The organism is Micromonospora sp. WMMD1155 (assembly GCF_029581275.1).
GTDB lineage: Bacteria > Actinomycetota > Actinomycetes > Mycobacteriales > Micromonosporaceae > Micromonospora.
Genome location: NZ_CP120742.1, coordinates 2791142 through 2903534, shown reverse-complemented (window position 1 = coordinate 2903534; position 112393 = coordinate 2791142). Strand labels below are relative to the sequence as shown.

Here is a 112393-nt window from a genome sequence, read left to right as displayed (position 1 = left end):
CCTCCCTGCAACGCCGCCATGACCAGCCGTCGCGTGTCATCGACCGCGGATCCGGCCGCAGTGACATGACCGTCGACGGCGGTCAGCGCGGCTACGACCGGAGTGAGCGCGGCGATCGTCTCCTGCGGTGACGACTGCTGCGGCACGGCGCTCAGCGACCGCGACGCCTCACCCAGGACCCCACCGGCCTGCGCCAGCCGAGACCGGGCCTGTCCGAGTACTTCTCGCGCGCGAGCCAACCCAAGAGCGATGCCGGTGAAGCCGGAGGCTACCGCCCGAGCGGTGATCTGCTCGATCGCATGGTCGACAGCGCCGGCCTCCTGCTGCGTCCGGTCCACGCCTGCCGCCATCGCCTGTACGTCGGCACCAATGCTGTCGGTCAGCGACATCGCGTCCACCCTCCAGCTCCGAGTCCATAAGAACCGTGGCAGCGTAAGGACGGTTGCTGGCCGGGCACAACCGTTGCGCACAACGCTTCCAGTGCCACGCCGGGGCGCACCTACCCGCTCGACCTTACGAACGACCAACCCGCTGGCGGGGGCGTCGGCCAGGTTCGGCAGGCATGACAACGTTGCCCACGAGCCGGCGGAACCAGCGGCCCCAGAGGCCAGCGACTCTTAGGCCGCGGGATGGCGATCACCAGGCGCGGCCGACGCAGGCCCAATGGTCGTCGAGAGTATGGCCGGCCACCACGTCGCATGCTCCGCCTATCAGCCATGAACGAGGGCGGTGCGCTGGTAGCCGGCGGCAGAGACCCTCGCGAGCGGCGGTGACAGGGAACGCGTTCTCTCCAGCCCGCAGCGGCGCGGACGAGCCAGCTAGGGGCGCACGCCGGTAGCTATAAGGGTGACGGCTCCCACGGGCTGGTGGGCGAGCTGTGCGACGACTTGTCGAACGGGTGTAGGAGAGGATCAAATATGGCGGGCGCGTCATCCGGCGCGGCGGCCGTGACTTAGGTGCGGTCGGGACCAGAATTGGCCCTGCGGTAACATCGCGCGTACGCGGCGTGACGGGGCGGGTTGAAGGGGGCTGCGTGGTCACGCAACTGGCACTGCCATTGCCTGGACTCGAAGCCGATGTGGCGTCGTGCGCTGAAGTCGACTTCCTGTCCGTGCAGCAGCCGCGCGTGCTGGACCTCTTCGCTGGGGCTGGCGGCCTGTCCCAAGGGTTCCAGCAGGCCGGCTTTGAAATCGTAGGTGCCAGCGACATCGACCCGGACGCGTGCGCCACGTTCGCCCTCAACTTCCCGAACGCCCGAGCCATTTGTGGCGATATTCGGCTACCTGAGGTGCATGACCGCATCATCGAGGTGGGGCGGGGCGTCGACGTGGTTGTGGGTGGGCCGCCGTGCCAAGCCTTCTCGCAGGTTCGCAACCATTCAAGGATTATCGACGACCCGCGTAATTCGCTGTACCGGGAATTCGTGAAGACAGTCGGACAGATTCGGCCGCTCGCGTTTGTCATGGAGAACGTACCAGGTATGGCCCAGATGGGCGTCCTGGAGCAAGTGAAAGAAGACCTCGAGCTTGACGGCGCCTATAATGTGCAGCCGAATCTTCTCGACGCTGCCGACTTCGGCGTTCCGCAGACCCGCAAGCGTCTGGTATTCGTAGGCCTACGAAGCGACCTTGGTAAGACGCCGCCGGTGTTCGAGGGTACTCATGCGACTCTCCATCTCGCCCTCGTTCGCCACGGGAAGGGCAAGTACGCTCTCGAGACGCGTCGAGACGAAACGCGGGCAGCCGCCCTGTTAAAGGCTCTGGAGGACCCGGACAATCTCGCCGTCGTCTCGACTGACCAGGCGATCTCCGACCTGCGGAACCTCAAGGCGGGGCGACGCGAGGAGGCGATGCCCATTGGCGAAATGAAGGAAGCTGAATCGGCATACCAGCGCCTGATGCGGAAGCATCTGGAGGGCAAGATATGGAACGTCAGCGTTCCTAGAATTAATTCAGACACCGTCACGCGGCTAAAGGGAATCCCAGCCGGCGGCAATCATCGCGATCTTACTGAGGCCCTGACTGCTCGCTACATCAGTGGCGAGAAATGGGGACCTAGTACTGACAGCGGCAAGCTCGGGCGTGCCCACTTCTATGCATATCGGCGCCTGCACCCCGCAGTCTGGGCCTGGACGCTGAACACGAAGGCCGACTCGGCTTACCACTACCGGATGCCACGCGCCCTCAGCGTCAGGGAGTTCGCGCGGCTACAGTCTTTCCCTGACCACTTCGTCTTCAGCACCGACCCGCGACGTGGTGCCCTGCCTGGGCGCATCGACGGAGGGCAGGCACATTCTCGCTACCGGCAGGTGGGTAACGCCGTGCCACCGCTGCTGGCAGAAGCCATCGCACAACGGGTGAGAACCCTTATCAGCGCTCGGCGTGAGCAGGGCGGGCAGGCGCAGCAGTCGCCGCCCATCGAGACGTTGGTCGGTCTTGCTGAGACCAGCGGCTAGCCATCGTCGCGCACGTCAGGCCGACCCAGCGCCCTAAGTGCATCGGTCACCGTCCGGGTAACGCCACCAAGGTCTTCCTTGACATGCGTGTCCCACACCCTCAAGACCGTCCAGCCGATGGCCGCCAGCGCGGCGTCGCTTCTCATGTCTCTTTCCTGGTTCCTCGCAATCTTTTCTCTCCAGTACGGACTGGCCCGCTGCGGCTTGAAATGGTCCGGGTGCCCGTGCCAGAAGACACCGTCCACAAATATGGCCAGGCGCCAGCGAGTAAAGGCGATGTCCGGCTTCCCGGGAAGAGACGCGAGGTGAATGCGGTAGCCTGTCGCGCCCGAGTTTCTCAATGCCTGCCGGAGCATGAGCTCGGGCTTGGTGTTCTTGGAACGGATGGCGGCCATCACACGTGAGCGTCCAGCTTCCGACAAGTGGTCTGGCATAACTCCATAAATCCTGTCCGGGTCTCCTGAATCCAACCCGATCGCAACGGGCGACGAGACGCCGGTCCCGGATTGGCTGCTGAGCAACTATTGCACAACGTGCGCCAACTGCCACGGCGTGCGCATGGACGGCTCGGCCCGCGGTGCGGGACACCGAAGGATGGACATGCCTAGTACTCTCGGCGAGTGGTTGGAGATCAGGTGGCCATACCGGGACTGGGTAGTGCCCCCGGGGGCTCGACGAGCGAAGCTAGTGCCCGCGCCTTCGGTGAGGAGAACCGCGCCCGGCTCCTGGAGCGGTACTTCTCGAACGCCGAGGCGGTGAACCCGGAAAACGCCTGGCGACACGTCTACCGCCTTCTGCTCTGGATCGACCGTACCACCGGCCTAGCCCACTGCTATGAGAGCGACAAGTGCCAGCCCGGCCGCCCCTGGTACGCGCGCAGCCTTGCTTTCCATGTCTGGTCGGCGGAGGCCCTGAGGGTCGCGCCAGGCGAGCTGGACAAGCACATCGACTACCTCTTTCGGCACGCCACCGCTGATCTGGCGCATGTCGCCGCCCGGAATCGCGCGCGTTTGCTGGATACCGTCTCTGGCCAGCGCCGGCCGTACGAGGGGATGGGGCTGCCCGAACCGGGTGAGGACCCCGAGCTGGAGTCGATCATCGCCGAGGTGCTTGACCCGTTCCTCGCGCAGCGGCCGTCATCTGCCGCCCTCAGGGAACTGGCGGAGAGGATCTACGCCCACGTCGGCCTGGAGAACAAGCGGAAGAACCTGGTCGGCGAAGGTTTCGAGGACACGGTGAGTGCCCTCCTGAGCCGCATCCCGGCCATCGCCCGCACCCACACCATTCATGTCCGCCCCCTGTTGCACCAGGTGCCAGGGTTCCGCAGGCCGAGGGCCAACAGCAAGCCGCGGCAGGTGGATCTCGCGCTAGTTCAGGGGGCCACCGGGAGGCGGACGCTCGTCTCCTGCAAGTGGAGTGTAAGGAGCGACCGGGAAGAGCAGTTCGTCAGCGACTTCCGGGACTATGCCGAGCTTGAGGAGGCTGGTGAGGACTTCGACTATGTACTCATCACCAACGAGTTCGACCCTGCCAGGCTTGCTGCGGCTTGCGAAGTTCGCCGCCAGAACAGCCCGTTGTTCTCCGCCGTCGTGCACGTCAACCCGGCTGGACCGCACGCCGCCTACCGAGCACCCGTTCCTCCCCGCGGTAAGGGCATCGGTCGGGCGCTGGGACACATCGAGTCTGGACGTCTGGTCGGCCTAGACGGCTGGCTGAGGGACGTAGCCGGTCGATAGCCTCGTCAGGTCTGACGCGCAGGGAAGATCAGGGAAGGGGCACGGCTGAGCCGCATGACGCCGCAGCATCACTTCCTGCGTGTAGGCCAGGTGGTGCCCACTGACCAAGAGGTTGCCACCGTTGAGGCCACTACTCTGGTCTCAGAGGCGCTCGCAATGATGGCGCGGTGCGGATTCGACCAGATGCCGGTGACATCTAGCGATGTGGTGGTGGGTGTGTTCAGCTACCGGTCGCTCGCGCTGAATCTTGGGATCGTGCGCCGCCAGGACAGCCCCCTGTCGTATCCGGTCGGCGATTTCCTTGAGGACCTGACGTTCGTCAGGTCCGGCTCCGAGGTCGAGGACGCGTTGGAGGCGATCCACCACAAGGGGGCGGTGTTGGTGGGTGATGAGGAGCGGCTACTCGCCGTTGTCACTACCGCTGACATCAGCAGCTACCTGTGGACCGCGACAAGGCAGTTCATGATCGTTCGTGACGTCGAGCTGGCGACGCGCTACCTGGCCCGACGAGCATGCGCCACCGAGGACGAGCTCATTGCGCTCGTCGCTGCGGCCCGACCGGCAGGCGTGGAGGGCACCCCGGCCGAACGGCTAGAGGACCTGACCTTCGGTGAATTGATTTCGGTAATCAATGGCCCGGAGCGTTTCGGCAGGGTCTTTAGCCGAACATTCGGTAGCAGCCGCGAGCTGGTCTTTTCCATGCTTGAACCCGTGCGCGACGTCCGCAACAAGGTCTTCCATTTCCGCGATGCAGTGACACCCGACGAGGTTGACCTGGTCATGAATGCCCGCGTGTGGCTGCAGCGCAGGGTCAGGATGTTGCAATGACTGCTCGCGCTTCTGCCCAAGCCCTACTTGCGGAGCGGTTGGACCGTGCCCGCAATGCGCGACACATCGTGCTGCGTGCCCCTGTCGGCTCCGGCATCACGAAGACAGTGGCGGAATTCGCCGCGCGCAGCGCAGCGTCCGGTTTCGTCGTGGTCGTGTCGTCGCGTCGGGCGCTGCTCGAGCAGTGGGCCTTCGTTCTCGAGAGTCGCAATGCCGCGCCGGTACGCCTCCTGAAGCCTGATCTCGCCCTGGAACTCGCTAACCGACTGCCGGCAGAGCCTCATCGGGGCATCTTCCTCACCACCGTGCTAGACATCCGCCGCGGTCCCGTGCGGATCGCGTTGAAATCGCTACCCCTGGCCCTGGCTGTTCTCGACGCTGGGCCTCGACCGGACAGTTCAACTACGCCCGCCGTTCTCGACATCGTCGAGCAGGCTCGCCAGACCATCCTGGTGGACCAGGAACCGGGCCAGGGTCTGCCCACATGGCTCCACCACCCCACGCTAGTTGAGCTCACCTTGGACGAGGCCATCACCATGAGCGGTGGCCGGCACGCCGATCCCGAGACGTACCCGGTATCGCTCAGTCCCGCTGAGCGCTCGCTCCTCGAACAGGCAGCGAGGCTGCTGGACAAGCGCAACAGCACCCGCAGTCGCCCCGCTGCGCACTCAGCACTAATGCGACTCATCAGTACAAGCCATGGAACGAGCCACGGCGACATGAACGACATCGATATCGCGTGGAACCTCGTAGACTCCCTCGAAGCCCTCGGCCCAGACCCCCGACTGGAGGCAATGACAGAAACGGTCCTGCAAAGGCACCGGTCCGGCCCGGTCATAGTGGTAACCGGACCCTTACGCGCCGAGGTCGAGTACGTGCGGGACCACCTCGCCGCCCACGGCGTCCGCACCGAGCAGTTGACGTTGCACGAGCCATGGAGCGGCAAGGCGGTCCGAGGTGGCGACCGGCCACCTCCTGTCATCGTCGCCACCCGCAACGGCCTAGACGCCGATGAGTCGCTACTGCAGGACGCCACACTGGTGTACTTCACTAGGCCCCAGAGCAACTCGGATCGGGTATGGCTCTTGAGTGCGTTACACACCGGCGCGGCTCGCGCCGCGATCATCCCTATTGACGGTCCGCTGGCCGCAGCCGGCGACTGACCTGGAGAAGCCGCGCAGCTGAGTGCGCCGACGGGCGAGTGGTTAGTGGTCCGTACCTGACATCCCGAGTTCCGCTCCCCGCGCTGGTTGCGCCCCGAAAATCTGAACAGGACGTAGTCGTGGGGCACGCGCAACACCGCCGTTCTCGCAAGTAATCAGCTGCCGGCTACGGCTGCCACGAGCGCCCCGGTGACCAGGTATGGGCCGAAGGCGAGGTTGGGCGCGCGGTGCAGCGCCAGGCGCGCCAGCGCTTCGGGAACGGCGAGCACGAAGGGCAGCAGGCCGCCGAGCAACACCGTGGGCCAGCCGGTGGCGCCCAGCGCCGCGCCGAGCAGCGCGGCCAGCCGTACGTCACCCATCCCCATTCCGCTTCCCGCGACGAGGACCAAGGCCAGGTATAGGCCGCCGAGCGCCGCCGCGGCGAGCGCGGCGGCGGTCAGCGTTCGGGCCTGGCCCGTGGCCGCCGCCTGGCCGGCCAGCACGGCGCCGACGGCCAGGGCAGCGGCACCGATCGCGGCCGTTCGCTGGCCGGGCTTGCGGGGCGCCCCAGCCCGGGGCGCCGGGCCGTGCGCGGGCGGCAGCGTGCTCACACCCGCCGCGGCGACGTACGGCGTCGGACCCGGAAATCCGGATCGAGCGCGAGTGCCAGGTGGAGCTGAGGTTCGGGTGGCGGTGTCGGCGAGTATCCCGACAGGCGGTGACCTGCCATGGAGGTCTCGCCGCGCTGCCCGGGTTAGGGGTGTGCGTCGCAGGCCGGCGGGGCTCATGGGTGCGGCTGGTAGAGCTCGCCGTCTGCTGCCAGGGCCGGCGCGGTGCGGTTGGGAAGGGGTGGGAGCCGGTCGGGCCGCCGCCGATCCCCAGGGAAGAGGGGGATGGGTGGCGGTGCCCGACCGGTTCCGGATCCGGTGGTGCTTTACAGGGCGACGGCGAGCAGCCGCTGGTCGGTCTCGACGCTGTCGAGGTACCGCATCGCCTGCTCGAGGTAGGTCACCCGGTGGGTGAGGGCGTCGCTCGCGGGTGCGAGCTTGTGCCCGTCCGGGGTGAGCAGGGCGTCGCCGCACACGGCGGTGGTGGCGCTGTAGTGCTGGTAGGCCATCGGACCTGCCTGGAACATCTCCAACTCCCCCACGGCGAGGTGGGCGGCGCCGTAGCTGGCCGCGTTGTGCATCCGCATCGCGTTGACGCGGGCCTGGTTGTGGAAGTCCGCCTCGGCCCGCTCGCGCGGGTAGCGGACGGGGTCCGCCAGGTGGCGGGCCAGCAGGGTCGGCCACGGGGTGGCCGGCCGGGTGCCGTGCACGACCTGCTGCCACAGTTGGTGGCGGATGCCGGCGCCGACGCCGGCGGCGTGGCGCATGGCGGCGAGGTCGAGCAGCTTGACCGGTCCGCCGGCGCAGTACACCGGACGTCCCTTGCGCGGTGCGACCAGGTCGCGCCGCTGCCACAGCCACATGTCCGGGATGGCCCAGAAACGGGGCTGCAGGGTGCCGGACACGCCGAAGTGCCGGTCGAGCTGGGTGGCGGTCAGGGCCTGCGACGGCAGTCCGTCGGGCAGGCAGACGATCATGGTGTTGATCGTCGCGGTCGGCGTGACCACCGGGCTGGTGGGCGCCGTGGTGCTGGCGGTGGTGGCCGCGGGGGCGGCCTTGCGGCCCGGGCGGGGCGTCACCGTCGGCACGCGGGTGCCGTAGCGGCTCAGCGGGGTCGCGGCACCGTTGGTTGCGGTCATCTGGGGTTCCTCCTTCGGTAGGGCGCGTTGTTGGGCGCGCGGAAGCGGCCGGCCCACCGGGTACATGGGTCGACACACGGGACGAACAGCGGATGGGTGCAGCAGAGTGGCTGCTGGTGGAGCGGGCTGGTGCGGTGGTGCGGTGCGACCTGGGGATCGCCGCGCGGCGCGGGCGCCGACCGGCCGAGAAGGCGGGTGGGCAGAGCGCACCGTGAGGTGCGGCGGTGGTTCCCGAGGTGGGACCGGACCGGGTGGAGCGATATATGGGTGAAGGTGGTGCCGATGAAGGTAGCGGCCGGATCTGTCAGCGCCGGCCGCCGTCATGATCGTCAGTAGTGCCGTTGACCTGCACTGTCAGACGACCGCTCGATTCCGCGGGCGAGGGACGGCGGGACTGTGAGATCCGGTCGGTCTCACAGCCGCCCACCACGGTGGACGGCCCCCCTCCGCGTGCGGTGGAGGTGAATGTCAGGGCTCCGGGTCGGCGGGGCCGCTGAGGTCGGTGTCGGGGAAGCGGTGCGGGTTGGTGGCCGGGTTGTCCGGGCCGTGGTCGGAGGGCAGTTCGTGCAGCCAGCGTCGCCGCCCGGGGTCGGTGGTCAGCGTCCAGGCAGGCCCGGCGGGGTGCTCGCCGTGGAGGCCGGTGGCGACGGGCATGGCGGTGGGCACTCCGGCGAGGGCGTCGAGGAGGTGCTGTTCGCGGCGGCGGCCGGGGACGCGCAGCAGCACCGGGTAGCGGGGCCCATGGCGGGCGAGCTGCTCGTACGCGCGCAGCTTCCGCAGCACGGTACCGAGAGGTTCGGTGCCATTGTCGTGTTCGAGGAAGAACCCGACGGTGCGCCCTCCGGCGTGCCAGATGCCGTGCCCGTCGGGCTGGACACCAGTGCCGCTGCCGGCGGCGTAGGAGGCGGCGGCGAAGGCGGCGGTGGTGTGCTGCTCGGACCACCACCGGCGCAGCCGGGCGTTCCCGTCGGTGCGGGCGTAGCTGATGAGGTCGACGAACAGCTGGTTGGTGCCGAGCAGGTGGGGCAGGCGGCGGCTGCCGATGATGCGTTCGGTGCGGTCGATGCTGGTGCGTGGGGCGCGGGCGTCGGCGTGGTTCGGGTCGTTGAACTGGGTGGGGTGGACCACGGCGCCGAGCGGTCCGAGGGTGTAGAGGTACTGGCCGCTGCCGGTGGTGACGTCCACGAAGCGGCTGACCGCCTCCATGTGGTGCAGCTGGGCGAGGCGGAGGCGGGCGGAGCGGCGCGACGGGAACAGCGCGGTGGTGATCTGGTCGGTGGACAGCACGTAGTGCTCGGCGAGCCACCGCAACAGCTGATGATCACGGGCGGTAAGACGACGAAGCCGGTCAAGACGAGCGAGACGAGAGGACGAACGGGAACCCGACGAAGAGGCGGAGGAAGAGGAAGAGGCCGAGCGGGAGACGGAGTTGTTGGTGGACACGGTGGATGCTCCAAGCGGAAGAGGAGTTCCCTCCGAGGGAGGGTGTCTGAGTTCGGTGAGGTGGTCGCAGGAGGCTAGACACGGCCGGTGAGCGGCACTGACAGACCCGGACGGTCGGATCTGTCAGTGCGGTGTGGTGATCGGCGGTGAAGGGCTGGTGAAGCCCTCACGGAAGGGGCGACCGGGACGCGGTCGACCCCGGTCGACCGATCTGTCGATCTCGCTTCAACCGCCCTGCGGCGTTCAGGCGTTCGCCTTCGGACCGCTCTTGCCCCGGGACCGGCGGTTGTCGTCAGGTCGGGCCGAAAACCGGTCGACGAGGTCGTCGATCGCGCTGGTGTCCTGCGCCGGCACCGCCTGTGCCGCGGCCTGCCGGATCGCCGTCGCCTCGCCCACGACCGGCTTCGGTGGCCGGGTCCTGAGGGTGAACGCCGGCGTCTGCCGCCCACCCACGACGAGCCGCCCGACAGCGGTGTAGGCGTCCAGGTGCGTCAGGTCGTGCTCATCGAGCTCGGGCAGGGTATGCCGGGCCAGCACGCGGGCGTCCTCCGGGGCGACAGAAAAGTACAGCTTGTTACGGGCGTTCGCCGACGCCGCTGCCAGGAGGTCCTTCGGGAACTGGGCCAGGTCCTGGTGCGCGAGGACCATTGACAGCCGGTACTTCCGCGCCTCCGCCAACATCGAATCGAGGGAGTTGGCGAGGGTAAGGAAGTTCTGACACTCGTCGATGATCAACGTGGCGTCGCGGCGTTTGTCCGCCGGAACGGCGGCGCGGGCGGTCGCGGCCTGCCAGACCTGCGCCAACACGAGGGAGCCGAGCAGCTTGCTGGTGTCCTCGCCCAACTGCCCCTTTGGGATGCGCACCAGCAGCGCCCCACCGTCGAGGACTTTGCCCATGTCGAAGCTGGACTGGGGGTAGCGCATGGTGCGCTTGACGAAGTCGCGCAGGAGGAACGCCCGCAGGCGGGCCAGGACGGGGCCGATGACCTGGGAGCGCAGGGCGGGGTTGAGGTCGTCGTACCACTGCCAGAACCCGGACAGGCCGGCCGGGTCGTCCAGGCCGACGGTCATCGCCGACCGGAACTGCGCCGAGTTGAGCAGGGGTGGGATGTGCTGGAGGGTGACGTTGGCGTGCCGCAGCAGGGTCAGGCAGGCCACCCGCATGACGTCGTCCATCCGCGGCCCCCACGCCTTCGCGAAGATGTTCCCGAAGATGCTGACGAGGTTGTCGACGACCAGGTCTGGGTCGGTGCCGGACAGCGGGTTGAGGGTGGGCGGGTTGGGCTGGTCGGGGTCGAACAGCACCACTCGGCCGGCGGCGCTGGCGGGGAGCCGGTCGAGGATGTCGAGGACCATGTCGCCGTGTGGGTCGATGACCACGGTGCCCCGGCCGGCTTTGATGTCCTCGACGGCCATGTTGACCAGGAGGGTGGTCTTCCCGGAGCCCGTCGATCCGACCACATGCAGGTGATACCTCGCATCGGCGACGGACAGGGCCACCGCGTGGCCACCAACTTCGGCGTCACCGAGGACCTTCATCCCGCGGCCGCCGGTCGGCACCGCCACCGGGGCGGGCATGGACTTCGCTCGCGCCCGATCCAACCCCGGCACGGCCAGATCCCGCGGCAGCGCCGCGAGGACGGCCAGCTCGGGGGTGGAGGCCAGGAACCCGGATCCGAGCCGCCGTGTGGCCAGCACGGCCACCGGTTGCGCCATCCGCGCCCGGTGGGCGAGCCGGTTGCGGCCCGCGTAGACGGCGAACGACGAGGCGACCGCGTCCGCGACACCGCGCAGCCTGGCCTCCGGCCGGGACCCGCCGCGGTGGTTGTTCTTCGCGATGGCGTAGCGGATGCCGATCGTCCACAGCGGGTGGGCGGTCTTGTCGAGGATCGCCCGCACGTCGCGCTCCACGCCGGGGTCTCGGCGGCTGGCCGGCTGGCTACCGCTCCGGGAGGTGGCGGTGCGGCCGGGAAGGAACGCCTCGATGAGCCACAGGAGCGGCGCGGCGGGGTTGATTGCCGGTACGGCCGTCTTGCCGTCGCGGAGCCGGCCGGCGGCGCGGCGGGCTCGTGCGGCGCGGCGGGGGGTGGCGGGGCGGGCGAGGACCTGCACGCAGGCGTACTCGTCCGGTTTGAGCTGCGACCCGGCCGACATGAGTGCTCGGAGCGGGTCGTTGTCGTGGTCGGTTTCGAAAGGCAGCCACTCGGCCGCGGTCGGCAGCAGGTGCCCGCCGACGGCGGCCGGCACGTGGAGCGGGATCGGCGGTGATGCCTGGTCGTCGGTGGTGCAGGCGGCGCCGGGCCAGGCGGCCCGGACGGCGGCCTCCACCGCCCCCTGCGGGACGCTGCCGGGCACCCAGATCGAGATGAGCAGTTGCCGGCCGGTCCAGGTGTACTGCCACACCACGTGCGGGCTGCCGTACAGCAGCCGGCGCCGGCGTGAGGGGGTGAGGGTGCCGTGCAGGTTCGCCCACAGCGCGGCGGCGCTGTGCGGGTCGACCTCCGGCGGTGGTGCGATCGTGACGAGGCGGGCGCCGTCGGCGTGGCGGCGGTGCCGCCACCCGTCGACCAGGTTGCGCCCGGCGACATAGGCGATGAGCAGGGCGGCGGCGACGCCGAGCAGCCACGGCCGGTCCACCGCCCACTCCGCGGCGTGCAGAACCCACCGAGTGGGCGCGCTCGGCGGGGCAATGACCCCGGCGCCCGGCCCGGAAGGACTGGGCGCCGGCGTCGGCGACAGGGCATGCAGTGGTGTCACAGGTCCTCCTCCCCATCGTCGGGGTCGAGGTCGGCGAGGTCGGACGGCTTCGTGGTCGCGAGAAGGTGTTCGGCCTGCGAGGAGATCGACTCGAACGCGGTCCGGTTCGTGCCGGAGATCAGCAGGCCGTGCCCGACTCGGGCGGACAGCAGCATCCGCTGTTCCCCGGCGGTCAGCCCGAATGCGTCGGCGACCTGGTCGATGGCCTGCGGAGCCTGCTTCAGCAGCACCTGCGTGGCCGCGTTGGACACGACGGCCTGGCCGAGGTCGGTGCCGAGCACGTCGGCGACGTCCTGGGTGACGACCGACAGGCCCGCGTTGCGTTTCCGGCCGGCCTTGGACATCTTGAACAGGAACCGGGCGCCTTCACCGTCGCGCATCAGCAGCCACGCCTCATCCACCACCACCAGTCGCCGCGCCTGCGGCGAGGAGGTGGAGCGGTACTGCCGCGGGAGGTCGACCTGCCGCCAGATTTCATCCAGGGCGAGGAGCGTGCCGACGGTGCGCAGTTCGTCCGGCAGGTGCCGCAGGCTCCAGACGACCAGATGCCCGTCCGGGCGGGTCGTGGTCGGTGAGTCGAACAGGTCCGAGAACGAGCCGGCCACCCACGGTGCCAGCCGGGCGGCCAACTCGTGGGCGGCGGCGTTGTCGTCGGCCCGCAGTGTCGCGGCCAGATCCTTCAGCAGCGGCGCGGGCCGGTGGTGGGTGGCCGGGTCGGCGGTGATGCCCGCCTGCCGATAGACGGCGAGGATCGCCCGGTCCAGGGCGGCGCGCTCTGCGGGCGGCGGCACATGCCCCAGCAGCACCGCGATAAGGGTGTGCAGGAACAGCCCGCGGCGGGTGAGCACGTCCGGGCGGGTGTCCCCGATCGGCAGATCCAGGGGGTTGATCTTCACGCCGGGTGCGCCGAGCCGCACGATGGTGCCGCCGACCGCGTCGGCAAGGCGCAGGTATTCGTCCTCGGGATCGACGACGGCGACCTGGACTCCCTGGTACAGGTTGCGGAGCACGTCGAGTTTGACGAAGTAGGACTTGCCGGCGCCGGAGCGGGCGAGGATCACGCTGTTGTGGTTCTCCTGCGCCCACCGGTCCCACCAGACGATGCCCTGGGAGTCCGGGTTGACCCCGTACAGCACCCCACCGGTGGTGGCCGGGTCACCGGGCAACGGCGCGGGCAGATCGGCGCTGGCGAGGGGGAACGCGGCGGCCAGGGCCTGGGTGTCCATGGTGCGGCGCATCTGCAGGCTGTCGGTGGCAAGCGGCAGGGTGGTGGTCCAGCCGGGCAGGTGCCGCCACGTCGCGGGCTGCACCTCGATCAGGGTGGACGCGGCGGCGGCCTTCACCTGCGCGCACGCGTCGAGGAGTTCGGCTTCGGTGCGGGCGTGCACGGTGAGGTACAGGCCGACGCGGAACAGTTTCGCCGCCCCGCGGGCGAGGCGTTCGGCGAGGTCGGCGGCGTCGTCGGCGGCGGCCTCCACGTACGGGTCGGTCAGCTTTCCCTTCTGCTCGTCCGCCCGCCGGGACGACTCGAAACGGGCCCGCTGGTTGCGCAGCCGCGACGCCGCCACCGGCGCGGGGATCGGGTCGATGTGCAACGCGAGGTCCAGCCGGCCGGGCCAGGACAGCAGTGGCTCCAGCCACGCCGGCCCGACCTCGGCCGGATACCCGGTCACCACCAGGGTGGCCGCGTAGCCGTCTCCGACTCGCAGGAACCGTGGCGTCACCTCCACCGAGGCCGGAGCTACCGTCGCCGCGAGTCCCGCGGACGGCGGGCTGGCGCTGTCGTCGTTCCGGGCGCGTCGGCGCTTGACGGCGATCATGATGTCCTCCTGGTGCGTGGCCTCTTCGCCGGAGGCGCGGTGATGGTGGTGTCGGGTGCGGCGAGGCCGCCGGGGCGGGGCGGCCGGTAGGGGTCGGCCGCGGCGGCCAGGGCGGCGGTGGTGGCGTGGCCGTCGAGGGCGCGGGTGGTGACGCCCAGCCCGGACAGGGACCGGACCGTCTGGTCGGCGCGGCGCCGGGCGGCGTGCTCGCTCCGTTCACCGCTGGTGGTGCGGGTGACGATGAGGACCTGCCGGCGCAGCGGATCCCGCCGCTCGGCGAGGTCGTCGAGGAAACGGGCGTGGTCGGCCGCCGCGTCCGCAAGAGCCGGGTGCGGCATCCCGTCCGCCGCCCGGGCGAGGGTGCGGGCGGCGGAGTGCAGGTCGACCGGCTGCGCCGACACCACGATCTGCGTCGGCGTGGACAGGCTGTTGAGCCACCGGCCGAAGGTGTCGACCAGGGCGGCCTGCTCGTCGGCGGTGCGCAAAGCGAGGTTGACGCTGGTCGCCGCGACCATCGCCGCCTTCACACCGCCGAGGCTGATCTCCCCGTGGTCGTCGATGGCGTCGGCGGGCAGTTTCAGCGGCGCCGGCAGCATCACCTTCGACGCCGGGGCCTGCACCCAGTCGGGTGTCTTCGCGGTGGTGTCGGTGGTGGACAACGCGCGTGGTGCCCGGGAGTGGCGGACTGCGAAGGCCAGCCACACGTCCATGGGCAGTCCGTCGCGGCGGCCGACAGCGAGGCCGAACACCAGGCCGCCGAGGACGACCGCGGCGCCGAGTAGCACCGGTGCGGGCACGATCGCGTGGAGGGCGCGCCAAGCGCCGTAGAAGATGACGGCGGCGACGGCGAGGATCGCGAGTTGCCGGAACGTCAGCCCGTAGAGCACCTTGTCCGGCGCGTCCACGTCGGCGGGCATGCGGGCGGTGACGGCCTGTTCGTCACGCCGGTCGCGGCTCATCGTCGCACCGCCCCAAGGCCGGGGATGCGCAGCCCGCGGGTGAGCTGCTGCACCACGACGACCCGCACGACGGCGCCGAGCACGTTGCCGCCACGCCCGCCTCCGCCGCTGGTGGCGTAGCGGCGCATCAGCCCCGGCACCTTGAGCGTGGTCCACAGCAGGACCATCACGACGAACAGGTTGAGCACGCCACCCGGTTCGACCGGCAGGCCGAGCAGCGGCAGCATGGTGCTGGTGTCCAGCAGCATCCACTGTCCGGCGAATAGTACGAATGCCTGCACCACCGGGGTCGCCAGCATGGCGACGTACGACCGCCACCACATGCGGGCCACGCCGTCGGTTTGCGGCAGGGCGTGGCACGCAAGGGCGATCGGCGCGACCGCGGTGAGCACCAGCGCGACCGCGAAGCGGACGATCACACTGCAGGCGGTGGCGGCGAGCAGGAACACGATGATCGCCAGGCAGACGACGAACAGCAGACCGGCGGTCTGGTCACGCGCGGCCATCAGGTGGGTCCTGACGGCGTTCAACGCCCCGTCGCCGTTGAAGTCCTGCGCGGTCAGTGCGGCGGTGAACGCGTTGGCGTACTCGATGAGCGTGCCGGCGATCAGTTGGGAGAAGTGGGCGGTGACGAACCCGACGACGCACCGCGGCAGGAGATCCTTGGCGGTGTAGCGGGCGCGTTCGTCGCCGCCGGCGACCATGGTCAGGACACCGGCGGCGACGAACACCAGGACGAATACTGCGTCGACGACCCAGATCGACCGCCCGGTCAGCGCCTGCACCTGCGGCAGGCTGGTCACGTCCGGGGTGATCAGCAGCGCGTGGGTGATCGCGGTGATGAGCCCGTTCAGACAGTCCAGCAGCAGGCCGGCGAACCAGTCGAGGATCTGGTTGAGCGCCCAGGCCATCGTCAGCCTCCGACGATTCCCTGGACGACCTCCAGCAGGATGGGCGCGAGTACGGCCAGGCCGTAGCCGATCAGGGCGTTCTTCAGTGCGCCCTTGGCCTTGTCGACCTGGGCCGGATCGCCGCCGGCGGTGGCCCAGTACACCCCGGCCAGGACCAGGAACAGGGTGGCGACGGCGGCCAGGATGCCCATCACCCAGGTCTGCAGGTTGGCGATGACGGTGGGCAGGTCGTTGGCGGCCAGGACGACCGGGCCGCCCGGGTCGGCGTAAGCGACGGCCGGCACGGCCAGCGTCACCATAGCCGCCGCCGCGGCGGGCGCGGCGACCCGGGCGACGAGGCGAAGCGCGCGGGTCGTCATCAGTGCGTGGGAGAGGGCGATGGTCAGGGCATGTGAACGTGCCAACAGCGGGCGGAACATGATGGCTGCACCTCCCGCCCCGGCTCGCAGCCGGGGCGATTCGTCGAAACGGTGGGCGGAGAGCCGCCGCCGGGCTCGGGAAGACACGTCGGCCGGGAACCGTGGTGAGCCTCGGGAGGAGCTCGTCCTCCCGTTCGGGTTGGCGATGATCGATGTGGTGTCAGCGCATCAACGTGGCGCGGCACCCGAGGTCGCCCGGTCCCGTGCCGACCCGGCCTTCCGGCCCGGCGGCGGGCGGAATCAACCCCTTGCGTGACGCCGTGGTGGCGTCGGAGGAGTTCCGCACCCTCAAACCGGCGTTTGTGAGCTGTGGCGAACACCTGCCGATCCCACAGCGCTCCGACACGACCTCGCAGACCTCTGACAGCCCTGGTCAGCGGCCTGTCCGACGATCGTGCCGCTGGTGGCGGACCTCGCCGTCGGCGTCGGCGCCGGGGTCTCACAGCTGCCGAATCAACACCCCGTCGGCGCCGCTGTCAGATTCGTGGGAGATCCGTTAGGCCCGCTTGGCAGCGGCCACAGCGGATCTCCCCGTACCGGGGTAGGGGGCGGTCGCAGCGGTGAGAAGTGGTGGTTCGCCGTACGCGCTGGCGGGCCCGACCAGATGGTCGGGCCCGCGTCCAGAGAGCCTGCGGGATGGTCGGCGGTCAGGCGGCTGCCAGCGTCACCTGCGCCACAGGATGCCGTGCGCTGCCGCCGCGGGCGGCCCGGATGTGCTGCCGTCGCTCGGCCGCCACGGCGAGGTCTTCCCGCGCCCGGGGTGAGGTCGCCTCGGTGAGCATCCCGGCGGCCAGCGCGTCGGCGATACGGACGTCGATGCGCTCGACGCGCCGCCGCAGCGTGTCGACCTCTAGGCCGAGGCGGGCGGCGATCGGTTCGATGGCCCGGTGGCCCAGCCGCACATCAATGTAGGGCTGCTCGTCGCACTCGTCGACGATGCCCAACTCGACGGCCCGGCGTACCAGGAGGTCCGGATGCCCGTAGGGCCGCTTCGGGGTGCGCGAGCCGGTGACGTGTTCGAGGTTGTCCACCGGCACGGCCTCGGCGCCGTCACGCTGCCGCAGTTCGTGGCCGGCCCGCCACGCCGCCATGCACAGCGCCGCGTACGGCGCCGGCTTGGCCAGGTCGACCCGGTCACGTAGGGCGCCCAGGAAGCCGGTGAGGATCTCGGCGTCCAGGTCGTGAGCGTCAATGGCCCAGCCGGTGTGCAGCCGGCCGGCGTAGCGGCGCAGCGCCGGCATCGCCAGGGCGACCGCGGCGATGACCCAGGCGGGCCCGTCGAGACGGGCGCGGCGGACCAGCTCCCGCCACACGACGTCACGGGCCGTGTAGGCGCGGGGGTGCTCCAGCAGCCACTGCCGCAACGCCGGCAGAGCGATGACACCGCCGGGCAGACCACTGTCATCGCCGAGCTGATCGGCCAGCGGGTCGAGGTCCAGTGACAACGGGTCGGGGTCGCAGGTCAGGTCGGCGAACGCGGTGTCCACGGCGTCCAGCGGCGAGTCGGGCCAGTCCTTGGCGGACGCGGTCATGTCACGAACTCCCATGTCAGAGACGAATGTCGATGACGGCCGGAGGTGTACGGCCGGCGCGCCTGACCGCCATTGCGCCACCTCGGTCTCACCGGCCCCTGACAACGCAGGCCAGCAGGCATGAATCCTCGGCTCGACAGCACCAGCCGCCACCGGCCACCCGCTGACTGACGACCGACGCTGACGCGCGTCACCGTTCTGACAAAGCAGCGTTGACCTGCGCGTTGACACGACAGGAGACGAAGGGCACGGGACAAGGCCGCGAGGGACACGACACCGGCCGAGGGGTCTGACAACGGGGACCCAGCCGGTCTCACAGCGTCTAACAGCGCCCCGCGGGCGGCACGGTGTCAGATCGCGACAGGCTGACACTGCAGCCCAATGTCATCCCCAACCCTGCGCGCCACGGTGGCGCGCCGTCTGACGGCGCTCGCCCGGCGTGGGGACGGTCTGACACGACCGCCGCCTCCGATGACAAACCAGCACCGGTGTCCTCCGTGACGCCGCCGCCGTCCGGGACACCGGACGGCGATCTGACAAGACCGGCCAGCGCCCCTGTGTCATCGATGCAAGTCGCTGTCATGGTCGAGGTGGTCGTGACCGTGCGTGTCTGACAGCCGGGGGCGGCCGATCGCTCTGACGATCTCACGACGCCGACCCCGGCCCGGTCGAGCCGGCGACCGCCGGATCATCCCGCGTTCCCGAGGCCAGCTGAGCGGACAGGAACCGGTTGTCAGACATTCGTGAGATCCCCGTGAGATCGGCAGGTGTTCGCCACAGCTCACAAACACCGGTTTGAGGGTGTCAGCGCACCACGGCGCGGCGCGGAGCCGACACCACATGAGCGAGCACACGCCGCAGCACCACAACCCGCAGCACGATCCCACCGTCGATACCGGCCTCCTGGCCGGGGTCGACCCGACCCCGACCGACCTGGTCGCCGGCGACCCGCCGGTACCGCTCACCGTCTGGCGCACCGCCCGCACCCCGGGCGACGCCGGACGCAGCATCGGCACCCGGCTGGCCGACCGCCTCATCGCCGCCTACAGCCGCCCCGGTGAGGCGGTCGTCGACCTCACCACCGACCACGCCCTCACCTCCGCCTGTGCGGCCGGGGCCCGCCGGCACCACCCGGCGTGGTTCACCGACGCGTCCAGCCTGATCATCGGCCCGGCCACTCCCGTCCCGCTCGCCAGCGGGATCACCGGCGACGCGGACGACGAGGAGGAGGACCTGCCGGAGATGGGCGCCTGGTTCGGGGACGACCTCACCGACCCGGACCTGCACCCACCGGCCGACACGGTCGCCGGCCTGCCGTCCGGCGGCTCCCTGCAGCAGGCGACCAGTCTCGTGGTCGCCTGCTGGCCCCTCGACCCCAACGCCGCTACCAACCGGGTCCGGTTAGCCTGGCTGCTGGCCGCCTGCGCCCAGCTGCTGCAGCCGGGCGGCTGCCTGATCCTCGTCGTCACCGTCCCGGCCGGCGCCACCGCCGGCCCGGAGGACTTCTCCGGCGTGGTCCAAGCCGCCGCTGGCGTCGGACTGGGCTACCTGCAGCACCTTGTCGCGGTCACCGCCGACACCGACGGGGACGCGTTCGTCTACCACGTCACCGACGAGGAACTGCTCACCCTCACCACCGCCGTGAGCGACCGGTGGCGGGTGGCGCACCTGCGGGTCCACGCGGACCTGATGGTGTTCAGCCAGGCCCAGCGCCCGGCCCCGCGCCGTAACGGACGCGAGGGCGGTGGTCGCCGTGGCTAGGCACCGCGCACACACCCCCGAACCGTCCCACGAGCAGACCACGACCACTGCCGCCACGAGCCCCGACCCGATCGGACGCCACCGGGCTACTCCCGGCCCGGAGGGCCTGTCGGTGTGGGCGACCGCCCAGTCCACCGGCCCCGTCCAGCGCCGCGGCCGCTACGTCCGTGAGTCGGTGCAGCACCCCGCGCGGATGCTCCCCGCGATCGCCGCGCACGCCGTCACCGCCTACACCAAGCCCGGGGACCTGGTGCTGGACCCCATGTGTGGGATCGGCACCACCCTGGTCGAGGCGATCCACGCCGGCCGGGACGCGATCGGGATCGAGTACGAGTCACGCTGGTCCGACATCGCCGACGCCAACATCAAGCACGCCCACACCCAGGGCGCGACCGGCCGGGCCGGTGTCATCCGCGGCGACGCCACCAGCATCCTGTCGCTCGTGCCCGGGGCCCTGGCCGGCCAGGTCGCCCTCGTCGTGACGTCGCCGCCGTACGGGCCGACCGTGCACGGCCTCGTCCGGCCCGGCGCCGACGGGGTGGCCAAGTTCGACAACGCCTACAACGACGGCACCGACCGCGGGAACCTCGCCTACCGGGACCTCACCGGCCTCGCCGACGGGTTCGCCCAGATCCTCGCCGGCTGCCACACCCTCCTGCGCCCCGGTGGGGTCGTCGTCGTGACCGCCCGACCGTGGCGCAAGCACGGGGAACTGGTCGACCTTCCGTCGGCTGTCATCGGCGCCGGCGTCCGCGCCGGCCTCACCCCTGTGGATCGGTGCGTGGCGCTGCTCGCCGCCGTCCGCGACGGCGGTCTCGTGGCCCGGCCGTCGTTCTTCCAACTCCAAGCCGTCCGTAAGGCGCGGGCCGCTGGCACCCCGATGCACCTGATCGCACACGAGGACGTCCTCGTGTTTGTCAAGAGCCAGGAGCTGGAAGCCGGGGTGGTGGCGTGACCGCACCTACCCACCGCTACCTGTCGCTGGGTGCCGGTGTGCAGAGCTCCACGCTCCTGCTGTTGGCTGCCCAGGGCAGGATCCCACCGTTCGACGCTGCCGTCTTCGCCGACACGTCGTGGGAGCCGGCCGCTGTCTATCAGCACCTGGACCGGCTGTCCGGGATCGCGGAGCGGGCCGGGATCGAGGTCGTGCGCGTCAGCGTCGGGGACATCCTCGCTGACGCGCTCGACCCGGCCCACCGCTTCGCCAGCATGCCCCTGTTCACCCTCGGGCCGGCCGGCGAACGGGGCATGGCCCGCCGGCAGTGCACCGCCGAATACAAGATCAAACCGATCAAGGCGGAGGTACGGCGCCGGCTCGGCTACCCGCACCCCAGGCGGGTGCCGGCCGGTGTCGCCGCGGAGATGGCGATCGGGATCAGCCTGGACGAGATCGGCCGGGCACGCAGCGCCGACGTCGCCTACATGCGGAACGTCTTCCCACTGCTGGACCTGGGGTGGCGGCGCGACGACTGCCTGCGGTACCTGCGCCGGCACGGTCTCGGGGACACCCCGAAGTCGTCGTGCGTGGGGTGCCCGTTCCACGACGACGGCTTCTGGGCCGCCCTGCGGGAGGACAGCCCGGCCGAGTGGGCGGACGCGGTCGCCTTCGACCGGGCGATCCGCCACGGTTCCGCCCGCGCGAACGCCGCCGGGCAGCCGCTACGCGGCCAGTTCTTCCTGCACCGACAGCGGGTGCCACTCGACGAGGTGGCACTGCGTCCACGCCCGCGGAAGGCGGACTCGCCGAGCTGCGGGCCGTGGACCTGCCCCCACGACACTCCCGTGCCCGGCGGCGCTGACCGTGGGGAGGTGGCGTGACCATTGCCCACCCAACCTCCCCACGGATCGGATCGCTCTGCACCGGCTACGGCGGCCTCGACATGGCCGTCGAGCTGGTGCTCGGCGGTCACCTCGCCTGGTACGCCGAAACCGACCGGCACGCCACCACCGTCCTGGCCCACCACTGGCCCCACGTGCCCAACCTCGGCGACATCCGCACCCTCGACTGGAGCAGCGTCGAACCCGTCGACATCCTCACCGCCGGATTCCCCTGCCAGGACATCAGCAACGCCGGTAAACGCGCCGGCATCACCGGAGAGCACTCCAGCGTCTGGAACCACGTCGCCACGGCCGTTCGCATACTTCGACCCCGGTTGCTCTTCGTGGAGAACGTCGCCGCGCTCCTGCGACGCGGGTTCGACGTCGTCCACGCCGACCTGGCCCAGATCGGGTACGACACGAGCTGGACATGCCTACGCGCATCCGACATCGGCGCAGCCCACCGCCGGGACAGGCTATTCCTGCTGGCCACACCCACCGTTCGGCTGGGAGGGGGTGCGGACGCTGCCGACACCGTGCGCCCGTGATGGGAAAGGGCCCGGTCACCAGTACGGGCTGCCTGACCTGATCGAGGCGTCCGGCTCCACCCGTGGCCTGCTGCCCACCCCGAGGGCCAGCGACACTGGTACTCCAGGACGGCGAGCGGGGGCCGGGTTCCGGCCCCCGCTGTCGCAGGTCCTGCTGCCCACCCCACGGGCCACCGATGGAACGAAGGGCTGCCCCGCGCAGCGCGGCTCACACGGCGACCTGACACTGCCTTCGGCGGCCGTGCGGGTACCGGCCCGGACCCTGCCCACCCCGCGCGCGTCCGACGCGCGCGGGCCTGGCCAGCACGGCGACGGCGGTGCGGATCTACGCACCACCGTCGCCGGGCTCGGCCAGCCCGACGCAGGCCGGTGGGGCGTCTACGCCGCCGCTGTGGCCCGCTGGGAGCTGCTGCTCGGCCGGCCCGCGCCGGAACCCACCCAGCCGGGCCAGCACGGCAAGCCCGTCCTGGCGCCGCGGTTCGTGGAATGGCTCATGGGCCTCGACGAGCACTGGGTCACCGACCCCACTCTCGGGCTGCCGCGCACGGCCGCGCTACGGGTCCTCGGTAACGGTGTCGTCCCCCACCAGGCTGCCACCGCGTTGCGGCTCCTGCTGTGCCCCCTGCGGTGAGACGTGCCCGCGTGACCAGCGGTCGCCGTAGGTGGAACACCCTACGAAGAGTTCTCCGCTTGACCTACCTGCTCGGTGCTGTTCTCAGGTGGTGCGCCCAGCCAGGTGCGGACCGTCGCGATCTCCTCGTCGGAGAACGTAATCTCGGCAGCGTCGGCGCGGTTGAGAACGTTGCCGACGAACGCCGCTGCGATCTCGTCGGCTGTCGGTGGGGGTTGGCGGTGCAGAGGGCAACCGCCGAACGATGTGCCCCGCACGACAAACCCGACGGCGTTGCGGCTGATAGGCAGACCCTGTTCGCGAAGCTGGTCACGGGCCCAGCTGGTGCATTGCGTCCAGTTGAACCGCTGGGATCTGGCGTATTCGGCGAGTGTCCGGTAGATCGCCGGCCACCAGGGTTGCGGCATTCGCGGCAGATCGAGCTGGTGGCCCAGGCGCTCGACGGGATCCGGCAGGGCGACGCGTTGCGGCGTCGCGGTGGCGGTCGTCGGAGCCCGGTGGCGGCGGGTGTCCCAGAGCAGATGCTGCGACATCCGCAGGTTCGGCAACGTCAGGCTCGCCACGGCCCGGGCGAAGCTGCCGAAGCCGAACCAGTTGCTGTCGCTCACCGAAGGACCGAGCTGCGTCCGCAGCCGGGAAGCGAGCGAAGCCATGTTCATCGGCTCGGTCGCTGCGGTGTACTCGTAGGTCACGATCGACCGGAAGGCCTCGTACGCCTCGCTCTGACCAGCGTCAGGGGTGTCACCGTCGGCGGGGTTCACATGCTCGTCGAACCCCTCCTCCACCTCGCTGTCGGCCTCGTCGTCGAGGTCGACCGACTCGCCCTGCACCAGTGCCAGCAGGTGCTGGCTGTCGAGAACCTGGTCGGCGATCGCGGTGAAGGCCTCGGCCGCGTCGGCCGGTGACACGATCATGGTTCGCCGGTCGGAGCGGCGTAGGCGTTGCAGCAACGGGGTCATGTCGGAGTCGCCGGAAGCGATGACGAACTCCTCATAGCGGGTGTCGGCGGACAGCGCGTCAACGGCGTCGACAACGATCCTGATGTCGGCCGCGTTCTTCGTGCTGCTGTAGCGAGGGCAGTCGATCACATCGAAGCCGGCGCGGACGAACGACGGCCGGAACTTCGAGAAGTACAACCGCGTTTGCTCCCCATCCGGGTCTGCGCGGTACACCCAGCCCGCGGGGTTGAGGTAGCAGCGCAGGACCAACCAGCGCCGTACGCCGTCCGTCGTGGCCGTTGTCGCTAGCCGGCGCAGCCATCCCCCCGGATCTTCGGCGAAGTGAACCGCCACGTCCGGGTCCAACTTGTAGAGGCCGCTGAACACGTTGTCGAAGTCGAGGTAGAGCGCCGCCCGAACGTGATCCACGAGCGCAACCTACCAACGCTGAGCAACGACGCCATCACCCCGCCTTCACGGCAGTACATGTGATGGCGGGGTGATGGCTTGCTGCGAGCGAAGTCCGCGCCTGCCCGACCAGACCTCACTCTCCTTTCCCCTTCGAGACTCGGGAGTTATCGCCGTGACCACGCACGACATCGATCCCACAGAAACGTCCAGCACCCCCGCCAGCGGTGGCGGGGTGTGGACCGAGGAGCGCATCCGCGCGCTCGGCGCGATCACCGACCTGCCCACCGCCGGACGTGTCTTCGGCCTGGGACGCGCCCTGTCCTACGACCTCGCCCGCACCGGCGACTTCCCGGTGCCGGTCCTGCGGGTCGGCGCCCGATACAAGGTGCCCGTCGCCGGGATCCTCACCGCCCTGGGTCTGTCGCCGACGTCCGGCGACTTGACCCTGGGCGGGATGCGAAGCGTCGATCACCAGGACGAAATCAGCAGCATCGACCCGCCGCACACCGGCGGCGACAGGAAGAAGGAACCGTGACCCGCACCCGCAGCCCCGGAGGGGCCCTCACCAAACGCTGCACCTGCACCGACCCCGACACCGGCAAGAGGCTGGGGAGCCGGTGCCCGAGACTGCGCCGGCCGGGCGGCGGCTGGCACCCCACCCACGGGGTGTGGGGCTACCAACTCGAACTGCCCGCCCGACCCGCGCGGCCCCGCCGGCAGCTACGCCGGTCCGGCTTCGACAGCCGCGACACCGCCGCCGCCGAGTTGCGGCACGCCCGCGCGCTGCTCGATGTCGCCGACGGCGACACCCACGTCGCGGCGCAGATCGGAGACCTGCTGCACTCCTGCCAGCCCGGCACCCCGCTGCCCGACCGCGACGCGGTTGCCGCCCGTGTCCGCGCCGGCGTGCCCGCCTCCGTGCCGACCACCACCGGCGAGTACCTGAATGCGTGGCTGGACGGACGGCGGGGACTGGCGGAGAAGACGGTGCGCGGCTACTCCGACCACATCCGCCTCTACCTGATCCCCCACCTCGGTGCCATCCCGATCCAGAGCCTACGGACGGCCCACATCGAGGGCATGTTCACCGCCATCGCGGTCAAGCAGGACGAGATCCGCGCCGCCCGCGCGAGCAGCGACCCCGAGATCCGGGCGAACGTGAAGGGCGTCCGGCCGATGGGCGCATCGAGCACACACCGGCTGTACGCCACGGTGCGCAAGGCACTCAACGACGCCGTCGTCCGCGCAAAGCTGATACCCACCAACCCCGCCCTCGGCGTCGAGTTGCCCACCGCGAAACGACCCAAGGCGCGGGTCTGGACCGCCAAGGCGGTCGAGCACTGGCAGTCCACCGGCAGGCGTCCCAGCCCGGTCATGGTGTGGATGCCGCAACAGGCCGGACAGTTCCTCGACCACGCGCAACGCCACGACATCGTCCTCTACGCGATGTTCCTGCTCATCCTGCACCGCGGCCTACGCCGCGGCGAGGCCTGCGGTCTCCGCGACCACGACGTCGACCTCGACGCCGGCTACCTCACCGTCGTAGAACAGATCACCACCGTCGGCTACACCCCCATCGTCCGGCCGGTGAAAAGCGACGCCGGCGACCGGGTCATCCCCCTCGGCCCGAAAACGATCACCGCCCTGCGCTCCTACCTCGACATGCGCCGCCGCTGGCAACAGGTCAACGACACCGGATGGCCCGACAGCGGCCGATTCTTCGTCCGCCCCGACGGCAAAGCCTGGCACCCCCAGACAATCAGCGACCGCTTCGACCACCTCGTCGCCACCGCAGGCCTGCCACCCGTACGGCTGCACGACCTGCGGCACTGCGCCGCCACCTACCTGCGCCACGGCGGCGCCGACATGAAGGAGGTCCAGGAGACCCTCGGTCACTCCACCATCGGCCTGACCTCCGACACTTACACCACCGTCATCCTCGAACTCGAACGGGGCAGCGCCGACGCCGTCGCCGACCTCATCCCGCGCAGCAGCACGGCCGCATAGCGTGAGAGACACACGTTCAGTACACCGACGCCCTACGAACTCGCCCGGTTGAGGGGCCTATGCAGCTTCCTTGCCCGCCACCCCCCGGCCTGACAGCATCTGCGCATGGGCATCTTCGACTCCGTCGCACGCGGCATGGGTAGCCTCCGCCCGCTGACCGACGAGGAACTCGAAGACGAGCACGAAGCGCTACGACAGCGCTACGTGTCCAGCAACAATGTCGGCGAGGCGTCGAACCTCTACAACGAGCTGCACCGCTACGACGAAGAGATGACGCGCCGCGCCAACGAGGCCTACGAGCGCGACAACCCGGACGCAACCACCAGGCACCGCGAACACGGCTGGCACCTGCCCAATGGCGACTAGCGATCGCCCTGCCGGGCCTCGGCTCCGTCGACCTCGGCCACTGGGGCTGTCTCGCTAACGGAGACCTCTCTGCTGCCAACGCCCTGACACAGAATGGTGCCGTCAGATCCACAATTCCCCGACCGCCCACCTGTCAGGTTCAGCGGGGCTTGCGGCCGGTAGTGGAGGCGAACTGGTAGCCACGCACCAGCACCGCCGGGTCGGCCATCAGCTCGGCGAACCGGTCCAGCTCGTCGTGGGACAGGTCCTCGGCGAGGAGCCGGTCGCGCAGCTGGGTGGCGTTGTCGGCGTACAGGCGGCAGCCGGCACTGCCCCCGGCCCAGGTCTCGGCGACCCAGCGGGTGTGGACCTGCTCGAATCCGTTGGCGAGCAGGAAGGAGGGAACCTTGTCGCCCCAGTGCAGGTCGACCCCCCGGCCGGCGAGGACGTCGAGGATGGTGTGCACGACGCGGGTGACGAGGTCGTTGTCGCTGTCGGCGGGGGCGTGCGCGGACACGGGCGCGTAGACGATCTCTCCGAGGACGAGGTGCCCGCCGGGGCGCAGCGCGTTGATCATCTGGTGGAGCAGCGGGTGCCGGTTCGGTAGGTGTTCCAGGACGCAGCGGGCGGTGGCGACGTCGATGGTGCCGGGTTCGACCGGCAGCGGCTGGGTGCGCAGGTCGCGTTGGTAGACGTCGAGCACGCCGGTGGGGTTGAGCATGCTGGTGTCGATGTCGACGGCGATGACCTTTCCGGTGCGGCCGACGAGTTCGCACAGGTGCCGGGCGATGGAGCCGGCGCCGGCGCCAACGTCGAGGGCGGTGTGCCCGGGGTTGACTCCCAGGCGGGTCAGGTCGTCGAGAGTGACCGGGTCGAGCATCTCCTGCAGGGGGTGGAGCTGGTGAGGGCTGTTGCGGAACTGGTAGCGCTGCGTGGGTGCGGTGGCCGTCATGGAGTGACTCCTTGGGTCGTCGTGGTGAGGCAGGGCAGGGGCGTTGTCAGCAGCCAGTGCTGTTGCAGCCGCGGGTACAGCGGTAAGGACGGCGTGGCTGGCCGGGGACGGGCGGCGGGTTCCCACCAGCGGCGGGTGGCGTGGCTGTGGGCGAGGTAGACGAGGTAGGTCTGCGCTCGCCAGCCGAAGGGACCCAGGTGGGCGGATTCGTAGGCGAGGACTTCCCCGGTGTCTGGGTGCAGGACGAGCAGGGCGCGTCGGTCGCCGCTGGTGGCGGCGACCGCGATGCCTGGGCGGCCGGAACGGTCGACCACGCGCGGGTAGTAGGTGAGCGGGCTCAGGCCGGCCAGCAGATCGAGGGTGGCGGCGCGGCCGTCCCGGCGAGGGCTGTACCAGGTCGACAGGTACGCCAGGTTCGTCAGCACCTCGGTGGGGTCGGCTGGTGAGGGCTCATCGATACGCAGGTCTTCCCGCAGCACGTCGGTGCGGGTGAAGGGGTCGATCAGCCCGACGCTGTAGAGGTCGCCTGGTTGCCACCAGTCGTGGGTGACCGGAACGACGCCGGTGGGGTGCTGGGTGGCGAGTTGGCCGCCCGAGCGGTCATCGCCGCGCCAGCGGACCACCTCCCGCACCGCCGCCCCGGAGCGGGCGGGGTTGTTCCACTGCCGGTAATGCACGAGGTCATACCGGCCCGCAGCGGTGTCGCACGCGCTGGCCCGCAGTCGTGCCGCCAGCGCCAGCAACGGAGCACGCGCCGGCTGCGGGTACGCCACCTGAGTTCCCTGGTGACCGGTGCTTCGATGCGCCGCTGCAAGCATGGGCTGCGGCGCCGCTGAGGTGGGACAGTGCACGGAACTGGGCTGGGCGGGGATCGGTGCTGGCGTCGTCACGGCGGGTATGGCGTTGGCGGCGAGCACTACCAGGGCCGCCATGGTCGCGGTGGGGGTCACCGGTGTGCCTGCCCACGGTTGGGCAGAGCGGGTGAGACCAGGGCGAGGTGGTCGCGCAGCGCCTGCTCGGCCTGTCCGTCGCTGGTGGCGATGGGTCCGGTGAGGCGTCCGTCGGCGAGGACGTGGACGGTGTCACTGAGGGTGGCGGCGGCGCGGGCGTGCGGCACGGCGGCGAGGATGGTGACGCCGTGGCGGGGCAGGTCCCTTAGCGCGTGGGTGACGTGTGCGGCCACGGTGGGGGCGAGTCCTTCGGTGGGTTCGTCGCACAGCAGCAGGCGGGGCGCGGTGCGTAGGGCGCGGGCGATGGTGAGCATCTGCTGCTCCCCGCCGGAGAGCTGGTGGCCGCGGTGGCGCAGCCGGGCCGCGAGGGCCGGGAACATCTCCAGCAGTTCGTCCACCGCCCAGGTCCGGCTGTCCGGGCGGCGAGCGGTCGGGCGGGCGACGGTGAGGTGCTCGGCGACGGTCAGCGACGGCCACAGCCGTCGTCCCTGCGGGGCGAGGGCGACCCCGGCGCGGGCGGCGCGGACGGGCGTCCAGCCGGTCACGTCGCGGCCGTCGAGCAGGATCCACCCGGTGGTGGGTCGCAGGTGCCCGGCGAGGGTGTGCAGCAGGGTGGTCTTCCCGGCGCCGTTGGGCCCGGCCACGGTGTGCACGGCGACGGCCGCCAGATCGACGGTGATGTGTTGCAGGACGGGGGTGTCGGGGCGGTAGCCGGCGGCGAGGTCACCGATGCGCAGCATCGTCACCCCCGGTGCCGAGGTAGAGGGCGGTGACGGCAGGGTCGGCGCGCACGGTGTCGGTGGGGCCGTCGGTGTGGCGGCGGCCGTGGTGCAGGACGGTGGTCCAGTCGGCGAGGGCGGCGACGACGTCCATGTGGTGCTCGACGAGCACGACCGCCATCCAGCCGGGTAGACGCCCGAGGATGTCGAGCAGGCGGGTGGTGTCGGTGTCGGTGAGGCCGGCGGCAGGCTCGTCGAGTAGCAGCACGCGGGGTTGCCCGGCCAGGGCGACGGCGAGGTCGAGCATGCGGCGGTGCCCGTGCGACAGCGCGGCGGCCGGGTAGTCGGCGTACCCGAGCAGGCCGACGAGGTCGAGGGCTTCCAGAGGTGTGCGTTCGGGTTGGTGGCGGTGGTGCCAGCCGCCCATGCGCACGCAGTCCAGCAGGGTCAGGTTCGGGTAGACGCGGGGGTGTTGGAAGGTGCGGCCGATGCCGGCGCGGCCTCGCCAGGCCGGGCCGCGGCGGGTGACGACTTGGCCGTTGTAGGTGATGGTGCCGGCCTGAGTGCGGGTGGTGCCGGCCAGGATGTTCAGCAGGGTGGACTTGCCGGCGCCGTTGGGGCCGATGACGGCGTGGCGGTCGCCGGGGGCGACGGTGAACGTGTCCAGGTCGAGGACGGTCAGCTGTCCGTAGGCGTGGCGCAGGCCGGTCGCGACGAGGCCGTTGCCGTGGGCGCGGTCGGTGTCACCCGGTTCGCGCTGCGACGGCACGCCGTCGGGGTCGATGCGGTGGACGGTCCTCACGGGGTGCTCCTGGTGACGGGCTGGGCCGGGCCGTCGGGCATGTGAAGAGCGGGACGGCGCCGACCGTGACGAGGAAGGGGCAGGCTGGCCAGTCGCGCGGGAAGAGCGGTCAGGCCGCCGGGCAGCAGGTACACCGCGGTGACGAACAGGGCGCCGAGGAGCAGGGGCGCGTGACCGGGCAGCCAGGCACCCACGACGTCGCGCACGGCGAGGACCGCGATTGTGGCGGCGGCGGCGCCGGGCAGCGACGTGGCGCCGCCGATGACCACGGCGAGCAGCGCGAGGGCGGCGGTGGTGAAGCCGACATCGGCCGGAGTGATCCACCGGTGGGTGTGGATGAGCAGGGCCCCGCCGATCCCGGCGAGCGCGCCCGCGCCGGTGTGCGCCGTCCACAGGTAGGCGGTGACGTGGTGGCCGCTGGCGCTCGCGCGGGCCTCGTTGCCGCGCACGGCCGCCAGCAGCGTCCGCTGGCTGCCGCCGAGCAGTGCCATGGCGGCGGCGGTCGCGGCGATCGCCACGAGCGTGGCGTAGAGCAGCACCGTGCGGTCGGTAGTCAGCGGCGGCAGGCCGGGCAGCAGACGAGGGGCGGGGATCCCAGCGAGCCCGTCGGTGCCGCCGCTGACCGTGCGCCACTGGGCGGCGGTGATCGCGGTCAGTTCCGCGACGGCGAGGCTGAGCATGAGGAACACCGTGGCGCGGTAGCGGACGAGCACCGCGCCGAGTACGCCGGCGGTCAGGGCTCCCGCCCCGGCCGCCGCCAGCAGGTGCAGCGGGGCGAGGTCGGTGCCGGCGAGGGCGAGCCGGGCGGTGGTGTAGGCGCCGGCCGCGTACGGGGCGACCTGGCCGAGCGTGGGCAGTCCCGCGTGGCCGGTGACCACCGCGACGCTGACCGCCACCACCGCCAGCGGCAGCATCCGCGCGGCGGTGGCGTGCAGGTACGGATCCGGTGACACCGCCACCGCGCCCACCACCGCCGCTGCCAGGCCGAGCGCCGACCACGGGTGCGCGCGTCGTGCCAGCGCGCGCACGACCGTCGCCGCCATGTCGTGTCGTGGACCGCTCACGCCGACGCCCCGGTGGGGAGGCTGGTCCGGCGGGCCAGCAGCACCACGGCCATGGCGCCGATCAGCAGATACGGGGCGACCGCCGGGAACGACGTCACGCCGACGGTCTGCACGACGCCCGCGGCGAGGGCGGCGGCGAGCGCACCGGGCACGGAGCCGAGGCCACCGCAGACCACGATGATCAGCGACAGCAGCAGCGCGGTGTCGGCGGTGTGCGGGCCGACGCCGAGGATCGGAGTGGTCAACGCCCCGGCCAGGCCGGCGAGAGCCCCGGCGGCGACCAGGACTGCCGCGTCCACCAGGCGGGGGTTCACCCCGATGCCGGCAACCATCGCCCGGTCGTCGACCGTGGCGCGGATCAGCCGTCCGGCGCGGGTGCGGTGCAGCACCACGTAGCCTCCCGCGACGACAGCGACAGCGACGCCCAGCACGGCGAGCCGGTCGACCGGATACCGGTGCCCGGCAACCCAGACGGTCGCCTCCAACACCTCAGGCAGGCGAGGTCGCAGCGTGTCGGGGCCGTAGGCGGTGGTGAGCAGGTCGGCGCCGATGAGCGCGACACCGAAGGTGAGCAGCGCCTGGTCGAGGTGCCCCCGACCCCGCAGTGCGGCGGTCGCGGCGGCCAGCACCCCGCCGCCGGCGGCTCCCACACCGGCCGCCAATGCGACCGCCGCGGCAAGGCTTGGCCAGGTCCCCGAACTGGTGGCAGCAGCGACGTAGCCGCCGGCCGCGATCAGGGTGCCGTGCGCGAGGTTGAGCACACCCCCGGCGCCGAACGCGACGGTCAACCCCGCGGCGGCGATGGCCAGGAGCAGCCCGTAGGCGACGCCGTCGACGGCGGGTATCAGGTAGGCGTCCACGCGCACCGCACCCCCTTCTCGTGTGCTTGGTCTGGTCAGCTGGCGGGCAGGGTGGTGAGGTCCTGCACCAGGACGTTGGACAGCACTGGGCCGTCGTTACGGACCTCGCGCAGGTACCAGCGCTGCACCGGGCGGTGCTCGGTGGGGTGGAACTGCCAGTCCCCGCGAGGGGAGACGACCCGCCCGACCTGCCCGATCGCGGCGTTGAGCTTCTCCCCGGTCACCTCGCCGTTCACGGCGGTCAGCGCCCGGTCGAGGACGGCGGCGGCGTCGTAGGAGGCCATCGCGAAGGTCGTCGGCTGGCCCGGATGGCCGGCGGCGGACCAGGCGGCGACGAAGTCCTGGTTGGCCTGGTTGGCGAGGGTGGGGCTGTAGTTGAGGACGTTGCGGATGCCGGTGGCCGCCGGTCCCTGCGCGGTGAGCACGGACCCTTCGGTCAGGAAGCCGGCGGCGTAGAGCGGGACGTCGGCAAGGTCGGACTGGGCGTACTGCTTGACGAACGCCACCGCCGCGGCCCCGGCGTAGAAGGTATAGACGGCCTTCGGTTTGGTCTCGGCGGCCTTGTTCAGGTACGGCAGGAAGTTCTCCGTCGCCGGGAACGGCGTGAACAGGGTCTTCCCGTCGGGGTTGGCGAGTTTCCCGCCGAGGCGGGTGAAGGTGTCGGTGAAGCCCCGCAGTTCGTCGTAGCCGCCCTGGTAGTCCGGGCCGATCGCGTACACCTGACCGTCGCCGACCTGCGCCTTGACGTACTCGGCGATGGCGATGCCCGGCTCGTCTGAGTTGTAGGAGGTGTGCCAGGTGTAGGCCAGGTCGCGGGGCTTGCCGCCGACGGGTGCGAACGCTGGCCGGGCGTTCGCGCCGAGCAGGGGTATCTTCCGCTGCGTGGTGAGGGTCTGCACCTTGTCGACCGTCGCGCCGCCGACCAGGCCGGTCAGGGCGACCACCTGGTCGCGTTCGAGGAGCTTCTGCGCGGCGGGGACGGCCGTGGCGGGGCCGTCGCCCTCGTCGGCCACGACCAGGTCGATCTTCCGGCCGCCGAGTTTGCCGTCGTGGGTGTCGAGGTAGAGGCGGAAACCGCGCTGCATGTCCTCGCCGACGGCGGCGTAGGTGCCCGACAGGGAGACCAGCAGCCCCACACGGACCGTGCCGGAGTCGGTGGCGGTGCTGCTGCACGCGGCGCCGGTCAGCAGGAGACCCACAGCGGTCAGGGTGGCGAGCCCACGTCGCAGGCGTGGTCGGGGATCAGACATCGAAGATGCTCCTTCGTCAGGGGTGAGGGGCGGGTTCTGCGGGCGCTCAGGGCTGAGCGACCGCCGAGCGGGGCGTGGTCTGGGTGATGACGTGCTCGATGAGGGCGATGAGCAGCCGGCGGACGCTGTCGCGGTCGCGGGCGTCGATGTCGACGATCGGCACGTCCGCGGCCAGGGCGAGGGCTTCACGGATGGCCGATGCGGGGTAGGAGCGGGCACCGGGGAACTGGTTGACCGCGACGACGTAGGGCAGCCGGACGTGGTCGACGTAGTCGAGGTGCCGGAACGAGTCCTGCAGGCGGCGGGTGTCGACCAGGACCACGGAGCCGGCGGCGCCCCGGACGATGGCGTCCCACATGAACCAGAAGCGGTGCTGGCCTGGGGTGCCGTAGACGTAGACGGTGACGCCGTCGACGTCGAGGCGGCCGAAGTCCATCGCCACCGTGGTGGTGGTCTTGGCCGGCATGAGGGTCGTGTCGTCGGCGGCGTTGCCGGCGGACATGCGGACCTCGGTGGTGACCGGTGCGATGTCGGAGACCGCGCCGACGAGGGTGGTCTTCCCGACGCCGAACGGCCCGGTGAGCACGATCTTCAGGCTCGGCGGCCCGCCGGCGGGTCGCCGGACGGTGAGGGCGGGTGCGGTCATCGCCGGCCGGCCGCCGCGGTGGTGAGTGTGCCGGCGAAGGCGGGGGTGAGCTGGTCGCCGACCTGCTCGGCGAAACGGCCGAGTTCCTCGGTGACGAACGCGAGGTCGGCGTCGCGGGTGGCCAGGGTCAGCAGCGACGCGCCGGTGCTCACCGCCACCAGAATCAGGAACCCGTGCGCCAGCTCGGTCAGGTTGCCCCGCACCGCGCCCGCGGACAGGTCGCGGGCGGCGCCGTTGAGCAGGCTGTTCATTCCGGCCGCCACTGCGGCGAGGCGCTCGGCGGCGTCCCGGTTGAGCCCGTCTGTCCAGGCCAGCAGCAGCCCGTCGGCCGACACGGCCACGGCCTGGCTGATCCCGGGCACGCGGGCGACGAGGTTGGTGTTCAGCAGGTAACTCAGATCGCTCATGACTGGCCCTTCGACTGGGGAAAGCGGCGGTCGAGGCCGCGCTGGTAGGCCCCCGCCGTACGGGCCAGGCCACCCATTGAGCGGACCGGCGCGTCGGCAGCGGGCAGGGGCGGGGGTGTGAACGCGGACATGGGCTGCCGCTTCGGCAGGCCGTTGGCCGTGGTGGCGTCCTGTCCGGGCAGCCCGCGCGCAGGGGTGGAGGGCATGTGCACCGTGGCTCCCTCGACGAACCACGCCGGAGCCGGCAGGTGTCGGGCTGTCTCGTCGTAGGCCGGCGTCGACTCTGACTCAGGCGCCCGGCGGGGCACCGGAATCAACGGCAGCGCCTGGGTAGGGCCGTCTGCCGCGCTCGGGGTGGACGACCGGCGCCGGGTGGGCAGCGCGGCCGAGCCGCCGCGCCCGGCCGGTGCCGCCGTGGGCGCGGGCAGGGTAAGGGTGGACGCGGGCGTGCCGCCGGGAGCACGCCGGCCGGCGATCGGGCCGGTGGGCAGCGCGGCCGGCTCGGGAACGCCGATTAGGAGTTTGTCGGCGGAGATCTCGACTTCCGCTACCGTGCCGTGCGGCTGTCCCGGCAGCAGCCGCACGCGTAGCCCATGCGCCGCGGCCAGCAGCGCGACGGTGGCCAGGCCCTGGCGCCGGATGTGCTCAACCTCGATCATCGGCGCGGGTTCGGCCAGCTCGGCGTTGAGCCGGACCAGCAGGTCCGGCTTGATGCCGGGCCCGGTGTCGGTGACCTGGATGATCACCCGGTTGCCCAGCAGATGCCCGGTGACCACCGCGTCGCCGGGGCTGTAGCGGGTCGCGTTGTCCAGCAGCGACGCCAACAGGTGCACCAGGTCGTCGATCATCGGTGGCGGCACCAGCACCCGCTCGTCGATCACCCCGAGCCGCACCCGCCGGTACTCCTGGATCCGGCCCTGCGCCGCCTGCGCCACCGTCACCAGCTCCGCCGGCTGCGGATGCACCGCCCCCAACGACCGTCCCGACAGCACCAGCAGACTCTGCGTGGCGTGCAGCAACTGCGCGGCGAGACTGTCCACCGCGAAGAACGTCGCCAGGGTCGCGGCGTCCTTCTCGTCCCGCTCGGCCATGTCCAACTCGCGCAGCAGCCGATGCGTCATCCCCTGACACCGCCGACCCACCGCCTCCACCGCACCGGCGGCCACCCGCCGCTGCCGCGCCAGATCCGTCGAGATCCGGTACGTGTTCAACGCCAGCGTGTCGAACGCGGCGGCCACCTCGTCCACCTCGTCCCGCGCCGCTGCGGGTGCCAGCGCGGAAGGCGGCGGCGGAACCGACGCCGGGTCGGCAGGATCCGCCGCGTCAACGCGGCGGACCAGGTCCGGCAGGTCCCGCTCCGCGACACGAGTGACCGCGTCACGGACCCGCCGCAGCCGCCGCGCCAACGCCCGACCCTGCCGCCACGCCAGCGCCGCGGCGGCCAGGGTCAGCGCCACGGCGACCGCCGACAGCACACCCGTGGTGACCCACTGCTCTCGGCGTTGCCGCCCCACCTCGGCGGCGATGTCCGCGTCGACGCGGGTCTGCACCTCGTGCAGCCGGTCGCGCCGCTCATTACTGGCCGCAGCCCACCGGGACGCGTTCACCCGCAACCGCTGACCCACCTGAGTGCGGGCGACCTCGTCGTCGAGACGCTGCGCCGCGAGGACCTGCGGGCCGGACAGCGCCTGGTCAAGCCACGACCGCCACCGCGCCGGCGACCGCTGCGACACCGCCAGCAACGCCTCGTCATACCCGGCACGGGTCGCGGCCAGCTCCCGCTGCACCGCCTGCGACACCACGGCGCCGTTGCCGGCAGCTACCGCTGCCTGTTGGATACCCGCGTACTGCCCGGCCTGCGACAACGCCGCCGCCACCCGCAACTGGTCCGCGACCGCACCGTCCGCACCGCCGACCTGACCTACGGTCTCCCGCACCGCCAGCCCCTGCGCGAGCACCGCCCGATACCGCACCAGCACCGCCGTCAGCGACGCCGACCGCGCCTTGACCTGCTCCCTAAACACCGGAAGCAACCGCAGCTGCTCGTCGAACGGCCCCACCAGCCGACTGACCGAATCCGAGGCATCGAGCTCGCCGCGGCGCTGCCGGTAGGCGTCCACCGCCCGGTCGGATGCCGCGACCTGCTCGAGATAACCGTTGAGGCCACCCGCCGAATCACCGACCAGCCCGCCGGCGACCTGCCGCTCCCGGTCGAGTTCGTGCAGCACCTCACCCACCGCGGCCGACACCGCCACCAGCGACTGCAGGCGGTCGGCACTGCGCGCCTGACGGCTCGTCGATGCCACACCCCACGAGGCGAAGACCAGAGTCGCCGCCAACGGGATCAGCAGCAGGAGCGCAAGCCTCCGAGCAACAGGCACAACAGTCCTTCCCACAATCCGGCGAATTGGCGCGGTCGTCCGCGCTGCGGTCTGCTGCGGGCCGGGATACGGCACACGCGTCCACGGCGACGAGAGTGACTAAAGGCGAAGACCGTCGATGTCGGTAAGGCTCGCCGTCCACGTCTGACAATCCGCCGACAATCCGCCCTTTCCCGATGGCGGCTACCACGCCTGGGGCGGGCGGCGCGCATCGCGTGCTGACACGCTGCATCGCGGCTTGCGGCCGTCGGGGCCGCTCAATGGTCTGGGACGGTCAATGTCGGAGCTTTGTCAGAGGTCACAGCAATGGGTTATCGACATCCGTGCACCCGGCCGTTAATGGGGGCATCACCGTGAGCGCCAGCGGCGCGGACAGCGGTGACGGGCGATCCGGCCGCCGGCTGGTTTCGCCTGCCTGTGCCCAACGCTCCCGTAGGAGGGATGTGCCATGGCCCCACGAACCATGCCCGAACCCGCTGAGGTCGGTCGCCGAGCCGCCGAGATCCTCGACCTGATCACGCAGCACCCGTCGTCCGAGCGGCTACGCAGCTCGTCGATGAAGTACTCCAGCTGCTGGGCGACCTTCACCGGGTACCCGGCGATCAGCCAGTGGTCCCTCGACCGGGACGCGGGCCCGTTGCTGACCGAGGCGATGCGGGTCCTGGCGCTCAAGGCCGCGGTGTTCGAGCTCTCCGGCGGCGACGAGGAAGCCGCGGAGCTGCTGGTGCCGGCGCCGGTCGACGAGATGATCCACGCCGTGCTGGCGCAGTTCACCCTCATGTCCCGGATGCAGCGCGACCTCGGGGTCACGTTCCCGCACGCCACAGAGTTGGAGGAGTTCACCTACACCCGCGGCTGCCTGACCGACGCGTACTACGCCGCCACCGGCTGGGGGCCGCAGCCGCTGCGGTACTGGCTGGACTCCGCCGAGGTGACCCGCCGATTGAACCAGCTCAACGCCCACTACCAGGCCGCAGGCCTGGGACGCGACGGACGCAGCCACGACTTCGCCTTCGACCAGCCAGACACGGCGACCACGCCCGTCGGGGTCAGCGGTTAGCCAGCTCCACCGACAGCACCCGCCGCATGGCCGCCACCACCTGCTTCGGGTCGAACCTCTCGCCGGCGAGGCGCTCGGCGCGGGCGACGGCACCGAAGATCTGCTCCGACGGGGCGTCGCGCAGCACGGCGACGAGCCAGCCTTCCAGATCCACCAGGTCGGCAGGCAGTACCAGGGAGGCAGGCGTCGGCGCCGGTCGTGACGCCTGTTCGGGGACCGGCTCGCCGCGCGAGGCGTAGCGGCCCGGTGGCAGTCCGACCCGGTACGGGTGCACACACACCGCGATGCCCTCGGCGGTGACTCGCCATCCGATATCCGGGTTGTAGGCGAACTCGGGTCCGGGCCGGTCGACCACGTCGAACTGGCCCGGCCCGAGCTGCTGGGCGGGACACACGACGCACGTTTGCTCACACCACTGCGGTAGCGGCCCGGACATGGCGCCGATGCTACGGCAACCAGGAGGTATCAGGCCATGACCGTCTTATCCCCTCCCCGGGCCGCCACCATCGACCGCGCCCTACGCGACGCCCAGCGATGGTGCACCGGACACGCCATCGACGACCGCCCCGCACTAGCCCACGCGGTCCGGGTCGCCGTGACCATCGGCGAACATGTACTACACCCGGACCCGGATCTGATAGCGGCAGCGCTGCTGCACGACATTCCCGACTTCGCGCCCCGCACGCCGGACATCTACCAGGTCCTCGCCGTCGCCTACGGCCCGCAGGTACCGCGGATCATCGCCGCCCTGCAGGCCGAGCACCAGGCCCTCGACATGCCGGACCCGCCCATCCGCGTCGACGACCTGCCGGTACTGCTGGCCTCGACCGCCGACAAGATCGTCGCGCTAACTTCGCTGCTGCGACGGGCACATGCCAGCGGCGACGTCACTGACTTCCTCCGCACGCGCCCGGCGCTACTCACGCTGCTGCCGCACTTCCGGGCCTTTCACCAGGCAGCCCACCCCCGGCTGCCGGCGGGGATGTCGGCACGCCTCGACACCGCGCTGGCGCTGCTTGAGCGAGCCGCCACCAGCATCCAGACGGCGAGCAAACCATGATCGCCATAGATGCCGCGTTGGCGGACCAGCTACGCCGCGACCTGCTCACCGCCGCCGGCCATCAACAGACCGGTGGGCAGGTCATCGAGGAGTGGGAACTGTCGACGGTGCAGCGGCTGTACCTGAGCGACGGCAGCAGCGTGATCTGCAAGCTCGCCACATCACCGTTCACCGGCGAAGCCGCCGTGCTGCGATCCCTCAGCGAACACGGTGCCGCCGTGCCCCACCTGCACGGCTACACGCTACGTCCGCAGGCGCTGGGCATGCTGATGGACGACCTCGGCGACCCCATCCGCCCAGCAACTATCGCCGAGGCCGCAGCCGTCGCCAGCGCAATCCACGCCGTCCCGCCGGTGCCGACGCTGCCCGTGTTCGACCAGCGGACCCTGGCGCGCCTGCCCGAGCAGGCGCTCGCCGCACTCGACGAGCTGCACCGCCAGGGCCGCTTCGTCGACTCCGGCCAGGCCGAGGAACTGCTACGGCGGCTGGTAGCCGTGGCGGGCAGACGCGCCGACGGCGCCGAAAGAGAACCCTTCGGGCTGTGCCACGGCGAGTTCCACCGCAGCTCACTGCACGTCAGCCGCACGGGATGCCGTCTCGTCGACTGGGCGAAAGCATTCACCGGACCAGGCCTGCTCGACCTCGCCACCTGGTTCGGCACCCGCAACGCCGCAGACCCCGCCCAACTCACCCGCCTGATCCGCGCCTACGTCGCGGCTGGCGGCAGCACCGACGCTCACTCAGACCGCGGTGGCCTGCCGGCAGCTCAGTGGGCGCTGGGATGGCACCGCGTGTGGGCAGCCTGGTGGTTCCTGACCACAGCTGCCGCAGGCCACCACCGGCCCCACACCGATGGCCCTCACGCCCAGGTCGTGCACCGCCAACTGCACGCTGCCGCGCAACTGCTCGACGCCGCCCCGTTTGGCGCGTCCGGAGTTCACCTCACTACCGCGGGAAGATCCTTATGAAGCGCCTCATCGTGGACACCCACGCCTCGTCCTGCTACTTCCGCACCTCCGTCGGCGGGGATGGACGCAAGGCGTTGGTGCAGATCACCGAACGGTGCAACCTGCACTGCGCCCACTGCTTCGTCTCCTCGACCGCAGTGGGGTCCGACCTGTCCCTGGGCGACTTCACCACCCGAGTGTTGCCCCGGCTGCTCGACGCCCGAGTCGAACGCCTCACGCTCACCGGGGGCGAGCCCTTCGTCCACCCCGACCTGATCGCCATGTGCCAAGCGGTGGCCGATCAGGGACTGCCGGTGGGCATCTGCACCAACGCGACGCTGACCCGCGACACCGATATAGCCGCCTTGGCCGCCTTGGGCAACGTTCACGTCAACGTGTCCTTCGACGGGTTCCGGCCCGACAGCCACGGCAAGTTCCGCGGCGACCGGTCGTCGTTCGCCACCACCGTCGCCACCACCCGCAAGTTCGCCGAAGCCGGCCTGCTCAAGGGCCTGCTGTCCACGCCCAACGCGCTGACCGTGCCGCAGGAGTTCGCGGACCTGTGCGCCTTCGCCGTCGACATCGGCGCCGAGTACGTGCTGATGAACCCGCTGTCCTCCTTCGGACGGGGGGTGAAGAGCCGCAGTAAGCTCGCCGCCACCACGGCCGCGATGGACGCCATCACGGCCGTGACCGACCGCTTCGCCGGCCAGGTCGACCTCGTGCGCATCCGGTTCCCCAACGAGGACCTGCCGCTGGGCGGATGCGACGCGGGAAAACTGATCTACGTCTTCGTCGACGGGCAGGTCGCCGTGTGCCCCTACCTGGTCTTCGCCGCTCGCACGCCCGCCTCCGCGCACCGCGATACCGAGTTCCTCACCGGCAACATCCTCGATAGTGAGGTTGTCACCGGCCTCGACGCCTACGACTTCCACGGCCGCTACCGGCTCGGCGCCAACCCGACCTGCGGCTCCTGCGCGCTGGCCGGACAGTGCGGCAAGGGCTGCCCTGCCGCGGTCATCGCCACCGGTGGCCGCATCGGCGATGTCGATACCGAGCAGTGCCCCGTCACCGACCCATCCGGCCGTCGACTGCTCCCGCTGTCCCTGGCCAAGGGGTGAGCAGCCTGTTCATCGCCGTGGAGGGCCCCAACGGAGTCGGCAAGAGCACCGTCGCCCGTCGCCTGGCCGACCGCCTCGCCGAACTCGGACCGGCAGGGGTCCACCTGACCGGCGAGCCCACCCGCACGCCCCTGGGCCAGCTCCTGCGCCGCCAGGAATCCTTCCTGCATGGCAAGGCACTGGCCCTCGCTCTGGCCGCCGACCGCGCCGCGCACATCGAAACGGAGATCATCCCCCGGCTCGACGACGGACTGCACGTCGTCACCGACCGGTACGTCGCCTCCTCGCTGGTGCTGCAACGCATCGACGGCCTCGACCTCGGCGAGATCTGGTCCTACAACCGCTACGTCCTGCCCGCCACCGTCATCTACCTCGAAGACCACCCGGAGGTCATCCGCACCCGACTGACAGCTAGACCACACTTGACCAGGCTGGAACTGGCCGGCTCGCCCGAGAAAGAACTCGCCCTCTACCGCGACGCCGCCACCCACCTGCACCGGCAGCAGTGGCGCCAACACGTCGTCGCCTGCCACGGCCTCAACCCCGAACAGGTCGTGGACACTATTCTCGCCCTGCTACCCGCTGACGGCCCCTGACCAGCGAGGTTCACCGTGCTGTCCATTCTGACGATCAACGTGCAGGCCGCCGCGCTCGCCCGCGCGCAGAAGCTCCTGACCTGGTTGCTACACCGCGACGACCACGTGATCATCCTGACCGAAACCAGCAACGGACCCGGCACCCGGCACCTGCTCACCGGCCTGCGGGCAGCCGGGATGTCCATCGCCCACCAGCCCTCGACGGACGGTGACCGCGGCTGCGCCATCGCCAGCCGCATCCCCACCCGCCCAGCCCCGCACCTCACCGCGGGCATCAGCCTGCCTGGCCGGGCCCCCGCCGTCATCCTCGACACCGACCCCGCCGTCACGATCCTCGGCCTCTACGTCCCCTCCAGCGACCGGGCACCGGCCAAGCTCGCCAAGAAGCGGACCTTCCTCACCACCGTCACCGACACCCTGGCCCGCCTACCCACCACCGACCGCGCACATCTGGTGGTCGGCGGCGACTACAACGTCATCAGCCGCGACCACCAACCCCGCTACCCCGGCTTCCGACCCTTCGAGTACGACTTCCTCGACGCCCTCGCCACGCTCGGGCTCTGCGACGTCCACCGGACTCTGCACCCCGACGTGCAGGCACACAGCTGGATCGGCCGAGCAGGCAACGGTTATCGCTTTGACTACCTCCATGTTGGCCCTGGGCTGCTGCCCCATCTGGCAGCCGCCGCCTACCTGAACCAACCTCGCCTTGAGGGTCTCACCGACCACTTGGCGCACAGCGCCGACATCGACGCACCGGCTCTCGGCGGTCGGGGTGTCGGTACGGGCAACATCGTGGCTTGCTGGATCTCACGTACCCCTAGACGAGCGGCAGAATAGGCGCGTGACCCTCTGGACGATCGCCACGGCAGCCGACGAAGCGCGCCGCCAAGCGTCGGTCGCCGTCCTCCCCATCGGCAGCTTCGAACAACACGGCTCGCATCTACCGCTCGCCACCGACACCATCGTGGCCAGCGCCATCGCCACCGCGCTCGCGGAACGTTACGACCTCTTCCTACTTCCGCCAATCACTCTGTCCTGCTCCCACGAGCACGCCGCGTGGCGAGGAACTGTCAGTCTCAGCTCGACCACCCTCACCGCCATCATCAACGACATCGTGGCGTCCCTCCATGGGCAAGGCATCGACCATCTCGTTCTCGTCAACGGGCACGGCGGCAACTATGTGTTGTCCAACATCGTCCAAGAGGCCAACACTGACCGGCCACGCCTCGCGCTCTTTCCAGGTCGACAGGACTGGGACCAAGCACGCCGCGACGCCAGATTAGACAGCACCACCCACGACGACATGCACGCCGGGGAGATCGAGACGTCGATCCTTCTCCACGCCGCGCCGGATGCCGTCGGCCCGGACTTCGGAACCGCCGATCACCTCACCGAACGGCCACATCTCCTGACGCTCGGCTTGGCTGCCTACACGAGCACCGGAGTAGTCGGGCAACCATCTTTAGCCACTGACGCCAAGGGGCAGGCGGTGCTGGCCAGCCTTGCCCGCAGCTTCGCGGACACCCTCACCACGCTTACCCGTCAATAGGCCAACACTCGCGCCACGCGACACGATCCTCCTGGTGGCACTCAGCGCTCACCGCGCGCCGGCCGAAACTCGAAGGAGCCCACATTGCGCAGCCGCGAAGTCGTCACCGGCCGCACCATCGTCGCGGTATTCGACCACGGAGAAGACTTCTACGACGCCCTCGACCGCACCTGCCGCGCCCACGACATCCGCCAGGGCTACATCCCCACCTTCATCGCCGGCCTCGCCAGCGCGGACATCGTCGGCACCTGCGAACGCCTTGACAACCCCGACGCCCCGGTCTGGTCCAAAGTCCATCAGACCAACATCGAAGCCCTCGGTGGCGGCACCCTCGCCTACGACCCCGACACTGACACCATCCAGCCGCACATCCACCTCACCGTGGGCTTGAAAGCGCACAGCGCCACCGCCCACACCAGCCACCTGCTCGCCGCGACCGTCCAGTTCCTCACCGAAATGATCATCGTGGAGATCCTCGAGCCAGCGATGACGCGTGTTCGCCAAGCCGACCTCTACGACGTGCCACTCCTGCAGTTCCCCTGAAGCCAGTCGAGCGCGGCGGCCCAGGTCTCCAGCCGTCACAGCCGGGGCGGCAACATCCGTGGACTCGACCCACCTCAGAACGGGGCCGACGTCCTCACGGCCGCGCTCGTCAGATTCCAGATCAACGTGTCGTAGGTGTCCACAACCCGCCGTACTGGCACACCGAGTGAGCGAATCATCGCGTCGAGTCCGTGCTGCACCTGTTCACCTGAGTGCTGGGAGCTGACCAACCGCTCCACCTCGACGAACGCGCCGAGCCCGTCAACGACGTCCACGCATACCGTCGCGCCGTCCCAATCGCCGACTCGGCGCTGCTTAACGATCCGCACCGTTGGCACCCAACCCATCGTGGCGAGAGCATCATGCATCGCGTCGCGGTCGAGGATCACGCATTCGTGCTCCAGGCACGCCATCTCGTTGTCGATCGGCTTCTTCACGGTGAACAGATGACGCCCCTCCTGCGTGCGAAGACGCGCGAACGGCACACCGACCTTCGACATTCCGTACGACCAGCCGGCTGGTGCGTACGCCTGGTCGTCCTGGACCGACGGCTCCGTCAACACGACCTGCCGCCGGGCGAGCGCCGTGATCAACCCCTGCAGGTCGTCGACGCGGTATTTGGCTTCAATCTCGTGATCATTGTTGGCCGGCTCGTGGGTCACGAGCAGGGAGCATACGAGCATCGGAGGTCACGCGAGTTCGGACGACCGCGAGGCCAATGTCGGAACTTTGTCGGAAGAGTGTTGGATGAAGCCGCTGAGTAGCTGATGCATCACAGACCTGCACTACAGTGCTCCCACGCCAACCTGCCTCGCCTCGCGCGAGCGTTCGTACCCATCGGGAGCTGCTGATGTCGAGCGTGCCACCACAAGACGTGGCCAAGGCATGGATCGCTCTTGGTCAAATGCTGGCCCGCAGCCGCAAAGCCGCTGGTTACACGCAGGAGGCGTACGCCCCGCGGGTGAGCTATGGGCGGAGCACGATCGCGAACGTGGAGACCGGCCGGCAGCGCGTGGGCCGCGATTTCTGGGCCCGAAGCGACGAGGTGTTGGGCACCGGCGGCAGACTGGTCCGGGAATACGATCGCATCCGGCTCGCCAGCAACCGGCACGTGCTGAGCGGCACGGCCGCCCCTACGGCGTGCCACGTGGCTGCTGAGCCCTCGTCCTCCACCGCTGCGGAGGCGCTCGCCCGGATGCCGGGAACGGACTACCTGATGGGCGAGTGGAACAGCTTTTCCACACTCACCAGCATGCTGGCCCAGCAGCGCCAGGCCGTGTCACCCGACGCGCTACTGGGCCTGATCGAGGCCCACCGTGACTGCCTGTCGACGCTGTATCGCAAAGCGGGTCGTGCTCCCATCCGCGCTGATATCGGAGCGATGCTCGCCGAAGCCTCGATCGTCGCCAGCAGGCTGTGGAGCGCGCAGGGCAACCGTGCCCTCGCGCTCGCTCACTGTGCCTATGCCCGCCAGCTCGGCGACAGGCTTGGCAGCCGCAGGATCAGCGCAACGGCACGCATCTTCGAGAGCAACCTCCACTCCGAAGCCGCCACACTGATCGACGCAGACGGTGACATCATGATCGGCCTGCGGCTACTCGATGAGGCCGCCCGCGCGTCCACCGATCTCAGTCCACCCGCACGGGCGCGAGTAGCTGCCGAGCAGGCCCAAGCCTTCGCGGCCCTGCGACTTCCCCGCGAGGCCACGGCGGCCCTGAAGCGGGCAGAAGAAGCGGTCAACGACTTGTCGCCCGTTGACTGTGTCGGCCTCTACAGCGACTGGAGTAGCGCTCGCCTCCACGTCTACGCGGGCACGTGCCATCTCCTGCTCGGTCAGCCCCACCAGGCGGTGACCGTGCTGGAAAGTGCGGTACAGATGCTGCAACACGACCACGCCAACGCCAACGTCGCGTTGGCGGCAGCCGTAGACCTCGCCAGCGCCTACGCCGACGCCGGCGAACTCGAACGATCCTGCACCCTGCTTGGCGCCACCTACGACCAGCTGAAAGCAGGTGGCAACCATCGAGGCATCGCTCGAGCCCAACGAGCTCGACAACGGTTGGACCGATGGCGCGACGAGCCGCTTGTCCTCGAACTCGAGGAGCAGATGGCCGCCTAACGAGCAGCCGGCGTCCCGCCCGCACTCAACAGCGAACTGACGGCTGCCACCACCGTCGTCGGGTCGAGACTGTCGAGTACCACGTCAGGTTCGTAGGATGCCAGCTCTCGACGCCCAAGCCGGTGAGCGACGACAGCGACGCGAAAGTCGGCGTGACGTGCGCAAGCGATATCGTTGGGCGCATCCCCGATGACGATCGCTCGAGCGGAATCGAGCGGATCACCGTAGATCGCGGAGTAGCGCTGAGCTACGACTGCCGGAAGCTGGAAGCGATCTCGCGCGTCCGACCCGAACCCGCCGACGCGAAGATCAAGAAAATCGTCCAAGCCCGCCACGTCCAGCTTCACCTCGGCGGCCGAACGCAGGTTGCCGGTCAGCACGGTCTGGATGAAGCCATGTTCGTGCAGCTTCGCGATGCTCGCCGCAGCACCTGGATACGGCGGCTGGACCTCAGCCAACTCCTGCCGACCCTCCTGCATAACCGCGGCGATGGCCTGACGGAAGGCGGGTATGCCCGCCTCCGCAGATGACGGGTCCACGCCCGAAGCGATCGCCGTGTCGACGGCGATCGACTCGTCCGTATACCCATGCACCTTCTTGTCAGGGAAGACAATCTCGGACTCCGCGATGCCGTACGCACGAGCGATCGCGCGCGTCAGCCAGCGCAAGTCCGCAGGGATGAGCGTCCCGTCAACGTCCCAGATGACCAAGCCGGCGCTGCTACGGTTCATTGCAGCATCGTCGCACGTCCAGCGCAGTGTCCTCGCGCCGACGACGGTGCTGATCGCCCATATGCACGATACGCCGGGATCGCCCTCGCGGTGACGTCCGTAGATGGCTATCGCTACCTGATACAGGAGCGCCCGGCGTAGCCCCTGCATGGAAGCCAACGACGCGACCATCGCCACCTTCACAACACCGCCTGCGATCCACCGCCCCGGTGAAGCGGGGTCACCGTGGCGTAACGACCGCGTGCTGAAGCGCCAGCATGGTCGTCGACTCTCATCGGTGGGGAGCGAAGGATCTGTGCAAATCGGGAGCGAGCGTCCTGGTCGGCGAGCTTGAGCGCGTCGTCGAGGGCCGCCTGCATGGCGAGGCTAGGGTGCACCGGCTGCTTGCGGTCCTCCCACTGGGCGATGATCGAGGCGGTGACGCGAAGCCGTTCTGCGAAGCCTTGCACGCTCAGCCGCAGGGACTCCCTCAACGCGAGGGTTTCGCGTCCGCTCCATCGGGCGACGGTGATCGTGCATCCGCAGGCGGCAGGCTCGACCATGTCGTTTTGTCGCGGGCGTGGTGGCATGGCTGCGTGATGGCGTCGCAGGCGGTCCTGCTCGGCTATCCAAGCCTTGTGGGCTCGGTAGGTGGTGACCAGTTCGTGAAGCGCGTTGAACGCGTCCACCAACGCTCCTCCTGCGCCGAGTTCGAGGTCGACGCGCTCCCAGAAGCTGCGGGGTATGTTCTGTCGCCCGATCTCGACGTTGGCGATCGCGCTGCGGGAGTATGCCGTCCGCCTGGCCAGGGCGACCTGGGTAATGCCGGCCGTCTTGCGGCATCGGGCCAATCGCAGCCCCAACGCTTGTTGTGCCTCGCGGATCTGTTCGGGCATGACCGGGGACGGAGCGGCGCCCGTCGCGCTCACCCGTTCCGTCCGCATCACGGCCCTCGTGGAAGCGCCCGGTACGCCGTTCACTATCGATGTCCCCTCCTATCAGATCGCCTGCAAGGACCCTGAGATCTCCGGCCTTACGCCGCCGCGCTGGCCCTGCTGCAGGGCGGCGGGCGGGTGATCGGCGCCGACCCCGACGCTCCAACTCAAGTCGTGCGAGGCTGCGGCGAGCCTTTGGCCGAGCGGTGAGTCAGCACGCCGCTGCGGTCATCCCGTCGTCGTCTTTGCCGCCGCTGAGGCAAACATGAGGCCGGCGCAGCGTCCGTCGTTGTCGGATCGATGCGCTGTATTCCTGGAGCCCTTGGTGGGCGGCGTAGAAGGCGGCCGTGCTTGATGAGTGTGGGGCCCGCTCTCTGGCGGCCGGAGCATGGTTCAACCTCGCCGCATGTGACGCGCTGGCCGGATGGCCGGACCGTCAGGTGGCGTTCAAGCTCCGCCTGGACTCGCTCGACCTCCTTCAGCCCCGTGCTGGCTAGGTAAGTCGTTCTCATGCGGACCACCTCGGTGGCGGCGCTGCGATGCGGACTGCCCGCATCCGGACGAGCGCGGGTCGAGGCTTCTGGCCGAGCTGGGAGCCGTCTGTTCGCAGCGCTAGACCTTCCACGTTGAGCCACTCGTCGTCGTGCACGTAGATCCGGCCACCGATACAGGTGACCCGCAAGGTCAGATGACCGGTTCCGTACATGTAGTTCTGGTCGCCGACCTCGATCACGTCGCCCAGCCGAGGAACGTTCATCGCGCTCGCCTGACCTGCTCGAGGGCGACCGTCGTGGACCCGCATCGCGGACACCAGCGGTCCTTGACCTTGAAGGACAACAGCCCGGCGACATAGCCGACCATCAACGCCGAGAGAACACCGAACAGCACCGCGATCACCTCATCGGTCTGTGCCTGACGCGTCAGCCAGGCCCCGGTTGGTCTGTCGCACTGAGGTCGCGTTGCGGACGACGGCCTTCGCCTTTAGCTCACCGACCGCCGTTGGCCAGCCATCGACGTCATGGTGACGCTGCGTTGCGGCCTCGTACTATGTAGGTCGATATTGCAGCATCGTACGATGCTGCGCAAGCCCTAAGCTATGGGTGAACCCCATTGGGAAGGCTTGCCTTGTATGAGGGAGGATCAGAGGATGGCGCGATTCACTCCACCGACGCCTCGCTCCCGCCGTCTAGGCAGGGAGCTGCGGCGGCTACGCGAGACACGCGGTCTCACCCAAGGAGACGCGGCCAAGCTGCTCAAATGCTCTCAACAGCGAATCGCGCGCATCGAGTCCGGCGACATCAAGCCGCGCCCGCGCGACGTACTGGAGATCCTTGTCGCCTATGAAGTGCCGCACGACGCGGAGCAAGGCCGGGCACTACGGGCAATGGCCGAGCAGTTGCGGGAGCCGGGCTGGTGGCAGCGACTCAATACACTCCCGGCGCGCTACGTCACGTTCATCGCCTACGAAGCCGAGGCGACGGACCTTCGGCAGTTCCAGCCGACTCTCATCCCCGGGCTGATGCAGACCCGCGCCTACGCGCAGGAGGTGATCCGCATCGGCCGGGAGACTGACCAGGAGGAGATCACCCAGCGCGTCGAGGCGCGTCTCAAGCGGCAGGAGGTGTTGACGGCGCGCAACCCGCCGCTTCGGCTGCAGGCGATCATCACCGAGCAGGCGTTGATGCTGGAGGTTGGCGACGCCGACGTTCGCCGCGACCAACTGGAGCACATCATCAAGGTCGCCGCGCTGCCCAACGTCACCGTGCAGGTCCTGACGCTCGCTGCCGGCGCCCACCTCGCCGTGCACGGCGGCTTCGAAGTGCTGACCTTCGCCGACGGCGACCCGCCCCTTGGCTACATCGAGACCCTGGCCGGAGAATTGTTCCTGGAGTCGCCCGAGGAGATCCGGCGGCTCACGGGCGTGCACGAGCACCTGCTCTCCCTGGCGCTGTCGCCCAGGGAGTCGATGCGATTTATCCAGGAGAAGAAGGATGCAATCGGTTAAATGGTTCAAGTCCAGCCGATCCGGAAACAACGGATCGTGCGTGGAGGTCGCCCGTTTGGGCGCCGACGCCATCGGGGTCAGGGACACCAAGGCCCGTGGGCGCGGGCCAATCCTGACGTTCACCCAAGCTGAGTGGGACGCGTTCATCGATGGCGCGAAGCTCGGCGAGTTCGACCTGACTGACTGAGGTCGGTGGGCGCCCCGCCCAGCTGGGCGCCCACGGCCGCCCCGCGTCTGGTGCCGGAAGCGGCACATCGGGATGCGAAGACGACATCACCTATTCGCCCCAGTCGCACTGATCGGGCGGCACACCTTGGGAGCGGGCATAGGCGACGGCTTCGGCGCGGCCCTGAGTATCGCCCCTGCGGTAAGCGAAGGTCTTGTCCGGGAAGACGACATACTTCTGATCTTCGGTGTGGAAGTCGACGTACCAGCCTGGGCCGCTCAGGGCCTGGGCGAACTGGTCGGCCAGCCAAGCGGCATCGTCGCGGCTCGAAACGAAGTTGACGATCGTCCAGGTGTCTGGCTGGCCAGGCGCTGGGGCAGGGTTCTGCCAGCGGGTGATCTTGTCGACTCGCAGGTCGATGCCTTCGAGCGTCACGTCGTGGCGCAGACTTTCGATGATCAGGACTCCTGCTAACACAAAGCCAACCGTACGCGAATCTCGTGATCAGGTGCTGACCGTGTGTGTCAGTGTTGGTCGAGGGTTGCCGACAAACACTGACACTAACCCTGCCGCCGACACCTTGACCCTGATGAATGTCCGCTCGACGCTTGCGGCATGGATCGTCAGGGTTCTGGCAGGCTTCTGCCCCAGTTTCGTGTCACCGTGAACTCGCGGTGCGGTCGTGCGTGCTTCTTCTGCCGGCCGTCCGGGGAGGCGGTGCTGACCGCACCGGGCACCGAGTTGAACGTCGGCCACCTCGTGTCGGTCGGCCGTCTGGTCCGTCGCGCAGGTGTGACGGGCGTAAAGCTAACCGGTGGCGACCCGGCGCTGTACGACCCGCTGGAGGTGGCGGTCGAGCGGTTGCGCGCGGAGGCGGCGTTCGACGAGGTCGAGGTCATCTCACGGCATCCCCGCATTGGGCCTCGGGCAGCCGGGCTGACCCAGGCCGGGGTGACGCAGTTCAACATGAGCGTAGACACGCTCGACCCGGCGTTACACAAGGAGATCACCGGCCAGGACGATCACGCCGCCGTGCTGGAAGCGCTACGCGCTTGTGTGGCGACGGGCGTGCCGGTGAAGGTCAACATGGTGGTGATGGCCGGAGTCAATGACGACGAGGTAGCGGACCTGGCTGCCTTTTGCGAGCGGGAAGGCGTCGCAACGCTGAAGCTCTTGGACGTCATCCAGGATCTCGACGCCGGGGCCGAGTCCTTCGCGAAGCGGCTCGCGCGCAAGCGGGTCGGACGGGTGGTCCGGGATCTGTATGTGCCGCTGGAGTCGATCACGGCGCAGTTCGCGGCGGACGCTGTGCAGATGTCGACGCGCACGCAGGGCGGGCTGGGTCACCCGATGACGGTCTTGTCGTTCGTCTCCGGGTTCGAGGTGGTGGTGAAGGACAGCGTCGCGGGCGCCTGGTACGGCTCGGTGTGCGATACCTGCCCGCTGTTCCCGTGCCACGACGCGTTGATGGCGCTGCGGCTGACAGCCGACCTGCGATTGCAGTTCTGCCTGTTGCGCGAGGACATCACCGTGCCCTTGGCGCAGCTGCTGGACAGCGAGGGCGGCGAGCTGGAGGCGACCGTGCAACGGGCTCTCGACGTCTATGCGGGGGCGACGTTCCGTGCAGCTACGCCCAAGGTGGCGGTGCTGTCATGACGACGATGCTATTGCCGTCTCCGTCGCGGCGTCGTCTGGTGATCCTGGCCTACCCCCAGGTGGAGCACGAGAAGGACTACCTATACCACTGGATGCCGTTCTCGCTGCTGACGATCGCGCAACGCCTCCTCGCGGACGGTGACGTCGATGTCATGATCTTCGACGGGAACCAGCGCACCACGCAGGAGTGGACCGCGTTTCTGGACGAGCACCTCGACCGGGCGGTGTGCATCGGGGTCAGCATCATGACTGGCGGCGGGCAGATCCGGCACGCCTTGCAGATGGTGCGGGAGGCGAAGCTCCGCAGGGGGTGTCCCCCGGTGGTGTTCGGCGGACCGCACGTCAACGTGCTCGGAGAACAGACCGCGGCGCACGAGCTGGTCGACATGGCGCTCGTCGGCCCGGGGCAGCGGTCGATGCCTGAGCTGGTGCGCTGCCTGCTGGGGTCGGGCCGCTTGGATCAAGTTCCGGGGCTGCTGATGACGCGCGGCGGGCATCTGGTGAAGGGACCGGCGAACGCACCGAAGACGGAAATGATGGCCCGCTACCCGTGGCAGTTGCTCAACGTGCAGGAGTACATACGCGATGACCCGACGGTGGCACCCCGGACGCTGAACTACGTCTCGTCGCAGGGCTGCGTCTACAAGTGTCAGTTCTGCTACGAACTGACCTATCAGCGGGCCTGGTCGTCCATGCCGGCCGACCCGCTGGTGCAGGACATCGCCGAGCTGGTCGAGGCGTACGACCTGAGCGGGGTGAAGTTCTACGACGCCGACTTCTTCGTCCAGCCCCGCCGGGCGGTCGACTTCTGCCAGGCGCTCGTCGCACGCCAGCTCGACGTGGCCTGGGCGGCCTCGATCAACCCGAACGATGTGCTGCGCTCCCGCAAGCAGCGGCTCGACCTGTTGGGCAGCATCGCCGACTCCGGGTGCCGGCGGCTGCTGATGGGGATCGAGTCGGGCTCCGATCGGGTGCTGCGCGACATCGTTCGGAAGGAGATCACCCGGGAACAGGCGTACGACGTGGCAGCCGACATCGCCGCGCACGGCATCCTCGGTTGCTACACGTTCATCGTCGGATTCCCCGGCGAGACCGACGCCGAGGTGGACGAGACCTACGACCTGCTGACCGCGATCAGCCACCTGGAGCCACGGCCGGAGACGCGGGTGCACCTGTTCGGCCCGTTCCCCGGCACGCCACTGTTCGATGACGCGCTGCGCTGCGGGTTCGAGGCACCAGACACCTTGGAGGGCTGGGCCGACTTCGACTACTACGACTCGCAGACGCCGTGGACATCGGCGGCGACCGTCGCGCGTGCCCGCGCCCACACGCGCCTGGTGAAGCAACCCGGGGCAGCACGAGCGGAGGTGTCGGCATGAGGCCGGAACATTCAAAGGGCGACCCGGAGGACATGATGCGTGGCCTGGTGCTGATGGAGAGCCTGGCCGATAAGCGGCTACCCATGCCACTGCCAGCGGTAGTGGTACGCCAGTATCCGCACCTGCTCAGCGGCACCCTGCCGGTGCAGATCGCCGAACTCGCCGTAACCCGTCAACGGGTCCTGACGGTCGCCATGCAGGTGGCCGAGGTGCTGCTGCCGCAGCGGTTCTACGCGCACTTCCTCGACGACGAGAGGATGTACGTCGCCTTCCCGAACTGCGTGGCCGTCATCGGCCGCGACGACTCCACCTCGGCAAGCACCGCACGCGCGGTCGGCGCGCTGTTCGACATCCCGGCGGCCCAGATGCGGTTCGAGGAGATGTTCGTCAACGACCACCCCGACTCACCGCGCACCGAGGCGGCCTGATGGGCGGCCGGCAGGATCTCGCGGTGGTGGTCGGCGGATCCGGCGCCATCGGCCGCGGCGTGGTGGCCGAGCTGCGCACACGCGGGCTGGGCGTCATCGCCACCCACCACGGGCAGCACCCCTGCGGCGCCGACGCCGGTACCGGCTGGGTGCCGTTCGACGCGGCCAGCGACGACGCCACGAGGCTCCGCGCAGCCGTGGACGCCGTTCCTGACCGGCTTGCCGTCGTGGTGTTCGCCGTCGGTGTCCCGTCCTCGAAACGGCCGGTGGCGGATACACCCGCGGAGGAGTTCGACCGGCTGTTCACGGTGAACGCGCTCGGCCTCGTCGCGGCCTGGCAGGCACTCGCCCCTCGGGCCCGCGCCGGGGCGGCCCGGCTCGTCGTCGTCAGCTCGGACACCGTGCGCGTGACCGGCGCCGGTAACGGCGCCTACACCGCGTCGAAGGCGGCGTTGGAGGCACTCGCGCTGACGCTGGCCAAAGAGGAGGCACGCCACGGCGTGCGAGTCAACGTGGTCGCGCCTTCCCTGGTCGCGTCCCCGCAGGCCGAGCAGATCCTCGCCCTCAAGGGCGTCACCGACGTCGGCGCGCACTATGCCGGACTACCCGCTGGCCGGGCGTTGACAGTGCAGGAGGTCGCAGGCGTCATCGGCGGATTGGGCTGCGACCCGGTGTGGGACTACGCCACCGGCACGGTGGTGCGGCTGGTCTTCGACAGCGCGGCTCGGTAGGAGGTGACGATGACGCCGGGATACATGCGCTGGCTGGCTGACCTGGAAAGGCCGGACCTCGCCGGCGAGCCGGAGACGGAGGTCCTGGACATCAGCTTCGTCCCGGACGGAGCACGGCTGCCGGGGTTGGCATCGCTGGTGCAAAGACTCGCCGCCAGGTTCGGCGACGCGCAGGATTCGCCACCAAGGGTCACGGTTGTGGTGACCGTGGCGATCGACGCCGCGAGCAGGGTGTACGGCAACGCCAACCGGGCCGAGACCGCGCTGGCCGCCGCACTGCACGATCGGCTGTCCACCGTTCAGGGCCGGACGGGCCTGACGCTGGTCCAGACCCTGCCGCACGTCGATCCGATGTCGGCGCACGCGGTGGAGCAGGCTAACGCGCATGTGGCCGAGGTCGCGACGGCGGCCGGTGCGGTGGTGGTGCCCGTGCACCGGGTGGCCGACCTCGACGTGCTGACCGCCGGTGAGGACTTCCCGGCGATGGCCGCCGCACTGGAGGCGCTCGGCCGCCGCGACCGTGTCGGCTACCTGTGGAACCGACTGGTGGACCTGGCTTGGGCGCACTGGCAGGCGCTCGCCCCGCACCTGGCCACCGCGCCCAAGGTGTTCCTGACCGATCTCGATGGAGTGCTGTGGCCCGGCACGGTCGCCGAGGACGGCCTGCCGGACGCGCTCACAGTTGGCGGGCTCGTCGGCCAGCTCGGTCACCGGGTATGGCGGCAGCACCTCGCCGGACGGCAGCGGCGCGGCGTACTGCTGGCCGGCATCAGCAAGAACGACCCGACCGCGGCGCAGGCCGCCCTCGACGGTGTCGACCCGGCCGTGCCACTGGCGGAGCTGTGGGCCGCACCGGACATCGACAAGACCGCCGCGACCACGTCGGCACTGGGCTACTTCGACCAGATCGCCCCGCACCACGCGGCGTTCATCGACGACAACCCCGGCCAGCAGGAGCGCCTGCGCACCGCCTACCCGGCACTGCACGTGCCCGCGGTGGCAGCCACTCCGCTGCTCGTCACGGATCTGTTCCGGCAGCTACACCCCGGCAGCGACCAACCGCCCACGACCTCGGACCTGCAACGGACACGCTATTACCAGGCCCGCCGCAACGGCGAACTCGTCCCGGAGATCGTGTGTGTCGAGGACCCGACCGACGAGGAGACCCTGCGGCGACTAGCACAACTGCACGCCCGCACCAACCAGTTCAACATGACCACCCCTCGCCGAACCGCCGACCAGTTGGCGGCCCTGGTCGCCGACCCGGCCTGGTGCGTCCTGGCGTTTCGGGTCACGTACCACGGATCAGACCTCACCGACGAGATCATCGGCTGCGCCGAGATCACCTACCCGCCGGACGGCCCGGCCCTGCTGGACTCGTTCCTGGCAAGCTGCCGGCTGCTGTGGGCCGGAGCCCAGCGACGCATGTTCGGCCAGGTCCAGGCCGTCGCGCTCAATCGGGGCGTCAAGGAACTGACCGCCCGGTGGCAGCCCAACGGCCGCAACGAGACCTACGCCCAGTGGTATGCGCACCAACAGTGGGCCGAGCCGGTGCCCGACGGGGCAGGGTTCTCGTTCACGGGCACGACCGTGACCCGCGACGGAGAAAGCCCCGACGATCTTCTGACGGTGATGGCCCGCTACCTCGACGCCACCCTGCAGCCGGCCCCCGAGACGCCGACACAGTCGCGCGTGCGGGACAGCGACGGCGCAACCGAGGTGCTCGTCCCCGGCGGCCCGGCCACCCTCGGGCTCCGCGCTGAGGACCGCGCGGTGGTCCGGTCCGTGTTCGGGCTCGATCCCATCGGTGAAGACCCGCGCCCGGTCGATCTCGCGCCGTTCTGGATGGATCAGCACCTCGTCAGCCGCGACATGTTCGCCGCCTTCCTCCGCGCAGCCGACCGAGCGGAACAGGCCGCGGCTGTCGAAGCCACCGGCGAGCAGTACGTCATCGGCCCTGTAGGGGACGCCCGACCGGCGTTCGGGACGGGACAACTGCCGGCCGTCGTGCCCTGGATCTGGGCGCAGCGCTACGCGCTGTGGGCTGGCGGTCGGCTGCCCACCGAGGATGAATGGGAGTTCGCCGCCCGTGGCACCGACGGCCGATGGTTCCCCTGGGGCGCCGCTATGCCCGCGCCGCCGCGTTGCTTGGCCCGAGGCTCGGCCCTCCATACGATTACCGCCAATCGATGGGGGACCTCGCCGTTCGGAGTCCAGGACATGACCGGCCATGTGTGGCAGTGGTGCTCCGGCAGCTACCGCGACCACCCGCAGTACCGAGGCGGTGACACGCGCGCCAACGCCTACTTCCTGCGCGCCACCGTGCGCCCCCTGGAGTCCGCCGAGCACTGCGGGCACCTCGTGGGCTTCCGCGTCGTCCGCGACGCCGCCCCAGAAGACCAACCAGGAAGGTAGACACGATGCCCACCACGATCCGGCCACCGGCCGCACCGCCCGGCTCCACCGTGGCGCTGGTCGCCACATCGTCCCCGGTGAGCAGCGACGACCTCGACCGGCTCGTCGGCTACCTGCGCGGTCGCGGATACGAGGTGCGCACCTACCCGAGCTGCCGGGCCGCCACCGGGTACCTCGCCGGTCCGGCCGAGCAACGCGCGGCCGACCTCACCGCGGCCTTCACCGACCCGGACGTGCGGCTCATCGTGCCCGTGACCGGCGGGAAGGGGGCGGCGCAACTGCTGCCCCTGCTCGACTACGACGCCATCGCCGCCAACCCCACCATCCTGACCGCCATGTCCGACCCCGCCGTCCTGCTCAACGCCATCCACGCCCGCGCCGGCCTGCTCACCCTGCACGGCCCCTCCGGCTACGACTTCTTCCAGAACCCGGTGCACGAGGACACCGCCACCGCCTTCTTCGAGGCCATCACCGGCGGCCTGACCGGGCGGGAGGTTCCGGGCAAGGACTGGAGAACCGTGCGCGGCGCGGACGGCACCGTGCGAGGCCCGGTCGTCGGCGGGCACCTCGGCAGCATCCGCGCGCTCGTTGGGACCGACTACCTACCGGACCTCGACGGCACCATCCTGATCCTCGAAGAGGTCTTCGTGGACTGGGTGGACATCGACGCCGCCCTCACCCACCTACGGCTGGCCGGCATCTTCGACCGGATCGCCGCGCTCGTCGTCGGCGTGCCCGTGGACACCAGCCGGGGCGACGCGCCCGACGCGGGCTGGGACGAGCTGATCGTGCGCTGCGTCGGCGGCGCCTTCCCGGTAATCACCAACGTCGAGTTCGGGCATACCCCCCGCAAGATCCCGCTGCCGATCGGCGGGACGGTCGAGCTGCGGCTCGACGACGACAGCCCGGTCCTGCGCTACTGCGACGACCTGATCGAGGCCCGATGAGCAGCCATGAGCTTGTCCTGAACCTGGACAGCCACGTCGACTTCACCTACGCGCTGGAGACCTACCTGATCTATCCGTGGGTGCGTGACGGTGACGAGCTGGTCCGCCCGCTGCGCATCGGCCCCAAGGACGCCCACCACGCCGCCGCCCGGATCAGGCAGAGCGCACCCAACCAGCTCACCGCCCGGATCACTGTGGACGACACCGTTCCCGATGGTGTCGAACAGGTCCGCGCCGCGCTGGTGCGCTGCCTGCAACTGGACTACCCGTACGAGCAGATCGTCGCCCTCGCCTCCGGCGATCCGGTCCTGCAGGCCGCCGTCAGCCACCGCGGCCTCGGCCGCGGCAAGCTCTACCCCGACGTGTTCGAGGCACTGTGCGGGGTGGTGTGCGCCAAGCGCACCAACTTCAACCGCATCTACGCCATGATGCGCAACCTCGCCGCCGCCTTCGGCGAGCCCAGCGGCGAGACGGTGGCCGGCGAGCCCGTGCACGTGTTCCCGACACCGCAGATGATGGCCCGTGCCACCGACGAGGAACTGCGCGCCTGCAAGGTCGGGTTCCGCGCGAAGGACCTCGCCAACGTCGCCGGCTACCTCACCGAGGTCGGCTACACCTGGGCCGACTGGCGCAGCCGCCCACCCGGCGAGGTGATCACGGACCTGCTCGGCATCAAGGGCGTCGGCCCCTACACCGCCAACCTCACCGCGAACCTCGTCTACGGCAGCGGCGGCACCCCCCACGTCGACACCTACGTCATCGACGTAATCGGCCGGCTCTACCTGGACAACCCCAACCCCAGCCCGGAAGCGGTCGCCGCGTTCATCGACCAACAATGGGGACACCTCGGCGAACACGTCCTCGACTTCCTGACCACCGACACCGAACAGTGGGTCGGCACCATCGGCAAGACCGTGGGGGTGCGCTCCGGTGCCCGGTCCTGACACCCACCTGCGGGTCGCGATCGACGCTCGCTACTGGCGCGGCAGCTTCCAGACCGGCGTCGAACGCTACATCCTGCTCCTGCTCGAAGCCCTCGGCACCGTGCACGAGCAGGTCCGGACTGCCGTGGTGGTCCGCGACAGCGAGCAGGCCGCGTTCCCCGTCGACGCGTTCCCGCACGTCAACGTGCTCACCGTGAGCAGCCGCCACGCCCACGCCCTGACCCGAGCGCTACGCGGCTTCGCGCCGGACCTCGTGCACTACCCGTTCGACCTACCCCGCCGGTTCGACCACCCCGCTGTCTACACGCTGCACGACCCAGGCCGCTACCTGTACCCCGAGCTGATGGTCAAACGCATCCGCGAGAAGGACAACGACCTGCTGCGCGACCAAATCCGTCACCCGCAGCTCCGCGCGATCATCACCGTCTCTCAGTCCAGCCGCGCCGACATCGTCAACGTCTTCGGCGAACCGCCTCAACCGCTGGCCGTCGTGCCGAACTTCATCGACAGCCGTTTCGCCGCCCAACTCCACCACGCCCGCGCCACGGCACGACCATCCGAGCAGCCGTTCCTGCTCGCCGTCGGCGTCTACATCCCCACCAAGAACATCCCCCGCCTGGTCCGCGCCTTCCGACTCGCCCGGCACGCCGCACCCGACATAGTGCCCCCGCAGCTGAGGCTCGTCGGGCGGCTCGGCTGGGAACGCGGCTTCCCCGTCAACGGCGCGCCTGACATCGCCGTCCTCGGCCACCTCAGCAACGAACGCCTCGCCCAACACTTCGCCACCTGTACCGCGTTCGTATGGCCGTCGTTCTACGAGGGCTTCGGCCTGCCCGTCCAGGAGGCCCTGGCCGCAGGCGCGCCCGTGCTGGTCGCCGACACCCCGGTCAACCACGAGATCGCCGGTGACCTGGTGACCTACACCGACCCGTACGACGACGACCAGATGGCCAAGGCGATCATCACGCGCTGCCAGCAGCCCCCGCCCACGGCGCAGACTGTCACCGAGCACCTCGCCCACTACTCCGCCGCGACCGCAGGCGCAGCCCTGCTCGACACCTACCGCCGCGCGCTCGACCGATGATCTAGCCAACGACTCATCCAACCCTGACAATGGTGACAGTCGCCAGGTCAGGAGCAATCGTGGTCAACCAGCGCTATGCCCGCCACATCGGCATCGTGCAGCAGCTACGGTCCAAGAGCTGGGTCTCGGCCACCGCACTCGCCACCCGCTTCGACGTCAGCGTCCGCACCATCTACCGCGACATCGAAGAACTGAGCACCGCCGGGTTGCCGATCGAGTCCGTAGCCGGCCGCGAGGGCGGCTACCGGCTCAGCGCTGAGAGCCCCGTCGACCCGTTGATCATGGACGCGGACGACGTGCTCCGCCTCTACGTGCTCGGCCTCATCGACAACGGGGACGAAACCATCACCGACCCCGGACTCCTCCAAGCCGGCGGAGTGAGCGCCTACGCCCGCGACACGCTCCGCAAAATCGGTCAACGCATCTACTTCGACACCCGCGACTGGTACTGGCAAGACGAAGGCTCGGGCCACGTCCCAGCCATCCGCTACGCACTGCTGACCAGCACCGCCATCGAGATCACCGTTCGCGTCAAACGCTCCACGGTAGCCGAGGTCATGACGGTCAAGCCCTACGGACTGGTCTGGAAGGGCGGTGAGTGGTGGCTCGTCGCCGCCCCCACCCGAGGTGAGCCTCGCCGTTTCCGTCTCAACCTGATCGATCGACTCAACCGGACGGACCTAACCTTCGCCCACCCCGGCGACGCGTTCGACCTACGCGAGTGGTGGACCCAGGATCTCGAAGACTACGGACGGGGTTCGGTCCGAGTCGCCCTACACGTCCAAGCCAGCGCCCGTGAAGAGATGCTGCGGCTCGGGCTCAAACCCGACTCCGAGGTCCAACACGGGCAAGACGGCACCGTACGCATCGTTTTGTACGTGGATAACTGGCAGTGGCTCGTCCCATTGGTGGCCAGCTTCGGCGCCGACGTTGCCGCCGAGGAGCCGGCAGAGCTTCGCCAAGCCCTACGACAGCACCACCAACGAGCACTAGCTGCCTACGACGAATGCGAAGTCCGCGTCGGGACTGAGCCCCGCTACCTTCATGACGACAGTCGTTTACGCGCCACCCGCGGCCGCAACCCGCGCAGCTCTCGGTAGCTCACCGTGACACCGAGCCCGGACCTTCTCCTGCGATCCTCTCCCTCGTTCGCTTTCTGGCACAGCGCCAACGACATGCCGGCTTACTGAACGGCTCGTCACCCACGATTACCGAGCGGTACGGCACGCGCCGGCGGATGTGCTGCGGGGTGGCCGACAACGGAATCCTCGACGGTGGAGTCCAGAGGGACCAGGATCCGGCGGGACGGCCAGTCAACCCCTAAAAGGCCAGAGCAGCCGCGGTTGCTGTCCGATGCCCACGCATCAGAATCCCGTCCCGACGCAGGCCTTGCTCGATGTCCTGGGCCGGGTAGCTGGCGACGCCGGCGTCGTTGAGGATTTGCATCACCGTCGGGTGCGGCTGCACCTCATCCACCGATGCCTGCAACACCCCGTCCACATGATGCCCACCGGCGGTTAGCCGCGTCGCGGTCCCGGCACGGAATGCGAACATCACGAAGTGGTAGGACCCGTCCTCGGCGCGAATCTCGTACACCCCGGTCGGCGTCAGCTCGCCGACCTCGAAGCCGGACTCCTCCACCGTCTCCCGGCGGGCCGCATCGTGGGCCGACTCCCCGAACTCCACTTTGCCGCCCGGCAACAGCAGCCACCCCGCGTACGGGCCACGCTGCTGCCGCACGAACACCACTTCACCCGACGCGGTGGGGACAACCGCCAGCGCGGCAATGGTCGGCTTTGCAGTCACAATCACCTCTCCCCGGGGAGTCTCCAGAGCCCGTACCTCGCAACATCGGTCAGAAGCGGGCGAGGGCGCCCTGGCACCCTAACGCGCCGGTCGACTACCCGAACTCCACGACACCCAGCGGGCCGTGCAGGATGGCGATCACTACTGATACATCCCAGGCGCTGCCGCTCATCGCAGACGTCGACCTGCTCCACCACCTCCGGGCATTGATCGGACGGGCCGATCACAGCGGTCACCGTGCCACGCCGGCACCGCCGCGCAAGCCGCACACCATCTGTTAATTGCCCACTTGCACAACCCACCGCTTGCCGTTGATAGATATCATTCCGGCGTACAACACGCGGGCCGTTGGTCCTCACGCCGGGGCCGGATCGCACCGCACTGGTGGCGCGCGCCTGGACACTTGGACAGTGCTACTGCTGACGCCTCGAACCCGAATCACGACACATCGCCTTCGCTGGCGGGAAGAGGACACACGCGATGAAGGTCTGTGTTGTCGGCACCGGATACGTCGGTCTCACCACCAGCGTCAGCCTGGCCTTCCTGGGCCACGACACCACCTGCATCGACCTCGACAAGCAGAAGATCGACACTCTTCGTGGTGGCCACTGCCCGATCTACGAGCCACATCTGGAAGCGCTCCTCGAGCAGGCGTCCTCCCACCTGACCTTCACCACCGAATACGCCGTCGGCGTACCCGACGCCGACGTCGTGTTCATCGCCGTGCAGACCCCGCAACTCGACAACGGCAACCCCGACCTGCAGTACCTGCGATCCGCCGCCGAGAGCGTCGCCCAACACCTGCGTGGCGACTTCACCGTCGTGGTCAACAAGAGCACCGTCCCGATCGGCTCCGGCAACTGGGTCGACGCGATCCTGCGCGAAGCCTACGAACGCCACCACGGCCACCGCCCCGACGGTCGATTCGCCGTCGCCTCGAACCCCGAGTTCCTCCGCGAGGGCACCGCGCTCGCCGACACCCTGTACCCGGACCGCATCGTCATCGGCTCCGACAACCAGAAGAGCCTGGACCTCCTCAACCAGCTCTACCGACCCATTCTCAACCAGTCCTTCACCCCGCCAACCGTGCTGCCCCGCCCCGCCGGCATGAGCGCCGTGCCGCTGGTCTCCACCGACCTGGCCTCGGCCGAGCTGATCAAGTACGCAGCCAACGCCTTCCTCGCCCTCAAGATCAGCTATATCAACGAGATCGCCGCGATCGCCGGCAAGGTCGGCGCCGACGTCCGCGAAGTCGCCCGCGGCACCGGCCTCGACGCCCGCATCGGCCCCCGCTTCCTGAACCCCGGCATCGGCTGGGGCGGATCCTGCTTCGGCAAGGACACCGCAGCGCTCATCGCCACCGCCAGCGAGTACCACCTCGCCATGCCGATCGTCACCGCCGCCCGCGACGTCAACCACCGCCAACGCACCAAGGTCGTCGACCGGCTCCTCGACGAACTCCACATCATCAAGGGCCGCAAGATCGGCATCCTCGGCCTCGCGTTCAAGCCGGACACCGACGACCTGCGCGACTCACCAGCCATCGACATCGCGAACCTGCTCCTCGAACGCGGTGCCCGGATCACCCTGCACGACCCCGTCGCCGCCGATCGCTTCCGCCGCGAACAGCCCACCCTGGCCGAGCACCTCGCCGACCGCGTCGAAGACGTGTTCGACGACGCCGACGCCATCGTGGTCGCCACCGAGTGGTCGCACTACCGCGACCTCGACTGGGCCAAGTTCGCCCCCACCATGCGCTCACCGCTCGTCCTCGACGGGCGACACTGCCTCGACGCCGACAGGCTTACCGAGATCGGCTACCGATACCTGACCATGACCGCACCCGCCATCCCGCCGCGCTCCCAGAGCTGAATGTCCTGGCCTTGGCAAAGTTGACGGAGTGCGGCTCTGCCGGCGGTCTGCCTGTCGCGGTCGGGCAACCGCCGGCTCAGCATGAGCGACGATGAGTAAACGTGACGGCCGCTGGGCCGTCATCCGTTTCATGTCAATGCGGTCATCGCCCGCGCGATGCGAGAGCCGACAAGCCGCTCAGCCACGGACAGGGGATACCACGTCGCACCGCGCACCTCCGATTCTTGGATACGCCCCACGTCCGCCTGCGTCGTCAGGAACGAGTAGCCGAAGTCGAGATGGAAGTGTTCCGGCTCGTCCTTCGTCGGCCGCGCCGGAACTCTGCCGTACTCGACGTAGACCGGTGCCTGCGACGCAGAGACGAGTTCGCGGGGATCAACACCGGTTTCCTCTACGAGCTCCCGTACCGCCGCGCTGATCAACGTGGAGTCGGTCGGCTCCAGGTGTCCTCCGGGCTGGAGGAGGATCCCGTAGGCGAGGTGATCAACAAGCAGTACCTCGGCGCCGCGGCGGACCAGGAGAGCGCTGACGGTCACATGCATCGGGAAGTTGCGGCGGGAAGCGAATCCCTCTCCCTCAGCCAGCAGTTTCACTGGCCCAGACAGCGGCACGGCGTCGTCCGGATAGCACTCGAGGTAGGCCAAGAGAACCCTTGAGATGTCCGAGTCACTGATCGCCACGACCTGCCTCCGCTTCAGCGCGTTGGGGGCCCTGCCCGTTCAGGGGCGCGGTTGCCCGTGTCGACCATCGGTAGGTGTGGTGCTCCCGGTGGAGGGCGATCAGTGACACCTCGCTGATCGTCGCTGTCACGGCGGGCATGTCCCGCAACTCGGCCAGCCGGGCGCGGATGGGGGCTGTGAGTGCAGGTGCCCCGCTGTAGGCGATCGTGACGTGGGGCCGAAACCCGTCGGCTGGTTCGGGGACGGTCGGTCGCACGGCGGCGATCGCGGCCCTGATCTCGCTGCGGAGCCCTTCGATCGCGCTCCAGGGCTGGACGAGCAGACCGATTCCTTCGGCGTCGGGGTCGACGGGGCCGAGAGACAGGTCCAGCGGCGGCAGACCGGAGCAGCGTTGCCGCGCCTCGGTGATGATCGCTTCGATGTCGCTGTCGGACGTCTCGTCGGTGAAGCCGACGCCCTGCATGGTCAGGTGCAGGCCGTCGATCGGCACCAGGTCCAGTCCAGGAAGCTGGAGATGGTGGTGAAGGTCGGTGACGAGGCGGTGGAGGTCGGGCTGTTCCTGGAAGGTGAGGTGCCAGGTGTAGAAATGGCGGCCGGCGCGCCAGCCGGGACGCCAGTACCAGTGCTCGGTGAGTGCGGCCAGGTTCTGGTAGGTGGTCCACCGCTGCCGCAAGCTGGCCAATTCCCGGCTGCTCATGTCGGCGATCGTAGGCCCGGTGGTGGCGGGCTGCCGGGATGCGTCAATTCGGTGAACAGGTCCGCGACGTCCTGTAGTCGCGAGTGACGGCCGAAGGGGTGGGCGGCGGCGAGGAATTGACGAGCGCGTTGGTAGACCGATTCGAAGCGGTAGTCGGCAGTGAGGCTGAGTGCTTCCAGCGCCAGCCCAGCGGCGTGGTCGAGGTCGCCCGCCCGCGCGTGGGCCGTGGCCAGATCGAGGCGGCTGAGCGCCTGCGGTCCGCGTAGCTGCGCCGCGTCGAATGCCGCTACAGCGGCGGTGAGATGGTCGAGGACGCCGGTGGTGTCGCCGAGGACTAGGTAGGCCGTCGCCGCGTTGGCGGCGGCCCGGGTCGGGCAGTACGGGCCGAGGGTGAGGCTGGTACTGACCTGCCCGTCCGTCCTGTGTTCGGGCAGAAGCGCGAACGCATGGTCCACGGCTTGGTGGACGCCCCGGCGGTCGCCGAGGTGGGCGAGCGCTCGTGCTTGCCCGTTGATCGTGAGGCGAATGCGGTGCGGGCCGGCGCCGACGTGGTGGAGGCCGTCTTCGGCGTAGGCGAGTGCGTCGCGGTGCTTGCCGGTGTAGTAGGCGACCAGGCTTTGGGTGGCGCGGGCCCAGGCCTGCGTGTCGGGTTGCACAGCGGCGTGGGCGAGGTCGAAGGCTTCGGCGGCGTAGGCGTGGGCGACTGGGAAGGCTCGCAGGTCCAGGGCGAGGGCGGCGAGGAGCCCGGACAAGTGGGCGGCGGCGGTGTAGAGCCGGGCGCGTTGCGGCGGGTGCTGCCGGGCGGCCATCAGTTGGTCGACGCTGACCCGCAGGGGACGCAGCCTGGCCACGAGCGTGGCCGGCGGGAGCCGCTCGTTGTCACCGATCGCCTGCTGCACTTCGCGCTCCAGGTGCGCCAGCCGTGCGTCGTCATCGGCCGTCACGGTCAGCGCGGACCGGCGGGCGGTGATGCGCCGCTCGTGCTCCCACCACACGGCTTCCGCGTCGACAGCAGGGCCGGGTTCAGCGGATGGGGGCGCCGGACGGTGGCGGTGTTGGTGGTCCAGATCGGCGATGCGGTCGAATTCCGCGGTCAGCACGCCACCGGTGCGCAGCACCGCGTCGCAGCGGTGCCAGAAGGATCGTTCGGGATGTTGCCGTCCGGTTTCGGTGTTCGCCACCGAACTGCGCCCGTACTGCACGAGCCGGGCCAACCCGTGCTGAGTGTGGCGGGCGTCCTTCCGCAGGCGGGCCAGATGGCGACCGAGCGCGCGACGAGCGGCGGCGATCTCGTCGTGGTCGACCATCGCTCCACCCCCGGTCGCCGTAGTCACGATGAGCCGACACCGTAGCTGCTCCCGGTGACACTTCCTGGCCCCTGCGAACTCCCCGCTGTGGCTACCGCCGGGTCATGAAAACCCAGGTCACGGTGCTGGCATCAACGAGGCTGGGCTGCGACGCGGACATGGTCGGGATGGTGTCGGAGTTGTGTCGGCATCTGCCGACAATGTCGGCGCACGGCGCTGCGGGCGTGTCGACCGGCCAGCGTCCTACGGTCCCTGCATGCCCTCCGAACGCCGCGACATCACCGCTGGCCTGCCCCGCAAGCGGATGGCCGCCGGGCTGCTGATCACCGACCCAGACGACCGGGTTCTGCTGGTCGAGCCGGCCTACAAGGCCGGCTGGGAGATTCCCGGCGGGTGTGTCGAGGCTGACGAGTCGCCCTACCAGGCCGCGATCCGGGAGTGCCGGGAGGAACTCGGCCTTGACCTGGCACCCGGTCGGTTACTCGTCGTGGACTGGGTGCCGGCGCGTGCCGGGCGCACCGAGGGCATCATGGCCGTCTACGACGGCGGCACCCTCGAGCCCCACGTGCACGAACGGATCGTGGTGCCGCCCGGCGAGTTGAAGGGCTGGGCCTTCTGCGACCCGCCAAAGGCCGCCCAGCGGCTACCGCCGTTGCTGACCCGCCGGATCACCGAGGCCCTCAACGCCCGTGCGGACGGGCGCAGCTACTACCTCGAAGACGGCGTCCGAGTCACCTGACCAGAGATCCGCCGCTCGGAAGCCAGCCGGGATCGCCGACGGGACACCGCCGCTGCCACCGTTCGCATCGAGACACCACCACCGCTTACCGTGCTCACCTTCGGGAGGTACCGCCATGCCGAAAACCGACCACCCCGACCGCCCGCCTGCCCGTCCCGCACCAACGCAGCGGGATTCGGTGCTGCCGGAGCTGCGGGAGGTGTGGTGGGAGACCGGTGTCCGGGCGCGAGCGCAGGCCGGCCTGTTCGCCGTCTTCTCCGAACTGCCCCGCCTGGTCTGGGCCGCGCTGGCGGTGAGTTGGCGCGCCGACCGGATACGGACACTGGTAGTAGCAGCGACGACGGTGATCGCGGGAGTGATGTCCGCGTTCGGGCTCCTCGCCGCACAGCGGGTACTGGTGGAGCTGTTCGCCGGTGGACCGACCGCCGACAAGGTGACCGCCGCGCTGCCCGCCCTGGCCGCGCTTGCGGCGGCTACCGCGCTGCGCGCCGGCATGGCCACCGCTATGGGTTACGCGCAGAACGGCCTCACGCCGAAGGTCGACCGGGAGGTCGAACGGGGCCTGTTCGAGGTGACCACCGCCGTATGGCTGGAGGCGTTCGACGCCGACGCGTTCGCCGACGACATGGAACGCGCCTCCCGCGGCGCGAACTCCACCACCGCCCTGGTCCAGGCGTCGATGAACCTGCTCGCCGGCCTGGCCGGCGTGATCGCGGTCGCGGTCGCCGTGGTCGTGGTCCACCCACTGCTGCTGCTCGCCCTGCTGGTGGCGACCGTGCCCAACGGCTGGGCGGCGCTGCGGGCCGGGCACCTGCGCTACCAGACGTACGCCGCCGGGTCGGTGCGCCGCCGCCGGCTGTGGCTGCTGCACCGGTTGATGGCCGAGCGCGACTCCGCCCCCGAACTGCGCTCCTACGGGCTGCGTGACTTCCTGCTCGACCAGTACGACCGGGTCATGGACGTCGAGACCCGGATCCAACTCGCCCTGGCCCGCCGGGTCACCACGACCACCACCGTCGGCGCGATGATCGGCGGGATCGCCACCGCCGTGGTCTACGTCCTGCTCGGCCTGCTGCTCGTCGACGGCCAGATCCCCCTCGCCGCCGCCGCGACCTGCGTGATCGCCGTGCAGTCCGCGCAACGCTCGCTGGCCGTGGTGACGTTCCAGGTGGACCGCGTCTACACCGAGGGGCAGCACTTCCGCGACTACACCGGCTTCATGACCCGGGCCGCCGACTACCTGCCGCCGCCCACCGACCGGGCCGCCGATGCGCAGGCACCGGAGCGCCTGCGGGAGATCGCCGTCGACGCGGTGAGCCTGCGCTACCCCGACCGCGACAACCCGGCCGTCGACCGGGTCACCCTCACCATCTCCGCCGGGCAGACCGTGGCGTTCGTCGGGGAGAACGGCTCCGGCAAGTCCACCCTCGCCACCATGATCGCCACCCTCCGCACCCCCACCAACGGCACCATCCGCTACAACGGACGGCCCCGCGACGAATGGGGCACCGACGCGCTACGGGCCCGGATCGGCGTCGTCACGCAGGAGTACCACAAGTGGCCGTTCACCGCCGCCACCAACATCGCCATCGGCGACATCAGCACCACGACGGAGCAGGACCGGATCGAGGCCGCCGCAACCCGCGCGGTCGCCCACGACATGATCACCGACCTGCCCCACGGGTACGAGACGCTGCTCGACCGCACCTTCGCCGGCGGCCAGGACCTCTCCGGCGGTCAGTGGCAGCGCATCACCGCCGCCCGCGGGTTCCTCCGCGACGCCGACGTGCTGATCATGGACGAGCCGTCCTCCGCCCTCGACCCCCGCGCCGAGGACGCTCTCTTCCAGGCCATCCGCGACCGGCAGGGCACCGGCATCACCATCCTGATCACCCATCGGCTGGCCAATGTCCGGCACGCCGACCGCATCCACGTCCTGCACCACGGCCGCCTCGTCGAGACCGGCACCCACGACCAGCTCATGAGTGCTGACGGGCGGTACGCCGAGTTGTTCACCCTCCAAGCAGCCGGCTACGGAAGCGGGATCGACTGCCTGGACGAGGTCGCCGATGCCCACGCGCAGGGTCGGCCTCCGCACCAGCACCAGCCTGTCTCGCGATGAGGGGCATCGCCATGGACGACCTGACCCACACCGGCAGCCCCGAGACGATCCTCATCTGCATCCGCGGCAACTCCGGAGCCGGGAAGAGCACCATCGCCCGCGCGCTGCGGCGCCGACACGGCCGCGGCTGCGCCCTCGTCGAGCAAGACCACCTCCGCCGGATCCTGCTCAGAGAACGCGACAAACCAGGCGGCCTGGCACCCGCGCTCATCGCGCAGAACGTCCGATTCTGCCTCGACCACGGCTACCACGTGATCTTGGAAGGGATCATGCACGCCGCCCGGTACCGCACCATGCTCACCGAGCTGCGTGACGCGCACCGCGGGCAAACACTGTTCGTCTACCTCGACGTGTCATGGCCGGAGACCCTGCGCCGACACCAGACACGTCCCCAAGCACAGGAGTTCACCCCCGACACCATGCTCGGCGTATACGCCGAACACGACGTCCTCGGCTGGTCCGGCGAACTCGTCCTGCCCGAGAGCACCTCGATAGAGCAGGCGATCGTGCTCATCGCCACCACGTCCGGTCTGCCGATGACAGGGCGTGACGACGATCTGCTTCCGGCCAATCCGCGACTCCATCGCAAATGACGAGCCCAGACCATGCGGACATCCTGGCGGGTGGGGTGGACGAGACGTTCGTGGATTTGATTGCCCGCGCCGGCACCGTACGCGCCGGCATCACCAGAGTCGTGCACCGCACAGACAAGGCTCTCGTCGCCACCGGACACCAGGACGGCCAGCCCGTGGTGGTGAAACTACTGACTACCGACGATCCGTACTGGGTGGGCCGGCGCCAGCACGAACTGCGCATGTACGAGCTGTTCGCCGACCAGCCGCCACCAGTGCGCGTGGCGCGGGCACTAGGGTCCGATGACCACCTGACCGTTCTGACGCAGCTACCCGGGCAGAGTCTGCACGACCAACGTCACCTCACCCACGACATCAGCGCGCCAGTGGCCCGCCTGATCCTCGACACCCTCGACACCCTCGCCGGCTGGGCCCCGATGCCGGCTCTGCCGGAGCCCATCGACTACCACGGCCGCATCGACGCTGAACACGCCACCGGGCTCCTCGACGACGCCGACCAGCACACTCTGCACGCCCTGGTCGCCGAGCTCGGTCCCGCCCGGGTCATCGCACACGGCGACCCGCTGCCAGCGAATCTGCTCCTCGATGGCGATCGCTGCGCCCTGATTGACTGGGAACACGCCGGTTGCTACCTGCCCGGCTACGACCTTGCGCTGCTGCACATCGTCGGGGCCGCCAGCCCGACCCTCCGCACGGCTATTGCCGATCGCGTGCACACCGCCGGCATCGTCACGGCCTACCACATCAACCTCCTGCTGCTGGCATGCCGAGAGCTCCGCATCCACGCCCGCCTACCGGCTGCCGATCTGCCGAGGTCCCGACTCGCGCAATTGCGCCAAACGCTGCAGCAGGCACGTCGTGCCATTCAGGATCTGACGCAGTGACCAGAAACCGGACAACAGGCAGCGTGCGCGCCCACCACCGGCCACTAAGCGGTCGCCGGGCACCGTCGCCTCTGAGCCGCGACTTCTACCGCCTGTGGGGCGCCTACTCGGTCAGCGAACTGGGATCATCCGTTGGCGCGGGCGCACTGCCACTGGTCGCGATCCTGCTTCTGGACGTATCGATTCTGCAGGTCTCCCTGCTCGCGGTGATCTCCGGCATCGCCTCAGCGGTCATCGTCCTGCCACTGGGACCCTGGATCGAGTTCCGCCGTAAGCGACCCGTCATGTGCGGCGCCGACCTGCTGCGCTGTGCGGCCCTCGCCAGCATCCCCGTCGCCGCCGCGCTGCACGAGCTGACCTATGGGCAGCTGTGCGTCGTCGCGATCGTCCAGACCGCCGGCGGTATCGCGTTCGGCGCTGCCAGCGGCGCACACCTGAAGAACCTTGTCACCGCCGAGCAACGCGTCACCGCCATCGGCCGGCTCGACACCTCCCAGTGGACGGCGAACAGCATCGGGTCACCCATCGGCGGGATCCTCGTCTCCTGGCTCGGCACCACCGCGTCCGTCACCGTCGACGCGGTTAGCTTCCTGCTGTCCGCACTCGGAATCCGCCGCCTGCGCAGCCCCGAGCCACCACCGCCCCCACGCCACCCCGCGCCCCGCAGAGGCAGGGAAATCATCGAGGGCTGGCGGTACATCCTCCACCACGCCCGCCTGCGGGCGTTGCTGATCAACGCGGTCATCTTCGGTGGCGCCATCATGGCCGCCATGCCCGTCGTCACGGTGCTCATGCTCCGCGACCTAGGCCTGGTGCCGTGGCAGTACGGTCTAGCCCTCGGGCTGCCCTGCGTCGGCGGAATCCTCGGCTCTCTGACCGCCGGCCCCCTCACCAACCGCTACGGCCTCCACGCGGTACTGCTCACCACCGGAGTGGGCCGCACCCTCTGGATGGGTCTCATCCCGCTCGCGCAACCCGGCACACCCGGCCTGATCGTCATCGTCATCGCGGAAACGCTCCTGCTGTTCTTCGCCGGCGCCTTCAACCCCACCTTCGCCACCTACCGCATGACCCACACCAGCGAACACTGCCTGTCTCGCGTCCTGACCGCCTGGTCCATCAGCGGCAAACTGACCCAGCCGATCTTCATCGCGGCGACTGGCCTCCTCGCAGCCGCCACCGACCCCCGCACCGCCATCACCGCCACGGCTGCCCTCGCCGCCGCCAGCGCCGGATTCCTGCCCTGGAAAGCGACGCTGCGCACCCTGCCGGTGCAGCGCGGGTGCTAGCTCGGCAACCTCAAGCACCATGATCGACGGCAGCGCCGTCATGGTAGAGGGTACGGACAGGTACTGCGATTCTCTGCTCTTGCCGGTCCGGTTCGTCGTTGCCCGGTGCCGCCGGGGCGGCGTAGCCGAGCAGTTGCATGGCGGCGCGGTTGTCGGCGCGGGACCAGAACAGCTCGTGGAGGTCTTCAGGCAGTTCGTCGCGGTGACTGCCGGTACGGCCGCGGCGAAAGAACTGGTCGTCGGCTTGGCGAAGTTCGGCGAGGGACGGGATCGAAGCGTCCGCGAGCGGTGTGAGTTCGGGGGCCATGGTGGCGATGACGGCTTGCACGGTCGCTGCTGGTGCGCGGGTCAGGTCCTCGTAGCGCAGCACGTATCGGTGCGGGACCGGTGGCTGGAGCCAGCTGAGGACATTGCTGCCCCAGCTGCCGGTGCCGACCACGCTCTGGCGAAGGATCTTTGCGCGGAGTTCAACCTCGTAGCGGCTCGAATCATCTTCACTGTCCTGGCGGGCCCAGGAGACCAGAGCGTCGCGACCGTCACGGATCAGACAGATGGCGCGGTCATCGTCGTGGACGTCCGCGTCACGCTGCCGGTGGGTCTTGATGAAGTACGCATCGGGTGCCGCCCGCAGCTCGTCGAGAGGTGCAGAGCGCTCGGTGAAGCCGATGAGATCTGGCCCCAGGCGGGCGGCCACGCCATCGACGTCATAGATCGTTGAGGTACGGAGGCTGTACATGCGATGCAGGACGATCCGCAGGAAGGTGTTGCCGGAGCGGGGGAACGACGCGACCCACACAATCATCCACGAACTGTAACGATCTGATGCACAGGCGTGTGGACGCGAGTGCCTGCCGGGCTGTCATCCATCGACGCCGACTGGGCACCTTTCCTCGATGTCGCGCCCGCAGGCGTATCGCCCTGCACGCCGCCTGGCCGTGGTGGGCCACCGCTCGCGACGAAAGCCGCTGCCAGCAACGGCGGGTTGACGGACCTACGCAGGCGCGACCGCACGGTAGGGTAGCGATTTACATCGAAGGTCGCCTCTGACTGGCACCCGGTCATCTCACTCAGCCAGCCGAGGTGTGATCGCCGCGGGGAGGCGACGGTGGCAGATCCGCACGACGTGAGCGAAGCGTGGCGCGCGCTTGGCCAGCAGTTGGCCGCGTACCGCAAGGCGGCCGGTCACACCCAGCACTCACTGGCACCCAGGATCCTTATCGGCCGCAGCACGATCGCGAATACCGAAGTGGGACGCCAGCACCCGGACCGGGCCTTCTGGAAACGCTGCGACGAGGTCCTCGACACCGACGGCGCCCTCACCGCCGGGTACGACCGGGTCGCGGCCATTGAACAGAAGTACCGCCGGGCCAGGGGAGCAGCAGCATTCGCCACTGCTCTGACCGCGGCCGGCACCATCCTGGTGACCGACACGAACGGGCAGCCCGCAGGGGAGGCGGATATCTTGGTGACTGTGGCAGACGGGCGAGGACGGCACGTTCAGGTCAGCCGCCGGGCTCTTCTGCAGGCGGTCCCCGGCAGTGTGGTGGCGTCCCTGGCGAGTGCGGAACCGCTGCCCGCAGCGACACGGGTGGCGCAAGTTGATCCGGCCGTCGTGGAGCACTTCGCGGTACTGCGGTCGGTGCTTGTGGAATCTGACAACCGGGTCGGCGCCGCGGCGATCCTCCCAACGGCCCGACAGCAGCTCGGTTACATCGCTGGCTACCGCCGAGCCGCACAGGGCAGCCTGCGCGACGCGCTGTTGAGTACCGAGGCCCGGTGGGCAGAATTCGCCGGCTGGCTCAGCGACGATATGGGCGATCGGGACGCCGGCGAATGGTGGCTCGCCCAAGCGTTGACCATGTCTCAAGAAGCTGGCGACATGGAGTTCACCGCCTACGTTTTCGCTCGCATGGCCCAGCGGGCCATCGACGCCGCCGACCAGGACCGCGTACTCGGGCTGGCCCGTGCCGCCGAGCGCGCTGGCAGCATCCGGGAGCAGGTGCGCGCGTTCGCGGCGGTGCAGCGCGCCCACGGGCACACGGTCGAAGGTGACACTGGCTCGTTCCGGGCCGCCATCGACGAGGCCCACCACCTCGCTGTCGCCGCCGGAACAGACGGCGGTGGGCTCGGTGCGTTCTGCACCACGGCGTACATCAGTGCGCAGGAGGGCGAGGGCTGGCTTCGGCTGGGCCGCCCCGGCGCCGCCGTCCGGTGTTTCGGCCAGGCTCTCGACGCGTGGCCGGAAACGTACCGACGTGAACGGGGCCGCTATCTGGCACGCACCGCCCTCGCCCACGCCGCCGCCGACGAACCCCAGCTGGCCGCTGCCGCCGCCCTCGCCGCGCTCAACCTGGCCAACCTCACCCGCTCGGTAAGAATCCAACGCGAGGTCGCGATCGCGGGCCGCCAGCTCGCGGCGTTTCCCACCGAGCCCGCAGTGCAGCAGTTACGTGCCGCCCTGGTCGCGTCCGCAGCGACCTCGTGACCGACAGCAGCGGGGTCGGCGGCAGGGTCGATGCCGCCTTCGTCGGCCGGGCCAACATCGACCTGACCATCCATGTACCCCACCGTGCCCGACCCGGCCGCACCGCCATCGGCTCGGCTCTACCCGTCAATGCCGGCGGCAAAAGCCTCAACCAGGCCATCGCTGCCGCCCGCCGCGGAGGGCGCGCCGCCCTGATCACCAACGTCGGCGCAGACACCTGGGGCCACCAGATCACCACCGCACTGACCGCCGCCAAGGTCGACACCCGCCACGTCCGGCTCATCCCCGACGCCACCACCGGAGCGGCCATCATCGAGGTCACCCCAGACGGCGAAAGCTACATCACCCTCGCACTCTCACCCGCTACCGAACTCACCACCGACGACATCCACCGCGCCATCGCCGGCCTCACCGCGGAAGCCGTGATCGTGCAGCTCGACCTACCACCCGAACCCGTGACCACACTGCTGAGCCACCGCCGCGCACCGATCGTCGTCGGCAATCTCGTCCCTAACCCCGACCTCGACCCCCGGCTGCTCGCGGAACTCGACATCCTCGTGGTCAACCAGCACGAAGCCGCCGCCATCCTGCCCACCACCGCCGGCAACCCCCTAGACGTCGCCGCCGCGCTGCAACGCCTCGGCCCCCGTACCGTCGTCGTCACCGCAGGCCCCAACGGCGCAGCCTTCACCCACCCTCACGGATCCGGCACCGTACCGGCACCTGCCGTCCCGGTCGTTGACACCACCGGAGCCGGCGACGCCTTCCTCGGCTCTCTTGCCTTGGACCTCGCCCGCCACACCCCGCTACCCGACGCCATCACCACCGCCGTCCATGCCGGCTCCCACACCGTCGGGCACAGCGGCGCTCACACCACGACACATCAAATCTCCTGACGGAGACCCTCCGGCAAGGGCGGCTGCTCAGCCGCTGCCCCATCCACCGGCAACCGAGCTCTCCTTGCGCCGCCGTACACATCTACGATCGGCGGCGTGCGCGAGCCTCCTCCTGTCACCTCCGCGTTCGTGGTCTTCGATGCCCAGGACTCAGGCTGCCTGTCGTACGGAGTAGAGGCGCAGGGGCACCGCTTGTTCGTCAAGAGGGCCGCCACGTCGGCGGGCCGCGTGTCGCTCGTTCGAGCCGCCCAGTTGCACGCCGCTGTCAAGCATCCAGCAATCGTCCGCCCGGAGCGGATCCTCTCGGGTCCGGACGGGTTGACCTTGGTGTACCCGTGGCGCGACGGCAGGGTGCTCAACCAGGCCACGGTGGACGGCCCGGACCGCTCGGCGCTGGCGGACTTCCAGCGGCTCCCGGTCTCGGACGTTGAGGCGGCACTCGACGCGATCCTCGACGCCCACCTCGCCGTCGCCGCCACCGGGTTCGTCGCGGTCGACCTCTACGACGGCTGCTTCCTGTACGACTTCAGGACCCGACAGATGCAGCTGATCGACCTGGATGAGTACCGGCCGGGACCGTTCATCCTCGACGCCGACCGGCTCCCCGGATCCCGCCGCTACATGGCGCCCGAGGAGTTCGTCCGCGGTGCGGTCATCGACCAACGCACCACCGTGTACGCGCTCGGCCGCACAGTGCACCACCTTCTCGACTCGCCCACCGGCTGGAGAGGCACCGCTGCCCAACGCGCCGTCGCCGACCGGGCGACACGAGCCTCGGTGGCTGACCGCTACAGCGACGTGGCCGCGCTGGCCCGAGCCTGGCGCCTCGCAGTCCTGGCATAACCCAAGGGAGCCGCGCGTCTACGGCCCTGCGTCGGTCCGCCGCCGCGCCGTGTATAGCGCGGTGACGTAGTGATCCACCGCCACACCGCCCGTTTGGCCAGCGACGACCTCGGCAATACCCCCGAGGAACGCCTCCCGCCGGTCAGCGTCCAACTCGCGCACGTTTGGAAAGGTTTCCCACAGACCACGTGCGCTCTGCGGGGTCAACAGGTGCTCCCAGCGGATCATCTCCACCCCCACGAGACGAAACCAGCCGCCTGTCTCCAGCTCCGCCGAGCGCTCGGCGACCCTCATTGGCGCCGGCACCTCCGCCGAGCCCCGCCACTGCCCGGGCAGCCACCGCCGATAGAGCAAGTCCAACCCGACACGCCAGGGCGAGGGGCGGTCCGGGTCACCGAAGACGGTCCACCACACCGCCAACCACCCACCCGGCCGCACCAGCCCAGCCAAGCGCCGCACCGCCACCTCGGCGTCCAGCCAGTGCAACGAGGTCGCGCACACCGCCAAGTCGAATCCGCTACCAGGAACTCCCACAGTGGCGAAGTCGCCCTCGATGACGGTCACATCCCGGCCGGCCAGGTTCCTGCGAAGTCGGGCCGCCAAGCCGCCGCCCAGCTCCACCGCCACCACCTGCGCGCCTGCCGCCACCAGGTGGCCGGTCACCTGCCCCGTCCCGGGCCCAACCTCCAACACCCGCGCCCCCGGCCGCAGACCGCACCCGGCGAGCACCTGGTACACCCGCTCCGGATACGCCGGCCGGGCCGCTTGGTAATTATCTGGATCCTCGTCGAAGCTGCCCCGCCGCCGCAGCCGCAGTTCGTCATCAGCCACAGTCGCCCACCCTACCGACGCACGATCGACCCGCCTTCTAACTCGGATGAGCGGCCCCCTGCCGTCCATGGGGGAACTCTTCGGTTGAGGGCAAACCAGCGGTGCAGCCGGCGGGTTCGGCTCCGGACCAGCCAGACGCCGCGCGGACTGGCATACCGCTGGGCACAGCCGACAACGCGCTGCGCGAGGTGAGTCTGGACCACGAGAGTATCGACTGGTCGTCGGCACACCAGATCTCGTACAACTGGAGCGAGCATGCCCCCCACGAATTCGCCAGACGAGGCTCCCGCGCCGGTCATCGGCCCCGGCGTTCAGGTCGTCGTCGCGCTGCTGCGCCGCGAGGACCACATCGTGCTGGTCAAGGAGCGGCGCGACGGGCAGGAGATATGGTCCCTTCCTGGCGGCGCTGTCGAACAAGGCGAACTACTGACCGAGGCACTCGTCCGCGAGGTACGGGAGGAAACCGGCCTGCGGCTGGGCGCCGTCGGCCCGCTTGCTTTCCTCGTCAACACGACGAGCAAGCGGTACCCGTCCACAGTCGTCCTGACCTTTGACTGCAGCGACTGGAACGGCGAGATCACCGTCCAGGACCCAGACGACAAGGTCATCAGCGCTGTCCTATTACCACTGAACGAGGCCACGCAACTTCTCACGTCCTCCGCGGCCACACGGCCTGAGATCGAACCAGTGCTCGCTTACCTCGACGGTGCCAGCACCAACCAGGTGTGGAGCTACCGCGAGGACCAACCCGCCAGATGATCGTGCGCTCACTGCTCACCACCTCACGAATCGGAAGCGCCGGCCCACACCACCACGCCGACTCGCCGCCCGACCCTCGACGGCCCGCCCGAACCCGCCGGCACGAACCGCACCGTCACCGGCGGTTCCGACACTGCCCAGCACGGACCCCCGCCGAAACAGAGGAGCACCAACGGAGCACCACCGTCCCAAATAATGGGAGAGGCGGCCAGGAAAATGGGAAAGAAAAAAGCCGCAACCCCTGTTATTGCAGGTCACGGCCTTGATCGTTTGTGCGCCCGAAGGGACTCGAACCCCTAACCTTCTGATCCGTAGTCAGATGCTCTATCCATTGAGCTACGGGCGCTCGTACTCAGCCAGCATACACACCCGGCTTTCGCGCGGAGACTCCGGGATTCGAACCCGGGAGGGGCTTTAAGACCCCAACCGCATTAGCAGTGCGGCGCCATAGACCAGACTAGGCGAAGTCTCCCTGGTGGCCCTGCAGACCACCGCGCCCGAGGATACAGGTCGCCACCCACCGGGAGCAAAACGACTTCCGGGGTACGCCGACCGGGTTCGCCCGCCCCCGTGTCTTCGCGCTGTGCGAAGGCGTGATCGGGACTACGCTCCATCGATATGCAGGAGCAGCCGCCCAGCGAGTCGCCCCGTCGAGAGCCTGCTGAGAGGGCGCGTCGGCGCTCCCCTCGGCCTACCTTCCGGCCTCCGACGACCGCCGAACAGGCCGCCGCCGCCGAACCGGCCGCCCCGGGGCAGCCCACGACCGGCGAACAGCCGCCGGCAAAGGCGACTCCACGTCCCCGGCGGGCCAAGGCCGCTCCGACGGTGCTCTTCCAGCCCCCGGCCCCGGAACCGCCCCTGCCTCCGAAGCCACGGCGCGCACCGGCCCCCACGGCCAGCGACCCGACCCCGAGGCAGCCGGTCAGCGCCGCCAACCCCGAGCAGCCCGCACCGCCTGCCGGCACCAGCCCCGAGCACCCAGAACCATCTGCGCCGCCGGCCAACGACGCCAGCCCGGAGCCATCGGAGACACCGGAGGGAACCGAGCCGACGGTCCGGACGCCGAAGGCGCGGGCCACGCCCGCACGCAAGGCCGCCGCCCAGAAGGCGGTCGAGGTGACGCCGACCACGCCGAAGCCGAGGAAGCGCGCCGCGAGTCCCACCAAGCGGGCGGCCGCCCCGGGCCAGAGCGCCACCGCACAGGAGGCCGCGCCCGAGCCGCCGACTGCGGTGATCGCCACGTCGGCGCGTACCCCGGAATCGGAGCTGCGGGCGGTGGCCTCGCGCGTGCTCGACCACCCGGGCTTCGCGCCGGAGTTGTTGGCTCTCGCCGCGGTGCGGGCGCTCGGACCCGGCGCGGCCGAGTGGGCCGCAGGGCTGCGTACCCGGTACCCGGACGCGTCGGCTGACGGCCTGGCCCGGTTGGCCACCCGGCGGTTCGTCCGCTCGGCGGGCGCGGGTGGGGCGACCGCCGCACTGGCCGGGTTCTTCGCGCCGTTGGCCGAGCTGACCTCGGTGCTGTGGACGCACGCGAACCTGGTGCTGCACCTGGCCGCCGCGTACGGGAAGGACCCAACTCATCCGGATCGGGCCGTCGAGTTGCTGGTGCTCACCCAGGTCCACCCGGACGCGGCGAGCGCGGCGGCGGCCCTGGCGGCCGCGCAGGAGGCGGGCGACCCCGTCGAGGCAGGCTGGCCCCGGGCGGCGGAGGCCGCCTGGCGGTTGGCCGCTCCGCTCACCGCGCAGACCGGCGGGTGGGTCGCGTTGCGGCTGGTGGCGCGGCTGTTGCCGGGTGCGGCGATGCTCGCGGCGGCGCTGGGGGACGCGGCGGCGGCCGACCGGCTCGCGGCCCGGGCGGTGGCCGCCTACCGGCCCGCGCGGCGCTGACCAGCCAGCACCAGCCGACGAACCAGGGCCAGTTGACCGGTCAGAGCCAGTCGAACCACTCGCGGGGCAGCAACGCGTAGCCGACGAAGGCGAACACGTCGAGCAGCGTGTGCGCGATGATCAGCGGCAGCACCCGCCGGGTACGCAGGTAGAAGAGGCTGAACACGACGCCCATCACAGCGTTGCCGACGAACGCGCCGAAGCCCTGGTAGAGGTGGTAGGAGCCGCGCAGCAACGCGCTGGCCGCGATGATCGCCGCCAGCCGCCAGTGGAGCTGGCGTAGCCGGGTGAGCAGGTAGCCGACCACGATCACCTCCTCCAGCACGGCGTTCTGCACGGCGGCGAGGATCAGCACCGGGACCGTCCACCAGAGGTCCGGCAGCGCGGCCGGCACCAGCGTGGCGTTGACCCCCAACTGGGCGGCCACCCAGAACAGGGCCAGCCCGGGCAGGCCGATCAGCGCCGCCAGGCCGGCACCCCGGGCCAGGTCCTGACCGGGCCGCCGGGCGTCCAGGCCGAGGGTTCGCGCCGGGTCTCCGGGGTCCCGGCTGAGCAGGTGTACGGCGAGCAGCACCGGCAGCAGCGCGAACACGATGCCGAGCAGTTGGTACGTGAGGTCCAGCCACGGTCGGCTCGACGCCGAGGTGTTCAGCGAGGCGGTCTGCTTGGATAGCGGGCCCTCGGCGGTCAGTTTCGCGATGATCGAGACGACCGCGTAGACGGCGGACTGGCCGAGGGAGAGGCCCAGGACCAGCAACGTCTCGGTGCCGAGCAGTCGGCGGGACACCGGTCGGGTCAGCTCAACGGTCACCGCACCACTCTGCCCGACGGGCTGCGCCGGTGACATGGCCGACCGGCCGGCATGAGCCGATCGCACATTCTGTGCGACCGGTCGACACTCTCCGTGGAGATTCTATGGATGCCCGATCCGCCGCCGTCTGGAGAAGGAGCGCCCGTGGACAACCTCGCGCGGTTGCTGAAGGAGAGCTGGACCCTGGTCGAGGACGACCGGGTCCGGTTGAGCGGGCACTTCTACGCCCGACTGTTCCTGCTCGACCCCGCCCTGCGGCAACTCTTCCCGGTGCAGATGACCGGCCAGGGCGACCGCCTGCTGGAAGCGATCATCACGGCGATCCACACGGTCGACGACCCGGAGAGCTTCGACGAGTTCCTGCGGGCGCTGGGCCGCGACCACCGCAAGTACCACGTCGACGACTCGCACTACGCGACGATGGGAGTCGCCTTGTTGGACGCGCTTCGCAGCACCGCCGGCGACGGCTGGAACCTGGAGTACGACCAGGCGTGGCGGGAGGCGTACGCGGCGATCACCGCCCTGATGCTGGCCGGCGCGAAGGCCGACGACGATCCACCGTTCTGGCACGCCGAGGTGTTGACCCATGAGCGGTACGGCCCGGACACCGCCGTACTGACCTGTCGGGCGCTACAGCATCCGCTGCGGTGGCAGGCCGGGCAGTACGTGAGCCTGGAGGCGCCGCGTCACCACCCCCGGGTGTGGCGGAACTACTCGATCGCGAACGCCCCGAACGACGACAACCTGCTGGAGTTCCACGTGCGGTCGCCCGGCGCCGGTTGGGTGTCCGGCGCGCTGGTGCGTCGGGTGCGACCGGGTGAGCTGCTCCGGGTGGCCGCCCCGATGGGGTCGATGACCCTGGACCGCGCCTCGGAACGGGACATCCTCTGCGTGGCCGGCGGGGTCGGCCTGGCGCCGATCAAGGCACTGGTCGAGGAGTTGGCCACCTACAACCGGACCCGGTGGGTGCACGTCTTCTACGGCGCCCGGCAGGCGGCGGACCTGTACGGCCTGGCCGGATTGCAGGAGTTGGTGGCCGTACACCCGTGGTTGTCGGTCACGCCGGCGTGCAGCGAGGAGCCGGACTTCGACGGTGAGCAGGGCGACATCCCGGACGTGGTGGCCCGGTACGGCCCGTGGACCACGCACGACTGCTACGTCTCCGGCTCGGCCCGGATGGTCCGGTCCACGCTGCGGGTGCTGGCCGCGGACGAGGTGCCGCCGCCGCACATCCGCTACGACACCTTCGGTGACCTCTAGACGTTCCTCCCCCCACACCGGGGCGCGTGCCCCTGCCCCCTGGGGCACGCGCCCCGGTCCCCAACGGTCAGTAACGCCAGGGGTGCCCGGTCTCGCGGTACTCCTCCACCGGCACCAGTGGCACGCCGGGTGCCATCCGGTCGACGTAGAGCCGGCCCTCCAGGTGGTCGATCTCGTGGGCGACCAGCCGGGCCATGCCGAACTCGAACGACGTGATGATCCGGCTGCCGTCCCACTGGGCGTGCTCCACGTCCAGTCGCAGCGGTCGGGGCACCAGACCCCGGTGGTCGAAGAAGGAGAGGCAGCCCTCGTACTGCTCGTCGGTGTCCGGGCCGGCGTCGACCACCCGGGGGTTGAGCAGCACGACGGGCTCCGCCGAGCGGTCCGGGGGCCGGACCACCGCCACCGCCCGGCCCACGCCGAGTTGCGGGGCGGCGACCCCCACCCCCTTGCTGAACGGGTGCAGTTCGTCGAGCCGGGCCAGGGCCGTGGTCAGCCGCTCGACCAGATCCCGGGCGACGGGTTCCTCGACGGGCAGGTCGAACGGGCGGACGTGTTGCCGGAGCAGGTCGTCGCCGCGTTGCACGATGCCGAGGCCGCGCATCCGGTCACTGGGCCGTACCCGGACACCGCCGGGGCCGCTGTCGGGGTCCGCCTCCGGTCGCGCCCGGAAGCGCCACTGCATCCGGTAGCGGGCGTTCAGCGGCGGGTCGTCGGTCTGCCAGTCGTAGATCGCCCGGTCACCCTCGTCGTGGCGTTGCGGCGCCGTCCGCAGCGGGCCCTCCTCCGCGGAGAGGGAGGTCTCCACGCCCCAGACCTGCGGGTCCAACGACGCGGGCAGATCGAGGCGTACGGCGAGTTGCCGGGTGGGCACGCGGACCGCCCGCTGGAACCAGGGGCCCCACTTGTCCTGCCCGACGCTGTACGCGTACTCGATGATGGCCCGATCTCCGGGGTAGAGCGGGAACCGCCGCTCCCCGTTCTCGAAGAGCAGCCAGATCTCCTTGAACGCGTCCCGGTCGTGCTTGGCACGCCAGTGCATCGGCTCCGGGTCGCCGCCGCCGTCGTCGCGCCGGGCCTGTAGTTGCAGTTCGGCGAAGGTGAGCGGGTGTTCCCGGTGGTGCCGGTTGGAGCGGCCGGGGTCGTTCGGGTAGCGGTCCACGGCGACCCGGACCAGGTAGCGGGTGACCGGCTCGGTGCCGGCGTTGTACAACTCGCGGTGGATCACGCACCGGTAGCCGTCGACGGTGTGGGTGAGGGTGGCGAGTTCCCGCTCGACGACGAGGCCGGTGCCCGGTGGCAGCCACTGCCCGGGCGGGTACTGCTCGCGCGGTGGGTTGCCGGTGCGGGCGTGGCGCAGGTCGTCGTACTCCCGGAAGCGCTGCCAGATCGCGCCGCTGGCTTCCAGGACGGCCTCGGCGCGGCGGGCGAAGTCCTCCGTCGGCCGGTGCCGGCGGCTCTCGACGTGGCTCACGTAGGAGGGGTCGAAGCCCATCAGGACGGCTAGTTGTTTCTTGGACAGCCCGCGCCCGGTCCGTTGGCGGGCGAGCTCAGCCGCGAAGGAGTCGGCAGCCCGTTCGAGGGGTGAGGTCGTCATCGGCTTCCTCGTGGCCGGGGCTATAAGTTTCACGTTCCGTGCCCGAGCGCACACGCATCTGGCATCTTGTCGACACTCTGGTTGACAATTCACCGATAGACATCGATGCTGCGGCAGCGTTTTCCCCGGAAACCGCCGGGTAGTAGGCGAGGCAGGGAGCGCTTCTCCGGTCGGACAACCGGCGTGACCTGCGCCTCCCGATGCGACCAAGGTGAGGCTTTCCTTAGACCCGCGGGTGTGGTTAGGCTAGCCTTAGCTCAGGACGGCAGTCGTCGTCCGCCGGGGCCCACTCCTCGGCCACGCGGACGGGGGATCTCAGGTGACAGCGGTGCTGCCGGGGCGGGACGTCACCGCCACGCCACTCGCCCCCGTCACCGCGGCACTCCGAGCCATGTTCGGCACCGACGATCTTCCGGGGCTCGCCCCGGGGCTCGTGGTCCACGACGAGTTCGGCTGGTCCCCCGCCACCACCCTGATCGACGGCAGTCGGCTGCCGGAGCTGCTGAACGGCGCCGCCACCCGCTGGGGCGGCACCCCGCACGCCTGCGCCGCGCTGGCCTGGAAGTCGTACAGCTACTGGACGGCCCTGCCGGTCGTGCTCGGCTGGGCCTCGGCCCGTCGGGTGCCGCTGTTCGACCCGGCCGACGTGTTGATCCACTTCGAGGACCACCGCCAGCTGATCACCCTGGGCCTGCGCCGTGGGATCACCGTGGCGGTGCTGCCGAGCGACCCGCTGGCACTCACCGGCCTGCCGGAGGTGCGGGTCGTCGCCGACGAGGCCGAGCTGCTGACCGCACTGCGCGTCTCCCTCCTCGACTCCCACCTGGCGCCGCTCATCACGGCGATCCAGTCGGAGGTCCGGGTGGGCACCCGGACGCTGCTCGGCTCGGTCGCCTCCGGCATCGCGCACGGCATCCTGCGGGCCGCGGACGGCCTGCCCGGCTCGACCGTGCAGAGCATCGACACCCTGCTCGGCGCCCTCGGTCTGACCGACCTGATCGAGCTGGTGCCCGGCCCGGCCGGTGAGCCGACGGTGCAGCGGCGCACCTGCTGCCTCGCGTTCACCCTGCCCCGGCCGAAGGTCTGCCAGGGCTGCTGCGTCCGCTGAGTCTCCGCCTCAGTCGGTCAACGGCCGGACGTCCCACACCCACACACCGCCGGTGAAGGTCGGCTGGATGCCGGTCAGCTCGGTCATCCCCCGGCGCAACGCGTCCTCGTGCTCGTGTGGGCCGAGGATGACCACCCCGGCCCGCCAGAACCGCAGGTCGTCGACCGCCCGGACCCGGCTCTGCGGTGTGATCGGCGGCACCGCGCCGCTGCGACGAATGGTGGCGAAGAAGCTGCTGGTGGGGCGCGGGGTGGCACCGAACAGTGCGACCTTCGGCGGATCGGCGCTGGGCCTGGTGTCGGGGCCGAGGAAGTAGCCGCGGGCCAGTGGCATGTCCAGCCGGGTCACCGCGGACCAGCGCAGCGGCTCCGCGTAGGTGGTGTCCGGCAACGGCAGGGTGACCACACTGCGCCCACCGGCCACGTACTGACGCCACGCCCCACCGGTCACGAAGGTGGGGATCGGGTCGGGACGGGTCACGGGTAGCGGGGTCGGCACGATCGGCAGCAGGGCCATCACGAGCACGGTGGCGGTGACGAAACGGATCTGCCCCCGGGCCGTCGGGTGCGAGTCGGCCAGTTGGCGGGCGCGTTCGGCACCGTAGGCGAGCAGCAGCCCGATGATCGGGGTGATCGCCAGCGCCCACCGCGTCGGCACCACCGAGTGCAGGATGGGCAGGTTCTCCAGCGCCGCCCACGGGCCGGGCACACCCGTACCCTTGTTGTCGAACCGGACCTCGCGGCCCAGCGAGAGCACCGCGAAGAGCAGTCCGAGCCCGGCCAGCGCGAGCACGACGACCGAGCGGCGCAACCACCAGACCAGGGCGATGACGAGCACCACGAGCGCCCACCCGAAGAAGCTGTTCTCCTCGGTCGGATTCTTGGCCAGGCCCGCGGCGGTGCGTGGGCTGCCGGCGAGCGACTCCCGGGAGTACGCGACGAACGAGGCGAGGTCGCTGGAGTAGCCGCGGATCAGGCGGGACAGCCCGGAGTACGCGCCCGGGCCGAAGAACTGCACGTACAGGGGGTAGGCCAGCAGCAGCCCGGCGACCACTGCCGCGACGGCGAGACCGGCGAGGAAGGGCCGGGTCCGGGTGCGGAGATCGGCGCGACCGAGAGCGAGTACGCCGACGACCACACCGAGCCCGATCGCGGTCATCAGCAGGATCTCCAGGTTGAGGAACGCCTGCCAGACGATCACCAGGGCGAGGAGGACACCGTTGCGCAGCCAGCGGCCGCCGTCACCGAGTCGCAGTGTGCGCCAGATGATCAGCGGGACGACGAACTGCGACACGATGTTCGGGTGCCCGTTGGCGTGCGACACCATGGCGGGCGCGAACGCGCAGAAGCCCGCGCCCAGCCATGCGGGCCCACGGCTGCCGATCAGCACCCGGGAGAGCAGGAAGTACCAGGCGGTGGCGGTGGCAATCATGCCGGCGGTGAGAAAGACCAGGAATGATGCCCGAGGCCCGAGTAATAGGGTGATAGGCGTAAGTGGCAACGAAATGGATAATACGGACGTGTTCGCCATCAAATTGACGCCGTCCGGGACGTTCATCTGATCCGAATGGAACGGGTATGCGAAATGCGTGATTACCCGCGCACCGTGCGCCATCATCCATTCGAACTGCGACTGATCCGACTGGTTGTCCCGCACCGTGCCGCCGGGGTCGAGCCAGAGGCGACAGGTGACCCAGAAGCCGAGCACCACGAAGCTCAGCACGGCGACCAGGTCGGCCACCTTCCCCCGGCGTGGCCGCCGAGCATCGGCCGAGGCCCCCTCCACCGACGCAGCGGCCGGGCCGTCGCCACCGCTGGGCGCGTCCGATTCGGGAGTAGTCATGACAATTCAGAGGATAGTCACGGCCTGACGCGGCCGTGACATGTTTCGGGGTACTGCCGTACTATGTGCCGGGTTCGCCGACCGCCGATCACGAACCCACCCCCCGACCACAATTCGGCCACCCCCGATGCCCCGATTCTTCTGCCGTCCCAGCGGATGATTCACTCTGTCGGTCCAGGCACGGGTCGAGTTCATATCGTGAGGAATCGACGCATGGCAGAAATCACTGGGGATCAGCGCGTGCAGTCCGAGGTGCTGGAAGGCCTGGCGACGGCTGTCAACCACCGTCGCTGGTTCATCGAGCTGGCGGTGCCGTACCTCGGCGACGACCCGATCGAGATCGGCAGCGGCCTCGGTGACTACGCGTTGGAGTGGTCGGAGCGGCTGCCGCGGTTCACGGCCACCGAGGCCGACCCCGACCGGCTGTTACAGCTCAAGGAGCGCCTCGCCGAGCGGCCGAACATCGACGTCCGGCAGATGCTGCTGCCGCACAACGACCGGGGCGACTACAGCGCCGCCGTCTCGTACAACGTCCTGGAGCACATCGAGGACCACGTGGGCGCGCTCAGCAGCATGCGCGACCTGGTCCGACCCGGCGGCGCGGTGATCATCATCGTGCCGGCGTTCCAGTTCGCGATGAGCCCGGCCGACATCGCCACCGGGCACGTCCGCCGCTACACGAAGAAGACGCTTCAGGCGGCGATGACCGAGGCCGGCCTGACCGTCGAGAAGATCCACTACGCCAACGCGCTGGGGTTGATCGGTTACTTCATGGCCACCAAGGTCTTCCGGCTGATGCCGAAGGAGGGCCCGATGGTCAAGGTGTACGACACCCTCGTCCTGCCCGCCACCAAGGCCGCCGAGCAGATCGTCCGCCCCCCGTTCGGCCAGTCCGTCTTCGCGGTGGCCCGCGTCCCGTCCTGACCCGCCCGGCCCCGCGATCCTGCACTGCGCCCGGGCGTCACGTGCAAGATCGCGGGGGACGGATCACTCCTTGATCTGGTACGTCGGGCGGATCACCGCACGGGCCAGTGTGTGGAACGTGAGGTTGAAGCCGACGTAGGCCGGACTGGCGTCCGGCGTCAGGTCCAGGCGCTCGACGTCCACGGCGTGCACCGCGAAGACGTACCGGTGCGGGCGGTCACCGGCCGGCGGAGCCGCGCCGCCGTACCCCTGCTCGCCGTAGTCGTTACGCACCGAGAACGCGCCACCGAGGTCGGTGCCCGCCGCGCCACCGGCCCCCGTGGGCAACTGGGTGACGCTGACCGGCACGTTCACCAGCACCCAGTGCCAGAAGCCACTGCCGGTCGGCGCGTCCGGGTCGTAGCAGGTGACCGCGAAGCTCTTCGTCTCGGCGGGAAAATCCGACCAGGACAGCTGCGGCGAGACGTTCTCGCCCCCGGTGCTGCCATGCGCGTGCCGGGCGTCCATCGGCTCGCCGTTCTGCACGTCATCGCTCGTCAGCGTGAACGAGGGCAGCGTCGGCAGCAGCTCGTACGGGTCCGGGGCAATCGGTCGTTCCAGGGTCATCGGGACGCATCCTTCCGGTGTGCGGAGATACCAGCCCCTTCTTACCCCGCGCTGTCCCGTCCGACGACCGGCACCGTGGTTTTCCGGAGCTACGGTGGAGTTCGGGCAACGTTCCTCAGGGGGACCTCGTGGCCGGCATCTGGCGGGACTTCGCGGTAGCTGTCCTCACCGCGTTCCGCCGCCGGGACGCGCGGACCACCGCCGACGAGCGCCGCCGAGCTGTCGAACGACTGGCCGAGGAGACGATCCGGCAGGAACGGCGAGGCGCAGACCCGCCGGAGTGACCGGGGCCCCGGAGGCCGGCCCCCTTCCGGGCCAACAGCCAAGATGACCTGATGTGGCGGATCGTCCGATCCCGGCCGGTGGTCACCGCCGAGACGCACCGACCGACGCTGTTCGAGGTCTTCTTCGACCTGGTGCTCGTCTTCGGGCTCATCCGGGTCACCACGTTCATGAGCGAACGACCCACGTCGGTGACGCTGGTGCAGGGTCTGCTCGTCCTCATGCTGCTGTGGAACTCCTGGCTGGTCTACGCCTGGCTGGGCAACTACGTCCGGCTCGACGTCGGATTGATCCGGGTCGGCGTCGCCGTGGCGATGGCAGCCGTCTTCCTCATCGCGTTGGTCCTCCCCGAAGCCTGGGAAACCGGCAGGGGTACGACGACACCCCGGCTGATCCTGGTGCTGGCGTACGTCGTGGTGCGGTCGACCCAGTTCGCCCTCTTCTACTGGGTGTCGATGGGCGACCCTCGGCGACTCAGAACCGTCCGGCTCTACGCCCTCACCACAGCGCTGTCCGCGATCCCACTCGTCCTCGGGGCCGTGTTCGGCGGCACCCCGCAGATCCTGCTCTGGGCGGCAGCGCTCATCGTCGACATGGGCGGTGGGGTGCTCGCCCTGCTGGTGGGCGGGTGGCCGGTACGCAGCCCCGGCCACTTCGCGGAACGGCACGGCCTGGTGGTGATCATCGCGCTCGGAGAATCCCTGATCTCGGTCGGTGCCGGGGTCGGAACCCAGATGATCCACTGGCCGACCCTGGCGGCGGCGCTGCTCACCCTCACCGTCACGGGGTGCCTGTACTGGCTGTACTTCCCGAGCGCGACGAGCGCCGGAAACGCGCTGACGACGGACTCCGGGCTGCACCGGGGCTTCATGGCCGGCAACGCGTACAGCGTCGCCCACCTCCCGCTGCTCGCCGGGACCATCTACGTGGCGCTGGGAGTCGAGGAGGTGCTCGCCGGCCTGGCACACGGCAAGACCCACCACACCCTGCACTGGATCCCGGCCGTCGCACTGTTCGGCGGGACCGCCCTGTACCTCGCCGGCCGTGCGACGTTCCTGGCACTGAGCGTCCGGTGCGTACGACCCGAGCAGTTTCTCGCGCCCGCCGCGGCGCTGCTGTTACTTCCCGTCGGGCGATACCTGCCCGGCCTGGCGGCCCTCGGCCTGCTCACCGCGTTCCTGGCCGTACTGCTCAGCTACGAGGCGTGGACCCGGGGCCGCTCCGGCACCCCGGTCGACCCCTGATCCACTCGCCTTCCGGGAAGTCGCGGTATCCACGGCGTCCCGATACACCAACTTCAGCGAAACGAAGTCGATCACGGACCGCTACGCAGGTTCGACCAGTGGGAACAAGGTCGAGTGATTTGCGTTTTTGGCGTTTAGCGGGCATGCTCGGACCATGGCGACGACAAGTGGGGATCTTCTGACCACCGGTCAGGTTGCCAAGCTGCTGGGGTCGTCGCGCCAGCAGGTCGTCAACCTGTGCGAGCGTGGAGAACTGCCGTTCGTGAAGGTCGGCATGCATCGGAGAATCAAGCGGGACGACGTCGAGGCGCTGCTGCGCCCGAAGCCGGAGCTGACCCGTGATCAGCTCAAGTCGCTGTGGCTGCACCAAGCGGTGGCGGGCAGCTTGGTCACCGACCCGGACGAAGTCCTCGGCAAGGCCCGGGACAATCTCGATCGACTCCTCCGGCAGCACCGAGGGACCATGGCCGAAGTGTGGCTGAAGCGCTGGCAGAACAAGATCAACGAGGGTGTCGGCGCCGTTCTCAAGACGCTGACCTCACAAGATCCGGAAGCTGTGGAGCTACGACAGAACTCGCCCTTTGCCGGGGTGCTGCCACAGCCACAGCGCATGAAGATTCTTGAGTCCTTCAAACGCAGCGGCTGAAAACGAGCAGCGTGAGACGCGAGACTGCGTCGTATCCAAGCTGGTAGCCGGCAGGGAGAAGGACCACGCCTTCGCCCACGCACTGATCCGGGCCGGGCTCATCGAACCAGCAGTGGTCGCCGAGCGGATCGAGATGGTCGACGTCCATCCCCTGGGTGCTGAAGCGGCTGAGGGACTGGATCGCCGTCTACCTGCCGGCAGCCTGACGGCTGCAGACCGCAGTCGCACCATGCTGCCGAGTTCCTTGGACCCCCACAGCCCCCCAGCAGCGAACAGCCCCCGACCGAAGTCGAGGGCTGAGCCGCGTAAATGAACTACCAGCGGTGGCGGAGGGTGTGGGATTCGAACCCACGAAGACATCGCTGCCTTACCGGTTTTCAAGACCAGCGCCATCGGCCACTAGGCGAACCCTCCTGGGCCGCCACCCGTGGGCGTACGGCCACGCATAGTCTGCCACGGCTCACTCCGGGCGGCCCGGCGTCCCTCCCCGATGCGCCGGCCAGGCGGTTCCGGGCGTCCACTGTGGGCGCGCGACGGTGCGCCTGCGGCATCGACTGTGATCGGGTAAGACTGACTCCATGAAGGCGATCACCATTCCGCAGCCCGGTGGACCCGAAGCACTGGTCTGGGCCGACGTGCCCGACCCGGAGCCGGGCCCGGACGAGGTGATCGTGGATGTGCGGGCCAGCGGGGTCAACCGCGCGGACCTGCTGCAACGGCAGGGCAACTATCCGCCGCCGCCGGGCGCGTCCGCGTACCCCGGGTTGGAGTGTTCCGGGGTGATCACCGTGGTCGGCGCGGACGTTGCGGGGTGGGCGGTCGGGCAGCAGGTCTGCGCGCTGTTGGCCGGTGGCGGGTACGCCGAGCGGGTGGCGGTGCCCGCCGGGCAGTTGCTGCCGGTGCCGGCCTGCGACCCGGTCGACGCCGGGGCGCTGCCCGAGGTGGCCTGCACGGTCTGGTCGAACCTTGTCCAGGTGGGGCGGCTCGGCGCGGGCGACACACTGCTCGTGCACGGCGGCGGGAGCGGGATCGGCACCTTCGCGATCCAGCTCGGGGCCGCTCTCGGTGCCACAGTCCTGACCACCGCTCGGGCGGCGAAGCACTCCCGGCTGCGTGAGCTGGGCGCGTCGCACACGATCGACTACCGGGAGCAGGACTTCGTCGAGGAGGTCCGGAAGGCCACCGACGGTCGCGGCGCGGACGTCGTCCTGGACATCATGGGCGCGTCCTACCTGGGGCGGAACGTGGCGGCGCTGGCCACCGGCGGGCGGCTGGTGGTGATCGGCATGCAGGGTGGGCGCAAGGCGGAGTTGGATCTCGGCGCGCTGCTGACCAAGCGGGCGACCGTCGCCGCGACGTCGCTGCGCTCCCGGCCGCTCGCCGAGAAGGCGCAGATCGTGCAGGGCGTACGGGACGAGGTGTGGCCGTTGATCGAGGCGGGCACAGTCCGCCCGATCGTCGACCGGCGGCTGCCGATGATCGAGGCGGCGGAGGCGCACCGGCGCGTCGAGTCGAACGACCACTTCGGCAAGGTGCTGCTCACACTGGGGTGACGGCCGGAGGCTCGCCCGCAGGTCGCGGCAGCATCAGACGGGCGCCTGGGCCCTCGCCGCCCAGCGCGTCCCCCGGGTTGTAGAGCACGCAGCGTTGCAGGGAGAGGCACCCGCAGCCGATGCAGCCGTCCAGGTTGTCGCGGAGCTCGGTGAGCAACCTGATCTTCTCGTCCAACCGGCTCCGCCAGCTCGCGGAGAGTCGCGCCCAGTCCTGCGGGCTGGGGGTGCGGCCTTCGGGGAGCGAGTCGAGCGCCGCTCGGATCTCGTCGAGTGAGACGCCGACCTGCTGGGAGATCCGGATGAAGGCCACCCGCCGCAACTCGGCGCGGGCGTAGCGGCGTTGGTTGCCGCCGGTCCGTTCGGCGCGGATCAGACCGAGTCGTTCGTAGTAGCGCAGCGCCGAGGGTGCCACGCCGGAGCGGACGGACAACTCGCCGATCGTCAACGAATCCGGCATCACCAGGTCCTTTAGTTGAAGTGCACTTCAACTAAAGGTTAGCCCGCTCGAAAGAGCAGCGTCGGTCAGCGTGACGCGGGGACCGGGCGGCGACGTGCGCGCTCGCGGCCGAGGATCCAGATCGCCTCGACCCCGTCCTTCCAGGTGATCTTCTTGCCCTCTTCCCGGCCACGCGCCCGGTAGCTGATCGGCACCTCGTACGGGCGGATGCGGCGACGCAGCAGCTTGCCGGTCACCTCGGCCTCCATGCCGAAGCCGCGCGAGCGCACCTCGAGCGAACGGTAGAGCGCCACCGGCATCAGCTTGAAACAGGTCTCCAGGTCACCGATGTACGAGTTGAACAGCACGTTGGCGGCCATCGTGACGCCCTTGTTGCCCATCACGTACCAGAAGCTGTAGGCGCTGTGGCTGCCGAAGGTGCGATTGCCGTAGACCACCGTGGCCCGCCCGTCGAGCACCGGGTCGAGCAGCTTGGGGATGTCCTGCGGGTCGTACTCCAGATCCGCGTCGAGGATGACCATGTAGTCACCCTCCGCGCTGTCGACAGCCGTCTTGATGGCCGCGCCCTTGCCGGCGTTTCGCTGGTGGGTGATCACCCGCAGGCGTGCGTCGTCGGCGCGGCCGAGGACCTCGCCGGTGCCGTCCCGGCTTCCGTCGTCGACGACGACCAGCTCGATCTCGCAGGGATAGTCAACCGCCAACGCCTGCTTGAGGGCATCCGCGATGCGTTCTTCCTCGTTGTAGACCGGCATGAGGATCGAGAGCTTCACGGGAATCTCCACGGTGGCGACAACACGTCGGGCCTAGCCTAGCCTGGCAGGTTAGCCCATCGTCTGCCGCCACCGCGGGCAGTCGGCGTGGCGGGCTCAGGCCGATGGTGTTTACTTCCGGCCATGTCGGCTGCCGGCTCCCTGCTCGCGGTGGTTCCCGCCGCCTCGGTGCTCCTACTCACCGTCGCACTGAGGTCGCGCGCGGTCGATGCGGTCGCGCCGCTGCGACTCGCCGTGGTGCGCTCAGTACTGCTCACCGGCGTGTACGCGGTGCTCGTCGTCGAGCTTCTCGGCGCGTTGCACGCACTGACCCGGTCGACCTTCGCCGCCGCCTGGCTGCTCTTCCTGGCCGCGGCCGCGACAGCCGCCGGTCTGCGGCAACGGTCGAGCCGACCAGCACCTCCCTCCGCCGCCACCCCCCGACCCGTGCCGGTGGGCGCCGTGGTCGGTGGCAGCCCGGAAACGCCAGAGCCCGTTGCGACCAGCTCCGGCCCCGCGCCGACGCGGACCTCTCGGGCGCCCTCCGGCTTGCTCGCCGTGGCGGTCGACACCTGGCGTACGGCCGGACGGGGCGAGCGGCTGCTCGTCGGCACGATAGCCGGGCTCGTCCTGGTGGAGCTGCTGGTCGCGTTGCTGGCCGAGCCGAACAACTTCGACTCGCAGACGTACCACCTGCCGAAGGTGGAGCACTGGGTGGCCCAGGGCGACCTGGACTTCTGGCCCACCGCCATCCACCGGCAGGTGACCATCCCGCCCGGAGCCGAGTATCTGCTGCTGCACCTGCGTCTCCTCACCGGCGGGGACCAGCTGCACAACCTGGTGCAGTGGGCGGCCGGAGTGGTCTGCCTGCTGGTGGCCGCACGGATCACCGCTCAGCTCGGCGGCGGCCGGAGGGCCCAACTGCTCACCGCGTTCGTGCTGGCGACCACGCCCATGGTCGTGCTCCAGGCGACCAGCACGCAGACCGACCTGGTCTGCGCGGCGTGGGTGACCTGCGCGGCGACCCTGGTGCTGGACGGGCTGCGACGGCGTACCGGCTGGGGCACGCTGCTCGGGTTGGGAGCGGCCACCGGCCTGACCGCGGTGACCAAGACCAGCGGGCTGATCGCGGTCGGCCCGCTGCTGGTTCTCTGGGGGCTGGCGCAGCTCCGCCTGAGCCTGGCCGCGAAGGCGGCGACGTCAGGCACTGCCGCGACCGCGGCGACACCGGGCACTGCCGCGACCGCGGCGACACCGGGCACTGCTGCGAACCCGGTGACGCCGGGCACGGGCGCGAACGCGGTGACGCCGGGCACGGGCGCGAGCGCGGCGACCGGCGGGGATCGGCGACCTCGGCCGATCGGTGGGGTGGTCCGCACGGTCGGTGGTTCGGTGCTGATCCTGCTGGTCGCGGCAGTGGTGGTCGGCCCGTTCCTGGCCCGGGTGACAGCGGAGTTCGGGCATCCGCTGGGCCCGCCACGGCTGCGCGAGTCGATCCCGATGGAACGGCACGACCCGCAGTCGATCCTGGTCAACGCCCTGCGGATCGCGCACACCGCGTTCGACACACCGGTGGCGCCCCTGCGCCGGGCCGGCGCCGAGTTGATCATCGACGGCGCGGGCGTGATCGGGGTGGACCCGCAGGACCGCGCGATCACCTTCGGCCGGGAGATCTTCCCGGAGCCGGCCTGGTATCCGGACGAGGACCGGGTGGCGTTCCCCCTGACCGGGGCGCTGGCGCTGATCGGCGCCGTCGTCGCACTCGCCCGCCCGCGCCGGATCGACAGCGAGCAGGCCGGGCCGCTGCGCGCGTACGCGGTGGTGGTGCTGGCCGCCGTCCTGCTGCACACCTCGATGATCAAGTGGCAGCCGTGGGGCAACCGGCTGATCCTCTACGCGGTGGTGCTGGCGGTGCCGCTGGCCGGGCTCTGGGTCGACGCGCTTCTCCGTCGACGTGGCGCGAACTCGACACGCCGGTCGGTGGCCACCCTGGCGGTGGTCACCGTGCTGGCCACCTCGGCGCTGGCCGGGGTGCTCGCGCTGTCGTACGGCTTCCCGCGCCGCCTGGTCGGCTCCGGTTCGGTCTTCACCACCTCGGACTGGGACACCCGGTTCCTGCGCCGCCCGCAGTGGGCCGACGAGTTCCGCTGGGCCGCTGCGGCGGTCCGAGCCAGCGATGCCCGACGGATCGGGCTGGTGCAGCAGAACGACAACTGGGAGTACCCGTGGTGGCTGCTGCTCCGGCAGCCGGACGGTGGGTCACCGGAGCTGGTGGCGTTGCAGTCGGTGCTGCCGGAACGGCCACCCGCCGACCCCTCCTCGGTCGACGCGATCGTCTGCACCGGGAGCCGTCCGGCCTGCACGAAGCTGGTGCCGGCCGGCTGGCGGTTGGAGTTCCGCGGCTACGTCGGCTACGCCCTGCCGCCCGCGCGCTGACGGGGGCAACGCAGAAGCCACGCTGACGAGGGCAACGCAGAAGCCTCCGCCCGCTAGCTGACGGAGGCAACGCAAACGCCGCCGCCCGCGTGCTGACGGAGGCAGCGCAAAACCCGGCCGCCCGGATAGTCCGATCCGGGCGGTTCGGCAGCCCGCGCGCAAGGATCCGAGGCGCATTCACATCTATTGATCCGCACGTTACCGTCTGGTAACTCAGTCGACGTCCCGCGACTGAGCCGAAAGGAGTGCGTCGATGCCTGCAACCCCCACCAGGCCCGAACGCGCGACCCGACGACGGGCCCTCACCGTCGCCGTCTCCGTCGCCGCGCTCGTCCTCCCGATGCTCGCCGGACCGGCCACCCCCGCCACCGCCGCCGACCGGCCGACCGTCCAACCACTCCCCGCCAACCTCGAGGCCATCCGGGCCGCCGAGGCCACCGCCCTCTACGGCAGCCCGGCGATCCGCCCGATCGAACAACGCCGCACCGCGCTGGTCACCATGGGCGACAGCGAGATCTCCGGCGAAGGGGTCGGCAACTACGTCCCCGGCACCCACCAGGACGGCAACTGGTGCGACCGCTCGTACGACCAGGCGGTGTTCCGCACCGGCATCACGTCGGACGCGCAGTACAACATCGCCTGCTCCGGTGCCACCCCGTGGAACCTGATCGCCGGCGGCCCGACCCAGCACAACGAGCTGAACCAGGGCGACTACCTGGGCATCAAGGCGCGCAACACGCACGTGAAGCTGATCTGGGTGGTGGTCGGCGCCAACGGGGACGGGACCATCCAGTTCGGGCCGGTCGCCACCGACTGCGCCGTCCGCCGGGTCTTCTTCCAGGGGCCCTGCTACCCCACCTACACCGACCAGTGGACGATCCGCACCGACGGCAGCCGGCAGGCCGTCGAATCGGCGCTCAACGACATCCGGCAGACCATGACGAAGGCCGGCTACCTGCGGTCGGACTACGAGCTGGTGCTGATGTCGTACCCGAGCCCGGGCAGCCCCGACGTGGAGGACAACCCGAACTTCCCGGGTTGGTACTCCGGCGGTTGTCTGCTCTACCTGGCCGACGCGGCGTTCGCCCGGAACAAGGCGGTGCCGCTGTTCGAGTCGGCGCTGCGGTCGGCCGCCGCGAACACCGGCACCCGCTACCTGGACGCCAGCCGACTCTTCCACGGGCACGAGGTGTGCACCGACAACACCTCGGTACGCGGCCTCTACATCGAGGTGGGCATCTGGAACGAGAACGCCGCCCGCCAGTCGTTCCACCCCAACGCCCGTGGGCACGGCATGTTCGCCCAGTGCATCACCCAGTTCTGGAACTCCGGCCAGGACCGGGCCAGCTGCGTCGACCCGGCGAGCACCGGCAGCGGCGTGCTCTACCCGGGCCTGCTGGACTTCAGGCAACTGCGCAACCTGGCCACCGGCACCTGCGTCGACGGCAAGGGGTACGACTCACGCAACGGCACCGTGCAACAGCCGTACTCCTGTCACGGTGGGCGTAACCAGGGCTTCTGGTACGACTCGACCCGGCGTTCGCTGCACTCGGAGCTGTCCCACGACCGCTGCCTGGACGTCTCCAACAGCTCGATGACCGCCGGCACCGCGGTGAACATCTACGACTGCAACGGCACCGGGGCCCAGCAGTTCGTCTTCTCCGGCAACCAGATCAAGCCGGCCGCCGCGAGCAACCTCTGCGTGGCGTTCGACAACCCGTTGCTGGGCGGCTCCCGCCTGCGGTTGGCGAACTGCGGAAGCAGCACCCGGCAGCAGTGGTCGTTCGAGGCCCGTACCGCCGCCAACCCGGTCGGTTACGGTCACGACGACTTCATCGGGTCGCGCGTGTACTGACGAACGAGGGGGCCCCGGCGTCGGCCAGGGCCCCTCTCGCTCACTTCGCGCGGGGGATGAGCACGAGTCGGGCCACGCCCTTGTCGCCGTCCTTCGCGCCGGCGACACCGACCGTCGCGCCGACCTTCACCTCACTCGGCTGCACCGTGGCGCGCCGCTCGACGACCCGCAGGTCCTCGCCGAAGGTCCAGGTCATGGTGAAGCCGTCGGTGGACTTGACGGTCATCGAATCGCCGTCGATCGCGGTCACCGCCCCGCGCTGCACGGCCACGGTCTGCGTACCGCCGTCCTTGGTCTTCACCACCGCCTCACCGTGCAGGGTGTTCTTGCGCAGCAGCACCCGCGCCTGGCGGCGCTTGCGCCACTCCTCACCGCGCTTCTCCCGGGCCTTCTCCTGGGCGGTGGGGGAGGCACCGGGCGTCGGGGTGGCCGGTGCGGCGACGGTCAGCACGTCCAGGTCGTCGGCGTCGAACCCCATCGCGGTCAGCGCCTGCCCCTCGACGCCCATGGCGGCGGCGACCTCGACGGCCGCCTCCCGGGCGGGCTGGCCGGCCACCTCGGCCGCACCGCAACCGCTCAACGCGAACACGGCGACCAGTGCCGTGGTGCCGGTGGCGAATCCCCAACGTGACATGACGTTCCCTCTCGTCCGTGGAGCCCTCAGCCTCCCCGGGAACGACGAGCGGAGCGTCAGGCCGATGTTCGGGTCAGGTAAGGATCACCGGGCAGCCGGACCGTGAAGGCGGCGCCGCCCTCCGGCGCGTGCCCGGCGGCGATCTCCCCGCCCAGCCGCCGGACCAGGCCGGCGGCCAGCGCCAACCCCAACCCGCTGCCCACCTTGCGCACTCCCCGGTACCGCTCGTGCAGGGCACCGCGCTCGAACGCCACCGCCAGGTCGTCGTCGGTGAAGCCGGGCCCGCCGTCGCGGATCTCCAGCACACCGCCGTCGGCCGGGTCCGCGCCCGCCGGCCGGACCGCGAGCACCACGGGCGACCCCGGGGGTACGACCCGCAGCGCGTTCTCCAGCAACCCGTCCAGCACCTGCCGGATCCGACCCGGATCGGTGTACGCGGGCACCGGCAGACCGGTCGTCTCCAACCGGAACGGCACCCCCACCGCGGCACACCGGCCGGACCAGGTCGGTTCCGCGTCCACCGCCAACCGGGTCAGGTCCACCGACACCGGTTCGAGGGGGAAGTCCGCCGCCTCCAACCGGGCCAGCGCCAGCAGGTCCCCGATGAGCCGGTCCAGGTGTTGGGCCTCGACAAGCATCGTCCGACCGGTGTCGACCGTGTCGTCCGTGCCGAGCACGCCGTCGGCGAGCGCCTCGGCGTACCCCCGGATCGCGGTCAGCGGGGTGCGCAACTCGTGCGAGACGGACAGCAGGAACTCCCGCTGTCGTCCCTCACTGGTGGCCAGTGCGCCGGCCAGGCCGTTCAGCGCCTCGGCCAGGTCGGCGACCTCGTCCGGTGACTCGACCGGCACCCGGACGGCGCGGTCCCCGGCGCGGAGCCGGGCGGCGGCGGTGGCCGCGACGCGGATCGGCCGGGCCAGCCGGCGGGCCAGCAGCAGACCGGCCGCCACACCGGCGGCCAGCCCGGCCAGGAGCGGCAACCAGAGGCTGCGCAGCACCTGGGCCCACAGCCCGTCCGACGACGGACGGGACAGCACCACGCCGTTGCCGTTGGGCAGCGCCCGACCTTCGACCAGGGCACGTTTCCCGTTGACGACGCGTCGGACCGACACGTTGCGGCCCTGCCCGATCCGCTGCACCACCCGGGGTGGCAGGCCCGGCCGGTCGACCGTCCCGCGCCGGATCAGGTACGCGTCGATACCCTGGTTACGCAGTTGTTGGATGAGCCGCTCCTCGTCGGTGCCGCGCCCCCGGTCCAGGCGGGTCCGTAGCACCTCGGCGGCGAGCCGGGCCTGGGCGGCGAGCGCGTCCTGGTCTCGCTGCTCCGCTCCGCGAATCGCCAACGGCACCGCCACGATCGCGGTGACCAGCACCGACACCAGCGCCACCGCGCACGTCACGAGGACCGCCCGGGCGGTCAGCGTACGGCCGAAGCGGACCCGCCGGGGTTCGGCCGATGGGCGGGCGGCGACCACCGGGAGCGCCATGGTGGGCGACTCGACGCGCTCGGGACGGTCAGGCATCGACCGCGTACCCGACGCCGCGATGGGTGCGGATCACGCTGGCCGGGCCGAGCTTCGCCCGCACCTGGGCGACGTGGACGTCCACGGTGCGGGTGCCGGCGTGGGCGGCGTACCCCCAGACCCCGGCCAGCAACTCCTCCCTGGTGAAGACCCGACCGGGCCGGGCCATCAGATGGGCCAGCAGGTCGAACTCGGTGGAGGTGAGCTGCACCGGTGTCCCGGCGGCGCTGACCGTCCGGCGGGCGGGGTCGAGCGTCACCGGGCCGACGACGCGCGGCCGGTCCGCGCCCTCGGGGCCACCGGCGGAGCGGCGCAGCACCGCCCGCACCCGGGCCACCAACTCCCGGGGGCTGAACGGCTTGGTCACGTAGTCGTCGGCACCCAACTCCAGGCCGACGATCCGATCCACCTCGTCGTCGCGGGCGGTGAGGAAGATGACGGGGGTCCAGTCACCGGCCTCCCGCAGCTGACGACAGATCTCGGTGCCGGGCAGGCCCGGCAGCGCGATGTCCAGCACGCAGGCCACCGGGCGTAGCCGACGGGCCGCGCTCAGACCGGCGGCACCGTCGCGTTCCAGGTGGACGCCGAACCCGTCCCGGGTCAGATAGAGCCGGACCAGGTCGGCGATGGCCGGTTCGTCCTCGACCACGAGGACGAGCCCACGGTGCGGCGGTTCGACGGTCACCGACCCATGATTGCCGACCCGGTGGGCCCGGCGCGATCGATGCGTGTTCGGGTTGGGTAAGAGCGACGCAAGGCGGCCCGGTGGGGGCCGGTCAGCTCACCGGGGCCGGACGGAACGCACTGGGCCGCGCGGAGGCCGGTATGTCGCTGATGGTGGCGACGACGCGCTCCCGGGGCGCCCGCAGGCGGGTCCGGAACGCGTGGTTGAGCAACGCGTCGAGCTGCCACACCCGCTTCGGGTGGCTGGTTCGGATGAGGAACCGCTCGCGGATCCCGTCGATCGCGGTGGCCGCCAACTCGACGCACTGCAGTCGTGGGTCCGGGCTCCAGGTCACGTTGCTCAACTCCCGCAACTCGGTGTTGAGGTGCAGGCGCAGTCGGTGCAGGAGTCGGGTCTGCTGGGTCACGACCAGCCGACGGTGGGTGAGCAGCAGCAGGTAGTCGCCGGTGACCGGACGGTCGGGGCGGCTGCAACGGGTGACCAGGATGGTGGCGTCACCGGAGCCGACGCAGCGCCGGAAGACCGGCATGTGCCGGCTCACGGTCTGCACGGCCAGGCCAGCCTCGGCGGCGGCCGGAAGGAACGTTCGGGAGAAGACGTCCATGACCTGCCCAACGACGTCCCCGACGCGGTGACGTGGGTCACGGCGGAATTTTGGAAGTTCCACGCCGCTTGCCGCACTGGCTGTCCGACTTCCGACTCGGACGGATCGTGGTCAGGAGGTGGGCTGAAGAGGGCTGGCGGCGAACAACTCCTCCAGCCACCCGGGGACCGCGTTGGCGTATTCGGCTCGCGACTCGTCCGGCGTGTCCAGGGCCCGACGCCAGGACAGCGACCGGCCCACCGGGCCCAGGCCGATCGCGAGGTCGGCGGCCTCCACCAGGGTCCGGCGGTCGTAGCTGTCCGTCCACGCCTCCAGGTAGGCGTCGCGCAGCCGGACCAGCCCGGCGTCGTCGACGGCCAGCTTCTTGGCGTACGCGACGGAGCGCAGGGTCACCAGCAGCGTGCCGAACGGGTGCGCCACCGACGCGTCGCCCCAGTCGAAGTAGCGGTAACCGGCGTCGCCGGCGAAGACGTTGCCGTCGTGCAGGTCGTCGTGTTGCACGGTCGCCGGGATGCCGATGTCGGCGAGCCGCCGGCACCGCTGGGCGTACGACGGCACCTCCGCCCGCAACCGCTCGTACACGTCGGGGCTGAGCCCGCCCTCGGCACCGACCAGCAGCGCCGCACGATCGTCGAGCAGCTCGGCGAAGAGGGCGGCCAGCACCTCCGGACGCTGATCCGGCACGCCCAGGGCGACCAGCTCGTCGGCGCGCGGCGCGCTCGCCAGTTGCAGTGCCGCGTAGCCGGGGAGCGCCCGCTCCCAGTGCGCCAGATCGGGGTCGCGGAGCAGCACGTCGCGTAACGACTCACCACCGTCGGGCAGCAACGACCAGCCCTGCTCCCGGTCCACCGCGATCGGCGTCAGCACCCGGTCCGGCGTCGATTCGGCGAGCGTCTCGACCAGCACGGCCTCGTGCACGGTGCCCGGATTGTTGGCCTTGAACCAGACCGGGCCGTCGTCGGTGGGCACCCGCCACACCAGCGACCACGGACGCACCCGAGGCTCCACCAACCCGGTCACCCGTCGACCGGCGCTGTTCAGCTGCGCGTCCACCCAGGTGCGGGCCCGCACCTGCCACTGCTCGCTGGACCAGTCCGGGGCACGCTCAGCAGCGGTCGTCGTCACGCTGGGCACCCTAGGCCGCAAACTCCGGCCGGGGCGAGGCGTTTTCCGGACCGGTGTCAGATCAGCTCGACGATCGTGGCGTTGGCCATGCCGCCCCCCTCGCACATGGTCTGCAGGCCGTAGCGGATCCCGTTGTCCCGCATGTGCTGGAGCATGGTGGTCATGATCCGGGCACCGGAGCCGCCGAGCGGGTGGCCGAGGGCGATCGCCCCACCGCGCGGGTTCAACCGCTCCGGGTCCGCCTCGGTCTCCGCCAACCACGCCAGCGGCACCGGGGCGAACGCCTCGTTCACCTCGTACACCCCGATCTCCTCGATGCCCAGCCCCGCGCGGCGCAGCGCCTTCGCGGTGGCCGGGATGGGCGCGGTGAGCATGGTGACCGGGTCGTCGGCGGCGACCACGGCGGTGTGGATCCGGGCCAGCGGGCGCAGGCCGTGCCGGCTGGCCCAGTCGGAGGTGGTCACCGCGAGCGCCGCGGCGCCGTCGGAGATCTGTGACGCGGACCCGGCGGTCACCACGCCGTCGGCGCGGAACGGGGTGGCCAGTTCGGCGAGTTTGCCCAACGTCGTGTCCCGGCGGATGCCCTCGTCGACGGCGAACTTGCCCCCGTCGCCGAGCGGCACCGGGGTCAGCTCCGGGTCGAACGCCCCCGCGTCCTGCGCGGCGGCCGCCTTCTCGTGGCTGGCCAGCGCGAACTCATCGAGCTGCGTACGCGTGAGACGCCACCGCTGGGCGATCAGTTCGGCCCCGACGCCCTGGTTGAACGGCAGGGGCGCGTCGTCGGCGAAGCCCTCGACACCCCGGTACCGGGCCCGGAGCTGGTCGCTGAACGGCATGCCACCGGCCACACTGGAACCCATCGGCACCCGGGTCATCGACTCCACTCCACCGGCGACCACCAGGTCAGCCTGGCCGGAGAGCACCGTCGCGGCCGCGAAGTGCAGGGCCTGCTGGCTGGAGCCGCACTGCCGGTCCAGTGTCGTGCCGGGCACCGACTCGGGCCAGCCGGCGGCGAGCACCCCGTTGCGGGCGATGTTCCACGACTGCTCGCCGACCTGGGACACGCAGCCCCAGAAGACGTCGTCGACCTGGGCCGGGTCGAGCCCGGTGCGCTCGGCGAGGGCACGCAGCACGTGCGCCGAGAGATCGACCGGGTGGACACCGGCGAGGCTGCCCTTACGCCGCCCGACCGGGGTACGCACCGCGCCGACGATGACCGCGTCACTCATCTTTACTCCCCGGTAACTTAGGCTGCCCCGATCCTACGTCCCCATCCCCCTGCGGCGCCGTCGCCCAGCCCTCCTTCCGGCGTCGATCAGGGAGTTGTGGTGGGGGAAGTTCCCCGCTTCGCACCATATGTGGGGCGCCACAACTCCATGATCGACGGCGGCGGGAGGGCCGCTGGCATGCTGGGTGGGTGGATGACATCACCCGATCCCGGCAGTGGCGGGTGCCGTCGAGCCTGCCGGCGGCGAAACTGGCCGGTGCCGTGCTGCTGATCGCACTCGGGTTGCTCTTCGCCGACGGCGACGCCGTCCGGCTGGTGCTGTCCATTCTGACCGCCGCCGTCCTGGCCGGCTGGGCGGTACGCGACCTGATCGCGCCGGTTCGGCTGGCTGTCGATCCGACCGGGCTCAGCGTCATCCACGGGTTCGCCGGCCACCGGCTGCTGCCCTGGACGGCTGTCGAGGCGATCACCGTGGACCGTCGACCGCGGTTCGGGCTGACGTCCGAGGTCCTGGAGATCGACACCGGTGACTCGCTGCACCTCTTCGGCCGATTCGATCTGGGCACCACCCCGGAGGACGTGGCCGCCGAGCTTCGTGCCGTCCGCCCGAAGCCGTGACCGGTCAACCGAGCAGGTAGGCGGTGCGGACCAGGACCAGGACGAGCAGGACCAGCAGGATGATCGCTCCACCGGCGGCCTGGACCAGCGTGCGCCGACCGCGTGGTGCGTAGGCCAGCACCAACGCCATCAGCGCGCCGACCAGCAGACCGCCCAGGTGCCCGGGGATCGAGATGCCCGGCACGGTCAACGTGAACACCAGGTTGATCACCAGGATCGGGATCACCTGGGAGATGTCCCGACCCATCTTCCGCTCGATGATGATCAGCGCGGCGAAGAGGCCGAAGACCGCAGTGGACGCCCCGGCGGTGGCCGAGTTCTGGGCGCTGAACAGGTACGCGGCCACGTTGCCGCCGAGCCCACCGATCAGGTAGAGCGCGCCGAAGCGCAGCGGCCCGAGGTTGGCCTCCAACGACCGGCCGAGCACCCACAGCGCCCACATGTTGAGCAGCAGGTGGATCACGCCGTAGTGCAGGAACATCGCGGTGACCAGCCGGTACCACTGACCCTCGGCGATGCCGTTGATCGTGCCGTCGGGGAAGACCGCGAGCCCGAGCACCGAACCCCAGTTGGTCAGCGGGGTGCTGCCACCCATCAGGCCACCGAAGCCGGAACCGCCCACCGCCGCGTCCCCACCCCGGTCGGAGGCGATGGAGAGCAGCATGAGCAGCACGTTCAGGGCGATGATGCCCTTGGTGACGTAGCCGTGCCGGCCGGCCGCACCGCCACCGAAGGCGGTGCGCGCCGGCCGGACACTGCGACGACCCTCGTTGACGCACTCCGGGCACTGGTGCCCGACCGACGCCTCCCGCATGCACTCCGGGCAGATCGGCCGGTCGCAGCGGGTGCACCGGACGTAGGTCTCCCGGCCGGGGTGGCGGTAGCAGACCGGGGTGGTCGGCGGCGACTCGCTCACCGGGTCGACCCGCCGTCCACCGCCGCGCGAACCACCGGCACCGGCCGGTGCGGTGCTCCGGAGCGCTCAATCATGCGAGCAAAGGTACCTCGCCGGTCGGTCAGGCAGCAGACCGCTCGATCTCGACCCGCTCGATGACGACGTCCTGCAGCGGACGGTCGCTCGGGCCGGTCGGGGTGTTCGCGATCGAGTCGACGACCTTCACCGACTGCTCGTCGGCGACCTGCCCGAAGATGGTGTGCCGGTTGTTCAGGTGCGGCGTCGGCGACACGGTGATGAAGAACTGCGAACCGTTGGTGCCCGGTCCGGCGTTCGCCATCGCCAGCAGGTAGGGCCGGTCGAAGCGCAGCTCCGGGTGGAACTCGTCGGCGAACTTGTAGCCCGGCCCACCCCGGCCGGTGCCGGTCGGGTCGCCCATCTGGACCATGAACCCGCTGATCACGCGGTGCGAGATGGTGCCGTCGTAGTACGGTCCGCTGCCCGGCTGACCGGTGCGCGGGTCGGTGTACTCCCGGTTGCCCTCGGCCAGGTCGATGAAGTTGCGGACCGTCTTCGGCGCGTGGTTCGGGAAGAGCTCCAGCCGGATCGGGCCAGCGTTGGTGTGCAGGGTGGCGTAGACAGCCTCGGCCACGGGTACTCCTCACTCGTTGGTCAGTTCCATGCGGATCCTCCCATGTGCCCGATCTGGCATCGCGGAGGCATCCGAAGGTGGAGGATGACGAAGGAACAACTCCCAGGAGGTAGGACCGTGTTTGGATTCGGGCGGCGCAAGTCCCAGGGGCAGCTGGCGAAGGCCGAGCTGAACCAGAGCATCAGCCACCTGATGCAGGCAGCCAACCACGCCGCCAAGGGTGCCGGCGCGACCGTCGGCCCTCGGGTCCAGGTGGCCCGGGGCTACGTGGCACCGACCGCCGCGAAGGTGCGCGACCGCGCGTCGACCGGCTGGGGGACGACACTCACCACGCTGGCGCCGCTGGCCGCGGCGGCCCGAGACGGCGCCGCGCAGGCAGGGCCGCTGACCAGGAAGGCCAAGTCGAAGACCATGCGGATCACCGGTAAGAAGAAGCAGCCGCGCCGTCGCGGCTCGATGATGACCGGCCTGTTGGCGGCGGGTGTCGTCGCCGGCCTGGCCGGCGCGGTCGCGCTCCGTCGTCGCCGGGAGCAGCAGGAGTGGGCCGAGTACGACCCGACCCGCTCCCTGGAGCCGATGCGCGACGAGGTCGACTCGATCGAGGTACGCACCCCGTCCACTGCCAAGGGAGGCGACGGGTCCGCCATGGCCGGCGCGGCGGGGATGACCGGTGCGGGCAGCTCGGCGGTGACCGGCGGCACCAGCGCCGGCACCACCAGCCCGGCCAAGCAGACCGGCATCCGCCCGACCGACAAGGTCCCGTCGGTCGCCGAGGGCGCCACTGACGTCTCCGGTCGGCCGACCGACGACCTCACGAAGGCCCTGGGCAAGGACACCGCCCGCACCAACGGCCGTCGCTGACGGCAGCGGCAGAGCATCGGGCGCCGGCGCGCGGATCACTCCGCGCGTCGGCGCTTCCGCGTCGGGCGCTGTCGCGGCGCTTCCGCGTCGCGGTCAGAGCCAGCCGTTGCGGCGGAACCAGCGGTAGAGGGCCAGCGAGACGCCGAGCATGAGGGCGAGAGCGACCGGATAGCCGTACGTCATCTTCAGCTCGGGCATGTTGTCGAAGTTCATGCCCTCGACGCCGGCGATGGAGGTCCAGACCGCGGCGATCGCCGCCCAGGCGGCGATCTTGCGCATGTCGTTGTTCTGGTCGACGGTGACCTGGGCCAACCGCGCCTGGAGGATCGAGTTCAGCAGGTCGTCGTAGGAGTTGACCTGCTCCACGGTGCGGCTGAGGTGGTCCTGCACGTCCCGGAAGTAACGCCGAATCTCCTTGGGCACGTCCCGGTTGACCTGCGAGGTCAGCGTCATCATCGGCCGCTGCAACGGCACCACCGCCCGCTTGAACTCCACCAGTTCCCGCTTCATCTGGTAGATCCGCTGGATCCGCCCGTGGCCGTGCCGGTCGAAGACCTCGGCCTCCAGCACGTCCAGGTCGTCCTCGATCTGCTCGGCCACCTCCAGGTAGAGGTCCACCACCCGGTCGGTCACCCCGTACGCCACCGCCCACGGGCCGTGCAGCAGCAGATCATGCTTGGTCTCCAGGTCGGCGCGGATCGGGGCGAGCCGGCAGGCGTCGCCGTGCCGGACACTGATCACGAAGTTCGGGCCGATGAAGAGCATCACCTGGCCGGTCTCCACGACCTCGGAGTTCTCGGTCAGCTCGGCGTGCTCGCAGTACCGGGCGGTACGCAGCACCAGGAAGACGACCTCACCGAACCGCTCCAGCTTGGGACGCTGCTCGGCCTTGACGGCGTCCTCGACGGCCAGCTCGTGCAGACCGTAGGTCTCCGCGATCGCGGTCATCTCGGCCAACTCCGGCTGGTGCAGACCGATCCAGACGAAGCCGTGTTCCTCGCGTCGGGCCGCGGTGAGGGCCTCCGCGTACGTCCAGTCGCCGGGTTGCCGCTTACCGTCGACGTAGAGCGCGCAGTCGACCACCGAGCTGCGACCGGTGCCGGTGGGGGTCGGCGCCGGTGGCGCGCCGTCGGTCTGCAGGATCCGGGTCATCGCCCGGACCGGGGAGGGCCACGCCCGGGGTCGCAACACCCGACCGGTGCTCGACGGTGCCGTCCGGTCCCGCTCTGTCCGATCCGTCATCGCGTCACCTCCCGCGCTCAGCTGCGGCTTGCAGGCTACGCCGACCGCGGTCGAGGAAACGTGTGACGGCGGTCGCGTAGGCCGGTGGGGTGGTGCCGGGCGGGCCGGGCCGCATCGGGGGGTGTGCGGGGACGACACGGCCCACCCGGCACCCGTGGGGGCGGGAGGTTGTGCTGCCGCGTCACTCGGGTCGCGGCCGGCCCGGAGGGCTGGGGTGATCTCCGCGACGAAACACGAATGATGCTCGCAGCATTGTGGGCCGCCGGCCGCCCGGGCGGGAGCCCCGGGGCGGCCGGCATCGTCGTTCTGTCAGGAACCCGACAGTTGATTCAGCTGCGGACGGCCTCGACGGCGTCCGCGAGACGGCGGACGCCCTCGTCGATCCGGTCGGCGGTCACCGCCGAGAAGGCCAGCCGAAGGGCGTGCCGCCCACCGTCCAGCACGAAATCGCTGCCCTTGACCACGGCGACCCCGCGCTCGGCGGCGGCCGGGGCGAGCCGGTCGACCAGCACGTCCTCCGGGAACTCCACCCAGAGGAAGTAGCCACCGTCGGGCTCCACGAACCGCGCCTGCGGCAGGTGCCGGCGCAACGACTCGGCGAGCACCCGGGCCCGCTCACCCAACGCCGCGCGTACCGTCTCGATCGAGCGGTCGATGTCACCGGAGACGCAGAACTGGTGCACGATCGCCTGCGACACCATCCCGGGCGAGATGTAGAGGCTTGTCGCGTTCTTGGCGATGTCGGCGATCAGGTCGGCCGGACCGACCAGGTATCCGACCCGAACACCCGGGCACACCGTCTTGGTGAAGCTCGACGCGTGCACCACCACGTTGCGGGTGTCCAACGAGAGCATCGACGGCAGCGCCTCGCCACGGAAGCGGATGTCCGCGTACGGGTCGTCCTCGAAGATGGTGAACTCGTACTCGGCCGCCAGGTCCAGCAACTCCCGACGCTTCTCCAGCGAGAGGGTCATGCCGGCCGGGTTCTGGTAGTTCGGGATCACGTGCGCGAGCCGGGGGCGGACCCCGGACTCCAGCAGCTTGCGCAGCTCGGCCGTGTCGAGGCCGTCCGGCTGGACCGAGATGCCGTGCAGCTCACCGCCCATCCGCTGGAGGTTGAGCAACGTCCGGTCGTACGTCGGGCGTTCCACCACCACCGCGTCGCCGGGGCGGACCAGGTGGTCGAAGAGGAACGCGTCGGCCTGGAGCGACCCGTTGGTGACCAGCACCTGGTTGGCTTCGACGCCGTGCTTCTCGGCGATCCACTTTCGCAGCGGAACGTAGCCGACGGAGGTGCCGTAGGCCGTCACCCCGGCGGGGTCGGCGTCGAAGGCGCGGACGGCGGCGGCCTTGAGCCCCTCGACATCGACGATGTCCAGCGAGGGGGCCCCACGGGCAAAGGAGATCAGCTGCTCGGCGGTCATGGATATTGAGCGTACGGGCGGCGGCGGGGGGCGCGCCGACGGCACGGCGATGTCCGCATCCTGAGCCACCGGGACGGGTGACCCGACTCCACCGGTCGGCGGCAACTCAGACCGGAAGGGCGAGCGCGTCGTGGTGCGCGGCCCGGGAAAGGCCCTCCATCTGCACGCCGAGCGCGTCGAGGAGTCGACTCCAGTCGAAGTAGGAACGCCAGGCCGTGATCCGTCCCGTGCGGACCCGGACCACGTCGGCGACCTCCCAGCTCACCGTCCGGCCGGTCGGCGCGACGGTGCCGTACGGCGAGTGCAGCGTGCCGGTGTGGGTGCCGGTCAGGCGCAGCTCGACGGCCGCGCCAGCGCCGGTGCGGACCGCGCCCAACGGCTCGACCCGCAGGTCCGGGAAGGCGCCCGTCCAGGTGCGCAGGAGCGCGGGCAGCTCGATCGGTCGGACCGTCACACCCGGCATGGAGTAGAACGCCTCCGGGGCGTAGAGATCCGGTAGACGGGCCACGTCCCGACGCAGGAGCATCGCGTACTGCTGCTCGACCAGGCGCTCCGCGTCACGCATCGGGCCCTCCCCTGCGGGTGACGGCACCTCCGCGCCCGCAGGGGATGCTTACCCATCGATTCGACCGGGCACACCTGGCCGAGTCAGGTCGTGGCGACCGCCTGGCTCTCCGCCCACACCCGCATGATGTCCCGTACCGAGATCACCCCGGCCACCTCCCGGCCGTCCAGCACCACCAGGTGCCGGAAGCCGCCCCGGGCCATCGCCGCAGCCGCCTCGGCCACCGTCCACTCCGGCCCGGCGTAGACCACGTCCCAGGTCAGGTGTGCACCGGTGCGTTCCACATCACAGTCCAGGCCCGCGCCGACCGCCTTCAACACATCGCGTTCCGTCATGATCCCGACCCCCTCGGAATCCGGGTCGATCACGACCGCCGACCCGACACCACGGGCCGACATCATCCGGGCCGCCTGGCGGAGCGTGTGCTCCGGCCCGACGACGAGGACCTGGCTGGACATGGCATCCCGTACCTGCATCACTCATCACTCCCTTGGGACGGTGGCATCCGGTAGGAACATGGTCGTCGGTGGATGTTTCCGGGACAAGGCCGCGCCTTGGCACGACACGAACGCTCGCTACTGTCGGATGGTGTCCACCGAGCCCCTGCGCTGCGCCGGCGCGCTGATCGTCGACGACGACGGCCGCATCTTCTTCCAGCGACGCTCACCCCACCGACGCCTCTTCCCCAACTGCTGGGACGTCGTCGGCGGCCACCTGGAACCCGGCGAGGACATCGACACGGCACTCCGCCGGGAGATCACCGAGGAGACCGGCTGGTCCCTCTCCCACGTCCTCGTCCAGGTGGGCGAGTACACCTACGTGGGCGACGACGGACTGACCCGGATCGAGTACGACTTCCTGGTCCGCGTCGACGGCGACCTCGACCACCCGAGGCTGGAGGCCGGCAAGCACACCGAGTACCGCTGGCTCGCCGAACACGAGCTTTCCGTGCTGGACGAGCACCGCGACGTCAACGACGGACTGATCCGGCGGATCGCGGACGAGGGTTTCGCCGCTCTGCGCTCGACAGGTCTGTGAACACCGTCGAGCTGGCCCCGCACCGGATCGCCGGGCTGCTCGCCCCGGCCGCGGACCGGGTCTTCCGGGCCGGCATGCTGGCCGGCCGCGACGGCGGCGGCGCGGTCCTGGCCCAGAAGTACGGCGGGATCGCGGCGACCGGATTCCTGGTCGACCTGCGTACCCGACTGGCCGCACCCGGCGGGAAGGTCGACGGCCCGGGGTTCGCGGCGGTCACCCGGTACCAGGACCCGGTCGCCTGCCGCCGCGCACTGGACAAACAGGTGGCGTACGGGATGCTCCACCGCGGCACCGACGGCACGCTCTCGGCCAGTGAACGCGGAGCCGCCTTCCTCGCCGAGCTGTACCAGGTGCACGCCGACGTCACCGAGGAACTGTGGGCCGGACACGACGAGCGGGTGTCCCGGATGGTGGCAGCGCTCGGTCGGCTGCTGTCCTACGCCCTGGTGCTCGTCGACGAGGAGGGTGACGCCGGAGGCTCCGCCTTCACCGCGATGGCGCCCCCGTACGAGCCGGACGGCACCCCGTCGGGCGTACTGCTGCTCAACCGGCTCGGCACGCTGCGCTACCACCGGGCCGACGCGCACGCCGCCGCCTGGGCCGCCGCCGGGCACACCGCGGCCAGCGTCGCCGCGCTGCCGCCCGGGCCCGAGCGGACCGCCATCGAGCTGGAGACCAACCGGCGGGCCGCCGGCCCGTACGCCGCCCTCGGCGCGGAGGAGCGACTGACCCTGCTCGCCGACCTGGCGGCGCTACCCGGCTGACCCGGCTCCCCCGACCCTGCCCGGCTCGGCGGGTGGGCCGCGGCACCGGGCTGCCCGGTTGACCAGAGCGGGCCGACCGACCGGCGCTATCCTCCACCGATGACGGGCAGCAGGACGAGGGAGGATGTCGCGATGATCGGAATGGTGCTCGCGGCCGGAGCGGGACGCCGGCTGCGTCCGTACACCGACACCCTGCCGAAGGCGTTGGTGCCGGTGGACGGCGAGACCACGATCCTGGACATCGCGCTGGGCAACCTCGCCGAGGTCGGGCTCACCGACATCGTGATCGTGGTCGGCTACGCGGCGGACGCGGTCGTCTCCCGTCAGGCGGACCTGGAGAAGAAGTACGGGGTCACGATCACCCTGGTGCACAACGACAAGGCCGAGGAGTGGAACAACGCCTACTCTCTCTGGCTGGCTCGGGAGCACTTCGCGCGCGGGGTCCTGCTGGTCAACGGCGACACCGTGCACCCGGTGAGTGTGGAGAAGACCCTGCTCGCCGAGCGCGGGCCGGGCATCCTGCTCGCCGTGGACACCCTCAAGCCGCTGGCCGAGGAGGAGATGAAGACCACCTTCGACGCGGCCGGCCAGCTCACCCGGATCACCAAGATCATGGACCCGGGCGAGGCGTACGGCGAGTACATCGGTGCCACCCTGATCGAGCCGCAGGTCGCCGACGCCCTCGCCGACGCGCTGGAGGCGACCTGGCGACGGGACCCGAACCTCTACTACGAGGACGGCTACCAGGAGTTCGCCGACCGGGGCGGCGAGGTGCGGGCCGCGCCGATCGGCGACGTCCCGTGGGTCGAGGTCGACAACCACGCCGACCTGGCCCGCGCGCGGGAGATCGCGTGCCGCTACTAGCGCGGAGCGTCCTCACCCCGCTGCACATCGACGTACGACGGGGGGCGGTCGCCGACCTGGCCGCGATCCTCGCCGACGGGCGGATCTCCTCAGGCGGTGACGTCGCGGTGGTGGTCGGCCCAGGTCAGGGTGCCCAGATCGCGGAGTTGATCAGGCCGTCACTGCGTACCGCCGACGTGTTCACCGTCGCCGGGGGCACGCTGGACGCCGCCGACGACCTCGGCGGCAAACTCCGCGCCCGGTCGTACGACGCGGTCGTCGGCATCGGCGGCGGCAAGACCATCGACGTGGCCAAGTACGCGGCCACCCGCCGAGGACTGCCGATGGTGTCGGTGGCGACCAGCCTCGCCAACGACGGGATCGCCTCCCCGGTGGCCAGCCTGATCACCGACGGGATCAAGGGCTCCTACGGGGTGCACATCCCGATCGCGGTGATCGTCGACCTGGACTTCGTGGAGAGCGGCCCGGACCGGCACAACCGGGCCGGCATCGGTGACGTGATCAGCAACATCAGCGCCTTGGCCGACTGGGAGCTGTCCCGCCAGGTACGCGGCGAACCCGTCGACGGGCTGGCCGCCTCGCTCTCGCGAGCGGGCGCCGAGGCGGTGCTCAACCACCCGGGCGACATGACGGACGACGCGTTCGTCACCGTGCTGGCCGAGGCGTTGATCTCCAGCGGCCTGGCGATGGCTGTCGACGGCACCAGCCGCCCGTGCAGCGGAGGCTGCCACGAGATCATGCACGCGGTCGACTCGCTCTTCCCCGGCACCGCCTCACACGGTGAGCTGGCCGGGCTGGGCGCGCTGTTCTGCACCTGGCTGCGGGGGGATCAGCGGCGCTTCGGGGAGATGTCGGCCTGCCTCGCCCGACACGGTCTGCCCCGGCTCCCCGCCGAGGTGGCGCTCACCGACGACCAGTTCGTCGAGGCGGTGCAGTTCGCACCACGTACCCGCCCGGACCGGTACACCATCCTCGAACACCTGGCACTGTCGCCTACCGAGACGCGGGACCGGCTGGCAGACTACGCCGGTGCAATCCGCGACCAGCTTGGCTGACCCCCGTCCCACCGTCGCCGACTTCCACCGGGTGAACCGGGGTGGCGGCCTGTTCAGCGAGTCGATCAGCCAGTGGCTGGGCGCCGTCTTCGCGCTCATCGCCCAGCGCCTCGGGCTGCGCCCGACCGCGTTGACCCTCGCCAACCTGGTGCTCGGGCTGGCCACCTCGGTCACCGTGGTGGCGCTCGCCGGCCCGGTCGCCGACGGAGACGTACCGGCCTGGGTGGTCGGCCTGCTCGCCCTGATCGGCTGGCAGGTGGCGTACTCCCTGGACTGCGCCGACGGACAGCTCGCCCGGGTGACCGGCCAGGGCAGCCCCGCGGGCGCCCGCATCGACATCCTCTGCGACGTGGCCGCGCAGATCGCGCTGGTCGCCGCGCTGGCCGCCACCGCCGTCGCGCAGGAGCCGTCCACCCCGACCTGGCTGGTGGCGACCTTCGCGGGCACCTGGATGGTCAACCTGGTGACGTCGGTGATGCAATCCGGCCCGAACGCGGCCAGCATGGTCACCTCGACCTCACTGCCGGTCCGCCTGGTGAAGCTGGTCCGTGACTACGGCGCGGTGGTCTTCGTGGCCGCCCTGGTGCTCGCCGTGGCACCCGCCCTGGTCCTCTGGGTGATCGTCGCCTTCACGATCGTGAACGGTGGCTTCCTGCTGGCGAGCATCGCCTTCTCCGCCCGAGCCTCCCTACGCTGACCCACCCCGGCGCACCCCGCGTCGCCCGCGCCGCGCCACGCCGCGCCGCGCCGCCCGCAAGATCCGCGCAACTTCTCCGATGTTGCTGCCTCCGGGACGCCGGAGACAGCAACTTCCCCGATGTTGTGCGGATCTTGCGGCCGCCCGGCGCGGGGCGACGCCGCGCGGGACGGGAGTCAGGCGCGGGTGGGGGTACGGGCCAGGCCCGCGTAGATGTCGATC

Annotated in this window: 114 protein-coding genes and 3 tRNA genes (2 of these 117 cut by a window edge); 60 read left to right on the top strand and 57 right to left on the bottom strand. The window is 70.2% G+C overall.

Annotated elements, in window-relative coordinates:
* Nucleotides 1–389, bottom strand: partial view of a DUF6244 family protein gene (locus tag O7617_RS13215; RefSeq protein WP_282263810.1) — the 5' portion only. It extends 139 nt beyond the left edge of the window; 389 of the gene's 528 nt are visible here — the first part of the coding sequence; its start codon is at nt 387–389; its stop codon lies off the left edge, out of view.
* A 644-nt stretch (nt 390–1033) separates the two neighbouring features.
* Between O7617_RS13215 and O7617_RS13210 the strand changes: the two genes are divergently transcribed.
* Nucleotides 1034–2455 (top strand): DNA cytosine methyltransferase, encoded by a 1422-nt coding sequence (locus O7617_RS13210; RefSeq protein ID WP_282263807.1) that lies wholly within the window; start codon nt 1034–1036, stop codon nt 2453–2455.
* On the opposite strand, the gene O7617_RS13205 is transcribed toward O7617_RS13210, so the two are convergent.
* Nucleotides 2452–2889, bottom strand: coding sequence for a very short patch repair endonuclease (locus O7617_RS13205; RefSeq protein ID WP_282263805.1), 438 nt, complete (start codon nt 2887–2889; stop codon nt 2452–2454). The two genes, O7617_RS13210 and O7617_RS13205, sit on opposite strands and share 4 nt — an antisense overlap.
* Nucleotides 2890–3075: 186 nt before the next feature.
* On the opposite strand from O7617_RS13205, the gene O7617_RS13200 reads away from it, so the two are divergent.
* The 3 genes from O7617_RS13200 to O7617_RS13190 are packed head-to-tail and all read left to right on the top strand — an operon-like array spanning nt 3076 to nt 6182.
* The gene (locus O7617_RS13200) at nt 3076–4191 is read left to right on the top strand and encodes a hypothetical protein (protein ID WP_282263804.1); all 1116 of its coding nucleotides are present in this window, start codon (nt 3076–3078) and stop codon (nt 4189–4191) included.
* Between the two features lie 54 nt (nt 4192–4245).
* Nucleotides 4246–5019, top strand: a complete 774-nt coding sequence (locus O7617_RS13195; RefSeq protein ID WP_282263803.1) for a CBS domain-containing protein — start codon at nt 4246–4248, stop codon at nt 5017–5019.
* The gene (locus O7617_RS13190) at nt 5016–6182 is read left to right on the top strand and encodes a hypothetical protein (protein ID WP_282263802.1); all 1167 of its coding nucleotides are present in this window, start codon (nt 5016–5018) and stop codon (nt 6180–6182) included. The genes O7617_RS13195 and O7617_RS13190 overlap by 4 nt, the downstream gene beginning before the upstream one ends.
* A gap of 155 nt (nt 6183–6337) precedes the next feature.
* Here the strand turns inward: O7617_RS13190 and O7617_RS13185 are convergent, their stop codons facing one another.
* Together O7617_RS13185 and O7617_RS13180 are read right to left on the bottom strand one after the other, a co-directional pair.
* Entirely contained in the window at nt 6338–6772 is a 435-nt protein-coding gene (locus tag O7617_RS13185) for a hypothetical protein (protein WP_282263801.1), read from the bottom strand.
* Nucleotides 6773–7095: 323 nt separating this feature from the next.
* Complete coding sequence (locus O7617_RS13180) at nt 7096–7908, bottom strand: hypothetical protein (RefSeq protein WP_282263800.1); 813 nt, start codon at nt 7906–7908, stop codon at nt 7096–7098.
* 92 nt (nt 7909–8000) lie between these two features.
* Here O7617_RS13180 and O7617_RS13175 point away from each other — a divergent pair, with 92 nt between their 5' ends.
* Nucleotides 8001–8123 carry a hypothetical protein gene (locus tag O7617_RS13175; protein ID WP_282263799.1) on the top strand — a complete coding sequence of 41 codons (123 nt, stop codon included), beginning with the start codon at nt 8001–8003 and terminating at the stop codon, nt 8121–8123.
* A 253-nt stretch (nt 8124–8376) separates the two neighbouring features.
* Here O7617_RS13175 and O7617_RS13170 read toward each other — a convergent pair whose 3' ends face one another.
* The 7 genes from O7617_RS13170 to O7617_RS13140 all read right to left on the bottom strand — a co-directional run bounded on the left by O7617_RS13170 (nt 8377) and on the right by O7617_RS13140 (nt 17749).
* The gene (locus tag O7617_RS13170; RefSeq protein ID WP_282263798.1) at nt 8377–9219 is read right to left on the bottom strand and encodes a replication-relaxation family protein; all 843 of its coding nucleotides are present in this window, start codon (nt 9217–9219) and stop codon (nt 8377–8379) included.
* Between the two features lie 375 nt (nt 9220–9594).
* Nucleotides 9595–12108: a DUF87 domain-containing protein gene (locus tag O7617_RS13165; protein ID WP_282263796.1), complete on the bottom strand. Its 2514-nt coding sequence runs from the start codon at nt 12106–12108 to the stop codon at nt 9595–9597.
* Entirely contained in the window at nt 12105–13928 is a 1824-nt protein-coding gene (locus O7617_RS13160) for an ATP-binding protein (protein WP_282263794.1), read from the bottom strand. The genes O7617_RS13165 and O7617_RS13160 overlap by 4 nt, the downstream gene beginning before the upstream one ends.
* Entirely contained in the window at nt 13925–14887 is a 963-nt protein-coding gene (locus O7617_RS13155; protein WP_282263793.1) for a PrgI family protein, read from the bottom strand. Before O7617_RS13155 ends, O7617_RS13160 begins: the two co-directional genes overlap by 4 nt.
* Nucleotides 14884–15798, bottom strand: a complete 915-nt coding sequence (locus O7617_RS13150; RefSeq protein WP_282263792.1) for a conjugal transfer protein TrbL family protein — start codon at nt 15796–15798, stop codon at nt 14884–14886. The genes O7617_RS13155 and O7617_RS13150 overlap by 4 nt, the downstream gene beginning before the upstream one ends.
* A 2-nt stretch (nt 15799–15800) precedes the next feature.
* Complete coding sequence (locus tag O7617_RS13145; RefSeq protein WP_282263790.1) at nt 15801–16217, bottom strand: pilin; 417 nt, start codon at nt 16215–16217, stop codon at nt 15801–15803.
* A gap of 647 nt (nt 16218–16864) precedes the next feature.
* A complete protein-coding gene (locus tag O7617_RS13140) occupies nt 16865–17749 on the bottom strand; it encodes a hypothetical protein (protein ID WP_282263789.1) in 885 nt (294 codons plus the stop codon).
* 840 nt (nt 17750–18589) lie between these two features.
* Between O7617_RS13140 and O7617_RS13135 the strand changes: the two genes are divergently transcribed.
* The 5 genes from O7617_RS13135 to O7617_RS13115 all read left to right on the top strand — a co-directional run bounded on the left by O7617_RS13135 (nt 18590) and on the right by O7617_RS13115 (nt 22507).
* Nucleotides 18590–19510, top strand: a complete 921-nt coding sequence (locus tag O7617_RS13135) for a hypothetical protein (RefSeq protein ID WP_282263788.1) — start codon at nt 18590–18592, stop codon at nt 19508–19510.
* 70 nt (nt 19511–19580) lie between these two features.
* A complete protein-coding gene (locus tag O7617_RS13130; RefSeq protein ID WP_282264726.1) occupies nt 19581–20465 on the top strand; it encodes a DNA methyltransferase in 885 nt (294 codons plus the stop codon).
* Nucleotides 20462–21328 (top strand): hypothetical protein, encoded by an 867-nt coding sequence (locus O7617_RS13125; RefSeq protein WP_282263786.1) that lies wholly within the window; start codon nt 20462–20464, stop codon nt 21326–21328. Before O7617_RS13130 ends, O7617_RS13125 begins: the two co-directional genes overlap by 4 nt.
* Nucleotides 21325–21876 carry a DNA (cytosine-5-)-methyltransferase gene (dcm, locus tag O7617_RS13120; RefSeq protein ID WP_282263785.1) on the top strand — a complete coding sequence of 184 codons (552 nt, stop codon included), beginning with the start codon at nt 21325–21327 and terminating at the stop codon, nt 21874–21876. The genes O7617_RS13125 and dcm overlap by 4 nt, the downstream gene beginning before the upstream one ends.
* A 241-nt stretch (nt 21877–22117) precedes the next feature.
* The gene (locus tag O7617_RS13115) at nt 22118–22507 is read left to right on the top strand and encodes a hypothetical protein (protein ID WP_282263784.1); all 390 of its coding nucleotides are present in this window, start codon (nt 22118–22120) and stop codon (nt 22505–22507) included.
* A gap of 41 nt (nt 22508–22548) precedes the next feature.
* Here O7617_RS13115 and O7617_RS13110 read toward each other — a convergent pair whose 3' ends face one another.
* Nucleotides 22549–23874 carry an NYN domain-containing protein gene (locus O7617_RS13110; protein ID WP_282263783.1) on the bottom strand — a complete coding sequence of 442 codons (1326 nt, stop codon included), beginning with the start codon at nt 23872–23874 and terminating at the stop codon, nt 22549–22551.
* A 154-nt stretch (nt 23875–24028) separates the two neighbouring features.
* Here O7617_RS13110 and O7617_RS13105 point away from each other — a divergent pair, with 154 nt between their 5' ends.
* From O7617_RS13105 to O7617_RS13095, 3 genes are all read left to right on the top strand, one after another.
* Nucleotides 24029–24391 carry a hypothetical protein gene (locus tag O7617_RS13105; protein WP_282263782.1) on the top strand — a complete coding sequence of 121 codons (363 nt, stop codon included), beginning with the start codon at nt 24029–24031 and terminating at the stop codon, nt 24389–24391.
* Nucleotides 24388–25863 (top strand): tyrosine-type recombinase/integrase, encoded by a 1476-nt coding sequence (locus O7617_RS13100; RefSeq protein ID WP_282263781.1) that lies wholly within the window; start codon nt 24388–24390, stop codon nt 25861–25863. Before O7617_RS13105 ends, O7617_RS13100 begins: the two co-directional genes overlap by 4 nt.
* Nucleotides 25864–25968: 105 nt before the next feature.
* A complete protein-coding gene (locus O7617_RS13095) occupies nt 25969–26229 on the top strand; it encodes a hypothetical protein (RefSeq protein ID WP_282263780.1) in 261 nt (86 codons plus the stop codon).
* Nucleotides 26230–26368: 139 nt separating this feature from the next.
* On the opposite strand, the gene O7617_RS13090 is transcribed toward O7617_RS13095, so the two are convergent.
* From O7617_RS13090 to O7617_RS13045, 10 genes are all read right to left on the bottom strand, one after another.
* Nucleotides 26369–27160, bottom strand: a complete 792-nt coding sequence (locus O7617_RS13090) for a methyltransferase domain-containing protein (protein WP_282263779.1) — start codon at nt 27158–27160, stop codon at nt 26369–26371.
* On the bottom strand, nt 27157–27933 hold the full coding sequence (locus O7617_RS13085; RefSeq protein WP_282263778.1) for a hypothetical protein: 777 nt from the start codon (nt 27931–27933) through the stop codon (nt 27157–27159). The genes O7617_RS13090 and O7617_RS13085 overlap by 4 nt, the downstream gene beginning before the upstream one ends.
* A gap of 173 nt (nt 27934–28106) precedes the next feature.
* Entirely contained in the window at nt 28107–28850 is a 744-nt protein-coding gene (locus tag O7617_RS13080) for an ATP-binding cassette domain-containing protein (protein ID WP_282263776.1), read from the bottom strand.
* Nucleotides 28834–29631 carry an ATP-binding cassette domain-containing protein gene (locus tag O7617_RS13075; protein WP_282263775.1) on the bottom strand — a complete coding sequence of 266 codons (798 nt, stop codon included), beginning with the start codon at nt 29629–29631 and terminating at the stop codon, nt 28834–28836. Before O7617_RS13075 ends, O7617_RS13080 begins: the two co-directional genes overlap by 17 nt.
* Nucleotides 29628–30695: a branched-chain amino acid ABC transporter permease gene (locus O7617_RS13070; RefSeq protein ID WP_282263774.1), complete on the bottom strand. Its 1068-nt coding sequence runs from the start codon at nt 30693–30695 to the stop codon at nt 29628–29630. Before O7617_RS13070 ends, O7617_RS13075 begins: the two co-directional genes overlap by 4 nt.
* On the bottom strand, nt 30692–31561 hold the full coding sequence (locus tag O7617_RS13065) for a branched-chain amino acid ABC transporter permease (protein ID WP_282263772.1): 870 nt from the start codon (nt 31559–31561) through the stop codon (nt 30692–30694). The genes O7617_RS13070 and O7617_RS13065 overlap by 4 nt, the downstream gene beginning before the upstream one ends.
* Nucleotides 31562–31590: 29 nt before the next feature.
* A complete protein-coding gene (locus O7617_RS13060) occupies nt 31591–32805 on the bottom strand; it encodes an ABC transporter substrate-binding protein (protein ID WP_282263771.1) in 1215 nt (404 codons plus the stop codon).
* 46 nt (nt 32806–32851) lie between these two features.
* Nucleotides 32852–33451 (bottom strand): ATP/GTP-binding protein, encoded by a 600-nt coding sequence (locus tag O7617_RS13055; RefSeq protein WP_282263770.1) that lies wholly within the window; start codon nt 33449–33451, stop codon nt 32852–32854.
* Nucleotides 33448–33858: a roadblock/LC7 domain-containing protein gene (locus O7617_RS13050; RefSeq protein WP_282263767.1), complete on the bottom strand. Its 411-nt coding sequence runs from the start codon at nt 33856–33858 to the stop codon at nt 33448–33450. Before O7617_RS13050 ends, O7617_RS13055 begins: the two co-directional genes overlap by 4 nt.
* Nucleotides 33855–36239 carry a nitrate- and nitrite sensing domain-containing protein gene (locus O7617_RS13045; RefSeq protein ID WP_282263765.1) on the bottom strand — a complete coding sequence of 795 codons (2385 nt, stop codon included), beginning with the start codon at nt 36237–36239 and terminating at the stop codon, nt 33855–33857. Before O7617_RS13045 ends, O7617_RS13050 begins: the two co-directional genes overlap by 4 nt.
* A gap of 448 nt (nt 36240–36687) precedes the next feature.
* Here O7617_RS13045 and O7617_RS13040 point away from each other — a divergent pair, with 448 nt between their 5' ends.
* Nucleotides 36688–37299, top strand: coding sequence for a hypothetical protein (locus O7617_RS13040; protein WP_282263764.1), 612 nt, complete (start codon nt 36688–36690; stop codon nt 37297–37299).
* On the opposite strand, the gene O7617_RS13035 is transcribed toward O7617_RS13040, so the two are convergent.
* Nucleotides 37289–37735: a hypothetical protein gene (locus tag O7617_RS13035; protein ID WP_282263762.1), complete on the bottom strand. Its 447-nt coding sequence runs from the start codon at nt 37733–37735 to the stop codon at nt 37289–37291. The two genes, O7617_RS13040 and O7617_RS13035, sit on opposite strands and share 11 nt — an antisense overlap.
* A 36-nt stretch (nt 37736–37771) precedes the next feature.
* On the opposite strand from O7617_RS13035, the gene O7617_RS13030 reads away from it, so the two are divergent.
* From O7617_RS13030 to O7617_RS13000, 7 genes are all read left to right on the top strand, one after another.
* A complete protein-coding gene (locus O7617_RS13030; RefSeq protein ID WP_282263760.1) occupies nt 37772–38359 on the top strand; it encodes a metal-dependent phosphohydrolase in 588 nt (195 codons plus the stop codon).
* The gene (locus O7617_RS13025; RefSeq protein WP_282263759.1) at nt 38356–39327 is read left to right on the top strand and encodes a phosphotransferase; all 972 of its coding nucleotides are present in this window, start codon (nt 38356–38358) and stop codon (nt 39325–39327) included. The genes O7617_RS13030 and O7617_RS13025 overlap by 4 nt, the downstream gene beginning before the upstream one ends.
* Nucleotides 39324–40427: a radical SAM protein gene (locus tag O7617_RS13020; protein ID WP_282263758.1), complete on the top strand. Its 1104-nt coding sequence runs from the start codon at nt 39324–39326 to the stop codon at nt 40425–40427. The genes O7617_RS13025 and O7617_RS13020 overlap by 4 nt, the downstream gene beginning before the upstream one ends.
* Nucleotides 40424–41023, top strand: coding sequence for a dTMP kinase (gene tmk / locus O7617_RS13015; protein ID WP_282263757.1), 600 nt, complete (start codon nt 40424–40426; stop codon nt 41021–41023). Before O7617_RS13020 ends, tmk begins: the two co-directional genes overlap by 4 nt.
* Nucleotides 41024–41038: 15 nt before the next feature.
* Nucleotides 41039–41863, top strand: a complete 825-nt coding sequence (locus tag O7617_RS13010) for an endonuclease/exonuclease/phosphatase family protein (RefSeq protein WP_282263756.1) — start codon at nt 41039–41041, stop codon at nt 41861–41863.
* A gap of 4 nt (nt 41864–41867) precedes the next feature.
* A complete protein-coding gene (locus tag O7617_RS13005; protein ID WP_282263755.1) occupies nt 41868–42575 on the top strand; it encodes a creatininase family protein in 708 nt (235 codons plus the stop codon).
* Nucleotides 42576–42659: 84 nt separating this feature from the next.
* The gene (locus O7617_RS13000) at nt 42660–43118 is read left to right on the top strand and encodes a DUF296 domain-containing protein (protein ID WP_282263754.1); all 459 of its coding nucleotides are present in this window, start codon (nt 42660–42662) and stop codon (nt 43116–43118) included.
* Between the two features lie 74 nt (nt 43119–43192).
* Here the strand turns inward: O7617_RS13000 and O7617_RS12995 are convergent, their stop codons facing one another.
* Nucleotides 43193–43780 (bottom strand): CYTH domain-containing protein, encoded by a 588-nt coding sequence (locus O7617_RS12995; RefSeq protein ID WP_282263753.1) that lies wholly within the window; start codon nt 43778–43780, stop codon nt 43193–43195.
* Nucleotides 43781–43968: 188 nt separating this feature from the next.
* On the opposite strand from O7617_RS12995, the gene O7617_RS12990 reads away from it, so the two are divergent.
* The gene (locus O7617_RS12990) at nt 43969–45237 is read left to right on the top strand and encodes a helix-turn-helix transcriptional regulator (RefSeq protein ID WP_282263752.1); all 1269 of its coding nucleotides are present in this window, start codon (nt 43969–43971) and stop codon (nt 45235–45237) included.
* On the opposite strand, the gene O7617_RS12985 is transcribed toward O7617_RS12990, so the two are convergent.
* The 4 genes from O7617_RS12985 to O7617_RS12970 all read right to left on the bottom strand — a co-directional run bounded on the left by O7617_RS12985 (nt 45234) and on the right by O7617_RS12970 (nt 47779).
* The gene (locus O7617_RS12985) at nt 45234–46139 is read right to left on the bottom strand and encodes a haloacid dehalogenase-like hydrolase (protein ID WP_282264725.1); all 906 of its coding nucleotides are present in this window, start codon (nt 46137–46139) and stop codon (nt 45234–45236) included. The genes O7617_RS12990 and O7617_RS12985 overlap by 4 nt on opposite strands.
* An 8-nt stretch (nt 46140–46147) precedes the next feature.
* Nucleotides 46148–46843, bottom strand: coding sequence for a helix-turn-helix domain-containing protein (locus O7617_RS12980; RefSeq protein WP_282263751.1), 696 nt, complete (start codon nt 46841–46843; stop codon nt 46148–46150).
* Nucleotides 46844–47390: 547 nt separating this feature from the next.
* Nucleotides 47391–47639: a hypothetical protein gene (locus O7617_RS12975; RefSeq protein WP_282263750.1), complete on the bottom strand. Its 249-nt coding sequence runs from the start codon at nt 47637–47639 to the stop codon at nt 47391–47393.
* Nucleotides 47636–47779 (bottom strand): hypothetical protein, encoded by a 144-nt coding sequence (locus O7617_RS12970; protein WP_282263749.1) that lies wholly within the window; start codon nt 47777–47779, stop codon nt 47636–47638. The genes O7617_RS12975 and O7617_RS12970 overlap by 4 nt, the downstream gene beginning before the upstream one ends.
* A gap of 250 nt (nt 47780–48029) precedes the next feature.
* Between O7617_RS12970 and O7617_RS12965 the strand changes: the two genes are divergently transcribed.
* Together O7617_RS12965 and O7617_RS12960 are read left to right on the top strand one after the other, a co-directional pair.
* Nucleotides 48030–48887, top strand: coding sequence for a helix-turn-helix transcriptional regulator (locus tag O7617_RS12965; RefSeq protein ID WP_282263748.1), 858 nt, complete (start codon nt 48030–48032; stop codon nt 48885–48887).
* Nucleotides 48874–49074, top strand: a complete 201-nt coding sequence (locus O7617_RS12960; protein WP_282263747.1) for a DUF397 domain-containing protein — start codon at nt 48874–48876, stop codon at nt 49072–49074. Before O7617_RS12965 ends, O7617_RS12960 begins: the two co-directional genes overlap by 14 nt.
* A gap of 90 nt (nt 49075–49164) precedes the next feature.
* On the opposite strand, the gene O7617_RS12955 is transcribed toward O7617_RS12960, so the two are convergent.
* Nucleotides 49165–49530, bottom strand: a complete 366-nt coding sequence (locus O7617_RS12955) for a hypothetical protein (RefSeq protein ID WP_282263746.1) — start codon at nt 49528–49530, stop codon at nt 49165–49167.
* Between the two features lie 138 nt (nt 49531–49668).
* Between O7617_RS12955 and O7617_RS12950 the strand changes: the two genes are divergently transcribed.
* From O7617_RS12950 to O7617_RS12910, 9 genes are read left to right on the top strand one after another with little or no spacing between them, the layout of a single operon-like run.
* Nucleotides 49669–50709, top strand: a complete 1041-nt coding sequence (locus tag O7617_RS12950) for a radical SAM protein (RefSeq protein ID WP_282263745.1) — start codon at nt 49669–49671, stop codon at nt 50707–50709.
* Nucleotides 50706–52088, top strand: coding sequence for a radical SAM protein (locus O7617_RS12945; protein ID WP_282263744.1), 1383 nt, complete (start codon nt 50706–50708; stop codon nt 52086–52088). The genes O7617_RS12950 and O7617_RS12945 overlap by 4 nt, the downstream gene beginning before the upstream one ends.
* A complete protein-coding gene (locus O7617_RS12940; RefSeq protein WP_282263743.1) occupies nt 52085–52516 on the top strand; it encodes a hypothetical protein in 432 nt (143 codons plus the stop codon). The genes O7617_RS12945 and O7617_RS12940 overlap by 4 nt, the downstream gene beginning before the upstream one ends.
* A complete protein-coding gene (locus tag O7617_RS12935) occupies nt 52516–53247 on the top strand; it encodes an SDR family oxidoreductase (RefSeq protein WP_282263742.1) in 732 nt (243 codons plus the stop codon). Before O7617_RS12940 ends, O7617_RS12935 begins: the two co-directional genes overlap by 1 nt.
* Nucleotides 53248–53256: 9 nt before the next feature.
* Nucleotides 53257–55662 (top strand): SUMF1/EgtB/PvdO family nonheme iron enzyme, encoded by a 2406-nt coding sequence (locus O7617_RS12930; protein ID WP_282263741.1) that lies wholly within the window; start codon nt 53257–53259, stop codon nt 55660–55662.
* A 5-nt stretch (nt 55663–55667) separates the two neighbouring features.
* Entirely contained in the window at nt 55668–56609 is a 942-nt protein-coding gene (locus O7617_RS12925; RefSeq protein WP_282263740.1) for an LD-carboxypeptidase, read from the top strand.
* Complete coding sequence (locus tag O7617_RS12920) at nt 56606–57553, top strand: endonuclease III domain-containing protein (RefSeq protein ID WP_282263739.1); 948 nt, start codon at nt 56606–56608, stop codon at nt 57551–57553. The genes O7617_RS12925 and O7617_RS12920 overlap by 4 nt, the downstream gene beginning before the upstream one ends.
* Nucleotides 57540–58637 (top strand): glycosyltransferase family 1 protein, encoded by a 1098-nt coding sequence (locus tag O7617_RS12915; protein WP_282263737.1) that lies wholly within the window; start codon nt 57540–57542, stop codon nt 58635–58637. Before O7617_RS12920 ends, O7617_RS12915 begins: the two co-directional genes overlap by 14 nt.
* A 59-nt stretch (nt 58638–58696) precedes the next feature.
* Nucleotides 58697–59737 (top strand): WYL domain-containing protein, encoded by a 1041-nt coding sequence (locus O7617_RS12910; RefSeq protein WP_282263736.1) that lies wholly within the window; start codon nt 58697–58699, stop codon nt 59735–59737.
* A gap of 220 nt (nt 59738–59957) precedes the next feature.
* On the opposite strand, the gene O7617_RS12905 is transcribed toward O7617_RS12910, so the two are convergent.
* The gene (locus tag O7617_RS12905) at nt 59958–60443 is read right to left on the bottom strand and encodes an NUDIX hydrolase (protein ID WP_282263735.1); all 486 of its coding nucleotides are present in this window, start codon (nt 60441–60443) and stop codon (nt 59958–59960) included.
* A gap of 480 nt (nt 60444–60923) precedes the next feature.
* Here O7617_RS12905 and O7617_RS12900 point away from each other — a divergent pair, with 480 nt between their 5' ends.
* A complete protein-coding gene (locus O7617_RS12900) occupies nt 60924–62315 on the top strand; it encodes a UDP-glucose/GDP-mannose dehydrogenase family protein (RefSeq protein ID WP_282263734.1) in 1392 nt (463 codons plus the stop codon).
* A 128-nt stretch (nt 62316–62443) separates the two neighbouring features.
* On the opposite strand, the gene O7617_RS12895 is transcribed toward O7617_RS12900, so the two are convergent.
* The 3 genes from O7617_RS12895 to O7617_RS12885 are packed head-to-tail and all read right to left on the bottom strand — an operon-like array spanning nt 62444 to nt 64999.
* The gene (locus tag O7617_RS12895; protein ID WP_282263733.1) at nt 62444–62995 is read right to left on the bottom strand and encodes an NUDIX domain-containing protein; all 552 of its coding nucleotides are present in this window, start codon (nt 62993–62995) and stop codon (nt 62444–62446) included.
* Nucleotides 62982–63692 carry a 2'-5' RNA ligase family protein gene (locus O7617_RS12890; protein ID WP_282263732.1) on the bottom strand — a complete coding sequence of 237 codons (711 nt, stop codon included), beginning with the start codon at nt 63690–63692 and terminating at the stop codon, nt 62982–62984. The genes O7617_RS12895 and O7617_RS12890 overlap by 14 nt, the downstream gene beginning before the upstream one ends.
* Nucleotides 63689–64999 carry a helix-turn-helix transcriptional regulator gene (locus O7617_RS12885; protein ID WP_282263731.1) on the bottom strand — a complete coding sequence of 437 codons (1311 nt, stop codon included), beginning with the start codon at nt 64997–64999 and terminating at the stop codon, nt 63689–63691. The genes O7617_RS12890 and O7617_RS12885 overlap by 4 nt, the downstream gene beginning before the upstream one ends.
* A gap of 256 nt (nt 65000–65255) precedes the next feature.
* On the opposite strand from O7617_RS12885, the gene O7617_RS12880 reads away from it, so the two are divergent.
* The 5 genes from O7617_RS12880 to O7617_RS12860 all read left to right on the top strand — a co-directional run bounded on the left by O7617_RS12880 (nt 65256) and on the right by O7617_RS12860 (nt 70626).
* On the top strand, nt 65256–65738 hold the full coding sequence (locus tag O7617_RS12880; RefSeq protein ID WP_282263730.1) for an NUDIX hydrolase: 483 nt from the start codon (nt 65256–65258) through the stop codon (nt 65736–65738).
* 115 nt (nt 65739–65853) lie between these two features.
* Nucleotides 65854–67860: an ATP-binding cassette domain-containing protein gene (locus O7617_RS12875; protein ID WP_282263729.1), complete on the top strand. Its 2007-nt coding sequence runs from the start codon at nt 65854–65856 to the stop codon at nt 67858–67860.
* An 11-nt stretch (nt 67861–67871) separates the two neighbouring features.
* Complete coding sequence (locus tag O7617_RS12870; protein WP_282264724.1) at nt 67872–68453, top strand: kinase; 582 nt, start codon at nt 67872–67874, stop codon at nt 68451–68453.
* Between the two features lie 35 nt (nt 68454–68488).
* Nucleotides 68489–69337: a phosphotransferase gene (locus tag O7617_RS12865; RefSeq protein WP_282263727.1), complete on the top strand. Its 849-nt coding sequence runs from the start codon at nt 68489–68491 to the stop codon at nt 69335–69337.
* Nucleotides 69334–70626 (top strand): MFS transporter, encoded by a 1293-nt coding sequence (locus O7617_RS12860; RefSeq protein ID WP_282263726.1) that lies wholly within the window; start codon nt 69334–69336, stop codon nt 70624–70626. The genes O7617_RS12865 and O7617_RS12860 overlap by 4 nt, the downstream gene beginning before the upstream one ends.
* Nucleotides 70627–70636: 10 nt before the next feature.
* Here O7617_RS12860 and O7617_RS12855 read toward each other — a convergent pair whose 3' ends face one another.
* The gene (locus tag O7617_RS12855; RefSeq protein WP_282263725.1) at nt 70637–71428 is read right to left on the bottom strand and encodes a sulfotransferase domain-containing protein; all 792 of its coding nucleotides are present in this window, start codon (nt 71426–71428) and stop codon (nt 70637–70639) included.
* A 303-nt stretch (nt 71429–71731) separates the two neighbouring features.
* Between O7617_RS12855 and O7617_RS12850 the strand changes: the two genes are divergently transcribed.
* The 3 genes from O7617_RS12850 (at nt 71732) to O7617_RS12840 (ending at nt 74850) form a co-directional block, all read left to right on the top strand.
* The gene (locus O7617_RS12850; protein WP_282263724.1) at nt 71732–73111 is read left to right on the top strand and encodes a helix-turn-helix transcriptional regulator; all 1380 of its coding nucleotides are present in this window, start codon (nt 71732–71734) and stop codon (nt 73109–73111) included.
* Nucleotides 73108–74007 (top strand): PfkB family carbohydrate kinase, encoded by a 900-nt coding sequence (locus O7617_RS12845; RefSeq protein WP_282263723.1) that lies wholly within the window; start codon nt 73108–73110, stop codon nt 74005–74007. The genes O7617_RS12850 and O7617_RS12845 overlap by 4 nt, the downstream gene beginning before the upstream one ends.
* 96 nt (nt 74008–74103) lie before the next feature.
* Nucleotides 74104–74850, top strand: a complete 747-nt coding sequence (locus tag O7617_RS12840; protein WP_282263722.1) for a serine/threonine-protein kinase — start codon at nt 74104–74106, stop codon at nt 74848–74850.
* Nucleotides 74851–74868: 18 nt separating this feature from the next.
* On the opposite strand, the gene O7617_RS12835 is transcribed toward O7617_RS12840, so the two are convergent.
* A complete protein-coding gene (locus O7617_RS12835; RefSeq protein ID WP_282263720.1) occupies nt 74869–75681 on the bottom strand; it encodes a class I SAM-dependent methyltransferase in 813 nt (270 codons plus the stop codon).
* A gap of 255 nt (nt 75682–75936) precedes the next feature.
* Here O7617_RS12835 and O7617_RS12830 point away from each other — a divergent pair, with 255 nt between their 5' ends.
* Entirely contained in the window at nt 75937–76440 is a 504-nt protein-coding gene (locus tag O7617_RS12830; protein ID WP_282263719.1) for an NUDIX hydrolase, read from the top strand.
* A gap of 273 nt (nt 76441–76713) precedes the next feature.
* Here the strand turns inward: O7617_RS12830 and O7617_RS12825 are convergent.
* A tRNA-Arg gene (locus O7617_RS12825) sits at nt 76714–76786 on the bottom strand.
* A 35-nt stretch (nt 76787–76821) separates the two neighbouring features.
* Nucleotides 76822–76912, bottom strand: a tRNA-Ser gene (locus O7617_RS12820).
* Between the two features lie 146 nt (nt 76913–77058).
* Between O7617_RS12820 and O7617_RS12815 the strand changes: the two genes are divergently transcribed.
* Nucleotides 77059–78327 (top strand): hypothetical protein, encoded by a 1269-nt coding sequence (locus O7617_RS12815; RefSeq protein WP_282263718.1) that lies wholly within the window; start codon nt 77059–77061, stop codon nt 78325–78327.
* A 40-nt stretch (nt 78328–78367) separates the two neighbouring features.
* On the opposite strand, the gene O7617_RS12810 is transcribed toward O7617_RS12815, so the two are convergent.
* Complete coding sequence (locus tag O7617_RS12810) at nt 78368–79138, bottom strand: CPBP family intramembrane glutamic endopeptidase (protein WP_282263717.1); 771 nt, start codon at nt 79136–79138, stop codon at nt 78368–78370.
* A gap of 144 nt (nt 79139–79282) precedes the next feature.
* On the opposite strand from O7617_RS12810, the gene O7617_RS12805 reads away from it, so the two are divergent.
* Nucleotides 79283–80398, top strand: a complete 1116-nt coding sequence (locus O7617_RS12805; protein ID WP_282263716.1) for a globin domain-containing protein — start codon at nt 79283–79285, stop codon at nt 80396–80398.
* Nucleotides 80399–80465: 67 nt separating this feature from the next.
* On the opposite strand, the gene O7617_RS12800 is transcribed toward O7617_RS12805, so the two are convergent.
* Entirely contained in the window at nt 80466–81995 is a 1530-nt protein-coding gene (locus tag O7617_RS12800; RefSeq protein WP_282263715.1) for a peptide deformylase, read from the bottom strand.
* Nucleotides 81996–82326: 331 nt separating this feature from the next.
* Here O7617_RS12800 and O7617_RS12795 point away from each other — a divergent pair, with 331 nt between their 5' ends.
* Nucleotides 82327–83103 carry a hypothetical protein gene (locus tag O7617_RS12795; protein ID WP_282264723.1) on the top strand — a complete coding sequence of 259 codons (777 nt, stop codon included), beginning with the start codon at nt 82327–82329 and terminating at the stop codon, nt 83101–83103.
* A gap of 9 nt (nt 83104–83112) precedes the next feature.
* Here O7617_RS12795 and O7617_RS12790 read toward each other — a convergent pair whose 3' ends face one another.
* On the bottom strand, nt 83113–84945 hold the full coding sequence (locus O7617_RS12790; RefSeq protein ID WP_282263714.1) for a hypothetical protein: 1833 nt from the start codon (nt 84943–84945) through the stop codon (nt 83113–83115).
* Nucleotides 84946–85158: 213 nt separating this feature from the next.
* Between O7617_RS12790 and O7617_RS12785 the strand changes: the two genes are divergently transcribed.
* A complete protein-coding gene (locus tag O7617_RS12785; RefSeq protein ID WP_282263713.1) occupies nt 85159–85869 on the top strand; it encodes a class I SAM-dependent methyltransferase in 711 nt (236 codons plus the stop codon).
* A 63-nt stretch (nt 85870–85932) separates the two neighbouring features.
* Here the strand turns inward: O7617_RS12785 and O7617_RS12780 are convergent, their stop codons facing one another.
* Nucleotides 85933–86475: a YbhB/YbcL family Raf kinase inhibitor-like protein gene (locus O7617_RS12780; protein WP_282263712.1), complete on the bottom strand. Its 543-nt coding sequence runs from the start codon at nt 86473–86475 to the stop codon at nt 85933–85935.
* Nucleotides 86476–86603: 128 nt separating this feature from the next.
* Here O7617_RS12780 and O7617_RS12775 point away from each other — a divergent pair, with 128 nt between their 5' ends.
* The 3 genes from O7617_RS12775 to O7617_RS12765 all read left to right on the top strand — a co-directional run bounded on the left by O7617_RS12775 (nt 86604) and on the right by O7617_RS12765 (nt 88647).
* Entirely contained in the window at nt 86604–86759 is a 156-nt protein-coding gene (locus O7617_RS12775; RefSeq protein ID WP_282263711.1) for a hypothetical protein, read from the top strand.
* A gap of 51 nt (nt 86760–86810) precedes the next feature.
* Nucleotides 86811–88001, top strand: coding sequence for a low temperature requirement protein A (locus tag O7617_RS12770; protein ID WP_282263710.1), 1191 nt, complete (start codon nt 86811–86813; stop codon nt 87999–88001).
* A gap of 154 nt (nt 88002–88155) precedes the next feature.
* Nucleotides 88156–88647, top strand: a complete 492-nt coding sequence (locus tag O7617_RS12765; RefSeq protein ID WP_282263709.1) for a helix-turn-helix domain-containing protein — start codon at nt 88156–88158, stop codon at nt 88645–88647.
* Between the two features lie 324 nt (nt 88648–88971).
* Here O7617_RS12765 and O7617_RS12760 read toward each other — a convergent pair.
* Nucleotides 88972–89061, bottom strand: a tRNA-Ser gene (locus O7617_RS12760).
* 164 nt (nt 89062–89225) lie between these two features.
* Between O7617_RS12760 and O7617_RS12755 the strand changes: the two genes are divergently transcribed.
* Nucleotides 89226–90200, top strand: coding sequence for an NAD(P)H-quinone oxidoreductase (locus O7617_RS12755; RefSeq protein WP_282263708.1), 975 nt, complete (start codon nt 89226–89228; stop codon nt 90198–90200).
* Here O7617_RS12755 and soxR read toward each other — a convergent pair.
* Nucleotides 90187–90657, bottom strand: a complete 471-nt coding sequence (gene soxR, locus O7617_RS12750) for a redox-sensitive transcriptional activator SoxR (RefSeq protein ID WP_282263707.1) — start codon at nt 90655–90657, stop codon at nt 90187–90189. The genes O7617_RS12755 and soxR overlap by 14 nt on opposite strands.
* Before the next feature lie 65 nt (nt 90658–90722).
* On the bottom strand, nt 90723–91427 hold the full coding sequence (locus tag O7617_RS12745; protein ID WP_278147840.1) for a glycosyltransferase family 2 protein: 705 nt from the start codon (nt 91425–91427) through the stop codon (nt 90723–90725).
* 123 nt (nt 91428–91550) lie between these two features.
* Between O7617_RS12745 and O7617_RS12740 the strand changes: the two genes are divergently transcribed.
* Together O7617_RS12740 and O7617_RS12735 are read left to right on the top strand one after the other, a co-directional pair.
* A complete protein-coding gene (locus tag O7617_RS12740) occupies nt 91551–93842 on the top strand; it encodes a glycosyltransferase family 39 protein (RefSeq protein WP_282263705.1) in 2292 nt (763 codons plus the stop codon).
* Nucleotides 93843–94095: 253 nt separating this feature from the next.
* On the top strand, nt 94096–95697 hold the full coding sequence (locus tag O7617_RS12735; protein WP_282263704.1) for a ricin-type beta-trefoil lectin domain protein: 1602 nt from the start codon (nt 94096–94098) through the stop codon (nt 95695–95697).
* Nucleotides 95698–95737: 40 nt separating this feature from the next.
* On the opposite strand, the gene O7617_RS12730 is transcribed toward O7617_RS12735, so the two are convergent.
* The 6 genes from O7617_RS12730 to O7617_RS12705 form a co-directional block, all read right to left on the bottom strand.
* Nucleotides 95738–96331 carry a hypothetical protein gene (locus O7617_RS12730; RefSeq protein WP_282263703.1) on the bottom strand — a complete coding sequence of 198 codons (594 nt, stop codon included), beginning with the start codon at nt 96329–96331 and terminating at the stop codon, nt 95738–95740.
* Between the two features lie 56 nt (nt 96332–96387).
* On the bottom strand, nt 96388–97818 hold the full coding sequence (locus O7617_RS12725; protein ID WP_282264722.1) for a HAMP domain-containing sensor histidine kinase: 1431 nt from the start codon (nt 97816–97818) through the stop codon (nt 96388–96390).
* Between the two features lie 28 nt (nt 97819–97846).
* Nucleotides 97847–98539 carry a response regulator transcription factor gene (locus tag O7617_RS12720; RefSeq protein ID WP_282263702.1) on the bottom strand — a complete coding sequence of 231 codons (693 nt, stop codon included), beginning with the start codon at nt 98537–98539 and terminating at the stop codon, nt 97847–97849.
* A gap of 91 nt (nt 98540–98630) precedes the next feature.
* A complete protein-coding gene (locus tag O7617_RS12715) occupies nt 98631–99143 on the bottom strand; it encodes a hypothetical protein (RefSeq protein WP_282263700.1) in 513 nt (170 codons plus the stop codon).
* A gap of 111 nt (nt 99144–99254) precedes the next feature.
* Nucleotides 99255–100268 (bottom strand): phosphotransferase, encoded by a 1014-nt coding sequence (locus tag O7617_RS12710; protein ID WP_282263698.1) that lies wholly within the window; start codon nt 100266–100268, stop codon nt 99255–99257.
* A 56-nt stretch (nt 100269–100324) separates the two neighbouring features.
* Nucleotides 100325–101497, bottom strand: coding sequence for an acetyl-CoA C-acyltransferase (locus O7617_RS12705; RefSeq protein ID WP_282263697.1), 1173 nt, complete (start codon nt 101495–101497; stop codon nt 100325–100327).
* A 188-nt stretch (nt 101498–101685) separates the two neighbouring features.
* On the opposite strand from O7617_RS12705, the gene O7617_RS12700 reads away from it, so the two are divergent.
* A complete protein-coding gene (locus O7617_RS12700; protein WP_282263695.1) occupies nt 101686–102114 on the top strand; it encodes a PH domain-containing protein in 429 nt (142 codons plus the stop codon).
* A gap of 4 nt (nt 102115–102118) precedes the next feature.
* On the opposite strand, the gene O7617_RS12695 is transcribed toward O7617_RS12700, so the two are convergent.
* Complete coding sequence (locus O7617_RS12695; RefSeq protein ID WP_282263693.1) at nt 102119–103030, bottom strand: rhomboid family intramembrane serine protease; 912 nt, start codon at nt 103028–103030, stop codon at nt 102119–102121.
* Nucleotides 103031–103130: 100 nt separating this feature from the next.
* Nucleotides 103131–103661 carry a peptidylprolyl isomerase gene (locus O7617_RS12690; protein WP_088987147.1) on the bottom strand — a complete coding sequence of 177 codons (531 nt, stop codon included), beginning with the start codon at nt 103659–103661 and terminating at the stop codon, nt 103131–103133.
* Nucleotides 103662–103745: 84 nt separating this feature from the next.
* On the opposite strand from O7617_RS12690, the gene O7617_RS12685 reads away from it, so the two are divergent.
* Nucleotides 103746–104522, top strand: a complete 777-nt coding sequence (locus tag O7617_RS12685) for a hypothetical protein (protein ID WP_282263691.1) — start codon at nt 103746–103748, stop codon at nt 104520–104522.
* Between the two features lie 93 nt (nt 104523–104615).
* On the opposite strand, the gene corA is transcribed toward O7617_RS12685, so the two are convergent.
* The 4 genes from corA to O7617_RS12665 all read right to left on the bottom strand — a co-directional run bounded on the left by corA (nt 104616) and on the right by O7617_RS12665 (nt 108229).
* Entirely contained in the window at nt 104616–105764 is a 1149-nt protein-coding gene (gene corA, locus O7617_RS12680) for a magnesium/cobalt transporter CorA (RefSeq protein WP_282263690.1), read from the bottom strand.
* A gap of 329 nt (nt 105765–106093) precedes the next feature.
* Nucleotides 106094–107188, bottom strand: coding sequence for a PLP-dependent aminotransferase family protein (locus O7617_RS12675; RefSeq protein WP_282263689.1), 1095 nt, complete (start codon nt 107186–107188; stop codon nt 106094–106096).
* A 106-nt stretch (nt 107189–107294) separates the two neighbouring features.
* On the bottom strand, nt 107295–107753 hold the full coding sequence (locus tag O7617_RS12670) for an ester cyclase (RefSeq protein WP_282263688.1): 459 nt from the start codon (nt 107751–107753) through the stop codon (nt 107295–107297).
* Nucleotides 107754–107836: 83 nt separating this feature from the next.
* Nucleotides 107837–108229, bottom strand: coding sequence for a CBS domain-containing protein (locus O7617_RS12665; protein ID WP_145778434.1), 393 nt, complete (start codon nt 108227–108229; stop codon nt 107837–107839).
* 109 nt (nt 108230–108338) lie between these two features.
* Here O7617_RS12665 and O7617_RS12660 point away from each other — a divergent pair, with 109 nt between their 5' ends.
* From O7617_RS12660 to O7617_RS12640, 5 genes are all read left to right on the top strand, one after another.
* A complete protein-coding gene (locus tag O7617_RS12660) occupies nt 108339–108791 on the top strand; it encodes an NUDIX domain-containing protein (RefSeq protein WP_282263686.1) in 453 nt (150 codons plus the stop codon).
* On the top strand, nt 108788–109555 hold the full coding sequence (locus tag O7617_RS12655) for a hypothetical protein (RefSeq protein ID WP_282263685.1): 768 nt from the start codon (nt 108788–108790) through the stop codon (nt 109553–109555). Before O7617_RS12660 ends, O7617_RS12655 begins: the two co-directional genes overlap by 4 nt.
* A gap of 132 nt (nt 109556–109687) precedes the next feature.
* Nucleotides 109688–110419, top strand: a complete 732-nt coding sequence (locus O7617_RS12650; protein ID WP_282264721.1) for a phosphocholine cytidylyltransferase family protein — start codon at nt 109688–109690, stop codon at nt 110417–110419.
* Nucleotides 110407–111474 carry an iron-containing alcohol dehydrogenase family protein gene (locus O7617_RS12645; RefSeq protein ID WP_282263684.1) on the top strand — a complete coding sequence of 356 codons (1068 nt, stop codon included), beginning with the start codon at nt 110407–110409 and terminating at the stop codon, nt 111472–111474. Before O7617_RS12650 ends, O7617_RS12645 begins: the two co-directional genes overlap by 13 nt.
* The gene (locus tag O7617_RS12640) at nt 111449–112171 is read left to right on the top strand and encodes a CDP-alcohol phosphatidyltransferase family protein (RefSeq protein ID WP_282263683.1); all 723 of its coding nucleotides are present in this window, start codon (nt 111449–111451) and stop codon (nt 112169–112171) included. The genes O7617_RS12645 and O7617_RS12640 overlap by 26 nt, the downstream gene beginning before the upstream one ends.
* A 176-nt stretch (nt 112172–112347) precedes the next feature.
* On the opposite strand, the gene O7617_RS12635 is transcribed toward O7617_RS12640, so the two are convergent.
* Nucleotides 112348–112393: the end of a glycosyltransferase family 4 protein gene (locus O7617_RS12635; protein ID WP_282263681.1), read on the bottom strand. Its footprint extends 1268 nt past the window's final position; the window shows 46 of its 1314 coding nt (coding positions 1269–1314); the start codon falls outside the window, past its right edge; it ends in the stop codon at nt 112348–112350.

Bases quoted from the DNA above. Each gene is read 5' to 3' on its own strand.
- O7617_RS13205 (WP_282263805.1), bottom strand. From the start codon at position 2,889: ATGCCAGACCACTTGTCGGAAGCTGGACGCTCACGTGTGATGGCCGCC.
- O7617_RS13195 (WP_282263803.1), top strand. From the start codon at position 4,246: ATGACGCCGCAGCATCACTTCCTGCGTGTAGGCCAGGTGGTGCCCACT.
- O7617_RS13190 (WP_282263802.1), top strand. From the start codon at position 5,016: ATGACTGCTCGCGCTTCTGCCCAAGCCCTACTTGCGGAGCGGTTGGAC.
- O7617_RS13180 (WP_282263800.1), bottom strand. From the start codon at position 7,908: ATGACCGCAACCAACGGTGCCGCGACCCCGCTGAGCCGCTACGGCACC.
- O7617_RS13175 (WP_282263799.1), top strand. From the start codon at position 8,001: ATGGGTGCAGCAGAGTGGCTGCTGGTGGAGCGGGCTGGTGCGGTGGTG.
- O7617_RS13160 (WP_282263794.1), bottom strand. From the start codon at position 13,928: ATGATCGCCGTCAAGCGCCGACGCGCCCGGAACGACGACAGCGCCAGC.
- O7617_RS13155 (WP_282263793.1), bottom strand. From the start codon at position 14,887: ATGAGCCGCGACCGGCGTGACGAACAGGCCGTCACCGCCCGCATGCCC.
- O7617_RS13150 (WP_282263792.1), bottom strand. From the start codon at position 15,798: ATGGCCTGGGCGCTCAACCAGATCCTCGACTGGTTCGCCGGCCTGCTG.
- O7617_RS13145 (WP_282263790.1), bottom strand. From the start codon at position 16,217: ATGTTCCGCCCGCTGTTGGCACGTTCACATGCCCTGACCATCGCCCTC.
- O7617_RS13140 (WP_282263789.1), bottom strand. From the start codon at position 17,749: ATGACCGCGTCCGCCAAGGACTGGCCCGACTCGCCGCTGGACGCCGTG.
- O7617_RS13135 (WP_282263788.1), top strand. From the start codon at position 18,590: ATGAGCGAGCACACGCCGCAGCACCACAACCCGCAGCACGATCCCACC.
- O7617_RS13095 (WP_282263780.1), top strand. From the start codon at position 25,969: ATGGGCATCTTCGACTCCGTCGCACGCGGCATGGGTAGCCTCCGCCCG.
- O7617_RS13090 (WP_282263779.1), bottom strand. From the start codon at position 27,160: ATGACGGCCACCGCACCCACGCAGCGCTACCAGTTCCGCAACAGCCCT.
- O7617_RS13080 (WP_282263776.1), bottom strand. From the start codon at position 28,850: ATGCTGCGCATCGGTGACCTCGCCGCCGGCTACCGCCCCGACACCCCC.
- O7617_RS13060 (WP_282263771.1), bottom strand. From the start codon at position 32,805: ATGTCTGATCCCCGACCACGCCTGCGACGTGGGCTCGCCACCCTGACC.
- O7617_RS13055 (WP_282263770.1), bottom strand. From the start codon at position 33,451: ATGACCGCACCCGCCCTCACCGTCCGGCGACCCGCCGGCGGGCCGCCG.
- O7617_RS13050 (WP_282263767.1), bottom strand. From the start codon at position 33,858: ATGAGCGATCTGAGTTACCTGCTGAACACCAACCTCGTCGCCCGCGTG.
- O7617_RS13040 (WP_282263764.1), top strand. From the start codon at position 36,688: ATGGCCCCACGAACCATGCCCGAACCCGCTGAGGTCGGTCGCCGAGCC.
- O7617_RS13035 (WP_282263762.1), bottom strand. From the start codon at position 37,735: ATGTCCGGGCCGCTACCGCAGTGGTGTGAGCAAACGTGCGTCGTGTGT.
- O7617_RS13030 (WP_282263760.1), top strand. From the start codon at position 37,772: ATGACCGTCTTATCCCCTCCCCGGGCCGCCACCATCGACCGCGCCCTA.
- O7617_RS13025 (WP_282263759.1), top strand. From the start codon at position 38,356: ATGATCGCCATAGATGCCGCGTTGGCGGACCAGCTACGCCGCGACCTG.
- O7617_RS13020 (WP_282263758.1), top strand. From the start codon at position 39,324: ATGAAGCGCCTCATCGTGGACACCCACGCCTCGTCCTGCTACTTCCGC.
- O7617_RS12990 (WP_282263752.1), top strand. From the start codon at position 43,969: ATGTCGAGCGTGCCACCACAAGACGTGGCCAAGGCATGGATCGCTCTT.
- O7617_RS12985 (WP_282264725.1), bottom strand. From the start codon at position 46,139: ATGGTCGCGTCGTTGGCTTCCATGCAGGGGCTACGCCGGGCGCTCCTG.
- O7617_RS12980 (WP_282263751.1), bottom strand. From the start codon at position 46,843: ATGCCCGAACAGATCCGCGAGGCACAACAAGCGTTGGGGCTGCGATTG.
- O7617_RS12975 (WP_282263750.1), bottom strand. From the start codon at position 47,639: ATGAACGTTCCTCGGCTGGGCGACGTGATCGAGGTCGGCGACCAGAAC.
- O7617_RS12965 (WP_282263748.1), top strand. From the start codon at position 48,030: ATGGCGCGATTCACTCCACCGACGCCTCGCTCCCGCCGTCTAGGCAGG.
- O7617_RS12960 (WP_282263747.1), top strand. From the start codon at position 48,874: ATGCAATCGGTTAAATGGTTCAAGTCCAGCCGATCCGGAAACAACGGA.
- O7617_RS12950 (WP_282263745.1), top strand. From the start codon at position 49,669: ATGGATCGTCAGGGTTCTGGCAGGCTTCTGCCCCAGTTTCGTGTCACC.
- O7617_RS12945 (WP_282263744.1), top strand. From the start codon at position 50,706: ATGACGACGATGCTATTGCCGTCTCCGTCGCGGCGTCGTCTGGTGATC.
- O7617_RS12940 (WP_282263743.1), top strand. From the start codon at position 52,085: ATGAGGCCGGAACATTCAAAGGGCGACCCGGAGGACATGATGCGTGGC.
- O7617_RS12935 (WP_282263742.1), top strand. From the start codon at position 52,516: ATGGGCGGCCGGCAGGATCTCGCGGTGGTGGTCGGCGGATCCGGCGCC.
- O7617_RS12930 (WP_282263741.1), top strand. From the start codon at position 53,257: ATGACGCCGGGATACATGCGCTGGCTGGCTGACCTGGAAAGGCCGGAC.
- O7617_RS12925 (WP_282263740.1), top strand. From the start codon at position 55,668: ATGCCCACCACGATCCGGCCACCGGCCGCACCGCCCGGCTCCACCGTG.
- O7617_RS12920 (WP_282263739.1), top strand. From the start codon at position 56,606: ATGAGCAGCCATGAGCTTGTCCTGAACCTGGACAGCCACGTCGACTTC.
- O7617_RS12900 (WP_282263734.1), top strand. From the start codon at position 60,924: ATGAAGGTCTGTGTTGTCGGCACCGGATACGTCGGTCTCACCACCAGC.
- O7617_RS12890 (WP_282263732.1), bottom strand. From the start codon at position 63,692: ATGAGCAGCCGGGAATTGGCCAGCTTGCGGCAGCGGTGGACCACCTAC.
- O7617_RS12885 (WP_282263731.1), bottom strand. From the start codon at position 64,999: ATGGTCGACCACGACGAGATCGCCGCCGCTCGTCGCGCGCTCGGTCGC.
- O7617_RS12880 (WP_282263730.1), top strand. From the start codon at position 65,256: ATGCCCTCCGAACGCCGCGACATCACCGCTGGCCTGCCCCGCAAGCGG.
- O7617_RS12875 (WP_282263729.1), top strand. From the start codon at position 65,854: ATGCCGAAAACCGACCACCCCGACCGCCCGCCTGCCCGTCCCGCACCA.
- O7617_RS12870 (WP_282264724.1), top strand. From the start codon at position 67,872: ATGGACGACCTGACCCACACCGGCAGCCCCGAGACGATCCTCATCTGC.
- O7617_RS12855 (WP_282263725.1), bottom strand. From the start codon at position 71,428: ATGATTGTGTGGGTCGCGTCGTTCCCCCGCTCCGGCAACACCTTCCTG.
- O7617_RS12830 (WP_282263719.1), top strand. From the start codon at position 75,937: ATGCCCCCCACGAATTCGCCAGACGAGGCTCCCGCGCCGGTCATCGGC.
- O7617_RS12815 (WP_282263718.1), top strand. From the start codon at position 77,059: ATGCAGGAGCAGCCGCCCAGCGAGTCGCCCCGTCGAGAGCCTGCTGAG.
- O7617_RS12800 (WP_282263715.1), bottom strand. From the start codon at position 81,995: ATGACGACCTCACCCCTCGAACGGGCTGCCGACTCCTTCGCGGCTGAG.
- O7617_RS12790 (WP_282263714.1), bottom strand. From the start codon at position 84,945: ATGACTACTCCCGAATCGGACGCGCCCAGCGGTGGCGACGGCCCGGCC.
- O7617_RS12785 (WP_282263713.1), top strand. From the start codon at position 85,159: ATGGCAGAAATCACTGGGGATCAGCGCGTGCAGTCCGAGGTGCTGGAA.
- O7617_RS12780 (WP_282263712.1), bottom strand. From the start codon at position 86,475: ATGACCCTGGAACGACCGATTGCCCCGGACCCGTACGAGCTGCTGCCG.
- O7617_RS12770 (WP_282263710.1), top strand. From the start codon at position 86,811: ATGTGGCGGATCGTCCGATCCCGGCCGGTGGTCACCGCCGAGACGCAC.
- O7617_RS12765 (WP_282263709.1), top strand. From the start codon at position 88,156: ATGGCGACGACAAGTGGGGATCTTCTGACCACCGGTCAGGTTGCCAAG.
- O7617_RS12755 (WP_282263708.1), top strand. From the start codon at position 89,226: ATGAAGGCGATCACCATTCCGCAGCCCGGTGGACCCGAAGCACTGGTC.
- soxR (WP_282263707.1), bottom strand. From the start codon at position 90,657: ATGCCGGATTCGTTGACGATCGGCGAGTTGTCCGTCCGCTCCGGCGTG.
- O7617_RS12740 (WP_282263705.1), top strand. From the start codon at position 91,551: ATGTCGGCTGCCGGCTCCCTGCTCGCGGTGGTTCCCGCCGCCTCGGTG.
- O7617_RS12735 (WP_282263704.1), top strand. From the start codon at position 94,096: ATGCCTGCAACCCCCACCAGGCCCGAACGCGCGACCCGACGACGGGCC.
- O7617_RS12730 (WP_282263703.1), bottom strand. From the start codon at position 96,331: ATGTCACGTTGGGGATTCGCCACCGGCACCACGGCACTGGTCGCCGTG.
- O7617_RS12725 (WP_282264722.1), bottom strand. From the start codon at position 97,818: ATGGCGCTCCCGGTGGTCGCCGCCCGCCCATCGGCCGAACCCCGGCGG.
- O7617_RS12715 (WP_282263700.1), bottom strand. From the start codon at position 99,143: ATGGACGTCTTCTCCCGAACGTTCCTTCCGGCCGCCGCCGAGGCTGGC.
- O7617_RS12705 (WP_282263697.1), bottom strand. From the start codon at position 101,497: ATGAGTGACGCGGTCATCGTCGGCGCGGTGCGTACCCCGGTCGGGCGG.
- O7617_RS12685 (WP_282263691.1), top strand. From the start codon at position 103,746: ATGACGAAGGAACAACTCCCAGGAGGTAGGACCGTGTTTGGATTCGGG.
- corA (WP_282263690.1), bottom strand. From the start codon at position 105,764: ATGACGGATCGGACAGAGCGGGACCGGACGGCACCGTCGAGCACCGGT.
- O7617_RS12675 (WP_282263689.1), bottom strand. From the start codon at position 107,188: ATGACCGCCGAGCAGCTGATCTCCTTTGCCCGTGGGGCCCCCTCGCTG.
- O7617_RS12670 (WP_282263688.1), bottom strand. From the start codon at position 107,753: ATGCGTGACGCGGAGCGCCTGGTCGAGCAGCAGTACGCGATGCTCCTG.
- O7617_RS12665 (WP_145778434.1), bottom strand. From the start codon at position 108,229: ATGCAGGTACGGGATGCCATGTCCAGCCAGGTCCTCGTCGTCGGGCCG.
- O7617_RS12660 (WP_282263686.1), top strand. From the start codon at position 108,339: ATGGTGTCCACCGAGCCCCTGCGCTGCGCCGGCGCGCTGATCGTCGAC.
- O7617_RS12650 (WP_282264721.1), top strand. From the start codon at position 109,688: ATGATCGGAATGGTGCTCGCGGCCGGAGCGGGACGCCGGCTGCGTCCG.